The sequence below is a fragment of the Streptomyces sp. NPDC005805 genome (assembly GCF_040630445.1).
Lineage (GTDB): Bacteria > Actinomycetota > Actinomycetes > Streptomycetales > Streptomycetaceae > Streptomyces.
In genome coordinates this window covers 56,458-153,772 of record NZ_JBEXXN010000007.1, presented here as the reverse complement: position 1 = coordinate 153,772, position 97,315 = coordinate 56,458, and the positions used below count along the sequence as shown (strand labels likewise).

Genomic DNA, 97,315 nt, shown 5'->3' with positions numbered 1-97,315 from the left:
AGTCCTCGGGATGGATCAGGGAGGCCAGTTCGGAGCCGACGAGTTCCTCCGCGTCCCGGCCGTAGACCTTGGTGGCGGCGGGTGAGACGTAGCGCCCGGGGTGCGACTGACCTCCTACGACCGGCTGGAGGCGGCCAAGTGGCTGCGCGTCGACGAACTCTCCGTCGACCTCGGCGGCGCCGACGTCCGGGCCGACTACCTCTCCTCCGGCCGGGTCAGCGACCGGCGCACCGTCAGCGAACTCGCCGCCGCGCACGACCCCGGCCCCGGCAGGCGCACCGTCGCCGCGCTCAACGCCGACTTCTTCGACATCAACGAGACCGGCGCACCCCAGGGCGCCGGCATCCGCGACGGGCGCCTCACCCAGTCGCCCGCCCCCGGTGCCCACCGGGCCGTCGGCATCGGACCCGGCGCCGCCGGACGCGTCCTCCAGCTCTACTTCGACGGCACCCTCACCCTGCCCGGCGGCGCCACCCGCCCCCTCGCCGGCTACAACGCGGCCAACGTCCCGCCCGGAGGCATCGGCCTCTACACCCCCGACTGGGGCGACGCGGACCGCGCGCTCACCGTCGACACCGCCACACCCGTCGCCGAAGCCCTCGTCCGCGACGGCCGCGTGGTCTCCGTCGGCGACCGGCCCGGCAGTGGACCGGTCCCCGCCGGGGCCACCGTCCTCACCGGCCGCGAGGCCGGTGCCACCGCGCTCCTCGCCCTGCGCCCCGGCGACCCCGTCACCACCGAGTACCGGCCCCGCACCGACGGCGGCCCGGTACCCCGCACGGCGGTCGGCGGACGCGAACTCCTCGTCGTCGACGGCGTCCCGCAGGACCACGAGGGCACCGGCAACAACGCCACCGCGCCCCGCACCGCCGTCGGCTTCTCCGCCGACGGCCGGCGGATGCACGTCGTCACCGTCGACGGCCGCCAGGCCGACAGCGGCGGGGTCACCCTCACCGAACTCGGCCGGATGATGCGGCAGGCCGGCGCCCGCAACGCCCTCAACCTCGACGGCGGCGGCTCCTCCACCCTCCTCGCCCGCGTCCCCGGCACCGACACCCTCCGCACCGAGAACAGCCCCTCGGACGGCAGCGAGCGGACCGTGCCCAACGGCCTGGCCCTCACCGTCCCCGACGGCAGCGGCCGGCTGCGCGGCTACCACGTGGAGACCGCGATGCCCGCCGCCACCGCGCCCACCGCCGACCCCGTCCGCGGCGGCCACCCCGAGCGCGTCTTCCCCGGCCTCACCCGCCGCCTCACCGCCGCCGGCCACGACGAGACCTACGGCCCCGCCGCCGGCGCACCCCGCTGGCGGGTCCACACCCCGTCCGTCGGACGCGTCGACGAGGACGGGGTCTTCCGCGCCGGACGGGGCGGCAGCACCGAGATCACCGCCGTCCGGGGCGCGGCCCGCGGCGGCACCCTGCTCACCGTCCTCGGCCCCCTCGCCCGGATCGAGCCCACCACGCGGCGCGTCGCCCTCGCCGGCACCGGCGCGACCGGTGCCTTCGGCGTCCTCGGCCGCGACGCCCAGGGCAACAGCGCCCCCGTCGAACCGGACGACATCCGCCTCGACTACGACCGGCTCCTCTTCGACGTCCGCCCGGACGGCCAGGGCTCGTTCACCGTGCGGGCACGGGCCGCCGCCGGTGCGGCCGGCACCGTCACCGCGACCGTCGCCGGGCACCGGACCGTGGTCGGGGTGAGCGTCGGCCTCACCGAACAGCCCGTCAGCGGCTTCGACGACGCCGCCGCGTGGCGCTTCAGCCACGCCCGCGCGGACGGCGCCCTCGCCGCCACCCCCGACGGCCACACCGGCACCGGCCTGGAACTCACCTACGACTTCACCCGCTCCACCGCCACCCGCGCCGCCTACGCGGCCCCGCCCGCGCCGGTCCCCGTCCCCGGCCAGCCCCAGTCCTTCTCCCTGTGGATCAAGGGCGACGGCAACGGCGCCTGGCCGACGCTCCACCTCAAGGACGCCGCCGGCTCCGACCAGCTGCTGCGCGGCCCGTACGTCACCTGGACCGGCTGGCAGCGGATCACCTTCCCGGTCCCGGCGGGCGCGGCCTTCCCGCTGGCCGTACAGCGCTTCTACCTCGCCGAGACCGCCCCCGCCCGCCAGTACACCGGCCGCATCGTGATCGACGGACTCGACGCCCGCGTCCCGCCGGACGTCACCCTCCCCGAACCTCCGCGCGTCACCGATCCGCTGATCACCACCGGGGCCGCCACCCGGGCCCGGGACTGGCGCTTCGCCGTGATGTCGGACGCGCAGTTCGTCGCCCGCGACCCCGACGGCGAGATCGTGCGCCAGGCCCGGCGCACCCTCCGCGAGATCCGGGCGGCCGGGCCGGACCTGCTGCTCGTCAACGGCGACCTCGTCGACGAGGGCTCCCCGCAGGACCTCGCCTTCGCCCGCCGGGTCCTCACCGAGGAACTCGGCGACCATGTGCCCTGGACCTATGTGCCCGGCAACCATGAGGTGATGGGCGGCCGGATCGACGACTTCACCGCCGAGTTCGGGCCCGCGCACCGGGTGTTCGACCACCGGGGCACCCGCTTCATCACCCTGGACACCTCCCGGCTGAGCCTCCTCGGCGGCGGAATCGGCCAGATCGCCGCCCTGCGCGCCCAGCTGGACGCGGCCGCCGGGGACCGGACCGTCTCCTCGGTGGTGGTCGTGCAGCACGTACCGCCGCGCGACCCGACGGTGCAGAAGGGCAGCCAGCTCGGCGACCGCAAGGAGGCCGCGCTGATCGAGGACTGGCTCGCCGCGTTCCGGCGCGCCACGGGGAAGGGGGCCGCGCTGATCGGCAGCCATGTGGGCGTCTTCCACGCGGCGCGGGTGGACGGTGTGCCGTACCTGATCAACGGCAACGCGGGGAAGAACCCCGCCGGCCCGGCGGGGGAGGGCGGCTTCACGGGCTGGTCCCTCGTCGGCGTCGACCGTGTGAGCCCCGCCGAACAGGCCGCCGCCCGCCGCGCCCCGTGGGGCCCCGGCCCCGACTGGATCTCCGTCCAGACCCGCGCCCACACGGACGAACTCCGGCTGGACGCGCCACCCTCCCCGCGCCCCGGGGAGACGGCCACCGTGACCGCGACCGTCCGCCAGGGCACCCGCCAGGTCCCGGCCCGATGGCCCCTGAGCGCCGACTGGACGGGCTCACCCACCCTCCACCTCGGCCCGCGCCCCGCCGAGGCGCACCGCCACCACGTCGCCTCCTTCGACCCGTCGACGGGCCGCCTCACCGCGCTGCGACGGGGCGCGTTCACCCTCACGGTGAGGGTGAACGGGACGGCGACCGAGGTGGCGGTGACGGTGGCCCCGACGCCGGGGGCGGATCGCGCGACGGCCGGACCCGCCCCGCTGGTGACGGCCGGGCCCACGGGCCCCGTCCCGTATGCGACCACCGGGCCCACAGCCCCCGCCCCGCTGGTGACGGCCGGGCCCACGGCCCCCGTCCCGTACGCGACCACCGGCCCGCCGGCACGACCACGCCCGCGCGCCCTCGCCACCGGCTCCGCCGACTGACCCCCGTGCGCTCCTCGGCGGGGCCCCGGCGTCCCGGGGCGACGACAGGGCGCTCCCGCCGCTACCCCCGGACGCCCGACCCCGGTCCGCCGACGCCCGACCCCGGTCCACCGAGGGCCAGTCCGGGGACGCCGGGGTCCCCGAAGTGGCGTTCCACCTCGGCCCGGGAGACCCCCGCCAGTGCGGACGGCGACCACTTCGGCGACCGGTCCTTGTCGATCACCTGCGCCCGGATGCCCTCCATCAGGTCCGGCGAGGCGAAGGACGCGCACGACACCCGGAACTCCTGCTCCAGCACGGCCTCCAGACTGTCCAGCTCCCGGGCGCGCCGCATCGACTCCAGCGTCACCTTCAGCGCACGCGGCGAGCGCTCCGCCAGGGTGTCCGCCGCCTCGGCGGGGCCGTGGCCGCCGTGGGCCAGGAGCCGACCGGTGATCTCCTCCACCGTGTCCGCCGCGAAGCAGTCGTCGATCCAGGCGCGGGCGTCCGCGAGCCGGCCCTCCGGCGCGGGCCGCGCGTACCGCCGTACCGCCTCGGCCGGGCCGTGCGCGGCGACCGCCGACACCAGCTCCGCGAGCCGCTCCGACGGCACATGGTGGTCCGCCAGCCCCAGGGCGATCGCGTCCCCGGCCCCCACCGCGTTCCCCGTCAGCGCCAGATACGTGCCGAGTTCGCCCGGCGCGCGGCTCAGCAGCCAGGTGCCGCCGACGTCGGGCACGAAGCCGATCGCGGTCTCCGGCATCGCGACCCGGGAGCGCTCGGTGACGATCCGTACGCCGCCGTGCGCGGCGACCCCGACCCCGCCGCCCATCACGATCCCGTCCATCAGGGCCACATAGGGCGTGGTGAGCCGGGCGATGCGCGCGTTGAGGCGGTACTCGTCGCGCCAGAAGCCGATCGAGGCCCGCCCGCCGGCGCGCGCGTCGTCGTGGATGGCCCGGATGTCGCCGCCCGCGCACAGTCCCCGCTCGCCCGCGCCCGAGACCACGACCGCCTCGATCGCCTCGTCCCGCTCCCAGGCGCCGAGCGCCGCGTCGAGGGCGCGGACCATGGGGTGGGTGAGGGAGTTGAGCGCGCGCGGCCGGTTGAGCACGGCGTACGCGGTCCGGCCCTCGGCGCGCAGCAGGACGGGGTGCTCGGTCTCGTCGGGGGCCATGCCGCCGTCCTTCCATGAAGCGGGGGTTCCGGTCGCGGGACGCGTCGCCCGGACGCACAGCCAGGCCGTGTCGCCGGTCGCCTTGCCCGGACGCACAGCCCGGACGCGCCGGAGCTGCCGCGCACATCCTCGCGCACCGGCGGCGCGCACCCCGCCGCCGGGTCACGTTTGGACGGCGATGGCGCCCCGGGGCTCGGCGCGCGGGCCGACCCCGTACAGACTGCGAGGGCAGGGCCGCCATACTGGACGGTCACGGGAGGGCGAACGGCGGCGACGGGGGCGGCGGCAGGAGATGGCGGAAACCAGGCTGGTCCAGGGCCGGTACCGGCTGCTCGATCTCATCGGGCGCGGGGGCATGGGCGAGGTGTGGCGGGCACGCGACGAGTCCCTCGGGCGGCACGTCGCCGTCAAGTGCCTCAAGCCCATGGGCCGTCAGCCCGACCAGGCCTTCGGCGACGTCCTGCGCGCCCGGTTCCGCCGCGAGGCCCGGGTCGCCGCGGCCCTCCAGCACCCCGGGGTGACCGTGGTCCACGACTTCGGCGAGGACGACGGCGTCCTGTACCTGGTCATGGAACTGCTGGAGGGGCGCAACCTCAGCCAGCTGATGGAGGAGCAGAAGCAGCGCCCGCTGCCCGTCGAGGACGTCGTCGACATCGCCGACCAGCTCGCCGGCGCCCTCGCCTACACGCACGAACAGGGCATCGTGCACCGCGACCTGAAGCCCGCCAACATCATGCGCCTGACCGGGGGCACGGTGAAGATCTGCGACTTCGGCATCGCGCGCCTCGGCGAGGACATCGGCTTCAGCGCCAAGCTCACCGGCACCGGCATCGCCATGGGCACGCCCCACTACATGTCGCCCGAGCAGATCGGCGGCGGCTCCGTCGACCACCGCAGCGACCTGTACTCGCTCGGCTGCGTCCTCTATGAACTCGCCACCGGGGCACCGCCGTTCGACCTGGAGGACACCTGGTCCATCCTGGTCGGCCACCGCGACACCCCGCCCGCGCCGCTGCGCGAGCTCCGCGAGGAGATCCCCGCCTACCTGGAGCGGGCCGTCCTCGACCTGCTCGGCAAGACGCCCGAGGACCGGCCCGCCGACGCGGGGGAGCTGCGCCGCCGGATCGCCGGGGGCCGCCCGTCCGGCACGGGCGGTGCGCCGACGGTGCCCGGGCCGCGGGCCACCGGTCCGGACGGGTCCGGGGCGCTGCCCGCCTGGGCGCGGGGGATGACGGGCGGGCCCAAGGCCCTCGGCGGCTCCGGCGCGGTCCCCGTGGACCCGGCCGGCGCCGCGGTCCTGACGGGCCCCTGGACCGGCCCGCCGGCCGGGCCCGCCCCCGGCCTGCCCGGCCCCGCCACCCAGGACGGCTCGCTCCCGCCCCCGGGCCCCGACGCCCGGCACACCGCGCACACCCCGGCCGGGAGCGCCGGGGCGGGCGCGCCCACGCCGGCGCACGGGGCCGGCGGCGGCCCGGACCCGGGCGCGGGGGACCGCTCCGCCCCGGCGACCGCCGGCGGTTCCGGCACACCCGGCGACGGCACGGCCCACCCCGGCCCCGCCCCGACCGGCTCCCACACCACCCCGGCCGTGAACGGCCCCGCCGGAACCCACGGCCCCGCCGGGACGCAGAGCACCGCCGGAACTCATGGCACCCCCGGAACCCACGGCCCCGCCGCGACGGCCGTCGCGCCCGCCGCCACCGCCGCGTACGGGCCCGGCCGGGGCACACCGCCGCCGGAGCTGCTGGCCGCGCTCGCCAACCGGCACGCCGCCGGCGTCAGCCTGGGCCGTCTCGGGCGCTGGGCCGAGGCGGAGGAGGTGCACCGCGCGGTCGTCGCCGAACGTGCCGGACTCCTCGGCGCCGACCACCCCGACACCCTGGCCGGCCGCTACGAGATCGGCGTCGCCCTCAGCCGCACCGGCCGGGCGGCCGCCGCCCTGGGCGAGTTCGCCGAGGTCGTCGCCGGCCGGGAGCGGGCCCTCGGCCCGGACCACCCGGCGACCCTCGCCGCCCGCCAGGAGACCGCCTACGTGCTCGGCCAGACGGGCCGCCACGAGGAGGCCCACCGGGTGTACGAGCAGGTCGTCGCGGCGCGCGAGCGCAGCGCCGGGCCCGACCACCCCGACACCCTGCGCTGCCGTCACAACCTCGCCTTCACCCTCGGCCGGCTGGGCCGGATCGAGGAGGCGCACCGCACGGCGCACCAGGTCGCCGAGGCACGCGCCCGGGTCCTCGGCCCGGCCCACCCCGACACCCTGGCCACCCGCTACGAGGTCGCCCACGCCCTCGGCCGCCTGGGCCGCTGGGCCGAGGCCCTCGGCACCTACCGCGATGTCGCCGCCGCGCGCGCCACCACCCTGGGACCCGACCACCCCGACACCCTCGCCGCCCGCTACGAGACGGGCATCAGCCTCGGCCGGCTGGGGCGCAGCGCCGAGGCCCTGGACCTGTTCCGGGTACTGGTCGACGACCGCACCCGGATCGACGGGCCCCTGCACCCGGAGACCCTGCGCGCCCGCCACACCCTGGGTGTCAACCTCGGCCGGCTCGCCCGCTGGCAGGAGGCCCTCACCCAGGCGCGGGAGGTGAGCGCGCTGCGGGAGCGGGTCCTCGGCCCGGAGCACCCGGACACCCTGGTCAGCCGCCGGGAGGTGGCCGTCGGGCTCGGCTGGCTGGGCCGCTGGCACGACGCGTACGCCCTGTACCGGGAGGTCGCGGCGGCGCGCGAACGCGTCCTGGGGCCCGGCCACCCGGACACCCTCGCCAGCCGGAACGACGAGGCCCACTGCCTGGAGCAGCTCGGCCGCCACGCGGAGGCGGTCGACGTCTACCGCCACGTCGCCACCCTCCGCGCCGCCCCGCCCCCGCCCCGGCCGTGACGCCCCCGGACGCGGCGGGACCGGACGGCATGCCCTAGGGTCCCGCCATGCCCGCACACGCCACGTACGACGCCGTCATCGTCGGAGGCGGCCACAACGGCCTGGTCGCCGCCGCCTATCTCGCCCGCGCCGGGCGGTCCGTGCTCCTGCTGGAGTGCCGGGAGAACACCGGCGGGGCCGCCGTCTCCACCCGGCCGTTCGCCGGAGTCGACGCCCGTCTCTCCCGGTTCTCGTACCTCGTCTCGCTCCTCCCCGGAAAGATCGTCCGCGACCTCGGGCTGGACTTCGCCGTGCGCAAGCGCACCGTCTCCTCCTACACCCCCCACGGCAGCGGCGGCCTGCTCGTCGGCGGCCCCGGCACGGCGGACTCCTTCGCCCGGCTGACCGGCGGTGACCGGGAGTACGCGGCCTGGGAGGAGTTCTACGGGACGACCCGCCACGTCGCCGAGCGGGTGTTCCCGACCCTCACCGAGCCCCTGCCGGACCGCGGCGAACTGCGGGCGCGGGTCGGCGACGGGAGCGCCTGGCGGATGCTGTTCGAGGAACCGATCGGCACGGCCGTCGAAGAACGCTTCAGCCACGACCTGGTGCGCGGCGTGGTGCTCACCGACGCCCTGATCGGCACCTTCGCCGACGCCCATGACCCGGACCTGCGCCAGAACCGCTGCTTCCTCTACCACGTCATCGGCGGCGGCACCGGCGACTGGGACGTGCCGGTGGGCGGGATGGGGGCCCTGACCGACGCCCTCGCGGGCGCGGCCCGCGCCGCCGGGGCCGAACTGGCCACCGGCCACGAGGTGACCGGCGTCGCGACCGACGGCACCCGCGCCGAGGTCACCTTCCGCACCGGCGACGCCGAGGGCACGGTCGGCGCCCGGCACGTCCTGGTGGGCGCCGCACCGCAGGCGCTCGCGGAACTCCTCGGCGAACCGGCCCCGGAGCCGCCCGAGGGCGCGCAGCTCAAGGTCAACATGCTGCTGCGCCGCCTCCCGCGCCTGCGGGACCGCTCGGTCGACCCGGCGGACGCCTTCGCCGGCACCTTCCATGTCTCCGAGGGGTACGAGCAGCTGGCCGCGGCCCACCGGGAGGCGTCGGCCGGCCGGCTGCCGTCCCACCCGCCGTCGGAGATCTACTGCCACTCCCTGACCGACCCGTCCATCCTCGGCCCGGAGCTGGTGGCCCGGGGCCACCAGACCCTGACCCTGTTCGGACTGCACACCCCCGCCCGGCTGTTCGCCGAGGACAACGAGTCGGCCCGGTCCGCCCTGCTCGCGGCCACGCTCGCCGAACTCGACTCCCATCTCGACGAGCCGATCGCCGACTGCCTCGCCCTCGACGAGAACGGCGAGCCGTGCATCGAGGCCAAGACGCCGCTGGACCTGGAACGTGAACTGCGGCTGCCCGGCGGGCACATCTTCCACCGCGACCTGTCCTGGCCCTACGCCACGGCGGAGACCGGCCGCTGGGGCGTGGAGACCGCGCACGCCAATGTGCTGCTGTGCGGGGCGGGCGCGGCGCGCGGCGGCGGTGTCAGCGGGGTGCCCGGCCACAACGCGGCCATGGCGGTCCTCGGCCACTGAGGCCCCCGGCGGGACCGGGCCGAAGCCCCGGCCCGGTCCCGCCCCACCCTCGGCCCCCTGGCCGGGACCGGCCCGCCCCGCTCAGTCCCGGGACGCCGTCCAGCCTGCCGCCGTCAGCCGGGCCGCGTCCCCGGGACGGGACTCGTCGAAGAGCGCCCGGCCCCGCGCGTCCTCCACGCGCAGCCCGTCCGCGTACACCCCGCGCCCCGCGTACAGCCGGTCCGTCGCGTACCGCCAGCGCAGCACGACCGGCGCCGCACCCCATCCGCTGAGGTCGGCGCGGACCCGGTGCCATACGCGGCCCGACCAGCCCGAGGCCGTACCGGACGGGTGGTCCCGCCCGGTGCCGTCCGGGCCCGTGCTCGCGAACGGCACCGGGCGCCAGGTCGCGCCGCCGTCCGCCGAGCCCTCCAGGAAGCAGACGTCGGCACCCGGTTCGGTGTCCCACCACAGCGAGCAGCGCAGCCGGTCCGCGCCCGGACCGAGGGAGGGCAGGGTCAGCGTCGCCTCCGCCTGCCCCTTCGGCGCGGCGAACCACGCCGTGCGCCCGTGCACCGGCCGGACGGGCACGGCCCGCGCCATGTGGTCCGCCGCCGCCACCCGTGGCGCGCTGCCGGAACGCCAGCTGCGCACCGGGTGCACGGAGTTGCCCAGCACGATCAGGAACGAGTCGGTCGTCGGGTCCAGGACCATGCTGGTGCCCGTGAACCCGGTGTGGCCGGCGCTGCGCGGGGTGGCCATCGCGCCCATGTACCAGTGCTGGTAGAGCTCGAAGCCGAGACCGTGCTCGTCACCGGGGAAGTCCGTGTTGAAGTCGGTGAACATCAGCTCCACGGACGCGGCGGAGAGGATGCGCGCCCGGCCGTAGATCCCGCCGTTGAGCAGGGTCCGGGCGAGGACCGCGAGGTCCCAGGCGCAGGAGAACACCCCGGCGTGCCCGGCGACCCCGCCGAAGCTGTACGCGTTCTCGTCGTGCACCTCACCCCACACCAGCCCGCGTTCCAGACCCGACCAGGGCAGCCGGGCGTCCTCGGTGGCCGCGATCCGCGGCCGCCACTCGGCGGGCGGGTTGAAACGGGTGCGGTCCATACCGAGCGGAGCGGTGATCTCGTCCCGGAGCAGTGCGTCCAGCGGCCGGCCGGTGACCTTCTCCAGCACCAGCTGGAGGGAGATCAGATTGAGGTCCGAGTACAGATAGCGGGTGCCCGGGGCGTGCGCCGGGGCCTCGTTCCACAGCAGCCGCAGCCGGCCCTCCTGCGTCGGCTCCTTGAACAGCGGGATCCAGGACCGGAAGCCGGAGGTGTGCGTGAGCAGCTGCCGCAGGGTGATGTCCTGCTTGCCCGCCCCGGCGAACTCCGGCAGATACGCGGCGACGGGAGCCTCCAGCTCCAGCCTCCCGCGCTCGATCTGCTGCACCGCCAGGATCGAGGTGAACAGCTTGGACACCGACGCCAGGTCGAAGACGGTGTCCCGGCGCATCGGGATCTGCTCCCCGGCCGGCAGCTCGACGGCCGTGTCGGTCACCTCGTCGTACGCCGAGTAGCGCAGCGCCTGCCCGATCGCCCGGTGCAGGGCCACCGTGCCGCCCCGGCCCGCGAGCAGCACCGCGCCCGCGTACCACGGGTGGTCGGGGGAGGGGTGCAGAAAGGTCTCGGCGTCGGCCACCAGCTGGTCCAGATGGGGCGCGAGCAACCCCGCCCGCTCCGGCGAACCGTGCCGCAGGGTGGGCCGGGGACGGCCACCGCCCCCGGCGCCGCCGGAGGAGTCGGCCGCCTCGGCGGCGGTGTCGGCGAAGGGAACGGAGGCGAGCGTGAGCGCGCCGCCCAGCGCCAGCACCCCGCGTCCCAGTCCTCGACGGCTGATGGCTCTGCTCCCCACGTCGGCTGAAGCCCCGGAATCCTCGGTCATACGGAATCCTCCCTGAAAGAATCTTTCGGATCTTCCGCGACAGGTGAAACTTTCTTGCCGAGTCCGTGGACTGTCAACCACCCGGGCAGATGTGACGGAACGTCAGCGGGCACGCCGACGGGGGCGGGGTGCGCCTCGCCGCACCCCGCCCCCGCCGCTGCCGACCGCCCGGCTCAGCGCCGTTCGCGTACGCGCACCACCTCCAGCGCCGGCGAGGAGAGGATGTCCCGCTCGCAGAACCGCGAGGTCACCCAGCGCTCACCCGCGTACAGCGCGGTCTGGTCCCGGTAGTGGGCCGAGGCCGGGTTCGAGGACTGCGCGTAGGTCAGCAGGGTCCGCGCCACCGGGCACCGCCCGCCGTCCCAGCCCACCGCCTGGATGTGGCTGGACCCGGCCGAGACCTCCCGGTACCCGCCCCGGCCCGCGTCCCACACCGCCTCGATCTTGTTCCAGACGCCCAGGCTCTCCGTCCCGCCGTGCACGGGGTACACCTTCCCGCCCCGCTCCACCGACTGGTGGCGCCCCAGCGGCGCGTCCAGCGCGATCCCCGCGGCCCGGAGTTCACCGACCGCGGCGGTCAGCGCCGCCGCGAAGCCGGGCGCGGCCGTGTTCAGGGTGTTCGGTGTGGCCACCGGCTCGGCCGCCGAGAACGGCGTCCGCCACAGCTCCGCCGCCGGGACCGAGGCCGTGAGCTTCCGCCAGAACCGGTCGAAGAGCAGGGCGCCCCGGCTGCCGGTGTCCATCCGCCCGTCCCACCGCTCCAGCGCCCCGCACGCCTCGGTGAGCCCGTGCAGGTCACGGCAGGCCCGGACGGTGTCGGCGCGGGCCAGGTCCGCCGCGGGGACCCGGTTGGCGAACTGCTGCCGTGTCAGGTCCCGTACCGTCAGCCCGGCCCGGTCCGCCATCGCGGCCACGTCCTCGACCGCGCCGCGCGTCCGCAGCGAGCGCGGCGTGCCGATGGTCCCGAAGACCCGCTCGTAGCCGGTCACCGGCGTGTCGGCGTTCGCCAGCCAGGCGCTGTCGTTGGAGTTCTCCGCGTACGGGGCGTCCCGCAGCACCGGCATCCGCGACGGGCCGAAGATCCCCGGCTGCACCGCGTCCCGGTCCCGGCCGAGGGCGCAGTCGCCGCGCGCGCCGTCCAGCACCGCCACCCCTGCGAGCGGGTAGGTGAGCTGCCCGAGCGGCGTCGAGCACCGGACGGCCAGCTCGTCCGTGATCCGAGGCAGCACCTGCGACTGGGTGAACAGCGAACCGCCGTGCGCGTCCGCCGCGATCGTGTTCACCCACGGCAGCCCCTGGGTCCGGCGCAGCCCCCGCTCGATGTCCCCCGTGGAGCGCGCCCGGGAGAACGCCAGAGCCGTGTCCGAGGCCCGCAGATTGGCCGCGTTGGGGTCGTGCAGCGCGTACGCGGTCGTCGTGGACCACGGCAGCGGCAGGGTCGGGCCGAGGGAGGTGACGACCGGGCCGTAGCGGGTCCAGTACTGGGTCCGGGTCACCGGCGGCCCGTCCTGCACGGGCACGGTCACGGTCCGCCGGGTCATCCGCTCCCGCTTGCCGTCGACCGTGTACACCGTCGGGTCGGCGGGGTCCAGGGTGAGCTGGTGGACGCTGAGCGGGACACCGGTCGCCACCGTGTGGCTCCAGGCGACCTTCTCGTTGAAGCCGATGCTGATGCCCACCGTCCCGAGCAGCGAGGCGCCCGAGACGTTCAGCTCACCCGGAATGGTCTGCTGCGACTGCCAGAAGCGGCGGCCGCCGTGCCAGGGGTAGTGCGGGTTGCCCAGCAGCAGCCCCCGCCCGTTCGCGGTCACCTCCCCGCTGAACGCGACGGCGTTCGACCCCATGTCGGCCTCCGCCGGGTCGAACGCCTTACGGGCGGCCTCGGCCCACGCCCGTTCCCCGGGCGCGCGGGTCTCCGGAGCCGAGCCCGCGCCGGTGCTCCGCTGCGGGGCGGTGACGGTGGTGGCGGTGGCGGGCGGCTGGGCGGCGGTGATGCCGTCGACGGCCCGGCCCTGGCCGCCGAGCACCGAGACGGCGAACCCCCGGCGGGCGACGTCCAGCGCCGTCACCGGACGCACCCACGCGGCGCGCCGGCAGGCGGGGTCGGTGATCCGGTTCTGCTGCAGCCAGGCGTTGTAGCCGGCCGCCCAGCCGCGCATCAGCTCCTTCACGTCCCGGCCGGGCCCGGCGGGCGCCGGGGTGGCGAGCAGTCTCTCCACCGTCCGGGACTCGCGCACGCCCCGGAAGTACAGGTCGCTGCCGAGATTGGTGCTCGCCGAGGACAGGGCGGTGTCGGGCGGCCCGTCCGGCCCGAAGTGGCGCGAGCGTTCGCCGCGCACCGTCACGAACCCCTCGGCGAGCACGCACACCTGGTCGGCGGCCTGCGCCCAGCCGGTGCCGAAGCCCAGCTCGGCGTAGCCGCGGGCCAGGATGTGCGGGACGCCGTACTCGGTGTAGCGGATGACGGCGGACAGCCCGCCGCCGGAGGGGTGCCGGTCACGGCCGTCGGCGGCGGCCGGCGGTGAGAGCGCGGTCGCGACGGTGGCCAGGGCGACCCCGGCCAGGGCGAACGGCCGGATGCGGGTCCGGAACAACAACGTGCCTCCCAACAGGATTGCGGGCAGGGCGAGTCGGACCATGCAGTCAGCCCCCCGGCCCCCTGTCAACCGTCCGGTCGGTATCCGGCCGCGGAGGCGCGTCTTCCGCGCGCAGGACGGCCCCGGGCGGCCCCGGCCGGCGGGCGACGGGCAGGCGCTCCCCGCACCGGCGGGGGCGGTCCGGGCGCCCAACAGGCCGGGTGCGGGCGGCGCGCCGATACTGAGGGGACGAGCGCCCAGCTCCGAAGGAGGAGACCCATGCCCGCTCAGCCCACCGATCCCGCCGTCGCCGCTTTCGTGGACGCCGTCAACGCCGGTGACCGCGAGGCGTTCCACGCCGTGCTGACGGAGAACGCGACGATGTCGGACGACGGCTCCGAGCGCGACCTCGAAGCCTGGACCGACAAGGAGATGTTCTCCTCCAACGGGCGCATGGAGATCGAGGAGACCGGCCCGGACGGGCGCTCCTTCACCGCGCTCTACACCAACGACACCTGGGGCGGGATGCGCACCCGCTGGACGTTCACGGTCACGGACGGCAAGGTCAGCCGCTTCGAGACCGGCCAGGCGTAGCGGCCCCGGCCGCCGGGTCGGCCTGTACCCGGCCCGGCCGCCGGACCACCCGCGTCCCGCGGCCCGGTGGTCTCAGCTTGCGCGCAGGTCCACGATCCGCCGGATCTTGCCGACCGAGCGCTCCAGGGTCTCCGGGTCCACGATCTCCACCGCCACCGAGACCCCGATGCCGTCCTTGACGGCGGCCGCCAGGGCCCGGGCCGCCTCCGCGCGCTGGTCCGGGGTGGCCGCCGCCCGGGCCTCGGCGCGCACGGTCAGCGCGTCGAGCCGCCCCTCGCGGGTCAGCCGCAGCTGGAAGTGCGGCGCGATATGGGGCGTGCGGAGCACCAACTCCTCGATCTGCGTCGGGAAGAGGTTCACCCCGCGCAGGATCACCATGTCGTCGCTGCGGCCCGTCACCTTCTCCATCCGCCGGAACGGCCGCTCCGTGCCGGGCATCAGCCGGGTCAGGTCCCGGGTGCGGTAGCGGACGACCGGCATCGCCTCCTTGGTGAGCGAGGTGAACACCAGCTCGCCCTCCTCGCCCTCGGGCAGCACCTCGCCCGTCAGCGGGTCGACGATCTCGGCGAGGAAATGGTCCTCCCACACGTCCAGATGACCGTCCTTGGCGGTGACGAACTCCTGCGCCACCCCCGGGCCGATCACCTCCGAGAGCCCGTATATGTCGACCGCGTCGATCGCGAAGCGCTCCTCGATCTCCCGCCGCATCTCCTGCGTCCACGGCTCCGCGCCGAAGACGCCCACCCGCAGCGAGGTGCCGCGCGGGTCGACGCCCTGGCGCTCGAACTCGTCCAGCAGGGTCAGCATGTACGAGGGCGTGACCATGATGATCTCGGGGCGGAAGTCCTGGATCAGCCGCACCTGGCGGGCACTCATGCCACCGGAGGCGGGGACCACCGTGCAGCCGAGCCGCTCGGCGCCGTAGTGCGCGCCGAGGCCGCCGGTGAACAAGCCGTAGCCGTAGGCGACATGGACGGTGTGGCCCGGCCGGGCGCCCGCTGCGCGCAGCGAGCGGGCTACGACCTCGGCCCAGGTGTCGAGGTCGCGCTCGGTGTAACCGACCACCGTCGGCTGCCCGGTGGTCCCGCTGGACGCGTGGATGCGGCGCACCTGCGAGCGGTCGACGGCGAACATCCCGAAGGGGTAGTGGTCCCGCAGATCCGACTTGGCGGTGAACGGGAACCGCGCCAGGTCGGCGAGCGTACGGCAGTCCTCCGGGCGCAGCCCCGCCTTGTCGAAGGCGGCACGGTAGAAGCCGACGTTCTCGTACGCGTGTCCCAGGGTGGCCCGCAGCCGCTCCAGTTGGAGGGCCTCCAGCTCCGCGCGCCCGAGCCGTTCCGCCGCGTCCCGCAGGTCCGTCATCCGCTCGCTCCCGTTCCGACCCGTTCCGACGTGCCACGGCGGGCGGGCGACCGATCATTCGGTCGCCGCCGTGGGGATCAGTTACTCAACCCGCGCTCGGGTCCGTCAAGGGATCGGGCCGCATCGGCGCGGCCGGCCGCCCCCGGCCGCGGTGGGGCGGCGCGCGGGGGTGCGGGCGCGCGGAGGGCGTGCGTCCGCTCGCCGTGCCGGACACGTCCCGTGCCCTGTCCGTCACACCCCGGCGTCGCTACGCTGGCCCACGAGCCGTTGCGGGAGGAGCAGGACGTGACCGACAGCACCATCACCAGCACCGCGCAGATGCCGTCCGGCTGGGACAAGCCGGAGCTCGACCTGAGCGCCGCCGACTGGCGGTCGGGCAGCCAGGGGGCGGGTGACGTCCAGATCGCCTTCGTGGAGGGGTTCATCGCCATGCGGAACGCCGCGCGGCCGGAGAACCCGTCGCTGATCTTCACCCCGGCCGAGTGGCACGCGTTTGTGCTCAACGCGCGTGACGGGGAGTTCGACCTCACCTGACCGCGCCCGCCCGCCGAGCCGTCTGCCATGTCGACCCGGCCCGACTCGGGCCCGCGCCGCAGGTCCGGCTTCGGCGGGGTCCGCCGCCGTCGGGTGCGCACCGTCCGGCGCGGGCGGGTCCGGGCCCCGGCCCGGCGGAGTCGCGTGGTCCAGATCCGCGCCGTGGGACTGGACCCGGCCCCGCCGCCCGGCGGACGGCTCCGAGCCGGAACGGCCCCCGGCCGTTCCGGCTCGGAGCCGTCAGGCCGAGGTCGGGGTCGCCGGCTGGCCCGCCCCCGTGGCCGTGCCCGGGCGTTCGATCGCCTGGCGGGCGTGCTCGCCCGGGGCGCGGCCCGTGAGGGAGGAGACCGGGGCGGTGCCCGGGAGCTGCTGGCCCCGGTCCGGCGCGGTGCCGGGCGCCGGGGACGGCGCCGCCGCCGCGTGCATCGCCGCCCGCCCCCGCAGCCGCTGCCCCGCCGCCTCGTCCAGGGTGACCGGCCGCTCCAGCCGGGCGGCCAGCCGGCCCGCCTCCCGGCCGAGCGCCGCCACGTCCTCCCACGGCAGCCGGACGACGAGACGGACCTCCGCCTCCCCGTCGGGAAGGGCCTGGACCGAAGGACCGACCGGGACCGGGCCGACCGGGCTGACGCTGTCGTTCATGGGCTGTTCCTCACCTGTGGGGTACGGGCGCGGCCGGGGAACCGCCGCGAGGCGCTGCTCCTCGTGGGAATCCGGTTGCGCCCACTGGTACGCGCCCCCGACCCCCGGCGTTCACCCGGCGACGGCACGGCCCCGGGAGCCGTCGGCCCCGACTCGGCCGGGCCCCGTCCGCCACGTACCATGGCGGTTATGTCGTTTCTCCGCCGCCGCAGCGCCGCCACACCCGCGGGTCCGGACTTCGATGTCCTGGCCATGGATCCGGGGGACTGGCCCGGGAACCTGGGCGCGGGTCTGCTGCCCGCCCCCGACGGCACCTGCCAGGGCGTGTTCCTGCGGTACGACCTCTTCGGCGGCCGCGGCCCCGCGATGATCATCGGCAATCTGCCCGAGGGCTCCCCGGCGCGCGAGGTCGAGGAGGGGGAGATCCCCTTCGAGGTCGCCCAGCTCCTGATCGCCCTGGAGAACGACGAGCCCGTCCATGTCACCGGCGTCGAGGACACCCCGGTGATGCAGGGCGACAACCTGCTGATCGTCCGGCGGATCAAGCTCTCCGAATCACGTATCTCCTGCGTCCAGTTCGACCGCAGCGACAACGTCCTGGTGACCATCGCGAGCTGGGACCGGCCGATCACCGACGACCTCTACGCGCTGCTCAAGCCGCTGCCCGCGGAGCTGTTCCAGCAGGCGTGATGCCATGCCGACGGGCCCGCGCAGGCTGCGCGGGCCCGTCACCGTACCGGCCCGCGGCTACACCCCGGCCGCGTGCGTCCCCACCACCGGAGCCTGGGCCCGGGCCGTCCCCGGGGCCGGCAGGGTCAGGCGGAACGCCGAGGTCCCGATGCCCGAGGGCACACCCAGGCGGGACGGCAGCGCGACCCCGACCCTCAGGTCCTCCTCCCGGTAACGGCGCGTCCCCCGGTGCCAGTTGAGGATCCCCGCGAGCCAGTCCTCCAGCTCCCGCACATACGCGTCCAGCGCCCCGCGGGCCGCCCCGTCCAGGCCGAAGTCCTCGCAGAGCACCGGCAGTTGGTGCTCCTTGACATGCAGGAACTCCCGCAGCCGCGAGTCCATCAGATCGGCCGTCATCGCCGCCGCCGTCGGATGGTCGCAGTCGAAGAAGGTCTGCACCACCAGCACCGCGTTGTGGACCTCCCCCTCGTACTCGATCTCCTTCTGGTAGGAGAACAGGTCGTTGAGGAGGCACGCGTAGTCCATCGCCGCGTGCTCCAGGCTCTCGATCGTGCCGCTCGCCAGCACCCCCGGCGGCAGCGCGCTCCGGTGGCGCAGCCGGGCCAGGCTCATCGTCATGTCCGAGCCGAAGGTCAGCCGGCGCATCTCGATGTAGTCCACCGGGTCGGGGACCCGGTGCTGGGCCTGGTTGTGCAGCTCCCACAGCCAGCTGTCGAGCATCAGCTCCACGGTCCGCCGCAGCGCGGCCCGCGCCGTCTCCGGCATCGGCTCCGCCGTGCGCGCCCACAGGTCGGCGAGGCCGCGCTCCATCGGGGAGACCGCCAGGGCCGCACCCGCCGCCGGGTCCTCGACGGGCATGCACTCCTTGAGGCGCTCGGTCGCGGCCTTCGCCCCCAGCAGATCGCGCGGCCGGCCGTAGGCCACCGGGTAGTAGTCGTCCCCGTAGGTGCCCCAGGTCAGCCACTCGGCGCTGAGCACCAGCTCCTCCGCGGTGGCGTCCGGGTCCAGGCCGGCCGAGCAGAGGGCGAAGTCGTAGCCCGCGAGCTTGCGCTCGTCCCAGATGTCGTCCAGCAGGCCCATCCGGCCCGCCCAGGCGATCGACTCGGCCCGGGCGTGGGCGTGGTGGGGGCTGAGGGAGAGCGGGAAGGGCAGCGCGAAGTCCGGCAGCGGGGACGGCCCGACCTGCCGGGGCTGGTGGGCCAGGGTGCGCAGCCGCGCCGCCGCGGGCCGGCCGAACACGTTCCGGATGTCGAGGGCGGACATGCCCAGCGGGGCCGCGCCCGGCGCCGCCGCCCCGTCCACCAGGCCCTCGTTCATATAGCGGCTGGAGCGCATGTGCCACTCGTGCCCGCCGGACTGCCAGTCCTGGAGCCCCTTCGCGTACGCGGCGACCGCGGCGCACTCCGCCGGGCTCAGGCCCTTCTCCACACAGAGGGCGGGGACCTCGGTCAGGGCCGTGTTCTCGAACTGCTGCACCCGGGAGGTCAGCAGGTCGTTCACCGCCTCGGCCGCCTCCTGGGTGGTGCAGCCGAGGAAGTGCTCCAGCACCAGGACGCCGTTGCTGTTCTCGCCCTCGTCCTCCACCTCGCGCTGGTAGGAGAAGAGGTCGTTGCGCAGATGGACGCCGTCGGAGAAGGTGTCGCGCAGCACCCGCAGCGGGCGGGAGTGGGCCACCTGCTCCGGCACCTCCGCCCCGGCCGCGTACTCCACCAGACCGGCCGACCAGGGGGCGCCGCCCACCTTGCGGCGCATCTCGATGTACTCGACCGGATTGGCGATCCGGCCCTCGTCGATATTGGACAGCTCCCACAGGGACTCGTTGAGCAGGTTCTCCGTGGCCACCGCGAACCGGGCGCGCCAGGCGGGGGACATGGCCGGCACGGTGCGCGCCCACAGGTCCGCGAGACCGGCCTCCACCGGGTTCTCCGGCTCGGGGACCGCCTGACCGTCCGTCATCGGCATGAACGCCGGGAGCCGGTCCAGATACGCCTTGCCGCCCGCCCGGTCCCGGGTGCGCTTGAACAGCTCCAGGAAGTGGTCGTCGAAGAAGAAGACCCACACGTACCAGTCGGTGACCAGGCTCAGGGCCTCCGCGTCGCAGTCGGGGTGGGTGTAGGCGCACAGCAGCGCGTAGTCGTGCGCCTGGAGGTCGCTCTCCTCCCAGACGCCGGACCCCTCCAGCATGCCCATCCGCCGGGCCCACCCGGTCGTGTGCCGCCGCGCCTCGTCGAGGTGCGGATTGAGCCGGGCCGGGTGGGGGACGTAGAAGTCCGGCAGTGTGAACGGCTGTGCCATCTGAGTACAGGGCCTTTCGACGACGGCCGCGCACGGCGGCGCGGCCCCTTCAGGTCGGCCGAGCCCTACCCTTCGCCCAAGTGGCGCACACATCAGGGCGAATAGTCATATGAGCGACACGCTGCAGGGGTCCATGCGCGGCCCCCGGAGACATACCGCTGCCCCGCCTCCAGGCGGTACGGCGGCGGCGCGAACTCCTGCACGCGGCATCCCGGGAACGCGAAAAGCGCGCCGCGCGCCCGATGTGTGCCGTCGCACACCGGACGCGCAGCGCGCTTCCTCCTCAGGACGCCACCGGGTGGCGTCCGGCGGTCAGCGGGTGCCGACCGCCGCGCGCACCGCCCGGCGGGCCAGTGCGCAGTCGTCGTGCAGCCGGCGCAGCAGCAGCCGCTGCTCCTCCCCGGCCGCCGGGCCCGCCGAGGTGGGCTGACCACCCGTCACCGGCGGCGCCTCGCGCATGGTGCGCTGGACGGCCGTCTCGTAGTGACGGATCTCCCGCGTCAGCACCAGCATCAGGTTGACCAGGAAGGCGTCCCGGGCCGCGTGGCCCTGGCGGTGGGCCAGCCGGATGATCTCCCGCCGGGCCGTGGGGTCGTCCCCGAGGACCGACCACAGGGTGGCGAGGTCGTAGCCCGGCAGGTACCAGCCCGCGTGCTCCCAGTCCACCAGGACCGGACCGGTCGGCGACAGCAGGATGTTGGAGAGCAGGGCGTCGCCGTGGCAGAACTGCCCCAGCCCCTGCCGTCCGCCCGCCTGCGCCAGACCGTGCAGCAGCTTCTGCAGGTCCCCGAGGTCACGGTCGGTGAACAGACCCAGCTCGTGGTAGCGCGAGATCCGCGAACCGTAGTCGAGCGGGGCCTCGAACATCCCGGACGGCGGACGCCAGGTGTTCAGCCGGACGACGGCGCCCAGCGCGGCCAGCACATCGGCGCGCGGCGGGGCCTCGAACGGGTGCCGGGTCAGCGCCGCCGGGCGCCCCGCCATCCGCTCGATCACCAGCGTGCAGTTCTCCGGGTCGGCGGCGATCAGCCGCGGCACCCGGACCGGCGGACGGTGCCGGACGAACGCACGGTAGGAAGCTATTTCGTGCCGCAGCCGCTCGGCCCACGCCGGCGAGTGGTCCAGTAAGCACTTCGCCACGGCGGTGGTGCGCCCGGTCGTCCCGACGATCAGCACGGACCGTCCGCTGCGCCGCAGCACCTGCACGGGCTGGAACTCCGGGCAGATCCGGTGGACCGAGGTGACGGCCTTGCGCAGTTGCGCGCCCTGGGGTCCGGACAGGTCGAGCCTCCCGCTGAGCGGCCGGCCGGGCGCGGCGGCGGGGCGCCGGGCCCGGCCCCCCTGTGCGGGGACGGGGAACGGTCCGGAGCCGGCCGGCGCGGCGGTGCGCTGCTGGAGCCGGGGCGGGGCGGACACGGAGGACGATGCTGTGTACATGGTCGTGACAGATCCCTTCGTGCGCCGACAGGTTGCGCGCGCTCCCCGCCTCATATGCCAGAGGCAGCACCCTGGGGAATGTGCCCCGGTGGACGGGGCGGGGTGGCGCATTCCTACCTGACACCCCGGCGCGGGTGGCACACCATCTGGCGCACCCTGGCGAACCCTGGCGAATAGTCGCCAGGCCCGTGACAGGCCGTTACTGTCAACTCAGCCGAGAACCTGGGGGCTTGACGTGAGCGGAGAACCCAACACCCGCCTCAGCGACCTGTTCGGTCTGACCGGCTGGTCCAAGGGCGAACTCGCGAGACTCGTGAACCGGCAGGCGGCGGCCATGGGCCACCCGCAGCTGGCGACCGACACCTCGCGCGTACGGCGCTGGATCGACATGGGGGAGTCCCCGCGCGATCCCGTGCCCAAGGTGCTGGCGGCGCTGTTCACCGAGCGGCTCGGTCGTGTCGTGACCATCGAGGACCTCGGGTTCGCACGGAGCGGACGAGCAGGGAAGCGGCGGGACGTGCAAGGGGCGGACAACCCCGACGGTCTGCCGTGGGCGCCCGACCGTACGGCGGCGGTCCTCACCGAATTCACGGGAATGGACCTCATGCTCAACCGACGCGGCCTGGTGGGCGCGGGCGCGGCACTCGCCGCGGGCTCAGCACTCAGCAGCGCCATGCACGACTGGCTCAAGACCGACCCCGCACTCTCCCAGGACCCCGCCCGCTCCGCCGGCCTGCTGAACGCCGACCCCGCCGGGTACGACCGCTACGAGGCCGCCCCCATCGGCTCGCAGGAGATCGACGCCCTGGAGCGCTCCGTGGAGGTGTTCCGCGCCTGGGACGCCGCCCGCGGCGGCGGCCTCCAGCGTAAGGCGGTCGTGGGCCAGCTCAACGAGGTGGGCGGCATGCTCGCCTACCGCCACCCCGACCACCTCCAGCGCCGCCTCTGGGGCGTCGCCGCCAACCTCGCGGTCCTCGCCGGGTGGATGTCCCACGACGTGGGCCTGGAGCCCACCGCCCAGAAGTACTTCGTGATCGCCACGCACGCGGCGCGCGAGGGCGGCGACCGCCCCCGCGCGGGCGAGGCGCTCTCCCGCGCGGCCCGCCAGATGGTGCACCTCGGCCGGCCCGACGACGCGCTGGACCTGATGAAGCTCGCCAAGTCCGGCTCGGGGGAGGAGACCCTGCCCCGCACCCGGGCCATGCTGCACACCATCGAGGCATGGGCCCAGGCGTCCATGGGCCGCGGCCAGGCGATGCGCCGCACCCTCGGCGAGGCCGAGGACCTGTTCGTCTCCGACAAGGGCGACGTCCCGCCGCCCAGCTGGATGCAGATGTTCGACGAGGCGGACCTGCACGGCATGCAGGCCCTGGCCTACCGCACCCTCGCCGACCACGACCCCTCCGCCGCCGCCATCGCCCAGCGGCACGCCAAGCAGGCCCTGGCCCTGCGCGAGGGCGGCCGGCAGCGCTCCAAGATCTTCGACTACATCTCGCTGGCCTCGGCCTGCTTCATCGCCGACGACCCCGAGCAGGCGGACCGCTACGCCCGACTGGCCCTGGTGTCGATGGGGGAGACCTCCTCGCACCGCACCTGGGACCGGCTGCGCGAGATGTACCGACTCACCGGCCAGTACGCGGGATACGCGAAGATCGAGGACCTGCGCGAGGAGATCGCCGTCGCCCTGCCGCCGCAGCCGGGCCCCAACCGCCGCAGCGCCCAGGTGTGACGGTGGCCCGGGCCCCCGTCACCGGCGGACTGCTCATGCGCTCGGCCCGGTGATCCCGCGCCCGTTCGTCCCTACCCCGTTCGTCCCTACGCGGTGACCCTGGCGACCAGCACGCAGGCGTCGCCCTCCCGTTCGCCCTGACCGAACTCCTCCACCACCACCCGGACGCAGTCCTGCGCGTCCCGGGCGTCCGTGAGCCGGGCTGCCAGTGGCGTCAGCCGGTTCGCACGGTCTCCACGGTCGGCCACGTCGCCGGTGGACTCCTCCCCGAACCCGCCCGTGTGCAGCACCAGTACGTCCCCGGGCTCCAGCACGACCTCGGCCTCCTCGAACACCGCGGCTCCGGTCGCGCCGAGCAGGATGCCCTCGGGGGCGGTCAGTTCGCGTCCCGTCCCGCCGCGGAAGAGCACGGGGGCGGGGTGCCCGGCCTGCGCCCAGCGCAGCACCCGCGTCGCGGGCTCGTAGCGGCAGCACAGGGCGCTGCCCAGGGCGGGCTGTGTGGCCGCGTCGAGCAGCTGGTTGAGATGGCCCATCAGCGGACCGGGCCGCAGACCGGCCACCGCCATCCCGCGCAGCGCGCCCAGCAGCATCGCCATCGAGGAGGTGGCGGTCACCCCGTGGCCGGTGAGGTCGCCGGTGCTCAGCAGGGAGTCGCCGCCCGGGAGTTGGAGGGCGTCGTACCAGTCGCCGCCGATCAGGGCGCCGTCCGCGGAGGGGAGGTAGTGGGCGGCGACGTCCAGCGAGGCGGGCCCGTCCTCGGGGAGGCGGAGGGAGCCGCGCCAGGGCGGCAGCACGGCCTCCTGCATCTCCACCGCGAGCCGGCGCTCGGTGCGCTCCACGTGCTGCCGGCGCTGGAGGGTGTCCCGGCTCTCGCGGACCGCCCGTTCGGTGCGGCGCAGTTCGCTGACGTCCCGCAGCACCGCCCACATCGCGGCCGTGGAGCCGTCCGGGTCGAGGACGGGTTCGCCCATCATGTGCACGGTCCGCACCCGGCCGTCCGGCCGGACCATGCGGAACTCCCCGTCGATGGGCCGCCCGTCGACCAGGCAGTCCGTCACCATCGCGGTGAGCAGGGCCTGGTCGTCGGCGAAGACGAGGGCGGGCAGCTCGTCGAGGGACATCGGCCCGGCGGACGGGTCGCGGCCGAGGATGCGGTACAGCTCCTCGGACCAGGTCACCTTGTCGGTGAGCAGGTTCCACTCCGCGCTGCCCACCCGGCTGAGCAGTGAGCCGGGGCCCGCCGCCGCGTCCGCCTCGTAAGGGGCGAGCGGCTCCGTGTGGTCGGTGCCGGGCGGCTCCGCCGGGGCGGCCGGCCGGCCCTCCCGGAGCTGGTCCAGATGGCTGCCCAGATCGTCCAGTTGATGGACCGCCAGGTCGTACAGCGCGCGCTGCCAGCGGCCCCGGGCATCGTCCTCCGGGCCGAGGGTGTCCTGGCGCACGGCGTCGACGTCCCCGCGCAGCCGGCGCGTACGGGTGATCAGCGCGTCCACCGCGCCGCGCTCGGGCGGGTGGGGGGGACGGTCCGCGGACACATGGGGCGGCATCTCGTACTCCGATACAGGCGCGGTCTCGGCCGGGGCGGGAACAGGGACCGGCTACGACTGTCGCACAGGCGGCGAGGTGCCGTAAGGCGTTTGGCAACACTCGATCCGGTGGTGCCGAAGGCATATGCCATAGGCCCGGCGGGAGTTTCGGCCGCCCGTTCGGGCACCTCCTCCCGCCGGGTGATGCGCGATCAGGCCGGCTGCCCCGCCGTGCCGTGCCCGCCCCGGAACGCCCGCTCGTACCTCTCCCGCCCGAAGAAGGCGAGCTGCGCCCGCTTCTCCGGCTTGTCGACGACCGGCCCCAGCTCGAACCCGGCGCGCACCATGCGCTCCACGGCCTTCTCGTTGCGCGCGTCCGGCTCGACCACGATGCGCAGACGCTTCTCGTCCCGGAAGCAGTACGCGAGCAGGGCGCGCATCAGGGCACCGGTGAACCCCCGGCGCGGGGCCCCCTCGGCGGGGGCCAGCAGCAGATGGACGCCGAAGTCGCCCGGCAGCACCTCGTAGCACTCGCCGATCGGGTCGGCGTCCGGCTCATAGGTCTGGAAGAGGCAGACCGGCACATCGTCCAGGTGCACCAGGAAGGCGTGGTGGCTGGGGAGGGAGTCGACGTACGCGTAGACCTCCCGCACGTCCTCGACACTGTGGTCGAGCATGCCCCAGAACCGCGACCGCTCCTGGGTCACCCAGCCGTGCACCAGAGCGGCGTCGGCGGCGGGGTCCAGCGGCACGACGCGGACGGTGCCGAAGCCCTCCACGGGGTACTCGTGCACGGCCTCCCGGCGGTGGACGGCGGTCTCAGACATCGTGCTTCTCCTCGGTCAGGGCGTCCCAGTCGCAGACCACGGGGACGAGTTCACCGGCCAGCCACAGCGGCAGCTGGTCGCGTCGATGGGGGTCGCCGGCCGCGCCGCAGGCGCCGAGCGGGACGATCCAGAGGCTGTCCTCGCGGCGGGCCAGGTCCCAGACATAGCGGGTCGCCGGGCCCCGGGCGCTCAGATCGGTGATGCCGGGCACGCTGGACGTGGACAGCACGCAGTCGAAGTCGCCGTCCAGCGAGGGCCGTTCGGCGTCGTCCTCGGCGGGCAGCGCCTGCCAGGGCACCAGCCGGTGGGTGTCGCCCCAGACCCCGGACTCCCCGCCCTCGACGGCCAGTTCCTCGACCGCCGCGCGCACCGCGCCGGGGGCGTCCAGTCCGGGCAGGGCGCCGGGGGAGAGCAGCCGCTCCAGGGCGTACGCGATCCGGGGCACCGGCGCCAGCCAGGGGTGGAACACCTCCGGGAGGGCGGCGGGCGCGGCCGTCAGCCGGGCGAGGGCGGGCCGGGCGGCGAGGACCAGCACCACCTTGGAGCGCAGGGCGGCGAACAGGGCTGCGTCCGCGCTGTCGGCGTCCATGCGCCGGTTCCAGGCGAGCAGCCGGCCGCGCAGCGCCTCGGCGCCGTCGCTCAGGCCGGTCAGTCCGGCGAGCAGGTCCAGCAGCGGGGCGGCGGACCCGAGGAAGGTGTCGGTGTGGACACGGGTCATCTCCTCGCCGGTCCACCGCTCCTGTCCGTCCAGCAGCTCCCGGATGCGCGCGGCCCGGTGGCGGGGCGCGAACTCGACGCCCAGCGGCGCGGATATGCCACGCTGGTTCGCCATCACGGCCACCCCGTCCACGTCCTCGCGCGGCAGCGGCTCGTACGTCCCGTCCCAGCGGTGCCGCTCGTCCCAGGCGGGCACCACGCGGAGCCGGTTCTCGGGGTGGCGGCGCGGCACCCGGCCGGCCACCCGGTGCAGCAGCCCGCCCCCGGTGTCGGCGGCCTGGACGACGTTGACGGGCTCCACCCAGCGGTCCACGGCCCGGTCCACGTCCGCGACGGTGCGCGCCCGCAGCAGCGGCAGCAGCGCGTCGAAGCCGATCCCGGCCCCGGCCCGCACGGGGCAGCGCAGACTGATGCCCTCGCCCGCGTCGGGGCCGCCGGCGATCAGCGGGCCGCGTTCGGTCTCCACGACCTCCACCTCGACGCTCCGCCCGCCGGCCACCTCGACCGTCTCGGTGCGGACCTCGGCCGGGCGCCATCCGTCGGGGCCGTACGCCTCCACGAGCGGGCCGCGTCTTCGCAGGCGCTCCCGGTAGAGGTCCTGATAGTCCGCCATGGCGTTGGTGATGCCCCAGGCGACCGAGCCGGTGTGGCCGAAGTGCGCGATCCCCGGGATACCGGGGACGGCGATGCCGACCACGTCGAACTCCGGGCAGGCCAGGCGGATCTGCTGGTAGATGCCCGGGTCCTCGATGAAGCGGTGCGGGTCGCCGGCGATCAGGGCCGCGCCGGTCGCGGTGCGCGGGGCGGCCACCAGCCAGCCGTTGCTGCCGGAGGTGCCGGGCCCGTCGGTGGCGAAGAGTCCGACGTGGTCCTCGCCCAGCGCGCGCACGACCTCCTCCCGCCACAGCTTGGTGGGGAAGCCGGCGAACAGGATGTGCGTCGCGATCCACACAGCCACGGGCGTCCAGGGCTCCCAGCGGCCGGGCGCGAGGCCGGTCCGGGCGAACTCGGGGGACCGCGCGGCCCCCGCCGCCAGGCCCGCGTTGACGCCGTCGGTGTACCGGCCCGTCCAGCGGGCGGTCTCGTCGTCCAGCGCCGCGTGGCAGCGGCGGGCCGTGTCGGCGATCAGCGACATCCGCGCGAACCGGTCCCAGACCACCGCCGTCTCACCGAGGAAGGCGGCGGAGGTACCCTGCGCCCGGTGCCGGTCGACCTCCAGCTGCCAGGCCCGGTCGAAGGCGGCGTTGTACCCCTGGAGGAAGGCCAGTTCGTCCGGGCCGTCGGCCCGGAGGTGCGGGATGCCCCAGGGGTCCCGGAAGATCGCTCTGTTCACACTGTTTCCCGAATCTTTAGGTTAGGCTGACCTAACTTAGGACACGGTTGTTCGAGAAACAATTCCGGCCAGGTGGGTTCCGGCCGAGGGAGGGGAGTAGCGGTGGGTCACGGCTGGGAGGGCGTCGTCCTCAAACTGTTCCGCGGGAAGGACTTCACATTCACCGTGACGGGGGCCGAGCAGGTCACCGAACACTTCCGCCGGATCCACTTCACCGACGGCGGCATGCTCGCACAGACCGGTGTGCACCCCACCATGTGGGTCCGCATCTGGTTCGAGAACGCGGGCAAGCCCCACCAGCGCGCCTACACCCTGGTCGACGCCGACCCGGAGGCGGGCACCTTCAGCATGGAGTTCGCCCTGCACGAGGGCCGCGCCAGCGACTGGGCGCGCACCGCGAAGCCCGGTGACACGGTGGAGGCGACCCTCCAGGGCACCGGTTTCAGCACACCCGACCCGGCGCCGTCCCACCTCTTCGTGGTCGGCGACCCGGCCTCCCTCCCGGCGATCAACTCCCTGCTCGACGCCCATCCCGAGATCCCGGCCACCATCTGGTTCGAGACCAGCCACGACTCGGACGCCGAGCTGCCGATGCGCACCGACTCCGCGCTCCACGAGGTCCGCCGGGTGCCCCGCCGCGAGGACGGCGCCCACCTGGTCTCCGAGGTCCGCTCGGCCCTCCCCGGCCTGGTCGGCGGCCGCTCCGACACCTATGTCTGGATCGCCTGCGACACCGCCACCACCCGCGCGCTCGGCGCCTACGTCCGCAAGGAGCTGGCCTTCCCCAAGGACCGGGTCAACGCCCTCGGCTACTGGCGCGCCGCCTGAGACCGGGGCCGCGCCGGGCCCCGACCCCGGCGCGGCATACCCTCGGGGGATGACCCCGTCCCTCACCGTCCGCGTCCCCGGCGCGGGCGGCCGCCGCCCGCACCGGGAGACCGTCACCGTCCGCCGGGCGACCCCCGCCGACGCCCGCCGCCTCACCGCCCTGGTGCGCGGCTCCCGCGCCTACGAGGGCCCGTACGCGTCGATGGTCGCCGGCTACACCGTGGGCGGCGACTACATCGACCGGCACGAGGTGCACCTGGCCGCGGGCGGGGACGACCGCCCGCTCGGCTTCTACGCCCTCGTCCTGGACCCGCCCTCCGCGCCCGAACTGGACCTGATGTTCGTCGCGGACGCGGCCCAGGGCCTGGGCGTCGGCCGGCTCCTCGTCGGCCACCTCACCGAACGGGCCCGCGCGGCCGGTCTGGACGCCGTCCGGATCGTCTCCCACCCGCCCGCCGAGGGCTTCTACCGGAGCGTCGGCGCCCACCGCACCGGCACCGTCCCGGCCCGCCCGCCCGCCGTCCCCTGGGACCGGCCGGAACTGCGCCTGGACATCCCGCCCGCGGGCACCCCGGCCCGGCCCCTCCCGACCGTCCCCGGCGGCCGGGTCCGGCCGCCGGAGCGGGCGTAGGCTGGCGGTGAGCGGGCCGGTCCCGCCGGCGCGCGGTCACGCCCGGTGGAAGGGAGCGGTCATGTCGAGCACAGGAACGCAGGAGACCGCCGCGGACCCGGTCGGCGGGGAGACCGGGACCGCCCCGGACCCCGTCCGGGTGGAGGAGTTCGCCGGCGAGGTGGTCGACCTCCTCAACAAGGGCGTGCTCGCCCTGCTCGTCAGCGTCGGCCACCAGACCGGCCTCTTCGACGCCATGGACCGGCTCCCGCCGGCCACCAGCGAGGAGATCGCGGCCCGCGCCGGGCTCGACGAACGCTATGTGCGCGAGTGGCTCGGCGGGATGGTCGTCGGCGGCATCGTGACGTACGAGCCCGCCGAACGCCGCTACCGGCTGCCGCCCGAGCACGCGGCCTCGCTCACCTCGGCCGCCGGCACCGAGAACCTGGCCGCCCTGACGCCCTATGTCGCCCTCCTCGGCGAGGTCGAACAGCAGGTGGCGCGCTGCTTCCGGGAGGGCGGCGGCGTCCCGTACTCCGCCTACCCCCGCTTCCAGGCCCTCCAGGCCGCCGAGACCGCCCGGGTCTACGACGAGGCCCTGGTCGACGCGATCGTGCCCCTGGTCCCCGGGCTCACCGAACGGCTGCGCTCCGGCATCTCCGCGCTCGACGTGGGCACCGGCCACGGCCGCGCCCCGCTGGTCCTCGCCGAGGCGTTCCCCGCCAGCACCTTCCACGGCGTCGACCGGTCCGAGGAGGGCATCGCCGCCGCCCGGGCCGAGGCCGTCCGGCGCGGGGTGACCAACGTCCACTACACGGTCGGCGACGCCACCCAGCTCACCGGCGCCCACGACCTGGTCACCGCCTTCGACGTGATCCACGACCTGGCCGAACCGGCCCGGACCCTGGACGCCGTCGCCGGGGCCCTGACGGAGGACGGCACCTTCCTGATGGGCGACATGGACGCCTCCAGCAACCTGGAGGAGAACATCGGACACCCCTTCGGGCCCGCCCTGTTCGGGTTCTCGGTCTTCTACTGCATGACCACCTCCCTCGGCACCGGCGGCGCCGGCCTGGGCTCGGTCTGGGGCCGCCAGACCGCCCGGCGGATGCTCGGCGAGGCCGGCTTCGGCCAGGTGGACATCCGCTCCGTCGAGGGCGACCCGCTGAACGTCTACTACGTCGCCGCCAAGGGCTGAGCCGGCCACCCCCGCGGCTCAGAGCCCTTCGAGGTCCAGCCCCAGATCGAGGACGGCGGGCCCGCCCCCGCCGGTGAGCGGCTGTTCCGCCCAGATGACCTTGCCGTTGGCCGCGTACCGGGTACCCCAGCGGTCCGCGTACTGCGCCACCAGGAACAGGCCCCGGCCCCCTTCGTCCGTGCTGGCCGCCTGCCGCAGATGCGGGGAGGTGCTGCTGTGGTCGGAGACCTCGCAGATCAGGGTGCGGTCGCGGATCAGCCGGACCAGGATGGGGCCCTCCGCGTAGCGGATCGCGTTGGTGACCAGTTCGCTGAGGATCAGCTCGGTGCTGAACGCCAGTTCGTCCAGGCCCCATTCGCCCAGCTTCTCGGTCACCGCGGAGCGGATCCGCCGCACCGCCGCCGGGTCCGCCGGGACCTCCCACAGGGCGGTGCGGTCCGCGGGGAGGACCTTGGTGCTGCCCACCAGCAGGGCGATGTCGTCCCTGGGACGCTCCGGCACCAGCTCGGCGAGGACGTGCTCGCAGATCTCCTCCGGGCTGCCCCCGGCGCACTCCTCCAGGGTGCGGCGCAGCAGCTCCAGACCCTCGTCGATCTCCCGCTCGCGGTCCTCGACCAGCCCGTCCGTGTAGAGGACCAGCCGGCTGCCCTCGGGGAGGGTGAGATGCAGCGTCTCGAACGGCAGACCGCCCAGCCCGAGCGGCGGACCGCCCGGCACGTCCGCGAACTCGGCCCGGCCGTCCGGATGCAGCACCACCGGCTGGAGGTGCCCGGCGCGCGCGATGCTGCACCGGCCGGACACCGGGTCGTAGATGGCGTAGATGCAGGTGGCGCCCGTGACCCCCGCCTCGCCCGGGCCGTCGGTCTCGTCCTGGTCGATCCGGGCCACCAACTCGTCCAGATGCCACAGGAGTTCGTCCGGCGGAAGATCGAGGCTGGAGAAGTTGTGCACGGCCGTGCGCAGCCGGCCCATGGTGGCGGCCGCGTGCAGCCCGTGCCCCACCACATCGCCTACCACCAGGGCGACCCGCGCCCCGGGCAGCGGGATGATGTCGAACCAGTCGCCGCCCACCCCGCCCAGACCACCGAGGCCCGCCTGCGCCGGCCGGTAGCGGTAGGCCACGTCCAGGCCCGTCTGCTCGGGCAGCACCCGCGGCAGCAGACTCCGCTGGAGGGTCACCGCCATGGTGTGCTCCCGCGAGTAGCGGCGGGCGTTGTCGACACTCACCGCGGCCCGGGCGACCAGCTCCTCGGCGACGGAGAGGTCCTCCTCCTCGAACGGCTCCGCCGTCCGCGACCGCCAGAACATCGCGACCCCGAGGATGACCCCCCGCGCCCGCATCGGCACGGCGATCATCGAGTGCATCCCGCTCTCCACCAGCCGCGCGGCCCGCCCCTCGTCCTGGCGCTGCCAGCCGCCGAGGGCGGTGAGATCGGCCTCCAGCACGGCCTCGCCCTTCGCCAGCCCGGTGCCCATCGGCGTGGAGCGGACGAAGCGGATCGCGTGGCCGACGGGGTAGAGGGCGGTGTCGTCCGGGCCGCCGATGGCCACCCGGCGCATATCGGTGTCCGCGCCGGTCACGGTCGGCTCCTCGCCCCGCAGCACCGTCTCCACCAGGTCCACGGAGGTGTAGTCCGCGAACCGGGCGGCCCCGAACACGGCCAGCTCCTCACAGGTGCGCACCACGTCGAGGGTGGTGCCGATCTCCGTGCCCGCGTCGTACAGCAGGGTCAGCCGGCCCCGGGCCACGTCCGCCCGGCCGCTCAGCGCGGACAGTTCGGTGGTGTCGCGCAGGGTGGCGACGGTCCCGGGCGGGCCGCCCGCCTGGTCGGTGGTGCGCTGGTTGACGGCGAGCAGCCGGTCGCCGACCGGGATCACCTCGTCGGTCGCGTTCCGGCCGGAGGAGAGCAGCCGGGAGATCTGCGGGTCCAGGCCCAGATCGCCGGCCGGGCGGCCGTCCACATCGGCCGGCAGGTGCAGCAGCCGCCGGGCTTCGTCGTTCGCCAGCAGAATCCTGCCGTCGCCGCCGACGATGATCACGCCTTCGCGTACGGCGTGGAGTACGGCGTCGTGGTGCTCGTACATGCGGGTCATCTCGACCGGCCCCAGGCCGTGGGTCTGGCGCCGCAGCCGGCGGGTGACCAGCGCGGTGCCGCCCGTGGTGAGCACCAGCACCACCCCCGCGGCCCCGAAGAGCAGCGGGAACTGGTCCTCGGCCACACCGCTGACCTTGTCCAGGGTGATGCCCGCCGAGACCAGCCCGACGACCGAGCCGTCCGCGCCGCGCACCGGGACGGTCGCCTGCACCAGGGGCCCGATCGTGCCGGTGAGCTTCTCGGTGACCGCCTCGCCCGCCAGCGCGGGGGCGATGTCGCCGACGAACCGTTTCCCGATGCGGTCGGGGATGGGGTGGGTGTAGCGGATGCCGTCGGTGTTCAGCACCACGACGAAGTCGACCCCGGACCGTTTGCGGGCCTCCTCGGCCTTCGGCTGGAGGACGGCGGACGGGTCCGGGCCCTTGAGGGCGGCCTCCATACCGGGGGAGTTGGCGAAGGTCTCGGCGACGGCGATCGACCGGTTGAGCGCCTCGCGCTCGCTGCCGGTGCGCGACTGGAGGACCAGTGCGGCCATACCGGCGGCGACGAGCAACACCACGATCGCCACCTGCAGGAGAAAGACCTGGCCTGCGACAGTTCTCATGCGCAGAACCGAGCGCGGGCGGCCGTAGCGTCCGGCCATAAGCTCTTTGTACACCTCCGGCACACGGTGGGCGAACGGCGGGGACCGCCGCCGAGCTGCCGTTTTCGGTGTCCGGCGGCTTGGATCACCCAGCATGCCAAGACCGCGGCCCCGGCACCCGCCAATCGCGCAACTCGTTCCGGCGAACTCGGCGCGGGGCGGGGGTGCGCGTGCTGCCCGGGGCCCGGCGGGCCGCCCGGAACCCGGCGCGCTCAGGGGCCGGCGGGTGGCGCCGAACCCGGCGCGCTCAGGGGCCGGCGGTCTCGTCCTCGTCGATGACGTGCATCGCCGCCTCCTCCGCCGAGGCGGCCCCGCCGTCGATCCCCACGTCCCGCGCGACCACGTCGTTGTGCCGGCGCGGCGCGATGTCGTCCACGGCCGCCAGGCGGCCCGCCCGGTCGCGCCCCGCGGCCCCGTCGAGGAGTTCGCCGTCACCGCCCGCCAGGTCCCCGAGACCGTCCCCGTCCGGGGCGGCCGTCTCCGGCAGCTCCTGGGCGAGGCGCTGCTCCAGGGTCTCGCCGCGCCGCAGCTCCTCGCCGGTGGTGCCGTGCCGGCCCACGACCAGGGGACGGTCGAGCGGGGAGTAGCCCTCCTCCATGATGTCGTCCAGGCTGCGCTCGTCGAGGACGTTCTCCAGATCGAGGTCATCGCTCGGACGGTTCTGCACATCGGAGTGCTCGGGCTGGTACACGTCGTCGCCGCGCCCCTGGTCGTCCCGTGCAGTGTCGTCGTCGGCCATGGCCTTTCCCTCTCCGGTGTCCTCTGCCGAGTGTCCTCGTGGACGGGCTCCCCGGGCGCGGGGACCGCGAGGTCCCCTCCTACGATCTTGACGCGGCGGCGGTACGTCCGCGCGCTCAACGGAAACAGATACGGAACCAAGACCACCGGGGGAGCCGTGGCCGGCAGCGGAACGCGATCGAACACGGGCGCCGCCCGCCGTCTGACGGACGCCCTCCAGCCCAGAAACGTCCTGGTCACCGGCATGCTCGCCATCGGCCTGGCGGCGGCCGGTGGCCACTGGACGGGCGCGCCCTGGGGCCTGCTGGGCGCGCTCTGCGCGGGCATCGTGCCCGCCGCCTACATCGAGCGGGAGCGGCGGCGCGGCACCTGGGGCGACCGGCATGTGGTCGACCGCACCCAGCGCGCCCCGATCTTCCTGGTCATCCTCGGCTCGCTCGCCGCGGGCTCGGCCCTGATGCTGGCCGGCGGCGCGCCGCGCGGGATCGTCCTGTCGATGGCCGCGCTCTGGGCGATGACCGTGGTCCTGCTCGCCGTGAACACCGCGTGGAAGATCAGCGTCGACTCGGCGGTCTGCGCGGCGATGGTCGCCCAGCTCGCCGCCGTGCACACGCCCTGGTGGCTCTGCGCGGCGCCGCTCGCGGCGGCCGTGTGCTGGTCGCGGGTGGCGCTGGGCTACCACACGGTCGCGCAGACCGCGGCCGGGGCGGCGCTGGGCGCGGCGACGGTCGCGGTGTTCGCGGCGGGGTAGCCCCGGACCGGACCGGCACACGGCCGCCGCGAGCGGCGAAGGAGCACCCGGGCCCGCCCTACTCGCGGCCGGGACCATCCGGCCGGGTCCGGGCCCGGCACGCGCGGCCCGCCCCGCCCCACTCGCGGCCGGGGATCAGGGGGCGAGGCGGCGCAGCCGCAGGACGTTGTCCCGGCGCAGCCCGGGGGTGCCGTCCGGGCCCTTCTGGGGGCGCTCGAACTCCTCGCTGCGCTCGACGCGCCATTCGCCGTCCGGCAGCCCGAGGGCCGTGTGCACCTCGGCCGGGGTCGGGAAGCGCATCCCGTGGTGGGCGGCCTCCTCCCAGGCGCCCGCGTCGGCGTGCCCGACGACGAGCAGCACACCGCCGGGCGCCACCGCCCCGGCCGCCCGCCGCAGGATCTCCTCGCGCGGCAGCTCGCCCATCGAGTACAGGTAGTGGGCGGAGACCAGGTCGTAGGAACCCTCCGGGAAGGTCACGGCGAGGTCGTGCCACTGCCAGTCCACCGCCTCCCCGGCACCGGTCTCCCGGGCGTGTCCGGCCGCGCGCTCCAGCGCCACCCGGGAGATGTCGACGCCCGTCACCCGCCAGCCCCGGCCTGCCAGCCAGACGCTGTCCGCGCCCTCGCCGCAGCCCAGGTCCAGGGCCCGGCCCGGCGGCAGCGCGCCGGCCTCGGCGACCAGCGCCACATTGGGCTCGCCGCTCCAGACCCGGTCCTTCTCCCGGTAGCGGGCGTCCCAGCTCTCGGGCCCGTCGTAGCCGAGCACCGACCGCTCGTCCCCGCTCCCGCCGTTCCGCCCGCCGGCGCGGCACCGCCCGTCCCCGCCCCGGTCCGCGGGCGACTTCGCGCGGCGCAGGGCGACGGCCCGGCGGGTCTCCTCGGCGACGAGGTCGGCCACGATCGCGCCGCCCGCCCGGTTCCCGGCGGCGGCCGAGCCCACCACCTGCTCCGTCACCTCGGTGACATTGCCCGCCGCCCACACGCCCGGCACCCGCGTCGCCCCCGTCGGGTCGGCCTCGATCCGGCTGCCGATGACGGCCCCGTTCATCACCACGTCCACGGGCGTCAGCCCGAGACCGCCGAGGACCTCGGTGCGGGCGGTGAACCGGGGTGCGACGACGAGGACTTCGCGGGCGACGGTCCGGCCGTCCGCGAGCCGGACGCCCGTGAGCCGCCCGTCCTCGGTCGCCACGCCTGTCACCCGGCCGTCCACCACGGCGACGCCCCGCGCGGCGAGTTGCTCGTACTCCTCCTCACCGGGCTCCGGGCCCTCGTGCAGGAAGAGGGTCACGTCCGCGGACCACTGGCGCCACAGCAGCGCCTGGTGCACGGCGAGCGGCCCGGTGGCGAGGACGCCGACCGCCCGGTCGCGCACCTCCCAGCCGTGGCAGAACGGGCAGTGCAGCACGTCCCGGCCCCAGAACGCGTCCAGCCCCGGCACGTCCGGGAGTTCGTCCACCAGCCCGGTGGCCACCAGCAGCCGGGCGGCGGTGACCGCCGAACCGTCCGCGAGCCCCAGCCGGAAGGCGCCGCCGGCGGTACGCTCCGCCGACGCCACCCGGCCCTCGCGGATCCGGCCGCCGTACCCCTCGACCTCGGCGCGGGCGATGCGCAGGAGTTCGGCGGGCGGGGTCCCGTCGCGCGTCAGGAAGGCGTGCACGTGGCCCGCCGGGGAGTTGCGCGGCTGCCCCGCGTCGATCACCAGCACCGAGCGCCGGGCGCGGGCGAGGGCGAGCGCCCCGGCCAGGCCCGCCGCGCCGCCGCCGAGGACCGCCACGTCGACGTGCTCGTCCCCGGGCGGTTCCGTCTCCTGGTGCACCGGCCGACTGGTCATGGCTCGTACCTCCTCCGTACCGCGGCACCGCTGCGTACCGCCACCGCTGTCGTCGTCACCGCGATACTGCGGCGGGGGTGCGGGAGGCGGCAAAGAACCTTGCCGGTTCGGCAAAAAACCGGGCCGGACGCGGGCCGCCGGCGCCTCAGCCCCCGTCGGCGAGGCCGCCCGTGCCGTCCGCGCCGTCCCCGTCACGCGTGCCGTCCGTGCCGTCCGGCTCCGGAGATCCGTCCGCCCGGCCGGGGGTGTCGGCGACCCAGGCGCGGCGGACGTAGTCGTAGTCGTACGCGGCCCCGCCGCCCGTCCCGCCGGTCCGGAACGGGCGGCCGCCGTCGTCGACGCGCACCGTGCCGCCGCGGCCGCCGCTGCTCCAGCGCACCTCCAGATACCAGGAGCAGTCGCAGGCGACCGTGCGCGCGCTGACGAGCAGCGACTCGGGCTCCGTGGCGGAGACCGCGTACGGGAAGGACACGGCGGGCAGCGGCACCCCGGAGTCGTTGCCCGCACGGGGCCGGGCGACGGGCCGCTGCCGGTCGAGGTCGACGTCGAAGAGCCGGGGCGTGAGCGCCCCGCCGCAGCCCGCGCTCATGCGGTACGCGCCGAGCGGACGCGGGCCCTGCCGCCGGACGACGCGTACGTCCACGCCCTCCACCACCACCGCCCGGGCGCCCTTCCCCTGGAGGGTGACGCGGACCATGGTCCGGCCGCCGTGCACCGCGCCGAGCGCCCCCGCCCAGGACGCCGCGTCCGCCGCGACGGGCGGCGGCGGAACGCTCCCGGGCGAGCGGCCGAGGAGGTACGCGTGGTCGCAGCCGTTCTGCCAGACATGGTCGTCGGCGGTCCAGGTCAGGGGCACGGCCGGACCCGCCGCGGAGGGGCCGGGCACCGGTCCGGCATCGGGGCTGCCCGCCGCGCCGCCCTTGCCCGGGGCCCGCCGCTCGCCGTCCGCCGGGGGTGGCGCGGTCCGCGTGCCGGGGGAGGGGGACGCCGACGGCGCGGGGCCGGTGGGCGGGGCGGGAGCACCGGCCGGGGGCGGTGTCCCCGGGCGGAGGGCCACCTCGCCGCCCTGGCCCGCCGCGAGGTGGCGCACCCCGGCCACCAGACCGAGCGCGGCGGGCACGGCCGCCACGGCGAGCGCCAGCGCGACGGGTTTCCGCAGCCGCCGCCCCGGCCGGGGCAGGACCCAGGCCGCCGCGGGCGCGAGGGAGGTGGCCGGCACCGCCTCTCCCGACGGCTCGTCACGTCCCCTGCCACCGCCCGCGTCGGTATCCCCCGGCCCGCCGACCGCGACCGTGTTCGTCTCCTGCGACCCCCTGCCCGCGACGAGGGCGGCCTGCGCCTTGCTCGTCCCCGGTTCCATCCGCCGGCGCCGGTCCTCGTCGGCCAGCAGCCACAGCCGGTGCAGCTCGACGATCTCCGCGCCCGCACAGCCGCAGAACCGTGCCAGGCGCTCCACCGGGGCGAACTCCATCGGGACCGTCCGGCCCGTGCAGTAGCGGTGCAGGGTCGCCGCGCCGAGGCCGACCCGGCGGGCCAACGAGCCGTAGCTGCGCCCCGATCCGGCGCGCAGCGCGTCCAGCCGCTCGGCGAAGGCCCGCCCCGCCACCCTCGCGTCCCGGTCCGCGCCGTCCCCGCCGCCCACGCTGCCCCCGCCGTCCGTACGCGCCGTGCCGTCGGCCATGCCGCTCCTTCTCCCCGCTCGTTCCTGAGGCCGTTTCACCCCTTGCAGAAAGTCCACGTCACCAGGGGTGAAACGGTTCCACCGTGTCAGCGGACGGGTGGGCGCTTGCCCGGCGTCGGCGCGGCGCCGACGCTGGTGGAGACCAACGGCCCGGAGCCCGCACGGACTCGGGGCCACCACGAACGATCACGGGATGAGCCAGACATGAACCGCATCCGCACCGCCGCCGTTTCCGCGGCGGTCGTTGCCGTCACCGCCGCCTCCTTCACGCCCGCCTCCGCCGCCCCCGCGCCGCGCTTCCTGTCGCCCGGTCAGCTTCCGGCCGCCTCCACGCCCTGGACTGCGGACTCCATCCGCAAGGGCGCGCCCGACGAGCGGTCCTGGTGCACTGCCAAGGCCACCCCTGCCACGGGGACGCGCTACCGGGACTTCCGGACCGAGCTGGACACCACCGCCCGTCAGACGATCACCGTCGCGTCGACCGAGGCGAAGGCCGCCGAGCTCGCCGCCAAGCTCCGCCGGGCGGTCGAGACCTGCCTCCACAGGATGAAGGCGCAGGACCCGGGGCTGAAGGGGAAGACGATCCACCACGGCCGGATCGCGGTGGAAGAGGGAGCGAACGTCTACAGCATCGACACCTCGCACCCGAAGGCCGGCGCCAACGACATCGCTCTGTTCTCCGTGGGGCGCGACGGGCGGGCCGTGACCGTCGTCGAGTGGGGTCAGATGGGCGACCTGTCCGGGGTGCCGCTGGCGGGCTTCCGGCTGACCACCTCCCGCGCGGTCGCCAAGCTGTACTGATCGCGCACCGGACACGGGCCGGGGCGGTGACGGACTCCCTCGGGCCCGTCGCCGTCCCGGCCCCGCGCGTGTGCGCGGGTGCGGGCGAACCTCTCCAACGGCGAAGAGGTCTACAACCCGGCCCCGCGCGTGTGCGCGTGTGCGGGTACGTCAGTGGGAGCGGGGCGCGTACATGATGACTGCCATGCCGGCGAGGCAGATCAGCGCGCCGATCACGTCGAAGCGGTCCGGCCGGTAGCCGTCGGCGACCATGCCCCAGGCGATGGACCCGGCCACAAAGACGCCGCCGTAAGCGGCCAGGATGCGGCCGAAGTTGTCGTCGCTCTGGAAGGTGGCGACGACCCCGTACAGGCCCAGCGCGATCACCCCGGCGCCGATCCAGACCCAGCCCCGGTGCTCGCGCAGCCCCTGCCACACCAGCCAGGCGCCCCCGATCTCGAAGAGCGCGGCGACGGCGAACAGGGCGACGGAACGGGCGACGAGCACGGGCTTCCTCCGGGGCGGACGCGGCACCGGTCCGCCACGTCGTGAACGCGCCCACGGTAGCCCGCGCCCGGGACACCGCCTGCCCCGGCCCCGGCGCCGAACCCCCGCCCCTCGAAGCCCGTCCGCCCCGTCCCGGCCCGGCGCCCCGCCTCGGGAACGGCCGGCGCCGAAGGCCCGCGCCTGGGGGCGCTTCCGCCCCTTAAGACAAGTCGGCCCCCAGCGGGGGCACGGTCGCGGTCGTCGGGCCGCGGACCGCTTCGATGACCGCGTCGTGCAGGTCCCGGCTCGCCCGCTCGCTGGGGCACGGCGCCGGGCTGCCGGACACGGTGAACCAGTCGGCCGCGCCGGTGTACTGCACAGTGACGGACGCCTCGCCGTCGACCCAGGTGGTGTGCACGGTGAGGTCCCCGGTCACGACACCGACCTCTTCGGTCAGGACGCCGCCGTGTCCGGAGTACACACCGGGTGTGGTCCAGGATGCCCAGCTCATGCATCCAACGTCACACCCTTCCCGCTTGATCGCTACCGGCGGGACGGGGATTTGTCGTGCCGGTTCAGCAGAGAACGCGGAGCGCTCCGGGCTGGACCCGGACGGTGACCGGGAGTTGCCCGTCCACCTCGCCGTCCGCGCCGTACGGAAGGGGGCGCTCCGCCTCGATCCGGATCTCCTTGCCGCGCAGGACCTCCACCTGTGGACGCCGTAGGTGCGCACCGGTCTTGAGCTCGTTCATCATCGCGAAGAACAGCCGCTTCGGGGCGTGGTGGATGACGACCACGTCCAGGGTGCCGTCGTCGAGCCGGGCGCCCGGCGCGATCTGCCTGCCGAAGCCGTAGTAGCCGGAGTTGGCCGCCACCACGGTGTAGCCGCGCCGCTCGTGGAGGACGCCGTCGACGGTGATCCGGTAGGACGCGGGCCGCCAGGCGGCGACCGCGCGCAGCCCGCCCGCGTAGTAGGAGGCCGCGCCCCGCAGCACCCGGGACTCGTTGGCGTGCCGGTTGGCGACCGCGTCGACGCCCGCGTAGACGCTGCCGAGGACCGACTCCCGCCCGTGGGCGGCCGAGTCGACCTCGATGGTGTCCACCGGGCGGGCCTCCCCGTCGAGCAGGACCCGGGCGAGGGCGTCCGGGTCGGTGGGCAGCCCGAGGGCGCGGGCGAAGTCGTTGCCCCGGCCCGCGGGCACCAGCCCGAAGACCGCGCCGGTGCCGCTGAGGGCGCCGCCGACGCAGCCGGCCATCCCGTCGCCGCCGACCGCGAGGACCGCGTCCCCGCGCTCGCCCGCCTCCCGGGCGAGTTCGCGGGCGTGGTCCAGGCTGCGGCTGTAGCGGGTCTCCAGCCCGGCCCCGGCCTCCCGCAGGAGCCGGGCGAGCGGGAGCAGGGCCGCCGTGCCGCTGGAACGGCCCGCGGCGGGGTTGACGACGGCGGTGAACTGTCGCATGGGTGCGCCTCCGGGCGGCAGGGGGTCGGCGGTGCGGGGGGTCTCGGGGTCGCGGATCAACGGACGGGGACGAGGACTCCGGGGCTGAGCACCCCGGCGGGATCGGTCTCCGCCTTGACGGCCTGGAGCATACGGACCCCCAGCGGGCCGATCTCCCGCGCGTACCAGTCGCGGTGGTCGGTGCCCACGCCGTGGTGGTGGCTGATGGTGCCCCCGGCGGCGATGATCGCGTCGTTCGCGGCCTGCTTCGCCTTCTCCCAGTGGGCGACGGCGTCCTCGCCCTGGGCGGAGACGACCGTGAAGTACAGGGAGGCGCCGTTCTCGTAGACGTGCGAGATGTGGCACATCACCAGCGGCGGTGTGCCGGCCCCGGTGAGAGTGGTGGTGAGGGCGTCACGGACGGCCGCGTAGAGGCCGGGGAGGGCGGACCAGAAGGCGGCGGTCTCCAGGGTCTCGGCGAAGGCGCCCGCGTCCAGCAGCGCGTCCCGCAGGTAGGGGGCGTTGTAGCGGCCGTGCTCCCAGCGTTCGCCGGGTTCGGCGCCGAGGGGTTCGCCGCCGCAGGCGAGCAGGACCTCGCGGGCCTTGGCGCGGCGGTCCTCGGTGTCGGCCCCGGTGCCCTCGTAGCCGGTGACGGCGAGGCAGCCGGCGGGCTGGGGGGTGTCCGTGCCGCCGATGGCGTCGGGCTGGGCGAGGCCGATGAAGGTCTCGGTCTCGTCGGAGAGGCGCAGCACGGTGGGGCGCGGGCCGTCCTGGGCGAGACGGCGCAGGGCCGTGGAGCCGGCCTCGAAGGAGGGGAAGCGCCAGCCCTCGTGGATCCGGCGCTCGGGCAGCGGGCGGATGCGCACGGTGACGGCGGTGATCACGCCGAACGCGCCCTCGGAGCCGAGGACGAGCTGCCGCAGGTCGGGCCCGGCGGCGGAGCGCGGGGCGCGGCCGGTCTCCAGGGTGCCCTCGGGGGTGGCGAGGGTGAGGGCGAGGACCATCTCGTCGAAGCGGCCGTAGCCGGCCGATGCCTGGCCGCTGGAGCGGGCCGCGGCGAAGCCGCCGACGGAGGCCCACTCGAAGGACTGCGGGAAGTGGCCGAGGGTCCAGCCGCGCTCGTTGAGCAGGGCCTCGCAGGCGGGGCCGCGCAGGCCGGGCTCCAGGACGGCGGTGCGGGAGACCTCGTCCACCGAGACCAGCCGGTCGAGCCGGCGCAGGTCGAGGGCGACGAAGGGGCGGTCGGTGTGCGGCGCGAGCCCGCCGACGACGGAGGTGCCGCCGCCGAAGGGCACCGCGGCCAGCCCGTGCGCGGCGCAGGCGGTGAGGACCGCCAGCACCTCGTCGTGGCTGCCGGGCAGCACCACGGCGGCCGGGATGTCGTCCACCTCGCCCGCGCGGATGCGCAGCAGGTCGGGGGTGGACTTGCCGCGGGTGTGGCGGATGCGGCTCTCGGCGTCGGTGCGGACGTGCTCCGGGCCGCCTGTGGCCTTCGCGAGGGCGGCGCGGGCCTCGTCGCCGAGGGGCGAGGGCGGCGCGTCGATGCCGTCCAGCCCGGCGGGGCCGCTCTCGCGGGGGGTGACGCCCAGCAGCTCGCGCAGCAGTCCGGTCACGGTCTCCGGCAGGGGGGCCGCCTTGGCCGGGTCGCCCCAGCCGCTCCACAACATGTCCACGTCGTACCTGTCCTCACCGTCGGGGTGTGCGGGGATCCGCGGGGAGCGCGGGGGTTTCGCGGGGCGTGCCCGGAGTCCGTCCCGGGGGTGCACTGCCGCGCGGCCCGCACTGGCATTACACTGTGACAGATGACGCCCATTCGTCACAACCAGTCGGACGCAGACACCGTGCTCGACGCCGCACGCGACTGCGTCCTCGCCGTCGGCGTACGGCGCACGACCCTCACCGACGTCGCCCGCCGCGCCGGGGTCTCCCGGATGACGCTCTACCGGCGCTGGCCCGATGTGCGCACCCTCGTCGGCGACCTGATGACCCGGGAGTGGATCGAGATCGCGGTCGGCGCCATGCCGGACACGGTCCCCGGCGCCCCCACCCGGGAACGGATCGTCGACGGACTGGTCGGCGGCGTCGAGGCGTTCCGCGCCCACCCGCTCTTCCACAAGATCCTCGACGTCGACCCCGAACTGCTCCTGCCGTACCTCCTCGACCGGCGCGGCACCAGCCAGGACGCCCTCCTCGGGCTGATCTCCGCCGGCCTGGCGGAGGGGCACGCGGACGGCTCCGTCCGTCGTGTGCACACCGACCTCCAGGCCCGGTCCCTGCTCCTGGTCGTGCAGTCCTTCGCCATGTCCCTGCGCACCATGACCGACGAGGACGACCCCGCGCTGACCGACGCGGCCTTCCTCGACGAGCTGCGCACCCTCCTGGAGAGGACCCTCGCCCCATGACCACCCCCGCCGCCCCCGCCTCCTCCCTGAACGCCGCCCGCCGCGCCCGGGACCTCGCCGCCCTCGCGGACGGGGCCGAGGTGGACGTCCTCGTCGTCGGCCTCGGCGCCACCGGAGCGGGCGCCGCCCTGGACGCGGCCGCCCGCGGGCTGCGCGTCGCCGCGATCGACGCCCACGACCTCGCCTTCGGCACCTCCCGCTGGAGCTCCAAGCTGATCCACGGCGGCCTCCGCTACCTCGCCACCGGGCAGCTCGACGTCGCCCACGAGAGCGCGGTGGAACGCGGCATCCTCATGGAGCGCACCGCACCCCATCTGGTCCGCGCCCAGCCCTTCGTCCTCCCGCTGACCCCGCTGGTCAGCCGCGGGCAGGCATCCCTCGCCCGGGCCGGGTTCCGCGCCGGCGACCTGCTGCGTGCCGCAGCCCGCACCTCCCGCGCCACCCTCCCCGCGCCGCGCACCCTCTCCGCGGTCGAGACCCGGCACCTGGCACCCGCCCTGCGCCCGGCCGGGCTGCGCGGCGGACTGCTCTCCTGGGACGGGCAGCTCACCGACGACGCCCGCCTGGTGACCGCGATCGCCCGCACCGCCGCCGCGCACGGGGCCCGGATCCTGACCCGGGTCCGGGCCCTCTCGTTCACCGGCGCCGGCGCGCTCGTCCGCGACGAACTCACCGGCGAGGAGCTGCGCATCAGGGCCCGGACGGTGGTCAACGCGGCCGGGGTGTGGGCCGGCGGCCTGGTCGACGACATCCGGCTGCGCCCCTCCCGGGGCACCCACCTGGTGCTGCGCGCCGACGCCCTGGGCGAGCTGTCCGCCGGGCTCCACATCCCGATCCCGGGCGAGCGGAACCGTTTCGTCCTGGTCCTTCCGCAGGGCGACGGGCGGGTCTACGTCGGCCTCACGGACGAACCCGTCGACGGGGAGGTGCCGGACGTTCCCGAGGTCCCCGAGACGGACATCGGCTTTCTGCTGGACGTCCTCGGCTCCGCGCTCGACGTCTCCCTGGGCCGCGCGGACGTGGTCGGCGCCTTCGCGGGGCTCCGGCCGCTGCTGGACACCGGCGACGGGCCCGGCCGCACGGCGGACATCTCCCGCCGCCACGCGGTCCTGACCTCGCCCGGCGGGGTGGTCACCGTCGTCGGCGGCAAGCTCACCACCTACCGGCGGATGGCCCAGGACGCGGTGGACGCGGCGCTCGCCGCGGGCGGGCTGACGGCGGGGCCCTGCCGCACCGCGGCCCTCCCGCTCGTCGGCGCGGCCCGCCCGGCGGCCCTCGCCGCCCTCGACGTCCCGCGCCGCCTGGTCCGCCGCTACGGCGCGGAGGCCCCGGCGGTCCACGCCCTGGCCGCCACGTCCCCCGACCTGTCCCGCCCGGTGGCCCCCGGCCACCCGGTCACCGGCGCCGAACTCCTGTGGGCGGTCCGCCACGAGGGCGCCCTCGACGTCTCCGACGTCCTCGACCGCCGCACCCGCATCGGCCTCGTGGGCCCGGACCGCGAGGCGGCGACGGAGGCCGCGGAGGCGGCCCTGGCCGCGGTGTGACGGGGCCGGGCCGGGCGGGGGCGGATGCCGCTCGGCCTACCCGTGCCCGCCGCCCTCGGCCGGGCGGCCCGGGGCCCTGGCCCCGTCATCGCCCCGCCCCGGCCCGCTGGGGCGGGATGGCGCCGGGCCGGGCCCCGGTTCAGCCGGGGCCCGCGCCCGCGTGCCCCGTCGCGGCCGGAGCACCGTCCCGGGCCGCCGGGCCTAATCGGCGTCCGGCAGGAGCCGGCCTGGCCGGGGCGGGTGGCCCGGGTCCGGGCCGCTGGGGGCCGGCCCCCGGCCCGCCAGGCCCACCGGCCTCGCCTGGGCAGGGCGACTCGGCTCGCGGGCCGAGCGGGAGCCGACACCGGCTCTGCCGGAGCCGGGGCCGGGTTCAGCCCGGGATCGGGCGGGCCCCGTGCCGGTTCTCGACAGAGCGCCGCCCCGCGTCGAAGTCCCCGGCCGGTACGGCGCTCACGGCGAGCACCAGGCCGGGCGCGGTGCCGTCGCCGACCAGCGAGACGGGCGCCCCGGCCACTCCGGCGAGCGCTGACACCGCCTCGGCCAGGGCCCTCCGCCGACCGCGCCGCGGCGCGCCCGCCGGGGCGGGATGGCGCCCGGCCCGGCGGGCTCACCCACCTCGGCCGGGCAGGCCGTCCCGGTCTCCGGCCGAGCCGAGTCGGCACCGGTGGTGCCCCGGCCGGAGCCGGGGTTCAGCCCGGAACGGACGTGCCCGCCACGCGCCGGTCGCGGCCGGGCCTACCGGCCCCGGCCGGGCCAACCCGGTTCCCGGGCGCGGACGCGCCCCTACGCGAGGAAGGCCGCCCGCTCGCGCGGCACCCCGTGGGCGAAGCCCGTGCCCGCCGCCCAGCGGGCGGCCTCCGACACCGCGAGGTCGGACAGGCGCTGCCACTCGTTGCCCTGGGAGCCCGCGACGTGCGGGGTGATCAGCGCGCCCTCGCAGGACCAGAGCGGGTGGTCCGGTGGCAGGACGTCCGGGTCGGTGACGTCGAGGACCGCTCGGATGCGGTTCTCCCCGAGCGCCTCGACCAGGGCGTCCTGGTCCACGACCGCGCCCCGGGCCGTGTTGACCAGGACCGCGTCGTGCCGCATCGACCCCAGCAGCTCCCGGCTCACCAGCCCCCGCGTCTCCGGCAGCAGCGGGGTGTGCACGCTGACCGTGTCGCTGCGCGCGAACAGCTCGCCGAGGCCGACCGCCTCCACCCCCAGCGCCCGCGCCTCCGTCTCCGTCACGAACGGGTCGTGCAGCAGGACCGCCAGGTCGTACGGACGCAGCAGTTCGATCACCCGCCGGCCGATCATCGACGCCGACAGGATGCCCACCGTGCGGCGGTAGTTGCCGACATGCGCCGGGACCCGCAGCCAGTCCTCCCGTGAGGCACCCGCGCGGTACTCCCGCGCCTGCTCCAGGACCCGTTTCCCGGTCAGCAGGATCACGCCCACCGTGTACTCGGCCACCGGCAGCGCGTTGGCCGAGGCCGCCGAGGACACCTCGACGCCGCGTTCCCAGCACGCCTCGGTGACATGCCCCCGCACCGAACCGGCCGTGTGCACCACGGCCCGCAGCAGGGGCGCCGCCGCCAGCGCCGCCGCGTCCAGCGGGGGACAGCCCCAGCCGGTCACCAGGAGTTCGGCGCCGGCGAGCAGCTCGCGGGCCCGGTCGGTGGTGAAGTCGTCCAGCACCGGCGGGGGCGCGAGGTCGCACACCTCGCCGAGCGCGGCGAGCGCGCGCGGCCCCAGCACGGCGGACGCGGCCTCCGGGGACATCGCCAGGACCGCCCGGGGCCGGTGCGGGCGGGCGGACGACGGCGGCGGGGGCGTCATGGGCGACCTTTCGGTTCGGTGACGAAGACAGGGCGGACGCGGGACGCGGGCCGGGTGATCGACCGAGTGAAGCGCGCCCCGGGACGGCCCGGCAAGGCCCCGCGCGGACCGGGCGCGCCTGCGGCGGCCGGTCCCGCTTCGAGATGCGACCGCGCACCGGCCCTGTTTCGCTGGGCGGAGTGCTCTCGACACGCCCGAGGACGCGGAGAGCGGAGAGCGGAGGAGAGAGAACGTGGACGGATACGAGGAATCCCGCGGCCGGGTGCGGCAGATGCGCGAGAAGGCCAAGGAACTCGGCGAGGCCGCCGACCGCAGCAGCGACCCCAAGGAGAAGAAGCGCCTCAAGGACAAGGCCGAACGGCTCCGGGCGCAGTCCGACCAGGAGTCCGCGATGGGCGCCGGGGACATCTACCCCAGCCCCTGACCGGCACAGCCACAGCCACCGGCACAGGCACAGCCACCCCGCACAGCTGCAGCCACCGGCCCGGGGAGTCCCGCGCTCCCCGGGCCGTCCGCTGCCCACCCCCACCCCGCCGCATTGGCCCCTCGGGGCGAACGCGCCCCGGACGCGGGCATTTCTGCGCGATCACGGGCCCGCCGGGCCCTAGGGTCGGGCCCGACCAGGGGGCCGTGTTCAGCGAGTGGAGTCAGCCGATGCCCATGACCGCCATCCGTACCCGCCGTCCGGCCCGCCGCGCCGCCGTGCGCGTGGCCGCCGCCGCGTTCGCCGTCGCCGCCCTGACGGCGGTCGCGCCCGCCCAGGCCGCCGCCCCGGCGAAGGCCGCGCCGTCCACCGCCGCGGCCGCCGCCCCGGCGAAGCCGTACGGCACGGTGACCGCGCGCAGCGGGCTGAACCTGCGCGCCTACCCGAGCACCGACTCCTCGGTGAAGGGCAGCCTGCGCTACAACGCCCAGGTCGGCCTGGTGTGCAAGGTCCGCGCCCAGGACATCGCCGGGAACGACCTCTGGTACCTGGTGCGCGACAGCCGCAAGGTGTGGGTCCCGGCCCGCTACGTCGCCGCCACCGGCTATGTGAAGTACTGCAAGGACGTCCAGATGTGACGCCCGCCGGCACCGCACCGGGCCGCCGCCGTACACCCTGGCGGCGGCCCGGCCCGCGTCCGTCCGCCCGCGTCAGTCCACCGGCCAGGTGTGCACCGGCGCGTTGAGGTGCATGTACTCCAGGTACTGCCCGGTCATCAGCCGCAGCGCCTCGTGGTGGTCGACCCGGTTGCCCCGGTCGATGCGGTGGAACATCTCCGCCTGCCACACCGCCCCGTTCCGCCCCGTCACACAGCGCTGCTCGATCACGCCGAGCAGCGGCTCCCGCCACGCCGTGTCCATGCCCGTGGCCTCCAGCCCCCGGTGCGCCAGCGGCAGCAGCCGCCGCAGCACCAGTTCGGCGACCGGCACCTCGCCCATGCCCGGCCAGTACAGCTTCGCGTCGATCCCGTGCCGGGCCGCCGCGTGCAGATTGTCCTCGGCGGCCTGGAACGACATCCGGGACCACACCGGCCGCTCCTCGTCGACCAGAGCCCGCGTCAGACCGTAGTAGAACGCCCCGTTGGCCAGGATGTCGGCCACCGTCGGGCCCGCCGGCAGCACCCGGTTCTCGATCCGCAGATGCGGCTTGCCGTGGTCGACCGCGTAGACCGGCCGGTTCCAGCGGTAGATCGTGCCGTTGTGCAGGGTCAGTTCACCGAGCGCGGGCACGTCCCCGCCGTCCAGGGTCTCCCTGGGGTCCTCCTCGTCGCAGAGCGGCAGCAGCGCCGGGAAGTAGCGCACGTTCTCCTCGAACAGGTCGAAGACGCTGTTGATCCAGCGCTCCCCGAACCAGACCCGGGGCCGCACCCCCTGCACCTTGATCTCCTCCGGGCGGGTGTCCGTGGCCTGCTCGAAGAGCGGGATACGGGTCTCGCGCCACAGCTCCTTGCCGAACAGGAACGGTGAGTTGGCCGCGAGCGCCACCTGCACCCCGGCGATCGCCTGCGCCGCGTTCCAGTACGCCGCGAACTGCTCGGGCGCGACTTGGAGATGGAACTGCGTACTGGTGCAGGCCGCCTCCGGGGTGATGGTGTCCGCGTAGGTGCGCAGCCGCTCGACGCCGTCCAGTTCGATCCGCAGGTCCTCGCCGCGCGCCGCGAACACCTGCTCGTTGAGCAGCCGGTAGCGGGGGTTCTCCGACAGCGCCTCGGCGCTGACATGGTCCCTGCGCAGGGTCGGCAGGATCCCGACCATGGCGAGGTGCGCCCCGATCGCGGAGGCCCGGTCCTCGGCGTGGTTGAGGGCGGCGCGGATCTCCTGCTCCCAGGAGTCCGGGCCGCCCGCGGTGAGCCGCCGGGGCAGGATGTTGATCTCCAGGTTGAACCGGCCCAGCTCGGTGTCCCAGGCGGGGTCGGCGATGGCGTCCAGCGCCTCGGTGCTCCGCATGGCCGGCTGGGCGTTCTCGTCGACGAGGTTCAGCTCGATCTCCAGCCCGACCTGCGGCCGTTCGAACTCGAACCGGGCCCCGCGCAGCATCTGCGCGAAGGTGTCCAGGCAGGACTGCATCTTGTCTCGGTAGCGGCGGCGGTCGTCACGGGTGAACACCAGCGCCGGGACGTCCCGTCCCATCGGCCCTCCCGGAGTCGTCGGGCGGCGGACAGCCAGCTCTCAGCTCTCAGCGTGCCACCGACCGGCGGTGCCGACCAGCGAGAGCGGCCCCGGCCCCCGGGCGCTGACCGGACGTGTCCGCGCGGTCACCGGGCGGACCCGACCTGCCCCGCCCGGTCACCCGCGCCGTTCGAGCAGCCCCCGGACGTAGGCGGCCTGGCCGGCGTGCTGGAGGTCGTCCGCGAGAACGCTGACCAGCCGCACGCCGAGGGTGACCGGCGGGTCCCAGCCCTCGTCCACGACCCGGTCCAGGTCCCCGGCGTCCAGGGTCCGGACGTAGTCGAGGGTGCGGGCGTGGACGGCGTCCGCGTAGCCGAGGAGGTCGGACGCCGGGGCGCGCACCGCCGCCACGTCCCCGGCGGAGTGGCCGTAGCCGGTCGCCGTGTCCGGGAACGGCAGCCCGAACCGGCCGGCCCAGCCCTCGGAGGTCCACACCTGCTCCCGGCCGGCCGCGTCCGCGAGGTGGTCGTCCTGGACGCGGGCCAGGTGCCAGACCAGCCAGGCGACGGTGTTCGCGCCCTCCTCCGGGCGGGCCGCGAGCTCGTCCTCCGACAGCCCCTCGACCGCCTCGTGCACGGCCTCGCGCACCCGCTCGAAAGCGTCCGCCAGCAGTGCGGTGGTGTCCATTCCGCTCCTCCGCTCCCTCGTCTCCCGGTGGTGCCCCCGCGCCACTCCCGATCGTGCCCGCCCGGACGTCGCGGCGCGCGATGTCACGCGATGCGCGAGCACTTCACCCGGGGCGTCCCGGGACGCCTCGGGACGCTCAGGGATCCCCCCGGAGCGGCCGCGGAGACGCGCGCGGACCACCTCGCGGACCGCCCCGGGGGCCATCCGCGGACCACCCGGGAGCCCCGCCGCCGCACGGGAATCGGTCGGGCCCGTCGCTTTCACGCCATCGAACGGCGGTTCGGAGCAAGCGGGTTGACACCTCCTCAGGGTCCCGCCGTTCATGGAGTTGTGCAGGGCGGAACTCCGGACGGCGGGGCTTTTGCCGCTCCTTGAGGCTTCTGTCGTGTCGTCTGCGTCACGTCTTGGCCAAAACTTGAAACTCCTGAGACTCCTGATGCGTCTGTCTGGATGCCACCGGCGGGGCGTGTCACCGCCGGTGCAGATGTTCGGATCCGGAGGTCTTTCGGTGAAAGACCTTCACAGTGTCACTCTATGTGCTGAGGAAGTGGCACTTTCGCCACGAACTGTCACATGAGGAGCCCGGGCTGGTGCGCGGGCAGGGGAGGAAGCAGCAGATGAAACCGTTCGCCTGGAACTACGCACAGCCCGCGGACCCGGCCCCGGCCCTGGTCTCCTACTCCTACGACGCGACGCTCCAGTTGAACGTCCTGTCCGACGGCCGGCCCGCGATCTCGGACCGCGCGCTGCTCGCCGCCGCCGGCACGACGACGTCCAAGGCGGGCTCCGCGACCCACTTCGACGACTGAACCCGCACGGCCCGCCCCCATGACCCACGCCACCCCCGCGACCGACCCGACCGGGCCGGCCGGCGCCGCCCCCTCGCACGGGCGGCCCGAACGGCCCGGCGCCCTCCGTGCGCCCGCACCGCACGGCCTGCCCGCCCGGCTCTGTCCGGCGGGGCCCGCACCGCACCGCGCCCCCGCCCTCCGCCGTGCGCCCGCACCGCGCCGCGACCGGACGGACCGGGCGCGGTGACCGTCCTCGTCCTGACGAGCGCGGAGGACGTCACCGCGGACCTCGTGGTGGCGGAACTGCACGAACTGGGCGTCCCCCTGGTCCGGTTCGACCCCGCCGACCTGCCCGGTGACGTCTCGCTCTCCGCCGAGTACGTCCGCGGCGAGTTCCGCGGCTACCTCTCCACCGGCGGCCGGGTGGCCAGCGTCGACGCCGTCCGCTCCGTCTGGGTCCGCAGGCCCGGCGAGGCCGCCGCGCACGCCCCCGAGCCCTCCGCGTGGCTCGCCGAGGAGAGCGCCCACGCCCTCTACGGCATGCTCGACTCCACCGACGCCCGCTGGATGAACCACCCCAGCGCCGCGGCCCGGGCCCGCCGCAAGCCGTGGCAGATGCGCATAGCCCACGGCAGCGGGTTCCCCGTGCCCGCCACCCTGGTCACCACCTATCCGGCGATGGCCCGGCGCTTCGCCGAGCAGTACCGGCACGTCGTGGTGAAGTCCGTCTCCGGGAAGTCGCCCGGCGACCCGCCCATGGCCCTGCCGACCTCCCTCGTACCCCCGGACGCCGACTTCTCCGGCGTGGCCGCCGCCCCCACCCTCCTCCAGCGGTACATCGCCAAGCGGGCCGACATCCGGCTCACGGCCGTCGGGGACACCTACTTCGCCGCCCGCAAGGTCGCCGAGGCGGGCCAGGTCGACGGGCGCTTCGGCGACACCGGGCACCAGTGGAAGCCGGTCGAGACGCCCGCCCCCGTCGCCCGTGCGGTGGAGCGCTATCTGCGCCGGGCCGGACTCGCCTACGGGGCCTTCGACTTCGCGGAGGAGGAGACCACCGGCACCTGGTGGTTCCTGGAGTGCAACCAGGGCGGGCAGTTCGGCTTCGTGGAACTGGAGACCGGGCAGCCCATCTCCCGCGCCGTCGCCGAGTGGCTCGCCACGGAACCCGACTGAGCACCCGGGCAGCGCGCCCGGGGCGGCTCAGCCCGCGTCGTCCCCGCCTGGCTCATCCCGCCCGCGCCGCCACTCGGCCACCACCGCGTCCGCGTCGTACGGCCGCAGCCCCAGCGGGGGACCGGGCGGCGGGCGCAGCAGGGCCGCGGCGATCCGGTCGTTGATCTCGCCGACGATCCGCCGCACCGCCGCCTCCGAGGGCGCCCGCGAGGCCGCCTCCAGCGCGTCCTCCGCCTCCTTGCGCAGCGCCGGCGAGGGCGGCAGCACGGCCAGGCCCTCACGGTGCATCTTGCCCTTGACCCACCACAGCTCGTCGTACGGCGCGTCCGCGTCCGGCAGCGGCTTCCCGAACCCCGGCAGATCCCGGAACTCGCCGCGTTCGGACGCCTCGCGGATCTGCTTGTCCACGAACGACTCGAAGCTGACGCCCGGCGGTTTCCGTTCGGTCATGGCCCCAGCGTAATCCGGCCGTCCGGCCCTGCCCAGGGCCCGTCCCGGCCCCGGGCGCACCACCGCGAGGGCGGCCGCACTCGGGGCCGCCGGGCGCGGGTCAGCCGACCGTGAACGGCGCCGTCGCCCCGCTGAACGACGACACCCCGCCGAAGAGGCTCTTCGCGTCCCCGTGATGGACGATCCGGTACGTCCCGGCCGGGGTGCCCGGCGCGACCCGCCAGGTGACGACCGCCTTCGAGGTGCCCGTCAGCCCGTTCAGCCGCACCCACCGGTACGTGGTGTCCCAGTCGCCGTCGTCCAGCTCCCGGACCCACTTCCCGCCCACCTGCCGCTGGACCTCCAGGAAGGTGCCGCCCCGGCGCAGGTTGTTCTTCGGGTGCCCGGTGGCGAACTCCGCCGTCACCGTCGCCCCCGGCGCGTAGGACGCCGACGGCGCGCGCAGCACGTCCCCGAAGCGCTTCCCGGCGGGCGGGTTGTCCATCACCACGCCCGTCTGGAGGGAGAGCTGCCGCCCCGAGTGGTCCGGCGGGAGCGGCCCGCGCTCCACCTGTGTGCCCGTGCGCAGCGACTTCGCCAGCGCGGCGAACTCCTGCTGCTGCGCGGGGAGCGTGTTGCGGCCGTAGAGGGTCGAACCGCCCTCGTACTGCTGGAGGTCGTACTCCTCGGGCGTGGTCACGTACTGGCTGTAGGCGTTGGCGTACCCCTGCATCACCACGTTCTCCAGCGGCACGCCCAGCCCCTGGGCGACGGTGCGGCGGATCCGCAGACCGGCGACGACCGTGTACTCCGCCGGGCCGGCCACCAGATGGAGCTGGCCGATCTTCACGATCTGGAGCGGCAGGATCCGGGGGGTCGCGGGCACCGCCGCGTTCACCAGCCCCGTCGGCACCAGGTTCGCCTTCGGGTACTGGCAGCCCACCAGCCAGGCGGGCGGCTCGACGCCGAAGGGCTCCAGCAGCTTCGCCACCGGGCTGTTCATGCCCTCCGTGAACCCGGGCAGCGCCGGACCGTCCTCCACACTGCCCGCCAGGGTGGACGCCCCGACCATGGCCGGGCAGGTCCGCTGCTCCTTGCCGTCGGTGGTGTACTTTCCGGCGACCGTGACGTTCTCCATGTCGACGAAGCGCATCCGGGAATCGACGCTCCCGCTCACCGGCTCCGCCGCCCGGTCGTGGATCTCCTTCGCCCGCCGGAACTGCCGGTCGCCGATGATCCGGGTGTTCTCGAACTCGTCCTCGGTCGGTCCCGAACCCGGCTTGAGGTTCAGATTGGGCGACATGTCACCGGCGTTGGTGTTGGCGAAGGCCGCGACGAAGCCCTTGGCCTCGTCGAGATAGCGCACGCCCTCGTGGCCGTGCTCCCACTCATAGGAGGCGTAGCCCTTGTTGTCCGGGCTGAGGAGCGTGTTCTTGTTGGTCAGCGAGGTGTTGTGGGTGGCGAACCAGCTGATCGCGCCCACGTCCGCGCCGCCCTGCCGGAAGCGCAGCACCGTCATCGACGGGTCGATCCCGCCGGGGAAGGCCGCCCGGTCCGCGGCCGGGTTCCGGTCGAAGGCGGTCCGGGAGCGGTTGACGCTGGCGTTCGTCAACTCGCCCCGGCCCAGCGCGATCGTGCCCGGCCGCAGGTCCTCGTGGGCCTTCGCCACCGACTCCACGATGCCGTCCACGACCGCGCGGTAGGTGTCCTTCTGGAAGCCCAGGGAGGCCAGGTTGTAGGCGATGTGGTGCGAGTGGCCGCCGGAGCCCGCATGGGTGTGCGTCGCCGAAAGGAGCACGTTCCGCTCGGTGTAGAGAGAGCCGTAACGCTTCCTCAGCTCGGCGAGCACACCCTGCTGCACGGACTGGAACACCATGCCCAGATCGGCGTTGACATAGGCGACGCGTTCACCGGACGCCCGGTCGGCGACGACGAACGCCCGGGAGCGCTGCCGCTGGTGGATGCCGGTCGCCTTCTGGTCGAAGCTGGAGTAGCCCATCATGCCGACCTCGGCGGCCTCGCCGGTCACATCGGCGATACCCCGGCCGACCAGGTACTCGGTGCCGTCGGCGGCCCGGTCGGACGCGGGTGCCGGTTTCGGGGACGCCTCGGCGGGGCGGGCCGCGGGGACGGCGGACAGGGTCACGGCGCCGAGCGTGCCGGCGAGGACCAGGGAGAGCGCTCGCGCGCGTGGGGTGGGGGACCGCATGCCATCTCCCTCGGGATGCAGTGGAGTAACGGGTTCCACCGACGGTAGGCGGGGGAGAGGCCCCCGGAAGAGGACCCGACCGGCCAGTAACGGGACTTGACCGGCCACCCGGGGCCTGTCCCGCGGGCCGCCGCTCCCTCTACAGTGGCGCCCCGGAGGTGACACCCATGGCCCGCCCGACCCCCGAGGCACCTCGTCTCGCCGACCCCCGGTACGGCTCGGCCACCCTCACCCCGCACCTCCTGCGCTACCTCACCCTGGTCGCCGCCGAACGCGGCCACGACCTCGGCCCCGCCCTGCGGCGCGCCGGACTGAGCCCGGCCGTGCTCAGCTCGGTGGGCGGCCGCATCTCCTACCGGCAGGGCAGTTCCGTCATCCGGGAGGCCGTCGGACTCCTCGGCGACCCGGCCCTCGGCCTCGCCGTCGGCCGCCGCCAGCGGGTCACCTCCTGGGGGCTCGTCGGCTTCGGCCTGCTCGCCAGCCCGACCCTCGGCGACGCCCTCGCCCTCGGGGTGCGCCACCACGGAGTCACCGGCTCCATGCTCGACTACCGCACCGAGTCCGTCCCCGGCGGCACCGCGATCCTCGCCGCCGCCCGCTACACCGACTCCGCCCTCCACGCCTTCCTCCTGGAGGAGGCATTCGGCAGCATCGTCGCCCTCGTCCGGGACGCCCTGGACGCGGAGTTCGCGCCGCGCGCCGTCGCCGTGCGGCACCCACGCCCCGCGCACGGGTCCGCGTACGAGGAGTGGTTCCGCTGCCCGGTCGTCTTCGCCGCCCCCGACGACCGCATGGAGTTCGCCGACGACTGGCTCGCCCGCCCGGTGCCCACCGCCGACCCCTACGCCCTCGCCCAGACCGTCCAGCTCCTCGACGCGGCCCGGGACCGGGGCCGGGAGCACCAGGACCTGGTCGAGGGAGTGGAGGTGTCGGTCGCCCGGAGCCTGCCCCGGGTGCCCCCGCTCGCCCACCAGGCCCTCGCCCGGGGGATGAGCGAACGCACCCTGCGCCGCCGCCTCGCCAGACACGGCACCAGCTACGAGGCGCTGGTCGACTCGGTGCGCCTGGTCCGCGCCGAGGAGCTGATCACCACCAGCGACCTGCCGCTCCAGCGGATCGCGGGCATGCTCGGCTTCAGCGACGCCCGCACCCTGCGGCGGGCCGTGGCCCGCTGGTTCGGCACCAGCCCCTCCGCCCTGCGCGGTGCACGCACCCCCGTGGACCGGGCCGCCCGGCCCGCGGCAACGGCACGCGCACCGGGCGGCGCGGCCGTCAGCGGCGCAGCACCCGCAGGTACTCCACCGTGTACTCCATCTCCCTGACGTCCGGGTCCGGCGCGGGGTGGTAACGGCCCGCGCACACCGACAGGTTGACGATCAGATACGCCCGCCAGCGGCGGCCGACCCCGCGCCGGTCCGCGAAGACCCGGTCGCCGTTGACCGACCAGACCACCGAGGAGGCCCCGAACTCGCAGCGCAGGTCCACCCACGCGCCGTGCGCGACGTCCGGCCGCCGCACATACCGCTGGGTGCGGCGCACATGGTTGGTCAGCTCCAGCAGGTCCGGGTTGTCCGGGTGGTACTCGAAGACGTCGATCTCGTTGCCGCCGTCGAGCCAGGTCCAGACGGCGGGCCAGGCGCCCATCGCCCCGGGGAGCCGGACGCGGGTCTCCAGCACGTCCCCGGCCCGGACCATGAAGCCCTCCTCGCTGCCCTCGGTGGTCAGCAGACCCGCGTTCCAGTAGCCGTCCGGGCGGCGGACGGCCCGGAAGGCGCCTTGGCGGGTGTACGCGGGGTCGTCGGTGAGGTGGTCCAGTTTGTTGTCGCCCCGGTTGCGGGGGCCGCCCTGGGGATAGGCCCAGGACCGGCCCGCGACCCACTGCGCGGGCGAGGTGAAGTCGGCGGTGAAGACGGGTCCGGCCGGGGCGGCGGCCCCGGCCGCCGGACGGGGGACGACGGGTTCGGGGGCGACGGCGGCGTCACCGGTGCCCGCGGTGGTGTCTGCGGGGGAGAGGGGGTCGTCGGTGCTCACACGGACCTCCTTGCGAGGAACCGGCCGCGCCCGCCCGGCCCTGCGGCCGGCCGCTGCCACGGCCGGTCTGCTCAACGGCGGGACCCGGCCCCGGGTCACCCCCCGCCCCCGGCGACCGGCCCGATCAGGCCGCCCGTCCCGCCACCCGGGTGTCCGAAGCGCACGGCGTGTCGCGGGAGCCCGCCGGGACGGGCGCGAGCCGTGGGGCGGACCGGTACCCGCGAGTCGGCCCGGGTCCCACGACCCCGGCACCGGACGTCACCTTCCGGACATAGGGGTACGACGGGAAGTCGACGCCCCCGGTCCCCCGGCGCGGCCTCCGCGACCCGCCCGGAGCATGCGCGCCGCCCCGCCCCGGGCGGATGATGGGGAGGGACACGGCACCCGGACCACCCCGGGATGTCCGGCGGACCAGCGGAGTGGGATGCCATGGACGTGCACCGGATCCGTCTCGGCGACGGCCACCTGACGACCGTACGGGACGAGGGGACCGGCGAGCCGTGCGTCCTGCTGCACGGCTCCCCGCTCGACCGCCACTCCTGGGACGCCCTGATCCCGTACCTGGCCCGGGACGCCCGGGTGATCGCCTACGACCTGAGGGGCCACGGCACCGCCGCGGGCGCCCCGCCCGCGGTCTCCGTCGCGGACTACGCCGACGACCTCGCCGCGCTCCTGGACCGGCTCGGCGTGGACCGCGCCCATGTCGTCGGCCATTCCTTCGGCGGGGAGGTGGCGCAGCGGTTCGCCCTGGCGTTCCCCGGGCGGGTGCGCCGGCTCACCCTGCTCTGCACCCGCGCCACGCCCTATCCCGCCTTCCGTGAGGCGGCCCGCCTCCTGGCGGACTCCGGCCCGGCGGTCCGGGTCTCCGCGGTGGCCCGCTGGTTCCCGCCGGAGGCCGTGGCCGCGGACCTGCCGCCGGTCCGCTACGCCACCGCGTGCGTCCGGGACGCCGACCCGGCGGTCTGGGCGGCCACGCTCCGGATGATCGCGGACTTCGACGCCCTCGACGGACTGCGCGCCCTGCCGGTACCGGCCACCGCCGTCGCCGCCGAGCACGACCGGGTCGCCACCCCCGACGCGATGCGCCTGATCGCCGAGGCCCTGCCGCACGGCGGCTTCCGCCTGCTGGCCGGGGCGTACCACCTGGCCCCGCTCCTGCTGCCGCAGCGGACCGCCGCGATGATCCGCGAGGACGCCGCCGCGCGGCCGCGGGCCCCGGAGCCGCGCGCCCCGGCGGGCGGCCACCGGCGTCCGGGCCCCTGAACCCGCGCCCTCCACGCGGTAACCCGGCCGTCCACGGTCGGCACGCCCCGCGGACGGCGCGCGCTCCGGGAGCCCAAGGGGCACACGGCCGTACGTGGGGGGTTGCGGGAGCGACCTGGTGCGGGCCGTTCCCGAACGGCCGTGCGCCCGGCGGCGGCCGGTGTCCGTGGCCGCCGTGTGGGGAACTGTGGCCCAAAGACCCCACCCGATCAAGGAATTCGGAGGGCCCGGATTTCCACAGAGTTGCCCTTCACTGTTGAAACCCCGGCCCGCCGTCCGGCCCGGAGCCCGGCAGGACGCCCGGCCCGGAGCCCGGCCGGATCCCCGGCGGCGGGGACCCCGGCTCCGGCCACTCCCAGGAGATCCCGTGGATGCCGGCGGGCGCGCGGCCGGGCGCCGAGTGCACCGTGTGCGAGGCGTCCAGCGCGATCCGGTGCCGGTACGCGGCCGGCGCCCCGTGCCGCTCCAGGTAGTAGCGGTGGCCCACCACGGGCAGGGCCCGCGGGTCGAAGTAGACCTGGAGGAGGTAGTCCCGCAGCGGTACCCGGGTCCGGCGCTCGTAGTGGTCGTCGGTGCCGTCCCCCGCGTCGACGTGGATGGTGTAGTCGATGACGACCGTCTCGTTCCGCGCGAGCCGCCGGCCGAAGCCGATCTCGATGGCGACCGAGTCCATCTCGGGCCGGAACTCCAGCTCCGCGAGGAGCCCGCAGCGGACGGCGACCCGCACCCCGCGCGCCCCGGCGCCGTCGAAGGTGTGGACCGTCGTGAAGTGGTCGGCCCCGGCCCGGGAGGCGCGCATCACCTGCTGGATGGAGAGGGACACCAGTCGCCGGCGCTCGTCCAGGGTGACCGTCTCGCGGATGCTCAGCGTGCTCACGGACTCGTTCAGGGCGGCGAACCGGGGCCCGAGGACCCGCTCCACCAGGGAGTCCTCACCGAAGACCCGGTGCGAGGCGCTGACGTCGTGGGCGGGCGGCGCGGTCCGGCCGCGCGGCCGGTAGGGGCCGATCAGCGAGCGCAGCGCCCCGGGCCGCACGGCGAGGACCGTCTCCAGCACCTCCACGGCCCGCAGCGAGCGGGCGCGTTCCGGTTCGCTGCGGCCGCGCTGCCAGTAGCTGAGGGTCGTCAGGCTGACCCGTACGCCGTGGACGGCGAGCCGGTGGCGCACCCGGTCCAGGGACAGCCCGCTCCGCCGGACGGCCTGCTGGAGCCCGTCGGCGAAGCTCGTGCCGGGCGGGAAGGACAGGAGTTCGGGGGAGGACGGCTGGTCCTGGTGGTTCACGGGCGGGTCTCCCGTCGCCTCCCGGGGGCGGTTCCGAGGGGCGGGGTCGGGCAGGGCAGGGACGGACCGCACACGATATCCGCCCTGCGCCCCCACGGGCAGACCGTTCCGGCCGCGTGCGAGACTCGTCCGTCGTGAACGGACGGGCGGGGAACGGGAAGAGCGTGCGGATACGAGGCGGGGGACGTACGGGCAGGACACTGCTCACGGCGGTGACGCTGGCGGCGGCGCTGACCACCACCGGCTGCGGGGCGCTGCTCCTCGACGACAAGGGCCCGCTCCCGCCGAGGCCCGCGGCCGTCCCCGCGGACACCGTGGTGACCGAACTGACCGCCGCGCTGGCTGCCGAGGGCGTCCCCGTCGAGCGGGCGCCGCGCGACGGGCTGCCCGACTGCTACGAGCGGCTCACGGGCCGGCACGCGGCGCAAACGGCCGACCGGGCGCTGCGGGCCGCCTTCGAGCGGGTGCGCGCCGACCACGGGTGGGGGACCGGGCCCGACCAGGGGGAGGGCGTGCTCAGCGCGAAGCGCGGCAACTGGGTCGCCATGGCGTCCCTCCAGGGCCCGGCGCCGGGTCCGGCCGAGGAGGCGGTGATCACGGTCTCCCTCGTCTGCTCCGGCCCCTCCGCCGCACCCTCGTCCCCGCCCCCGCCCCCGCCCCCGTCCACGGAGCCGGCCCCGGCGTCCTCCTGACCGCGCCCGCCGGGACCCGGGCCCGGGACCCGGGACCGGCAGCGCGGTCAGCCCGCGGGCACCTCGCTCGTCATCGGCGGCCCGTCCGGCGTGGGCCGGACCGGCCCGAAGAGCACCGCCCGCGCCACCTCCGGCGCCAGCAGCGCCCCCACCGGCGCGGTGAGGGTCAGCACCGACCGGAACGCCCGGCCCACCACCGGGTCGCCGTGGTAGCGCTGCTGCACCCGGTCCACGTACCAGCTCGCCGGGCGGTCCAGCGGACGGGCGGACACCGCGCTGCCCGTCGCCCCCGGCATCTTCCGGTCCGCGCCCGCGGAGATGTCCCACGCCTGCTTGGACGCGGCGCACAGCGCGCGCTGCACCCGCAGGGTGGTCGGCTTCCGGCGCGGGTCCGTCAGCGCCTCGCGCAGCGCGACCGCGCTCAGCGCCGCGACCGCCATCCCCTGCCCGTAGATCGGGTTGAACGCGCACAGCGCGTCCCCGGTCGCGAGGAACCCGGCCGGACGGCGGCCCGCCCGGTCGTAGCGCCGCCGCACGTTCGACGTCCGCCGGAAGCCGTACGGCGGGGTCTCCGGCACCGCCTCGCGCATCCAGTCGTGGATGAACGGGTGCGGGAAGCGCAGCGCGTACTCGGTGAACGCCTCGTCCTCCGTGGGCGGTTCGTCGCCCCGCAGCCCCGAGAGGATCACCAGATGGCGGCCGTCCTCCAGGGGCAGCACCCCGCCCGCGTACACCTGCTCCGGGCTCGGGAACACGTAGTAGCCCTGCGCGTGGGTGCCCAGGTGGTCGCTCTTGTTCCGGTAGATCCGCGAGGCGTACGCGAGACCGGTGTCGATGGTCTCCTCCTCGGGCGGCTCGGCGCCGAGGGCCGTCAGCCACTGCGGGGCCCGTGAGCCGCGGCCCGTCGCGTCGACCACCAGGTCCGCGGCGAGGGCACGCGGTTCGCCGCCGTCACCCCCGCGTTCGCGCAGGAGGACGCCCCGCACCCGCCGCGCGTCCCCGAGCAGACCGACCGCCTCCGTGCCGGTCACCGACTCCACGACCGGGTTCGCCAGCACCCGGGTGCGCACCAGGTGCTCCAACTGGGCGCGGGAACCGCTGAAGAAGTGCGAGGTCGCCGCGGTGCGCCGGAACCAGCGCCCGCTCTGCCACTGCACCATGTCCGTCGGCACGGCGAGCCGGGGCGCGCCCGCCGCCCTCAACTCGGCCGTGAAACCGGGCAGCAGCGTGTCGAGGGCGATCTGGCCGCCCTCCAGCAGGACATGGGCGTGCCGGCCCTGGGGGACCCCGGCCCGCGACTCGGGCCCGTCCGGATACCGGTCGCGCTCCACCACCGTGACCCGGTCCGCGTGTTCGGCGAGCACATGGGCCGCCAGCAGACCCGCCAGACTCCCCCCGACGACGACCGCGTGCCGTCCGCCCGCGCCACCCGCCACGCCGCGTCCCCGTCCCTCGTCCACCATGCATCAGCCCCTCGTACTGGGTCAGTTGATCCCGGACCGACCAGTATCCCCGCCGCCGGTGACACGACGGCGCCTTTCCGCCGCGGTCCGCGCCCCACCGCCCGCACCGGCCGAACACCCGCCCCGGTCCCGGACGGCAGTGCGCACCCGGCAGGGCCCGGCCGCCCCGCCCGGCCGGGTGCGCATGGGGCACCGGACCGCGCGGTCGTGGCCACGGTGGCCTCCCGCCCGGCCCGGGGGCGCATGAGTACCCGGACCCGGGGATCTGAGTACGCCGGCCGATCTCCCCGCCCGCCGCCGCTGCTGGAATCGGTTCATGACCTCCGACTCCACCGGCCCCCGCCGGCTCCGCGTCCGCCACGTCGCCGCCACCGGCACCGCCCTGGCCGGGGTGCTGCTGCCGCTCGCCGCCGGGGTGCTGCTCGCCCGGAGCGTCGGCGCGGACCCGATGACGTCGGTCAACGCCTTCCTGACGGGCGGCGCGCAGCGGGCCGCCGTGCGCACCCCGCGGCTGCCCGGCTGCCGCCGGCACGCCGTGCTGGGACGGGCGCCCGTGGTGCGCTCCGCCGCCACCCTGCGGGAGGCGGCGGGGCGCATCCGGCCGGTCGCGGACCGCTGCGCGGTGGCCCTGGCACCGCTGGGCCGCCGCGCCCGCCGCCCGGCCACAGCGGGCGCCGGACCGGCCGCCGCCCCGGCCGGCGGGGGGCTCCGGTGACCGGCGCGGGCCGCCCGCTCCCGCTCCCGGGCAGGATCAGGGCGCCCGAAATATACTGTTCGCGGGCCGTGCGGGCCCAGCCGGTCCGGGTCCGACGCGCGGCCCGGAAGGGCTGGGCACAGGAGGAGTCGAAGGTGCCGCGGAGAGCGTCATGACCCGGCGTCGTCCCCCGCGGTCGGCGACCGCGGACGATCTGCTCACCGCACTCGGACTGCTCACCGACCGGGCGCGCAAGACCGCCGAGAGCCAGAAGGCCCGCGTCGAACTCGCCGAGGCCCTCCAGCGCTCCATGCTCCCCAGCCGCCTCCCGGCCGTCCCCGGACTGCGGGTCGCCGCCCGCTACACGCCCGCCCGCAACGGCCTCGACATCGGCGGCGACTGGTACGACGGCTTCGTCCTCCCCGACGGCTCGCTCGGCCTGTCCATCGGCGACGTCCAGGGGCACGACGTCGAGGCGGCCGCGTTCATGGGGCAGATCCGGCTCGGGCTGCGCGCCGTCGCCACCGCCACCGTCGACCCCGGCGAGATCCTGCGCCGCGCCAACGACCTGCTCCTCTCCGTCGACCAGGGCCTCTTCGCGACCTGCAGCTTCCTGCGCTACGACCCGGCGACCGGGGTGCTGGAGAGCGCCCGGGCCGGGCATGTGCCCGCCGTGTGGGCCGGGGCGGACGGCGCGTACGAGGTCGTCGAGGACGAGACCGGGGTGCCGCTGGGGATCATGGCCGGGGAGGTCTACCCCGTGGCCCGGCGCAGGCTGGACGCGGGCGGCGCGTTCGTCCTCGTCACCGACGGCGTGGTGGAGGGCCCCTCGTACGACATCGACGCGGGGCTCGAAGCGGTGGCCCGGCTCGTGCGGGACGCCGTGCGCGCGGATCTGCCCGCCGGGGAGCTGGCCGCCCGGGTGATGGGCGTCGCCGGGCTCACCGACCACACGGACGACGCCGCCGTCCTCGTCGTCCTGCACGACCCGCACGGAGGCGGCTCCCCCGGCGGCCCGCCGTGCGGCCGCCGCCCGGTGCCGGGCTGACGCACCGGGCACGCCCCTGCGCGTGTCTCGGACGCGGGGAGCCGTACGCGTTGTGTGATGACAGGCGTGATCCGCAGCGAGCAACTGAGACGACCGGCCGCAGCGGTGCTGCGGATTCTCGCCGTCGCCGCCGCCTACTGGCTCGGCGCCCGGATCGGCCTCCTCCAGCAGGTGGTCGTGGAGGGCGCGCGGGTCACCCCCCTGTGGCCACCGACCGGTGTGGCGCTGAGCTGCCTGCTCTGGATGGGCCTGCGGATCTGGCCGGGGATCGTGCTGGGCGCCCTCGTCACCCTCGCGACGATCACCTCGCTCAGCCTCCCCGGCATCGGCATCCTCGCCGGGAACACCCTCGCCCCGCTGGCCGCCTGCCTGATGCTGCGGCGGGCCGGGTTCCGGCCGGAACTCGACCGCCTCCGGGACGGTGTCGCGCTGGTCTTCCTCGGCGCCCTGGGCGGCATGCTGATCAGCGCCACCGTCGGGGCCGTCACCCTGGTGCTCGCCGGATCCCTGTCGGCGGGGGAGTTCTGGCCCGTGTGGTCGGCCTGGTGGGCGGGCGACGCGATGGGCGTGGTCGTGGTGACGCCGCTCCTGCTGCTGGCGCTGCGCCGGGTCCGCCCGCCCGTCGACATGCGGCAGTTCTGGTGGACGGAGGCGGGCCTGCTGGCGGTCACCACCGTCGCCGTCGGCTGGGTGGCGACCCGCACCCAGTCCTCCCTGCTGTTCCTGGTCTTCCCGGTGCTGGTCTGGGCCGCCCTGCGGTTCCAGCTGCGCGGGGCGGCGCCGTGCACCCTGGTCGTCTCGGTGCTCGCGATCACCGCCGCGACCTCGGGAGCCGGGCCGTTCGCCGGGCGCTCGATGCTGGAGGTCATGGTCGTCCTCCAGGCGCTCAACGGGGCGGCGGCCCTCACCGCGCTGCTGCTCGCCGCCCTCGTCACCGAGCAGATCGAGGTGCGCCGGCGCATCGAGGACGCCTGCGCCGCGCTCGCCGACGTCGTCGACCAGCTGGCCCCGGGGGAGACGGCGCACCTGTGGCCGATCAGCCGGGACGAACGGTCGGCCGACGACTCGCCCGGCCCCGGTCCCGCGCGGCCGGACGGACCCGGCGAGACCCCGCCACCGCACCCGGCCTGACGCACCCGCAACGCCCGCCCGCACGCAACGACCCGCCCGCCGCCGAGGACCGGGAGCGGCCCGCGGCCGACCGGACGGGCGGCTCAGTCGAAGCGCACGGCCAGCAGGCACGCGTCGTCGTCGTGCGACCCCCGCACGTACTCCTCCGCCAGCCGGTCGACGATCCCCCGGGGCGTGAGCTCCCGGCACGCGGCGAGCGACCGCGCCAGGGTGACGATCCCGTCCTCGATGTCCTGCCCGCGCCGCTCCACCACACCGTCCGTGTAGAGCAGCAGCACATCGCCGGGCAGCATCGGGAACTCGGCGGTCGCGTACGGATGCCCCGGCAGCGCCCCCAGCATCGGCCCCCGGTGGTCCGTCGGCAGCGGGAACGGGGTGCCGTCCCGCAGCACCAGCGGCGCCGGATGCCCCGCGCTCGCCCAGTGCAGCACCCGGTCCCGCCCGACGAACGCTATCGCCACCGTGCCGCTCGACGGCGCGGCGGTCTCGCTGCCGACCAGCTCGTTCAGCCAGGTCGTGACCGCGCCCGCGTCCGCCCCGGTCTGCGCCAGGCCCGCGACCGCGTACCGCTGCTGCGCCATCCGCGCCACCGCGTCCAGGCCGTGCCCGCTCGCGTCGCCCATCGCGATCAGCGCCCGGTCGTTCGCCAGGGGGCGGCACTTGAACCAGTCGCCGCCCACGGCCGCCTCCGGCTCGGCCGGCAGATACGCGGCGGCCGCCGTGATCCCGAGACCGGCCAGCCCCTCCGAGTACGTCGGCAGCAGGGCCTCCCGCAGCACCGAGGCGACGCGCTGCTCGGCCGCCGCCTGCCGGCGCAGCCGGTCCGCCTCGCTCTGCTTCTCCACGAGGCGCCGCCGGCCGCGGATCTGCGGGGTGAGGTCGTGGGCCACCATCTGCACCGCCCACGAGCGCCCGTCCGTGCCGGTGACCGGCCGCCCCAGCAGGTCCACCGTGCGCACCTCCCCGAGGACGGTGAACCGCACCCGGGTCCAGGACGGCTCCTCACCGGCGAGGACCGAGACCAGGAACTCGCCGAACGGCCCGGCGTCCGCGGGCACCAGCGCGTCGCACAGCTCCGGCAGCGTCCACGGCAGCCCCGGTTCGGCCCGGAAGATCCGGTGCATGCCCTCCGACCAGGTGACCCCGCCCGACAGCAGATCCCAGCGGGCCCACCCCATCGAGGCCAGGTGCTGGGCGTCGATGGTCAGGAGTTCCGTCTGGCCGCGCGCCGTGTGCCAGGTCGTCAGGACCTGGTCGCCGCAGGACGCGGCGTAGTGGACGAGCTGGACGCGCCGCAGCCGGCCGTCCCAGGTCTCCGTGCAGTCCACCACGAGGCCCTTCACCGCACGTCCGGTCTCCAGCACCCCGCGCAGCGCGTCGACCAGGCCGCCCGCCGCCAGCCCCGGGCGGGCCTCGCCGAGCCGCTGCCCGACCTGCTCGTCGGGGGAGGGGAGCCAGTCGGCACAGCGCACATGGTTGCCGGCCCGGATCACGAAGTCGGTGACGCGGCCCTCCGCGTCGCGGACCGGGGCGAGCAGCGCGGCGGACACCGGCACCGCGGGCAGCGTCGCGCACAGACAGGCCCACGGGTCGTGGTCCTCGCCCGCGTCGGTACAGCCGTGCCCCGGGCCGAGGCCCAGTCCGCAGCCGCAGACGGCGGTGTCCTCGGGTGCTCGCACGGCGGGGGCGGGCGGGGCGAACGGGGCGCCCCGCGCGGTCACCTCGGCGCGCAGGGCCCGCGTCTCGCGCTGGATGAGCGCCTTCACGGAGGCGATGTCGGCCGGCTGCGGAAGCGTCATGCGGTCCCCTCGCCGTGTCGGGCCCGACCGCCGGCACACGGCGGTCACCCGCCGATCCTCCCCGAGCCCCGCCCCGGCCGCGCGCGCCGGGCGGCCGTCCGGGGGCGGGCGACGGGGTCCGGGGCCTCGGCCCCCGGGTCCAGGGCGGGCGATCCGGTCCGGAGGGGACCAATCCGGACGCGTGGCGGGTCCGAATGCCGGGTGTGACGACCGACCGAGCCACCGCAGCCCGTACCGCCCTCGCCGCCCTCGGCGGGCTTCTCGCCGCGTTCGCGGCGCTGGCCTTCGCCGAACTGGCCGCGGCCGCCGCGCGGCCCGAGGCCGGGCCGCTGACCGCCGTCGGCGGGAGCGCGATCGACCGGACACCGGCCCCGGTGAAGGACTGGGCGATCCGGACCTTCGGCGAGGACGACAAACTCGTCCTCCGGCTGGGGATCGTGGCCGTGCTCGCCCTGTTCGCCGTGGCGCTCGGCGTCCTGGCGCTCCGCCGTCGCCGCACCGCCGCCGCCGGGGTGCTGGTGTTCGGGATCGTGGGAGCCGCCGCGGCGATGAGCCGGCCGGACGCGACGGGGGCGGCGGACGCGCTGCCGTCCCTGGCCGGGGCCCTGGCCGGCGCGGGCGTGCTGTACGTCCTCGCGGGCCGGCTCACCGCGCACCGGGCAGCCGTTCCGGCCGGGCCGGCCGACGGGGACGCACCCGGTCCGGGCCCCGCCCCCGATGCTCCCGCCGCGGGCCCCGCTCCTGATGCACCCGCCGCGGTCGCCGGGCCCGCCGCCGACCCCGCACCCGCGCCCGACCCGATCGGCTGGGACCGGCGCGGCTTCCTCGTCGCCGCGGGTGTCGCCGCCGCCGCGTCCGCCGGGGCGGGCGCCCTCGGCCGGGTGGCGGCCTCCGCCCGCGGGCAGGACGCCGTCGCCTCCCGTTCCGCCGTCGTCCTGCCCCGGCCCGCGTCACCCGCCGCCCCCGTGCCCGCCGGAGCGGCCCTGCGGATCCGGGACCTCACCCCGTTCGTCACCCCGAACAAGGACTTCTACCGCGTCGACACCGCCCTCGTCGTCCCCCGGGTGGACGCGACCCGCTGGCGGCTGCGCATCCACGGCCGGGGCGTGCGCACCCCGCTCACCGTCACCTACCGGGACCTCCTCGACAGCGAGCTGATCGAACGGGACATCACCCTCACCTGTGTCTCCAACGAGGTCGGCGGCCCCTACGCGGGCAACGCCCGCTGGATCGGCGTCCGGCTGGCGGAGCTCCTTGAGCGGGCCGGGGTGCGCCCGCCGTCCCGGGGCGGCCCCGCCGACCAGCTCGTGGCCCGGTCCGTGGACGGGATGACCCTGGGCACCCCCGTCGAGGACGTCATGGACGGCCGTGACGCGCTGCTCGCCGTCGGCATGAACGGCGAACCGCTGCCGTTCGACCACGGATTTCCCGTCCGTATGGTCGTGCCCGGCCTCTACGGCTATGTCTCCGCCTGCAAGTGGATCGAGGACCTCGAACTCACCACCTTCGACGCGTACGACCCCTACTGGGTGAAGCGCAAGTGGGCCCGGCGCGCGCCCGTCAAGACGCAGTCCCGGATCGACACGCCCAAGCCCTTCGCCCGGCCCGCCGCGGGCACGGTCACGGTCGCCGGGGTGGCCTGGGCCCAGCACCGGGGCATCCGGAAGGTCGAGATCCGGGTCGACGACGGGCCCTGGCAGCCCGCCGACCTGGCCGCCGAGCACACCGCCGACACCTGGCGGCAGTGGTCCTACCCGTGGCGGGCCGTGCCCGGCACCCACACCCTCACCGTCCGGGCGACCGACGGCACGGGGGAGACCCAGACCGCGGCGCGCACCCGCACGGTCCCGGACGGGGCCGGCGGGCGGCACTCGGTGGTCGTCACCGTGGACTGAGGACCGCTGGGCGAAACGGGTGAACGCCCGCGTTCGCATTCGACCCGGGAACCGAATTCCCGACGCCGGTTCACTGAATCGGGGGAGTATTTTGATTCGCCAAAGAGACGGTAATGCTAGGGTCAAGTGCAATGGGGGTCGCCATTCATGCGCACGCCCCGATTCCCCGTTGTTTCCCGGCAGTTCGGCCTGGTGATGCAGGGTGAGGAGAACACCGCCCGATGCCAGCTTTCCTGAAGAACCGCCAGGATCTCGGACGAGACTTCCTGGCCTCCCTCGTCGTCTTTCTCGTCGCCGTCCCGCTGTGCGTCGGCGTCGCCGTCGCCTCCGGTGTCCCCGCCGAACTCGGCCTCGTCACCGGGATCGTCGGCGGGATCGTCGTCGGGCTGATGCCCGGCAGCACCTTCCAGGTCAGCGGCCCGGCGGCCGGGCTCACCGTCCTCGTCTACGACGCGGTCACCGATTTCGGCCTGGGCGCGCTCGGTGTGATCGTCCTCGTCTCCGGCGCCCTCCAGATCCTGCTCGGCGGCTTCGGCCTGGGGCGCTGGTTCCGGGCCATCTCGGTCGCCGTGGTCCAGGGCATGCTCGCGGGCATCGGACTCGTCCTGGTCCTCGGCCAGTTGTACGCCCTCGCCGACACCGGCCAGCCCTCCGGCGGCATCGCGAAACTCACCGGCCTGCCGGAACTGGCGCACACGATCCTCACCGACGGGGCGAACGCGACCGCCTTCCTGGTCGGCGCGGGCACCATCGCCCTGCTCGTCCTCTGGCCCCGGCTCCCCGCCCGGGTGCGCCTGGTCCCCGGCCCGCTCGCGGCCGTCGCCGCCGCCACCCTCGTCACCGTCGCCCTCGACCTCCCCCTGGCCCGGGTCGAGGTGCAGGGCCTGCTGGACGCGATCCATCCGCCCGGGCTGTCGGACGCGGCCCGCCTCGCCGACGTCGCCCTCATCGGGACGATCCTCGCCTTCACCCTGATCGCCTCCGCCGAGAGCCTGTTCAGCGCCGCCGCGGTGGACCGGATGCACGACGGGCCGCGCACCGACTACAACAAGGAGCTGGTCGCCCAGGGCACCGGCAACGTGGTCTGCGGGGCCCTCGGCGCGCTCCCCATGACCGCCGTCATCGTCCGCAGCGCCGCCAACGTCCAGGCGGGCGCCCGCACTTCGCTCTCCCGGGTTCTCCACGGCGTGTGGCTGCTGCTCTTCGCCGCGCTGCTGCCCCAGGTCATCGGCATCATCCCGCTCGCCGCCCTCGCCGCGGTCCTGGTCCACGCCGGCGGCAAGCTCGTCCCGGTGGGGGAACTGCTCCCGCTCTGGCGCCAGCAGCGCGGCGAGGCCGCGATCCTGGTCGTCACCGCCCTCGCCGTCGTGGTCACCAACCTCTTCGAGGGCGTGATCATCGGCATCCTGCTGGCGGTGGTGAAGACCGCCTGGGAGACCTCCCACATCGCCATCGACGTCCGCGAACTCACCGGCGGCAGGCTGGTGGTGACCATCAGCGGCAACGCGACCTTCCTGCGCATCCCCTCCATCATGGAGCGCCTGGAGGGCCTCTCCCAGGACCACCCCGTCGAACTCGACCTCACCGGCCTGCGCCACCTCGACCACGCCTGCCGCGTCTCCCTGGAGAACTGGGCCCTTTACCACAACGGCACCGAGACCCCGGCCTCCGTCACCATCCGCCCCCCGTCGGGCGGCGACGGTCCGGGCTGAGGCACGTCGCCGGGAGCGGGCGGTCCCGGCCGCTTCCTCCGCCCCCTCGGGCAGATGGGTGAAGACGACGTCGGCGCCCTCGCGGGCACAGGCGAGCGCGACCGCGCGGCCGACGCCGGAGTCGCCGCCGGTGATCACCGTCACCCGGTCGGCCGGCAGACCGTGGCCGGTGCAGCTGTCCTCGCCGTGGTCCGGCCGGGGTCCATCGCCTCGGTCCGGGCGGGCGGGGACTGCCCTTACGCGGGGAAGTCCGGCCGGGGGTGGCGGGGTGACCGGGTCCTCGTCGTGTCGGGAATCCACTGTGGCGCCAGGTGCGAGTACGGCTGCGGGTACGGGTGGGTTTCAGGCGCCCGGCGGGACGGCCGCCGTGAGAGGGACGCGGAGGCTGCTGCGGCCCGCGTCCCACGCGGCGAGGACGGCCACGCCGAATCGGGCCTCCACGGCCTCGGTCGCGGCCACGCCGAAGGCCACGTCCCGGCCCAGGGACGGTTCGTCCGCCAGCAGCCCGCCCACCACGTCCCGGCGGACCACCTGTTCATGGACCGCGTCGGCCGTCACGTGCTCGTCGTAGAAGTGCTCGGCCGCCGGGCCCGCGCCCGTGCGGCGCATCGCCTCGGCCAGCCGCCGGGACGCGGGCGAGGAGGTCGTCTCGACATGCGCGAAGTGCCCGACCAGCGCGCCCCGCAGCGACCGGTGCAGCCCGAACAGGGACATCATGTTGACCACGGCGAGCATCTCGGGCCCCGCCGCGTCCGTGTAGCGGCCGTAGGAGGCGTCCAGGCCCAGATCGCGCATCAGGTCGGCGAACAGCTCCGCGTGCACGCGCTCCGCCCGGCCGCCGCCGAACTCGTCGAACTCCACGGCCGTGAACGCCGCCTTCGCCCGGCCGCGCAGCCGGGGGATCACCCAGGCGTGCGGGTCGGCCTCCTTGAGGTGGTACAGCGAACGCTGCGCCGCGTACTCCCGCACCTGCTCGCGGGTGCCGTCGTCGCGCAGGCGGTGGGAGACCCCCGAACCGTCCACCTGCTCCACCAGCAGCGCGTCCAGGGCCTCCCAGGGGTCGGCCGGACCGGTCGCCGAGGCGCGCAGTACGTCCAGGAAGCGGGCCTCCAGCGCGCGCCGCAGGCCCAGCAGACCCGGGTCCCACTCCCACTCCGGGTCGGTGCCGGTGAAACCCCGGTAGTGCGGCTCGTAGCAGAGGTGCAACGCCAGGTGCAGGTCCTCGTCCCAACCGTCCGCATGCCGCGCCGCCGCCGCGCCCGGGTCCGGGACCGGTCCGCCCACCGGGCCGCGCAGCGCCCGCAGCAGCGCGTCCGAGAGTTCGCCGCGCGCCCCGGGAAGGGGCGCGGAGCCGTCGGCCGGGCCGGCCCGGTGCGTCGCGGCGGCCGTCACGACCGGCTCCTGCGCCGGTGGCTGGTGTCGCACCAGGGATAGGCGCGGCTGCGGCGGCACAGGCACACCGCGACGGTGAACCGGTCGGAGGTGACGGTGGTGCCGTCGTCGAGGGTGATCTCCACCGGTCCCTCGACGAGGAGCGGCCCCTCCCGGGTGAGGGTCATCCGCCGGAGCTCTGGGCCACCGGGACCGGACACCGCCGGGTGCGGCTCACCGGACGCGTTCGCGCGGGGCTCATCGGGTGCGTTCGGCACGGACGACCACCAGTCCTTCCGTCGTGTCACCGGGCGGCAGCAGCCCCTGCGCCCGCAGCCACGCGGCGCGGGAGCGGAGCACCGGCCCGAGGGGGACGCGGACCCGGCGGACCACCTCCGCCGCCAGCCCGCCACGGCGCAGCCGGTCCAGCGTGGTCGCCGGCCCGCTCAGCGCCGAGTGCACCAGCAGCAGGCTGCCGCCCGGGCGCAGATGCGCCCCCGCCTGCGCGCAGACCCGGTCCAGCACGGCGCGCCCGTCCGGGCCCGCGTCCCAGGCGAGCGCCGGGCCGTCCTCGGGGAGGGCGTGGTCGGGAGCGGCCACATAGGGCGGGTTGCACAGGATCAGATCGAAGCGGCGGCCCGCCACCGGCCCGAACAGGTCGCCCCGCAGGACCCGCACCGGCAGACCGACGAGCGCCGCGTTCCGCCGCGCCCGCGTCACCGCCGGGCCGGCCACGTCCACGGCGGTGACCCGCGCCCCGTACCCGGCCGCGGTGAGGGCCAGCACTCCCGTCCCGGTGCCCAGGTCGAGCACCTCCGCGCCCGGGGGCGGCGGCGCCGCCCGGAGGGTGTCGGCCAGCAGCAGACTGTCCGCCTGCGGGGCGTACACCCCGGTGTCGTCCTCCGTCTCCGGGGTCCCGGGGCGCTCCGGGAGTGTGCGGGTCCTCGTCATCGGTCCTGCCTCTCCGGCGGGCTCCGGCCCGGGCGCGGGTATCCCGCGCGGCCGCCGTGTCACGGGGTGAACAGCACCTTCACGGCGCCGTCCCGCTTCTTCTGGAACATCTCGTACGCGTCGGGGGCCTGCGCCAGCGGCATCCGGTGCGTGGCGAAACCCTCGGTGCCCAGCGGATCGCCGTCGGTGACGAGGGGCAGCAGGTCGTCCATCCAGCGCCGCACATTCGCCTGGCCCATCCGCAACTGGATCTGCTTGTCGAACATCGCGAGCATCGGCATGGGGTCCGCCATCCCGCCGTACACACCGGAGACCGACACCGTCCCGCCCCGGCGGACCATGTCCAGCGCCAGGTGCAGGGCGGGCAGCGGGTCCACCGCGGCACGCTCCATCAGGCGGGCGGCGAGCGCGTCCGGCAGCAGCGAGGTGACCTGCTGCGCGCCCTTGGCGGCCGGCGACCCGTGGGCCTCCATGCCGACGGCGTCGATCACCGCGTCCGGACCGCGCCCGCCGGTGGCGTCCCGTACGGCGTCCGCCAGCGCGTCGCCGTAGTCGTCGAGACCGAAGGTGCGCACCCCGCGGGCGCGCGCCCGGGCCAGCCGTTCCGGGACGAGGTCGACGCCGATGACCTGGCCCGCCCCGCGGTGCGCGGCGATCCTGGCGCACATGTCGCCGATCGGGCCCAGACCGATGACCGCCACGCTGCCCTCCGGGGGCACCGCCGCGTACTCCACGGCCTGCCACGCCGTCGGCAGCACGTCGGACAGATAGACGAACCGCTCGTCCGGAGGCCCCTCGGGGACCTTGACGGGCAGCCGGTCGCCGAACGGCACCCGCAGATACTCCGCCTGCCCGCCCGGCACCTGCCCGTACAGCTTGGTGTAGCCGAACAGCGCGGCGCCCTTGCCGTACGCGCGGACCTGGGTGGTCTCGCACTGCGAGTGCAGCCCCTGCCCGCACATCCAGCAGCTGCCGCACGAGACGTTGAACGGCACCACCACCCGGTCCCCGGGCCGCAGGGTGCGCACCTCCGGCCCGGTCTCCGCGACCACGCCCATCGGTTCGTGCCCGAGGATGTCACCCGGATCGAGGTACGCCCCGAGCAGTTCGTACAGGTGGAGATCGGAACCGCACAGCCCGGTCGTGGTGATCCGGACGATCACGTCGTCCGGATCCCTGATCACCGGGTCCGGCACGGTCCCGACCCGCACATCGCGCTTTCCCTGCCAGGTCAGAGCCTTCATGGTGTCCTCTCCGCAGGGCGGTACGGGGCCGCCCTGCGAGTCGGGGTACCCAGGCCGGCGGACTTCATGGGCGCGCCCCGCGGAACGAAACGGAGGGGGCCGGGTCGGGGGGTGTTTCCCCGCCCGGGAGCTGGGCACCCGGCGCGCATGGTGAACATCGGCTACACGATGATGACCGAGCAGGCCGGCCCCCGGCAGCTCGTGGACCATGTGGTCCACGCCGAGGACGTCGGCTTCGGCTTCTCGGTCACCTCCGACCACGCCTTCCCGTGGCTGCGCTCCCAGGGGCACTCGCCGTACGCGTGGAGCGTTCTCGGGGCCGCCGCCCGGGCGACCTCCGAGATCCCGCTCATGACGTATGTGACCTGCCCGACGATGCGCTACCACCCGGCCGTCGTGGCGCAGAAGGCGGCGACCCTGCAACTCCTGTCCGAGGGCCGGTTCCGTCTCGGCCTCGGCTCCGGGGAGAACCTGAACGAGCACATCGTCGGCCCCTGGCCCGCCGCGGACGTCCGCCTCGGCATGCTCCGCGAGGCGGTGGAGATCATCCGTGAGCTGTTCCGCGGCGAGCACGTCAGCCGCCGCGGCGGCTACTTCACCGTGGAGTCCGCCCGCCTGTGGGACCTCCCCGAGGAGTCGCCCCCGATCGGTGTCGCCGTCTCCGGCTCGCGCTCCTGCGAACTGGCCGGGGAACTGGCGGACCTGCTGATCGCGGTGGAGCCGGAACGCGGCCTCGTCGACGCCTTCGACCGCGCGGGCGGCACGGGCAAGCCCCGCATCGGGCAGCTGCCGATCTGCTACGACACCGACCGCGAACGCGCGGTGGAGCGCGCGCACGACCAGTTCCGCTGGTTCGCGGGCGGCTGGAAGGTCAACTCCGAACTCCCGCACCCCGACGCCTTCGAGGCCGCGACGCGGTTCGTCGAGCCGGAGGGCGTCGCCGAGTCCATCCCCTGCGGGGACGACCCCGAGGCGGTCGCCCGGGCCGTGCAGGAGTTCGCCGACGCGGGCTTCACCGATGTGGCGCTCGTCCAGATCGGCGGCGACACCCAGCACGACTTCCTCGAATGGGCCGGGGACAAGCTCCTCCCCGAACTGCGCGCCGTCTGACGGCCTTTCCCCGCCGTTTCCCGCCGCTTCCCGCCTCTTCGCGTCGCCCGGACGCGACCGGCGGGTGCGGGCTCAGCCCTCGGCCGTCAGCCGGTCCGGGACCTGGGTGAGCAGCAGCCGGCCGTCGGCGCGCACATTGCACTCCGCTATCGTCCGCTCGGTCAGGCTCACCTGCCCGTCCCGGGTCTCCAGCCGCAGCGTGACCGTCAACTCGCCCAGACCGGTGCGCGGTCCGTCCGCCTCCGCGAAATCCCGGTAGAGGGTGTTCGGCCAGCGGTCCGGGTCGGCGTCCTGCCAGAGGCGCAACGCCCGGTCGCTGTACCGGCAGTGCTGGCCCCCGTGCGGCTCCTGCAACAGGGAGTGACTCATCGGCAGGGCGCCGAACAGCGGTACCAGCCGGGTGCGCAGCCGGTCGTTCTCCACCAGCCGGCGCTGCTGCCAACTCCGGCCCGCGGGAACGGTCATACGCAGCGCCGCGAGGACGTACGGGAGGCCCTCGCCCGAGACCGCGGGGTGGTCCTCCCGCCACTGGGGCCATACGGGCCCGGCCTGCGTCGCCCCCGGATGCGGCGCGGCGGCGTCGGGACCCCGCCTGGGCAGCCGCACGACCTGATCGTCTTTCACCGGAGAATTATGGACCAGACGGGGCCCGTGCGACATGCCCGGCCGCCCTCCGTGCGGTGATCGGGGAGTACCGGGGCGGAAAAGGGGCCGCTCCCGCGCCACCGGCGCACGCCCCCTGGACGCCGCGCGCGGCCCGGGGAGTGGGACGGGCCGCGGCGGGTACCCGTCGACTCCGGCCGGGACCACCCGGGCCGGGAAGGACGGAACGACCAGACACAGGACAGGAGCGCGAACCAGTGACCGTGGATTCCGAGGACTACCGCCCCGAGGGCCCCGGCGATCCGCTGCCCCGCGACATGCCCGACCAGCAGGCCGACCGGCAGGAGGCCGACGAGGACGACGGCGACGAGGCGTCGCCCGAACCCCCGGACGTCGAGGAGTCGCCGGAGCCGGGCGAGTCCCCGGGCTGACGCGGCCCCGGGGACTCGGGCCAGGCGTACGGGAGGGGCCCGGCGCATCCGCCGGGCCCCTCCCGTACGACCGCTGTTGACCACTGCGGCCGGGGTGCGGCCACGGAAGCTCAGCAGTTCAGCAGTTCAGCACCTCAGCGGTCGCCCTTGAGGGCGTCCCGCACCTTTCCGGCGCTGTCCTTCGCCTTTTCCTTCGCCTCACGCAGCGACCCCTGGGACTTCTCGGCACGGCCTTCCGCGGCCATGCTCTCGTCGTCCGTGGTCCGGCCGGCGCCTTCCTTGAGCTTTCCCTTGGCCTGCTCGTACTTCGCCTTGGCCTTTTCGTTCGCGCTCACGATGTCACCTTTCCTCTGAAACCTGTGAGGTCGTCTGAAGTCATCCGAAGTGAAGCCGTCTGAAGAATTCACGCCCTGCCGAGACTACGGCGACGGTACGCATCGCGCCTGATGGCAGCAGGTTCCGCGGTCACCAGTAGTGACGGCGCCCGCCGACCGAGCGCCCGAGGGCGCCGAGAAGCCAGAGCGCGGCCCCGACGGCGATCAGCACGATTCCGATGGTCCACAGAATTCCGATGCCGGCCACGGCACCGACGATGAGAAGTATGAGCCCCAGAATGATCATTACCTGTTCCTTCGGTCGACTGTCCCCGCGAGTGAGGGTTACCGCTCTGCCCGTTGTCAAACGGGGGGGAACGGAGGAGAAAAGAGAAAAGAAAAATGGGCCGTGGCGCACAGCGGAAAACGCTGCGCGCCACGGCCCCGCGCCGTGCGGCGAAAGGATCAGGCGTCGACGACACCCGACTTGGCGATCGTGACCTTCGAGCTCAGCGCCCCGGTGCGCGAACCCAGGGCCTCGATCTCCTTGACGAGGTCCATGCCCTCGACGACCTCGCCGAAGACGACGTGCTTGTTGTCCAGCCAGTCCGTCACGATGGTCGTGATGAAGAACTGCGAACCGTTGGTGTTCGGGCCCGCGTTGGCCATCGAGAGCTGGCCCGGCTTGGTGTGCTTGAGCTGGAAGTTCTCGTCGGCGAACTTCTCGCCGTAGATGCTGCGGCCGCCGGTGCCGTTGCCGGCGGTGAAGTCGCCGCCCTGCAGCATGAAGTCCGGGATGACCCGGTGGAACGACGAACCCTCGTAGCCGTAGCCGTGCTCGCCGGTCGCCAGCTCGCGGAAGTTCTTCGCGGTCTTCGGGACGACCTCGTCGAAGAGCTGGAAGACGATCCGGCCGGCGGCACGGTCGTCGATCGTGATGTCGAAGTACACATTGCTCATGCGGCCATCCTGGCATCCCGGCCGCTACCGGCGCACATCAGGCCCCGGTGAGAGCGGCGAGTCCCGCTCCCCGGAGGGGTCCCGGTCCCTCGGCGGGACGCGGACCAGGACCGGGTCCTGGTCCGCGTGCCGTACCGCCCGGCCCGAGCGCAGTTCGAGCCGGCCGCTGGTGAAGCCGGCGCGGAAGCGCCGGTCGTGCGAGACGGCGACCACCGCCCCCGCGTACTCCGCGAGCGCCGCCTCCAACTCCTCCACCAGGGTGAGCGCGACATGGTTCGTCGGCTCGTCGAGCACCAGGAGGTCCGCCGGCCGCGACAGCAGCCGGGCCAGTTCCAGCCGCCGCTGCTGGCCGACCGAGAGCGCCGCGACCGGCACCTCCAGGTCCCGTTCGCGGAACAGCCCGAGCTCCAGCAACGCGTCCGCGTGGTCCTCCGGCACACCCGGCCGGCCCTCGGCGTACGCGGCGAGCAGGGTGCCCCGGGCCGGGCGGTCCGGGAGTTCCTGCGGCAGATAGCCGATCGCGGCCTGCCCCGGCCGCTCCACCCGGCCCGTGTCCGGGCGCAACTCGCCCGCGAGGACCCGCAGCAGCGTCGACTTGCCGGCGCCGTTGGGGCCCGTCACCAGCAGCCGTTCCCCGGCCCGCACCCGCAGGCCGTCCAGCCGCAGGCGCTGCCCGACGGTCACGTCCGTGAGTTCGGCCAGGATCCCGCCCGGGGCCCGGCCGGCGAGCGTGCGCGGACGGCCCGTGAACCGCAGCGGCTCGGGCGGCGCGGCCACGGGCCGGCGCCGCAGCTCCTTAAGCCGGGTCCGCGCGGCCCGGACCCGGCCCGAGAGCTTCGCCTCGCTGGACCGCCGGTGCTTGCCGAAGCCCTGGCGCGGGTCCCCGCCCGTGGCGGCGAGCCGCTGCCCCGCCGCCCCGACCAGCTCCTCGGTCCGCGCCAGCTCGTCCCGCCACTCCCGGTGGTCCTGCTCCCAGCGGCGGCGGGCGGCCGCCTTCGCGGTCCGGTAGCCCGCCCACCCGTCGCCGTAACGGTTCACCGCCCGCCGGTCCCGGTCCACCTCCAGGATCGTGGTGGCGATCCGCTCCAGGAACGCCCGGTCGTGGGTGACCGCGACGACCGTGCCGCGGTGCGCCCGCAGCCGCTCCTCCAGCCAGCCCGCCGCCTGCGCGTCCAGATGGTTGGTCGGCTCGTCGAGCAGCAGCAGTTCGGGGCCGGCGCTCAGCACACAGGCGAGGGCGAGCCGGGACTGCTCCCCGCCCGACAGCGTGGCGACCGGGCGGTCCCGCCCGACGCCCGCGAGACCGAGCCCGTGCAGAGCCGCCTCCACCCGGGCGTCGGCCTCGTACCCGCCGCGCTCCTCGAAGGCGGTCAACAGCTCTCCGTAAGCGGCGAGTTGGGCCTCACCGGCGGTGCCGAGGGCCGACTCCGCGGCCCGCAGCCGCTGTTCGAGACCGCGCAGTTCGGCGAGGGCCGCGTCGACGACGTCCCGCACGGTCGCGTCCGGGCCGACGGCGAAGGTCCGGTCCAGCGTCTGCGCGAGGTGCCCGGTGCCGCCGGGCGCGTGGACGGTGACCTCCCCGCCGCCGGGCTCCTCCGCGCCCGCCATCAGACGCAGCAGCGTGGACTTCCCGGACCCGTTCTCCCCGACGACCCCGGCTCGTTCCCCGGGCCGGACGGTGAACGAGACCTGGTCGAGTACGGGGTGGTCGGCATAGCTCTTGGACACATCGGTGAACGTCAACTGGGCGCGTGCGCGCATGGTCTTCCCCTGGAATGCGGGCCACCGGACACGGCGACGCCTTCGCGTGCGCGTCTCGTCCGGGGCGGACGGGTTCTCCGGTCGGGCGAAGGGGGACGCCGACGGCGCCACCGGCCGTGCGGTGGCTCAGGTCGCGTCCGCGCCCGGAATCAGAGGAAGAAGTAGTGCCGGTGAGAACCCATGCGGCCGAGTCTAACGCCGCCCCCGTGCCCGGTGCGGCCCCTTTTCCCCCGGCCCGGGGCGGGCCCACCCCGGCCCCGAGGGCTACGCCCGGCCCGGCCCCCCGAGGGCTACGCCGCGCCCTGGGACCGGCCATGGCGGGCCGGGGCCGGCGCCCGCCCGGGGGCTATGGCCGAGGGGCAGGGCCGCCGCCTCCGGCCGGGGCGCGCCGGCCGGAGGCGGCCTCGGCGTCCCGCGTACGCCTCGGCTACGTCCCGCCCGGGCCGGGCCCACCTCGGCCCGGCCCCCCGAGCCACGCCCCGCCCGGATGGCCCCGGCCGGGCCGGGGCTACACCCCGCCCCGGGCCCGACCCCGAGGGCTACGCCCCGCCCCGGCGCCGAGCGCCACCCCGCTCACCCCGGCCCCCGGAGTTCCCCCGACCCGCGCGGCACCAGCCGGGTGGAGACCGGGACGGACCGGGCGCGGGAGCGGTCGCCGTCCAGGCGGGCGAGGGCCGTCTCCGCCGCTGCCCGTCCGATGGCCGCCGGGTCCTGGGCGACGGCCGTCAGGGGCGGGTCCAGGGCCTCTGCCAGCGGCAGGTCGTCGAAGGCGACCAGTGCCACGTCCCGGCGGCGGCCGGAGCGGGCCAGTTCGGTGACCGCGCCCGTCGCCGCCACGTTGTTGCCCGCGAACAGGGCCGTCGGCGGATCGGGCAGGGCCAGCAGCGCCCGCGCCGCCCCGGCCGCGTCCGCCGCGGTGTGCGCGTTCGCGACCAGGGCCCGGTCGTACGGCAGCCCGGCCTCCGTCAGGGCCGCCCGGTAGCCGGCCAGGCGCTCGCGCCGGGTGTGCAGGCGGACGGGCAGGTCGCCGAGGAAGCCGATCCGCCGGTGGCCGTGGGCGAGGAGATGCGCGACGCCCTCGTGCGCGCCCGCCCGGTGGGTCCCGGCGACGGCGTCCGCCGCGAGGCCCGAACCGGGCCGGTCGAGGAAGACGACCGGCAGACCGCCCGCCCGGTGCCGAGCCAGATACGCGTGGTCCGCCCCGGGCGAGGGCACCACCAGCAGCACGCTCACCCGCCGCGCCAGGAAGGTGCCCACCAGAGCCCGCTCCCGCTCCGGATCGTCGGCGGACGACCCCATCAGCAGGGTGAGCCCCCGCCCGCGGACGGCCTCCTCGACCGCCCCCGCGACCGTCCCGAAGAAGGGGTTGCCCGGGTCCGGCACGACCAGGCCGACGGTGGTGTCCGGCCCGCCGACGCGGACGCTGCGGGCCATCGGGTTGGGCTGGAAGCCGAGCCGGGCGACGGCGGAGAGGACCCGCGCCCGGGTCTCGGGCGAACTCGGCCCGTCCGCGTTGAGGACCCGGGAGACGGTCTTCGCGCTGACGCCCACCTCGCGGGCGACATCGGCCAGCGTCGGGCGGCGGCTCGCGGCCATGCACCACCGTTCCTGTCGGTTCGGCGCGCCGGTCCCGTACGGACGGGACCGCCCGCGCGGTCGGAGGGGGAGCGCCGCCGCGACGACGCCCCGGCGCGGACCCGACCCTACCGGCGCCCGGCCCGGCGGGCACCGGTGTCAACGATGACAGCTGTCATCGTTGACACCGACGCGGCGCGGATGGTGGACTTCCCGGCGTCCCCGCACCCGGCCCACCGGCCACCGGCCGCGCGGCCCGCCACCGCCGCCCACCCGCCGCCCCGCGACCGGCTCACCGCCCGAGGAGACCGCCATGCGCCGAGAGCCCCCCGCGCGCCCCTCGCCCGTCACCGTCCTCGGCGAGTGCGTCGCGGACGCCTTCACCGAACCGGCGGACGGGGCCTCCGACGCGCTGACCCTGCGCGTACTGGCCGGCGGCGGACCCGCCAACACCGCCGTCGCCCTGGCCCGCCTCGGCACCCCCGCCCGCTTCCTGGCCCGCCTCGGCGACGACGTGTTCGGACGGCTCTTCCGCCGGCGGCTGGAGGACTCCGGGGTCGACCTGTCGGCCGCCGTCCGCGCCGCCGAACCGAGCACCCTCGCCGTCGCGGAACTGGACGCGGCCGGGCAGGCCGCGTACTCCTTCCACGCCGAGGGCACGGCCGACTGGCAGTGGACCCGCGCGGAACTGGACGCCGTCCCGCTGGACGGCGTCACCTGTGTGCACACCGGCTCGCTCGCCCTGGTCCGGGAGCCCGGCGGCACGGTCGTCGAGGAGTTCCTCGCCCGCGCGGCGCGCGCCGGGGCGACCGTGTCCATCGACCCCAACGTCCGCCCGCTGCTCGTCCCGCCCGCCGTCTACCGGGAGCGGCTGCCCGCGTGGTGCCGCCTCGCGGACGTGCTGCGCCTCAGCGAGGACGACCTCGCCCTGCTGCTCCCCGGCCGCACCCCCGAAGCGGCCTGCGACGAGTGGCACGCGGCCGGCGTCCCCCTCGTGGTGATCACCCTGGGGGAGCGGGGCGCGCTCGCCTCCCTGGACGGGGAGCGCGTCACGGTCCCGGCCCCGCCGGTGCGCGTCGTGGACACCGTCGGCGCCGGGGACTCGTTCACCGCGGGCCTCCTCCACCACCTCGGCGTCCAGGGCGCCCTGGGCGGCCGGCCGGACGGGCTGACGATCAGTGAGGTGGCCGACGCCTGCGCCTTCGCCGCCCGCGTGGCGGCCCTCACCTGCTCGGTCGCCGGCCCCAACCCGCCCCGGGCCGACCGGTTGGGCGAGCCGACCGCCCCCGCCCGGCCGGGTGGGTAGAGTCCCGCGTGGCCGTCGACCCCTGAAGGGCCTGACACACCCCATGACGAACAAATGGCTGCTCCTCTCGGCGGCGATCCTGCTCGAAGTCGCCGCGACGCTCTCCCTGCGCGCGGCACTTGACCACCCCGCCTGGTACACGGTGGTCGTGGTCGGCTACGCCGGCGCCTTCACCGCCCTGAGTCTGACGCTGCGTCAGGGCATGGGCATCGGGGTCGCGTACGGCGTCTGGGCCGCCTGCGGGGTCGCGCTGACGGCCGTCCTCGCCGCACTGGTCTTCGGCGATCCGCTCTCCATCGGGATGGGTGTGGGCATCGTCCTGGTCATCGGCGGTGTCCTGTGCGTCGAACTCGGCGCCCAGGCGGCCCACCGCGAACGGCGGGACGCGGACGGGCGGCAGGGGGAGACGGCGTGAGCTGGGTGATCCTGATGGGCGCGATCCTGTCCGAGGTCGGCGGCACGCTCTCCCTGCGGATGGCCTCCCAACCCGGCGCCGACCGGCGGTGGTTCCTCGCGGTGGGGGCCGGCTACCTCGCCGCCTTCGTCCTGCTCAGCCTCACCCTGAGCCTCGGGGTCGCCCTCGGGGTCGCGTACGGGATCTGGGCCGCCTGCGGGGTCGCGCTGACGGCCCTGGCCTCACGGGTCCTGTTCAAGGAACCGCTCACGGCGGTCATGCTCCTCGGCATCGGTCTCGTCATCGCGGGAGTGCTGGTCATCGAACTCAACGCGACCCACCACCGCTGAGCGGGCCGGGACGGCCGCCGGACACGACCGCCCCGGACCCGCCTCGTCAGCGCCCCGGCTCCGGTACGACGACCACGGGACCGGCCTCGGGACCGTCTTCCGGACCCGGTTCGGGAGCGGCCTCCGCGGCGCCTTCCGGACCGGGCTCGTGGTCGGCTTCCCGACCGGCCCCGGGGCGGGCGTCCGGCACATGGTCCTCCGGCGCGACCGCCCGCACCCGTCCGCGCAGGAACAGGGCGAGGGCCACCCCCAGATAGGGGAGGGCCAGCAGGGCGAACACCCCGCCGTGCCCGAACTGCGCGGACAGGCCCGCGTACGCGCCGTACGTGCCCAGCGTCGCCACGCTGGTGCCCAGACCCGCGAGCGAGGTGACCGTGGCCCGGCTCGGCCCGGTGATCGCCGCCTGGAGTCGCGCGTCGGCGAGGACGTCCGCGAGCTGGAACACCAGGAACCCCGCCGCCACCGCGACGAACCCGGCCGGATGCCCGGAGAGCGCGCCCAGCGCCGTGGCCGCCGCACCCCCGGCGAGCAGCAGCCCCAGGGACCGCGAACGCATCCCCTCCGCCCGTCCCACCAGCAGCGAACCGGCCGTCAGCCCCGACCACACCACCAGCGCCAGCAGCGGCACCGTGGTGGCGGCCACGCCGGTCGACGCGGCCAGCAGCGGCACGTACTCGTCCAGCGCGCCCCACACCGAGGTGACCGCGATGCTCAGCAGCAGCGCCCGCCGGACCGGCCGGCTGCGCCGCACATCGCCCAGACCGGCGCGCAGCGTCGCCACCGGGCCCGGGGCCCCCACGTCCGCGGCGTCACCCGGGTCCGAGCCCGAACGTGCGCCGCCCCGGTGCTCCGGCAGGGCCGCGCCCGCCGCCGCGCAGAGCAGACAGGCCCCGACACTCGCCACCGCGATCGCGGGCAGCCCGCCGACCGCGAGGACCGGCGCGGCGGCCGCCGTGGAGACCGCCACCGCGACCATCGCCCAGGCCGTGGCCCGGCCCATCACCCGCGCGTACCGCGAGGCGGCGCCCAGCCGCTCCAGTTCGTCGTGCGCCAGCGCCTCGTACGCGCCGGACCGCAGCGCCCCGCCGACACCCCAGAGCACGAAGCCCGCGGCGAAGGTCCCGTACGACGGGACGGTGAACCACAGGGTGAAACCGGTCGCGGTCAGCAGCGGACCCGCGATCAGCAGCAGCCGCCGCGACAGCACGTCCGCCAGCACACCGGACGGCACCTCCAGCACCAGTCCGGCGAGGGACCACAGGGCGAACAGGGACGAGATCTCGGCCGTGGTGAGGCCGTGATCGGCGAAGAGCAGTGCGTAGAGGGGGTACAGGAGGACGAAGTCCTCAAGACCCGAGTAGAGGCAGAGCCGCCGCTCCAGACGCCGGAGGCGGGCGTCGGGCGGGCATGACGACAAGGTGAGCATGCGGAAAGGTCCTTCGACGGGACGGACAGCGGACGCCGGGTGCTCACCCGAGCGGCGGTCCGCGGCAGTCCGTCCTGGGACCAGGGGCGGTGGATCAATGTCGTCGGCGCATACGGCCGATTCTACGGCAGGGGCCCGACCGGCCGATGCCCCGGAGGAGTGAGCCCTCGGCGACGGGGACCGGTCCCGGCGCGTCGCGGGTACGCATGGCCCGCACTGTTCCACGAGCACGGAGGACGCCCCCATGCCTGTCCGTCAGCGAGCCGCACACCTGCTGCTCCCCACGCTGTGCGCGGCGGCCCTGCTGCTCACCGGATGCTCCACCGGACCCGCCGCGTCCCCGGCCGCCCCTCCGGCCCCCGCCGCGGGCCCGGCCGGCAGCGGCTCCGACAAGCACGCCGACACCGAGCAGCGCCCCGCCCCGGCACCCACCCCGCGTGCGATCCCCGGCATCGGACCGGGGACCGCCGCCTCCCTGACCGACGGCACCCACCAGGCCCTGGTCGTCACCGGTGAGAGGGCCGACACCAGCACCGCCACCGCCGTCCTCTGGCAGCGCGAGGACGCCGCCTCCCCCTGGACCCGGGTCCTCGGCCCCTGGCCCGCGCACAACGGCCTGCGCGGCTGGACCCACGAGCACTGGGCGGGCGATCTGCGCACCCCGATCGGGGTCTTCGGCCTGGGCGACGCGGGCGGCAGGCTGCCCGACCCGGGGGCCCTGCTGCCCTACGACCAGGACCCGGAGTTCGCCGTCTCCGGCACCGGCTTCCTCGGCGAACCCCTGGAGGGCTCCTTCGACCATGTGATCGCCATCGACTACAACCGCGTCCCCGGCCGCACGCCCCTGGACAAGGAACGCCCGCTCGGCGAGGAGCGGGGCGGCGGGGTGTGGGTCCACGTCGACCACGAGGGTCCGACCCAGGCGTGCATCTCCCTCTCGGCCGACCATATGCGGCAGCTGCTGCGCGCCCTGGACCCCGACCGGGGCCCGGTGATCGTCATGGGCCCGGCCGCCGAGCTGCGCACATAGCCCCCCGCCGTGAGCCGCCGCGCCCCTCACCCCAGTTCAAGGCTGGTGACGCCGTAGAGCCCGGCCGCGTCCAGCACCGGAGCCGGGCCCGTGTACATCCGCGCCGTCTCGAACACCGGCTCCAAACCCAGCCCCGACACCAGCCCGGCCGCCCCGGGGCAGACGTCCGGCACATCGATCGCGACCGGCCCGCCCGCCGCCTCCGCCAGCGCACCGAGCAGCGCCACCGCGACCCCGGACCCGGCGGCGTACAGCGGCCCGATCCGGGAGGCCCCGGCGCACGGCCGGACCACGCCGAGACCGCACAGCTCCCCGTCCCGCAGGGCCGCGACCGCCGTCCGCCCCGGCAGACCGGTCCACGCGGCGAGGAAGGCGTCCCGCTCCGCGGGGACGAAACGCCGGTCGTACGCCGCGAGCGCATCGAAGGGCAGCGTCCGGGCGTCGCACAGCCGGACCCCGGGCGGCACCGGCGTCACCCCGCCCGGCACGCCCTCGAAACGCAGATTCGTCCACGCCCGGCGGAACCCGGACTTCCGGTAGTTGTGCTGCTGGGCGACCACCCCGTCCAGCCCCGTCAGCCGCCCGGCCAGCCGCTCGGTCGCGGCCCGCCACAGCCGGATGCCGTAGCCCTGCCCCCGCACCGGCGGGCTGGTGATGTAGAAGCCGATGAACCCGCCGGCCGCGCCCTGGCGCACCGCCGACACACAGCCCACGGGCACCCCGTCCAGCCGTCCCGTCAGAAAGCCCCGGGGGTCGGCGACGGCGAACGCCTGGAGGTCGGAGTCGCCCGGGTTCCACCCCTCCGCCTCCGCCCACTCCCGCATCAGCGCCCTGTCCTGTGCGCTCGCGTTCCCGATCACGAATTCCGGCACGGCCGCTCCTCCACTTCCGCCCCCGCACCCACCCGTCGGGCGCCGGGCTCCGCCGGTCTGCACAACACTCCCGCCGGGCCCCGCGTCACGGGCGCGGACGTGCGCTGGTTGAGAGGCTCCCAGGTCGGGAGCATGCTGGGACGAGGGCCGCCACCGGCCCCCGCGACGGCGGACAGGCGCCGGGAAGGGCGAGTGATCTCCCCATGGACGGACACGGCACCGGCCGGGACGCCGCCGCGGAACCAGGCCCGGACGGGCCCGGCGGGGCGGACACCCCGGACGGCCCGCCCGCGCCCGACGGTCGCGGCGCCGTGGACATGACCGCCCTGGCGCCGCTGATCATGGAGCAGATGCCGGTGCCCATGGCCTACTACGACCGCGACTGCCGCCGCGTCTGGGCCAACACCGCCGCCCTGCGGGTCGTCGACCGCGAACTCTGGCAGGTCAGCGGTCTGCGCCCGGGTGAACTCGCCCCCGGCGTCGTCGTCGGCGGCGGGCAGGAGCTGGAGCAGGTCATGCGCGAGGTGATGGCCTCCGGCGAGTCCCGCACCTACGAGACCTTCCTGCGCCCCGGCGGCGACGAGCACGTCTGGACGGCCGTCCTCTCACCCGTCACCGACGGCGACGGCCGCGTCCACGGCTGCTCCGTGGTCACCCTGGACATCACCGAGCAGTACCGCGCCCGCGAGCGGATGGCCGTCCTGGACGAGGCCAGCATGCGGATCGGCAGCACCCTGGACGTGGTCCGCACGGCCGAGGAGCTGGCGGAGCTGGCCACCGAGAGCTTCGCCGACTTCGTCGCCGTGGACCTGCTGGAGCCGGTCCTCGCCGGGGACGAGCCGCGCCCCCCGCCGCCCGGCACCGACATCGTCTTCCGCCGCACCGCCCAGGCCTCCGTCCTCGACGGCTGCCCCGAGTCGGTCGTCCCCGTCGGCGAGTCCTACGCCCTCGCCCGGGACTCCGCGATGGGACGGGTCCTCGTGCGCGGCGAGGCGGTCCGCCAGGACGTGGACGAGGCGGCCCTGGTGCTCTGGGAGCCCGTCGACCCCGAACGCGTCCGCAGCATGCGCGCCCACCGCGTCCACTCCACCCTGACCGCCCCGCTGCTGGCCCGGGGCGTCAGCCTCGGCATCGCCAGCTTCGGCCGGCACCGCAACCCCGACCCCTTCGACGAGAACGACCTGGCGCTCGCCGGGGAACTGGCCGCCCGCGCCGCCGTGGCCGTGGACAACGCCCGCCGCTACACCCGCGAGCACGCCACCGCCCTCGCCCTCCAGCGCAGCCTGCTGCCCCGCCGGACCGTGCGCCAGCAGGCCGTCGAGGTCGCCTCCCGCTATCTGCCGAACACCACCGGCGCCGGTATCGGCGGGGACTGGTTCGACGTGATCCCGCTCTCCGGGGCCCGCGTCGCCCTGGTCGTCGGCGACGTCGTCGGCCACGGCGTGCAGGCATCGGCGACCATGGGCCGGCTGCGCACCGCCGTGCGCACCCTCGCCGATGTGGACCTCGCGCCCGACGAACTCCTCACCCAGTTGGACGACCTGGTCCTGAAACTCGACCGGGAGGAGGCCGTCGACTCCGCCGGCGGCTCCTCCGTCACCGGTGCCACCTGCCTCTTCGCCGTCTACGACCCGGTCACCGGCCACTGCTCCATGGCCCGGGCCGGCCACCCCGAGCCCGTCCTCGTCCGCCCCGACGGCACCGCCGCGCTGATGGAACTGCCCAGCGGCCCGCCGCTCGGAGTGGGCGGGCTGCCCTTCGAGGCGGCCGAGTTCGAACTGCCCGAGCGGAGCATGCTCGCCCTCTACACCGACGGACTGGTGGAGGCCCCCGGGCGGGACACCGACGCCGCCCTCACCGTGCTGCGGGACACCCTCGCCCGGCCCACCGGGTCCCTCGACGACACCTGCGACGCCGTGATGGAGGCCCTGCTGCCCGCCCGGCCCGACGACGACGTGGCCCTGCTCCTCGCCCGCGTCGGCCGGCTGGACGCGGACCACCACGCCTCCTGGGAACTGCCCTGCGACCCCTCCGTGGTGGCCCGGGCCCGCAAGTACGCCGCCGCCCAGCTGGAGGCCTGGGGCCTGACCGACGCCGTCTTCACCACGGAACTCGTCGTCAGCGAACTCGTCACCAACGCGATCCGCTACGGCGGCTCCCCGATCCGGCTGCGCCTCATCCGCGACACCGCCCTCGTCTGCGAGGTGTCCGACGGCAGCAGCACCGCCCCCCATCTGCGCCGCGCCCGGATCTACGACGAGGGCGGCCGGGGCCTGCTGCTCGTCGCCAGCCTCACCGAGTGCTGGGGCACCCGGTACGGGGCCATGGGCAAGACCATCTGGGCCGAGCAGCCGCTCCCGGCGTCCTAGGTGTATTGACAAAGTCCCGCCTGGTTGGCGCCCTCCGGGCGAACGGCGCGACGTTCCGGACACTCCCTGGCGCCCCGCCGCGCCGGGGGCCTCGCTTGTGCGGCGCCCCCACCGGGCTGATTCTGAAGGGATGGAACGTCCCTGGCCTGCACCGGAGACCCCGTCAGGCGCCGCGTCCACGCGAACCGCCTGGTCCGCGCCCGCGATGTCGGCGGACCCGCGCGGCTCCGCCGACATCGCGGGCGCGGCCACCGTCGTCCTCGACGCCCGGGACACCGTCATCGGATGGAGCCCCGCCGCCGGGGAACTCCTCGGCCTGCCCGCCGCCGAGGTCGTGGGACGCCCGGTCTCCGCCGTCCTCGACCTGCCGCCGGACGCCGGGCCCGGCCGCCGCACCGGGACCGCCCGGCACCGGGACGGCCGGCCGGTGGAGGTGGTCGTCACCGACTGCCCGCTCCCCGGCGGCGGCGCGGCGGCCCGCATCCTCGTCGTCGAGGAACTCCGCCGCAGCCGGGAGGCGGACGCCCGGCTGGCCATGCTCCAGGGCCTCGCCACCCGCTCCCCGCTGGGCCTCGCCGTCTACGACACCGACCTGCGCCTCGTCTGGGCGAACACGGCCCACGACCACGAGGTCGGCCGCCCCCTCGCCGAGTACCGCGGCCGGCCCGCCGAGGAGCTGTACCCGGACGGCGTCTTCCTCGGCACCGGCCCGCGGACCCTCGGCGAGGTCATGCGCCGGGTCATCGACACCGGCGAGGTCTTCCTCGACCTGCACTTCCTCGGCCGCCAGCCCAGCGACCCGGACACCTTCCACCTGTGGTCCTGCTCCTACTACCGCCTCCAGGACGCCGAGGGGCGGGTCCTCGGCGTCTGCGAGGACGCCTTCGACATCACCGACCGCCACGAGGCCCAGCAGGGCCTCGCCCTCCTCGCCGAGGCGGGCCGCCGCCTCGGCGCCACCCTGGACGTCGCCGCCACCGCACGGGCCGTCGCGGACGTGGCCGTGCCCCGCTTCGCCTCCCGGGTGACCGTCGACGTGCCCCGGGTGGTGCTGGAGGGCGGCGCCCCCGACCACGGCCCCGCCACCGCCTGGGTGCGCGTCGCCTCCCTCTCCCACGCGCCCGCCCTGCCGGACCCGGTCCCGGAGGGCGCGCCGGTCGTCCACGGACCCGGCTCCCCGCAGCTGCGCAGCCTCGCCTCCGGTGGCCGGGTGAACGCCGAGGACACCCTCGTCGTCCCGCTGCGCACCGGCGGCGCCGTCCTCGGCCTGGTCACCTTCGTCCGCACCGGCAGCAGGCGCTTCTTCGACGGGGACGCCCTCGCGCTCGCCGACGAACTCGCGGCCCGCGCGGCCCTCGGTATCGACAACGCCCGCCGCTTCACCGCCGAGAGCGCCGCCGCCCTCGCCCTCCAGCGCCAGCTGCTGCCCCAGCACGTGCCCCCGCAGTCCGCCGTCGAGATCGCGCACCGCTACCTCCCCGCCGACGACATCACCGGCGTCGGCGGCGACTGGTTCGACGTCATCCCGCTCTCCGGCGCCCGGGTCGGCCTGGTCGTCGGCGACGTCGTCGGCCACGGTCTCCAGGCCGCCGCCACCATGGGCCGCCTGCGCACCACCGTCGAGGCGCTCGCCACCCTCGACATGGCCCCCGACGAACTGCTGACCCGGCTCGACGACCTGCTCAGCCGCGTCCCGGCCGAGGACCCCGGCGGCGGCGCACAGCGCGCATACGCCCAGACGGACGTCACCACCGGCGCCACCTGCCTCTACGCCGTCTACGACCCCGTCTCCCGGCGCTGCACCATGGCCCGCGCGGGCCATCTGCCGCCGGTGATCGTGCACCCGGACGGCTCCTACCTCTTCCCCGACCTGCCCGCGGGCCCGCCGCTCGGGCTCGGCGGACTGCCCTTCGAGTCGGCCTCCTTCGACGTCCCCGTCGGCAGCCTCCTCGCCCTGTTCACCGACGGTCTGGTGGAGGCCCGGGACCGCGACATCGAGGTCGGGCTCGACACCCTCGGCCGGGTCCTCGGCGCCGGCCCCGCGCCCCTGGAGACCCTGTGCGACCGGGTACTCGCCGCACTCCGCCCCGGCGGCACCGGCGCCGACGACACCGCGCTGCTCCTGGTGCGCACCCGGGAGCTGGAGGCCCGCCGGGTCGTCGCCTGGGACCTGCCGGCCGAACCGGAGGCCGCGGGCCGCGCCCGGGAACTCGTCACCGGCCAGCTCGGCCGCTGGGACCTCGACGAACTCGCCTTCACCTCCCAGCTCGTCGTCAGCGAACTGGTCACCAACGCGGTCCGCTATGCCGAGGGCCCGCTGCAACTGCGCCTCATCCGCGACCAGGCGCTGCTCTGCGAGGTCGCCGACACCGGGCACACCTCACCGCATCTGCGGCACAGCTCGGTCGACGACGAGGGAGGCCGGGGGCTGTTCATCGTCGCCCAGCTGGTGCAGCGCTGGGGCACCCGCTACACCCCGTCCGGCAAGACCATCTGGACCGAGCAGGCGTTCCCGGCGGACCGCAGCCCGGTCTGACCGGAGCCCGGTCTGACCGGGGCCTGGTCCTGGTCGCGCTCCGGCCGGGGCGCCGGGCCTCAGGGCACCCGCGCCGTCCGCCCGGCCTCCCCGCCGCCGGCGGCCACCGTCCGCCCACCCGGCGCCGTGTCCTCGGGCAGCCGCAGGGTGAAGGTGAGTACCAGGGCGACCAGATAGAGCGCGGCGAACGCCAGCGTCATGCCGGCCACCCCTGTCAGCGGCAGCAGCAGACTGGCCAGCGCCGGGCCCACGAACGCGGCCCCGCCCGCCCCCAGGTTGAGCAGGGCCACCGCCCCGCCCTTGTTCTCCGGCGCCATCGACGGCACCAGCGCCGAGATCGGCACGAACCCCGCGAGGGCCGCCCCGTAGAGCATCCCCGCGACGACCGCCGCCCAGTAGTGGTCCGGGCCGAGCCAGGCGGGCACGAAGTACAGCAGGCAGAAGGTCACCGAGCAGCCGAAGGCCCCGAACCAGGCGATCGTGGTGCGCCAGCCGATCCGGTCGGAGAGCGCCCCGAAGAGGAGGTTGAACGCGATGTTGGTGCCGAACACGATCGCGAGGAGGCGCAGCCAGCGGCCGTCGCCGAAGCCGATGCCGTCGGCGAACACCCGCGGCAGATAGACCAGCATCCCGAACATCGGCGCGGTGTTGATCACCCGCACCAGACAGCCGACCAGCACCCGCGGGTGGGTCCAGGCCACCGAGACACTGGTGCGCAGGCTCGCCCGGGCCGTCACCCCGGGCGGTGCCAGCCGGTCGCCGCCGGCCCGCCCGCGCGCACCCACCAGGGCGAGCAGGGTGCCCGCCACGACCAGCACCAGCGCCGACCAGAGGGTGGCCCGCTCACCGGCGGCCGGGATGCCCGCACTGGCCCAGAGCGAGCCGAGCGTCGGCAGGCCGCCGGTGAACGCGAAGTAGAACCAGCCGACCGCCGCGCCGAGGTGCCGCCGGGGCGCCGCCGCGGTGATCCAGACCAGGAAACCGAAGGCGAACAGCGGATAGCCGAAGCCACGCAGACCGTAGAGCACCACCATCAGCGGATAGTTCTCGGTCCCCAGCGCGGCGAGCAGGAACAGCGCGTGGAACACGGCCCAGACCGCGCCGCCCGCCCACATCACCCGGCGCGGCCCCCAGATCTCGGCCAGCGCCCCGGACAGCCAGGACCCGAGCATCACCGCGACGCCGTAGGCGGTGATCACATAGCCCGCCCGCACATCGGTCCCGGCGCCGTGGTCGGCCATGTAGGGGGCGAGGAAGCCGATCTCCACCCCGTCGCCGATCATGAACAGCAGCACACCGAGATAGCCCGGGAGCAGCTTCCTCGGCATCCCCCACAGTTCGGCCCCGCGTCCGCCGCCGGGCGCGGGGCCGGTGTCCGGCCCGTGCGCCCCGCCCGGCCGCACCGGCTGTCCAGGTCGTTCTGCCGGCAAGGCGGCCTCCGGTGTGCTGGCGGGCCCGGGGCCCGGTCCGTCTCCGTGTCGCGGGCCCGCGCCGGGCCCGGGGAATCAGGGGTGCGCGGGGGTCCGCTCGCGCGAGGCGCGCACCCGGTCGCCCAGTTCGACGAGGATCCGCGGCGGGCAGGACTCGGCCAGCAGCGGGAAGAGATGCTGCTCCCGGGCCGACACCAGCCGGCCCGTGGACGCCCGCAGGGTCGCGAGCAGGGCCGGGAAGCGGCCGTCCCCGGGCGGGCACGCCTCCAGCTCCCGCAGCAGGCGCTCGGCCTCCGCCCGGTCGGCGATCTCCTGGTCGGCCATGTCGTCGCCGTCGTCCACGAAGCGCCGGACCGCGGGGAAGAGGTACTCCTCCTCCGTCACCGCGTGCCGGACCAGCTTGCCCGTGAGCCGGTCGGCGAGGGGGCGCAGCTCCGGATCGTCCGGGGTGAGGCCCGCGACCCGGGCGAAGAGGTCCTCGATCTCTCTGAGGTCGGCCGACAGCTCGTCGATGACGTTGCCACCGTGGCCCATGGAGATGCTCCTTCTGTGTGTCACGACCGCCCGTCCGCCGCGCACAGGCCGGACCGGGCGCAGGAAAACGCCTGGTCCATGCCTGCCACGGCGACGACCCGCGTTCACCTCGCACGGCCGCTGCCACCCGAACAGGCTGGTCTCAGTCCGGGAGGACACGCCCCCGCCAGGCGCCCGTCTCGCCGCCCCGGCCCTCGATGTACTCCTTGAAGCGCCGCATGTCGCCCTTGACCCGCCGGTCCAGGACCCCGGCCGCCGTCGCCGCCGTCTCGGCGACCCCGGTCGGCTCCACGTCCATGACGAGGTCCACCCGGGTGTGCTCCGCGTCCACGGCCCGGAAGCGCACCATGCCCATCTGCCTGACGTCCCCGCCCGTGGTGCGCCAGACGATCCGCTCGTCCGGGAGCTGGTCGACGATCTCGGTCTCGAACTCCCGCCGTACGCCGCCGACGCGGGCGACCCAGCGGCTGTGCACGTCGTCGAGCTGCCGGACCTCCTCCACGCCCTCCATGAAGCGCGGGAACTCCTCGAACTGCGTCCACTGGTTGTAGGCGGTGCGCAGCGGGACGGCGACCTCCACCGACTCCTTCACCGTGCTCATCACTGCCTCCTCTCCATGGCCCTCGGCGCGGCGGACCGCCCACCGCGCGGGGGCTCGACGCCCGCCTACCCGGCCCCCGCCGGTTGATGACCCCGGCGCCTGCCCCGGCGCGTACACGGCCCGGTGGCCCGGTGGCCCGGCGTGCATCCGGCCCAAGCCGGTCCCGTTCGGGTGACGCCCCCGGCGAGCGTCACGGTCTCGCGGTGGCGTGCCGCCACCATCGCGGGGGTCGGCCGGCGCACGATCCGGCCCGTGAGCGGCCGGACTTCGGAGGGCCCATGCGGATCCTGCTCGTCGCCAGTGCCAACAACAGCCTCACCCAGCGCGTCGACGCCGAGCTGCGCGACCGCGGCCACGAGACCGCCCTCGCCGAGGTCGCCGACGGCGACGACATCGTCCGGGCGGTCGAGGAGCACCGGCCCGGCCTCGTGCTCGCGCCCATGCTGCGGACCGCGATCCCGCGCGAGGTCTGGTCCCGCCACCTGTGCCTCGTGGTGCACCCGGGCCCGCCCGGCGACCGCGGCCCCTCCAGCCTGGACCGGGCGATCCTCGACGGGGCGGGGGAGTGGGGCGTCACCGTCCTGGAGGCGGTGGCGGAGATGGACGCGGGCGACGTCTGGGCGTCCGCCGCCTGCCCCCTGCCGCCGCTGGGCAAGAGCGACCTCTACCGGGGAGAGGTCTCCGACGCGGCCGTGGAGGCCGTCCTCCTCGCCGTGGAGCGCGCCGCCTCCGGCACCCACCGGCCGCTCCCGCAGGACGCGCCCGGCGGCCGGACGCCCGGCACCGGGACCCGCCCCTACCTCACCCAGCGGGAGCGCGCCCTCGACTGGACGAAGGACACCACCGAGACCGTCCTGCGCGGTCTGCGGGCCGCGGACTCGCAGCCCGGCGTGCTGGACCGCCTCCTCGGCGGCGACTGGTACCTGCACGGCGGGCATCCGGAGGACACTCTGCGCGGCACCCCCGGCGCACTGATCGCCACCCGCGCCGGCGCGGTCTGCCGGGCCACCGCCGACGGCGCCGTGTGGATCCCCGAGCTGCGCCCCCGGCGCACCCCGGGCGGCCCGGCCGCGTTCAAGCTCCCCGCCGCCCTCGCCCTGTCCCGCGCCGGGGTCCTCCCGGACCTGCCCGAGGTCCCCGCACCGCCCCAGGACCCGGGCCTGCCCGAGCCGGGGCGCACCTGGCGGGACATCGCGTACCACGAGGAGGGGACGGTCGGCCGGCTGTCGTTCTCCTTCCCCGGCGGCGCGATGAGCACCGGGCAGTGCCGCCGCCTGCTGGACGCCTACCGCGCCGCCTGCGAGCGCCCCACCTCCGTCCTGGTCCTCGGCGGCGCGCGGGACTTCTTCTCCAACGGCATCCACCTGGGCGTGATCGAGGCCGCCGACGACCCGGGCGCGGAGTCGATCGCCAACCTGGAGGCCATGAACGACCTGGTGGAGGCGGTGCTGACCACCACCGACCGGCTGACGGTCGCCGCCGTCGGCGGCAACGCGGCCGCCGGGGGCGTGATGCTGGCCCTGGCCGCCGACGAGGTCTGGTGCCGCTCCGGCTCCGTGCTCAACCCCCACTACCGGCGGATGGGCCTCTACGGCTCCGAGTACTGGACGTACTCGCTGCCCCGCCGGGCAGGTGCCGAGCAGGCCCGGCGGCTCACCGAGGAGGCCCTGCCGGTGACCGCCCGCACCGCCCTGCGGCTCGGACTGGTGGACCGGATCGCCGATGTCACCCCGGCGGAGTTCACCGGCAGCGTCACCCGTTCGGCCGCGCGGCTCGCCGCGTTCCCGGCGACCGGGCGGCGCATCGCCGCCAAGAAGGCGGCCCTGGACGCGCGGGCCGCCTTCGTCCGCAAGGAGCGGCCCCCGGCCGGTCTGGTGGCGGCGGGGGTGGACCGCTGTTAGCAAGAGAGATGACCAGTCGCAGGAGGGGGGTGCCGTCACAGCCGCGCCAGGAGGCGTCCCATGAACGCTGCAACCCCGACCACCGCCGAGGGCCAGTCCCCGGGTGCGTCCGCCGAGGAACAGGCCCCGATCCACATCCTCTGGATCAACGCAGGGCTGAGCTGCGACGGTGACTCCGTCGCCCTGACGGCCGCGATGCAGCCCAGCATCGAGGAGATCGTCCTCGGGGCGCTGCCCGGCCTGCCGAAGATCCAGGTCCACTGGCCCCTGATCGACTACGAGTGCGGGCCCGTGCAGGGCGCGGACACGTTCATCGAGTGGTTCTTCAAGGGGGAGCGGGGCGAGATCGACCCCTTCGTCCTCGTCGTCGAGGGCTCCATCCCCAACGAGTCCATCAAGCCCGAGGGCTACTGGTGCGGTTTCGGCGACGACCCGGAGACCGGCCAGCCCATCACCACCAGCGAGTGGATCGACCGGCTCGCGCCCAAGGCCCTCGCCGTGGTCGCCATCGGCACCTGCGCCACCTACGGCGGCATCCACGCCATGTCGGGCAACCCGACCGGCGCCATGGGCGTGCCCGACTACCTCGGCTGGGACTGGAAGTCCAAGGCCGGCATCCCCATCGTGTGTGTGCCCGGCTGCCCCATCCAGCCCGACAACTTCTCCGAGACCCTGACCTACCTGCTCTACCAGGCGACCGGCGCCGCGCCGATGATCCCGCTGGACGACAAGCTGCGGCCCACCTGGCTGTTCGGCGCCACCGTCCACGAGGGCTGCGACCGCGGCGGCTACTACGAGCAGGGCCAGTTCGCGCACAGCTACGACTCCCCGCTCTGCCTGGTCAAGCTCGGCTGCTGGGGCCCGGTCGTGAAGTGCAACGTCCCCAAGCGGGGCTGGATGAACGGCATCGGCGGCTGCCCCAACGTCGGCGGCATCTGCATCGCCTGCACCATGCCGGGCTTCCCGGACAAGTTCATGCCGTTCATGGACGAACCCCCCGGAGGCAAGGTCTCCAGCACCGCCAGCGGCGCCTACGGCGCGGTCATCCGGCGGCTGCGGTCCCTCACGGGGAAGACCGTGGACCAGGAGCCCAAGTGGCGCCACACCGGCGAGCGGCTGACCACCGGCTACCGGCCGCCGTGGTGACCGTCCGCTGAAGCACGAAGCAGGAACCACGAGCCACACCCCCCACCCGTCACACCTGACGACCCGTCACACCCGACGAAGGGCACAGCGCACCATGGGACCGACGACCAAGGCTGCCGGCGACAAGAGCGGCCTCGTGGAGATGTCCTGGGATCCGATCACCCGGATCGTGGGAAGTCTCGGCATCCACACGAAGATCGACTTCAAGCAGAAGCGGGTCGCCGAGTGCTACAGCACGTCGTCGGTCTTCCGCGGCTACAGCGTGTTCATGCGCGGCAAGGACCCGCGCGACGCCCACTTCATCACCAGCCGCATCTGCGGCATCTGCGGCGACAACCACGCCACCTGCTCGGTGTACGCGCAGAACATGGCCTACGGCGTGAAGCCCCCGCACCTGGGCGAGTGGGTCATCAACCTCGGTGAGTCCGCCGAGTACATGTTCGACCACAACATCTTCCAGGAGAACCTGGTGGGGGTCGACTACTGCGAGCGGATGGTCCGCGAGACCAACCCCGGCGTCCTCGAACTCGCCGAGCGCACCGAGGCCCCGCACGCCGCCGAGCACGGCTACCGCACCATCGCCGACATCATGCGCTCCCTCAACCCCCTGGAGGGCGAGTTCTACCGCGAGGCCCTCCAGGTCAGCCGCTACACCCGGGAGATGTTCTGCCTGATGGAGGGCCGCCATGTGCACCCCTCCACGCTCTACCCGGGCGGCGTCGGCACGGTCGCCTCCGTGCAGCTCTTCACCGACTACATGAGCCGGCTGATGCGGTACGTCGAGTTCATGAAGCGCGTCGTCCCCCTCCACGACGACCTCTTCGACTTCTTCTACGAGGCCCTGCCCGGCTACGAGGAGGTCGGCCGCCGGCGGGTGCTCCTCGGCTGCTGGGGCGCCCTCAACGACCCCGAGTACTGCGACTTCACCTACGCCAACATGACCGACTGGGGCCGGCGGATGTTCGTCACCCCGGGCGTCGTCGTGGACGGCAAGCTGGTCACCAACGACCTCACCGAGATCAACCTCGGCATCCGCATCCTGCTCGGCTCCTCCTACTACGAGGACTGGGCCGGCCAGGAGCAGTTCGTCACCCACGACCCGCTCGGCAACCCCGTCGACCCGCGCCACCCGTGGAACCAGCACACCATCCCGGCCCCGCAGAAGCGGGACTTCCAGGACAAGTACAGCTGGGTGATGTCCCCGCGCTGGTTCGACGGCAAGGACTACCTGCCCCTGGACACCGGCGGCGGCCCCCTCGCCCGCCTCTGGTCCACCGCCCTGTCCGGCCTGGTGGACGTCGGCTACGTCAAGGCCACCGGCCACAGCGTCGTCATCAACCTGCCCCGGACCATGACCAAGCCGGAGACCACCTTCGAGTGGAAGATCCCGCAGTGGTCCAACGCCCTCGAACGCAACCGCGCCCGGACCTACTTCCAGGCGTACGCGGCCGCCATCGCGCTGCACTGCGCCGAGAAGGGCCTGGAGGAGGTCCGCGCCGGACGCACCCAGACCTGGGAGAAGTTCGAGGTCCCGGACGAGTCCATCGGCTGCGGCTTCACCGAGGCCGTCCGCGGCGTCCTCTCCCACCACATGGTCATCCGCGACGGGAAGATCGCCAACTACCACCCGTACCCGCCGACCCCGTGGAACGCCAGCACCCGCGACACCTACGGCACCCCCGGCCCCTACGAGGACGCTGTGCAGAACACGCCCATCTTCGAGGAGAACACCCCGGAGAACTTCAAGGGCATCGACATCATGCGGGCCGTGCGCAGCTTCGACCCCTGTCTGCCGTGCGGTGTGCACATGTACGTCGGCGGCGGGAAGACCGTCAAGACCATGCACGTCCCCACCGGCCTGAGCGGGCTGGGCGGATGAGCGCCGCCACCGGCACCCGGCCGGCCGCCGCACCCACCGCCGAGGAGGCCGGCCGCCGGGTCGAGGAGATCCTCCAGCACCTCGCCGACTCCGGCGACGAGCCCGCCCGGGAGGCCGCCGAGGAACTGGTCCGCGTCCTGATGGACTTCTACGGCGCCGGCCTCGCC

80 protein-coding genes and 2 pseudogenes (1 of these 82 cut by a window edge) are annotated in these 97,315 nt (G+C 75.3%); 38 read left to right on the top strand and 44 right to left on the bottom strand.

Translation table 11 applies throughout. The features are described from left to right. Window positions 1-88: 88 nt before the first annotated feature. Window positions 89-3,532 (top strand): annotated as a pseudogene (locus tag ABZ457_RS06860) (phosphodiester glycosidase family protein); the annotation flags it as partial. Window positions 3,533-3,593: 61 nt separating this feature from the next. Here ABZ457_RS06860 and ABZ457_RS06855 read toward each other — a convergent pair. Further along, on the bottom strand, window positions 3,594-4,688 hold the full coding sequence (locus ABZ457_RS06855) for an enoyl-CoA hydratase/isomerase family protein (protein ID WP_359154672.1): 1,095 nt from the start codon (window positions 4,686-4,688) through the stop codon (window positions 3,594-3,596). Window positions 4,689-4,980: 292 nt separating this feature from the next. Between ABZ457_RS06855 and ABZ457_RS06850 the strand changes: the two genes are divergently transcribed. Together ABZ457_RS06850 and ABZ457_RS06845 are read left to right on the top strand one after the other, a co-directional pair. Continuing rightward, a complete protein-coding gene (locus ABZ457_RS06850) occupies window positions 4,981-7,569 on the top strand; it encodes a tetratricopeptide repeat protein (RefSeq protein ID WP_359154670.1) in 2,589 nt (862 codons plus the stop codon). A gap of 47 nt (window positions 7,570-7,616) precedes the next feature. Beyond that, a complete protein-coding gene (locus ABZ457_RS06845; protein ID WP_359154668.1) occupies window positions 7,617-9,149 on the top strand; it encodes an NAD(P)/FAD-dependent oxidoreductase in 1,533 nt (510 codons plus the stop codon). Window positions 9,150-9,230: 81 nt separating this feature from the next. Here the strand turns inward: ABZ457_RS06845 and ABZ457_RS06840 are convergent, their stop codons facing one another. After that, entirely contained in the window at window positions 9,231-11,057 is a 1,827-nt protein-coding gene (locus ABZ457_RS06840; RefSeq protein ID WP_359154666.1) for a serine hydrolase, read from the bottom strand. A 173-nt stretch (window positions 11,058-11,230) separates the two neighbouring features. Beyond that, a complete protein-coding gene (locus tag ABZ457_RS06835; RefSeq protein WP_359154664.1) occupies window positions 11,231-13,654 on the bottom strand; it encodes a penicillin acylase family protein in 2,424 nt (807 codons plus the stop codon). A 258-nt stretch (window positions 13,655-13,912) separates the two neighbouring features. Between ABZ457_RS06835 and ABZ457_RS06830 the strand changes: the two genes are divergently transcribed. Further along, window positions 13,913-14,227, top strand: a complete 315-nt coding sequence (locus ABZ457_RS06830) for a nuclear transport factor 2 family protein (RefSeq protein WP_359154662.1) — start codon at window positions 13,913-13,915, stop codon at window positions 14,225-14,227. Between the two features lie 72 nt (window positions 14,228-14,299). Here the strand turns inward: ABZ457_RS06830 and paaK are convergent, their stop codons facing one another. After that, complete coding sequence (gene paaK / locus ABZ457_RS06825) at window positions 14,300-15,589, bottom strand: phenylacetate--CoA ligase PaaK (RefSeq protein ID WP_359154660.1); 1,290 nt, start codon at window positions 15,587-15,589, stop codon at window positions 14,300-14,302. A 318-nt stretch (window positions 15,590-15,907) separates the two neighbouring features. Between paaK and ABZ457_RS06820 the strand changes: the two genes are divergently transcribed. Next, window positions 15,908-16,123, top strand: coding sequence for a DUF397 domain-containing protein (locus ABZ457_RS06820; protein WP_359154688.1), 216 nt, complete (start codon window positions 15,908-15,910; stop codon window positions 16,121-16,123). A 240-nt stretch (window positions 16,124-16,363) separates the two neighbouring features. Here the strand turns inward: ABZ457_RS06820 and ABZ457_RS06815 are convergent, their stop codons facing one another. Next, window positions 16,364-16,762: a hypothetical protein gene (locus ABZ457_RS06815; RefSeq protein ID WP_359154658.1), complete on the bottom strand. Its 399-nt coding sequence runs from the start codon at window positions 16,760-16,762 to the stop codon at window positions 16,364-16,366. 189 nt (window positions 16,763-16,951) lie between these two features. Here ABZ457_RS06815 and ABZ457_RS06810 point away from each other — a divergent pair, with 189 nt between their 5' ends. After that, window positions 16,952-17,452, top strand: coding sequence for a hypothetical protein (locus ABZ457_RS06810; RefSeq protein WP_018849642.1), 501 nt, complete (start codon window positions 16,952-16,954; stop codon window positions 17,450-17,452). Window positions 17,453-17,509: 57 nt separating this feature from the next. On the opposite strand, the gene ABZ457_RS06805 is transcribed toward ABZ457_RS06810, so the two are convergent. Together ABZ457_RS06805 and ABZ457_RS06800 are read right to left on the bottom strand one after the other, a co-directional pair. Beyond that, window positions 17,510-19,747, bottom strand: coding sequence for a germacradienol/geosmin synthase (locus tag ABZ457_RS06805; RefSeq protein ID WP_359154655.1), 2,238 nt, complete (start codon window positions 19,745-19,747; stop codon window positions 17,510-17,512). A 312-nt stretch (window positions 19,748-20,059) separates the two neighbouring features. After that, entirely contained in the window at window positions 20,060-21,184 is a 1,125-nt protein-coding gene (locus tag ABZ457_RS06800; protein ID WP_359154653.1) for an aminoglycoside phosphotransferase family protein, read from the bottom strand. A gap of 235 nt (window positions 21,185-21,419) precedes the next feature. On the opposite strand from ABZ457_RS06800, the gene ABZ457_RS06795 reads away from it, so the two are divergent. Next, window positions 21,420-22,913, top strand: a complete 1,494-nt coding sequence (locus tag ABZ457_RS06795; protein ID WP_359154651.1) for a hypothetical protein — start codon at window positions 21,420-21,422, stop codon at window positions 22,911-22,913. 86 nt (window positions 22,914-22,999) lie between these two features. On the opposite strand, the gene ABZ457_RS06790 is transcribed toward ABZ457_RS06795, so the two are convergent. From ABZ457_RS06790 to ABZ457_RS06780, 3 genes are all read right to left on the bottom strand, one after another. Then, a complete protein-coding gene (locus tag ABZ457_RS06790; RefSeq protein ID WP_359154649.1) occupies window positions 23,000-24,457 on the bottom strand; it encodes a SpoIIE family protein phosphatase in 1,458 nt (485 codons plus the stop codon). A gap of 191 nt (window positions 24,458-24,648) precedes the next feature. After that, entirely contained in the window at window positions 24,649-25,263 is a 615-nt protein-coding gene (locus ABZ457_RS06785; protein WP_359154647.1) for a GNAT family N-acetyltransferase, read from the bottom strand. Next, window positions 25,256-27,313: a penicillin acylase family protein gene (locus ABZ457_RS06780; protein WP_359154645.1), complete on the bottom strand. Its 2,058-nt coding sequence runs from the start codon at window positions 27,311-27,313 to the stop codon at window positions 25,256-25,258. The genes ABZ457_RS06785 and ABZ457_RS06780 overlap by 8 nt, the downstream gene beginning before the upstream one ends. A 102-nt stretch (window positions 27,314-27,415) precedes the next feature. Between ABZ457_RS06780 and ABZ457_RS06775 the strand changes: the two genes are divergently transcribed. The 3 genes from ABZ457_RS06775 to ABZ457_RS06765 all read left to right on the top strand — a co-directional run bounded on the left by ABZ457_RS06775 (window position 27,416) and on the right by ABZ457_RS06765 (window position 29,949). Further along, window positions 27,416-28,141 carry a siderophore-interacting protein gene (locus ABZ457_RS06775; RefSeq protein ID WP_359154643.1) on the top strand — a complete coding sequence of 242 codons (726 nt, stop codon included), beginning with the start codon at window positions 27,416-27,418 and terminating at the stop codon, window positions 28,139-28,141. A 49-nt stretch (window positions 28,142-28,190) separates the two neighbouring features. Then, window positions 28,191-28,772: a GNAT family N-acetyltransferase gene (locus ABZ457_RS06770; RefSeq protein ID WP_359154641.1), complete on the top strand. Its 582-nt coding sequence runs from the start codon at window positions 28,191-28,193 to the stop codon at window positions 28,770-28,772. Between the two features lie 61 nt (window positions 28,773-28,833). Further along, window positions 28,834-29,949, top strand: a complete 1,116-nt coding sequence (locus tag ABZ457_RS06765) for a methyltransferase domain-containing protein (protein WP_359154639.1) — start codon at window positions 28,834-28,836, stop codon at window positions 29,947-29,949. 18 nt (window positions 29,950-29,967) lie between these two features. On the opposite strand, the gene ABZ457_RS06760 is transcribed toward ABZ457_RS06765, so the two are convergent. Further along, a complete protein-coding gene (locus ABZ457_RS06760) occupies window positions 29,968-32,688 on the bottom strand; it encodes a SpoIIE family protein phosphatase (RefSeq protein WP_359154637.1) in 2,721 nt (906 codons plus the stop codon). Between the two features lie 247 nt (window positions 32,689-32,935). Beyond that, window positions 32,936-33,427, bottom strand: a complete 492-nt coding sequence (locus tag ABZ457_RS06755) for a DUF5709 domain-containing protein (protein WP_359154635.1) — start codon at window positions 33,425-33,427, stop codon at window positions 32,936-32,938. A gap of 243 nt (window positions 33,428-33,670) precedes the next feature. Here ABZ457_RS06755 and ABZ457_RS06750 point away from each other — a divergent pair, with 243 nt between their 5' ends. Beyond that, window positions 33,671-34,177: a hypothetical protein gene (locus ABZ457_RS06750; protein WP_359154686.1), complete on the top strand. Its 507-nt coding sequence runs from the start codon at window positions 33,671-33,673 to the stop codon at window positions 34,175-34,177. A 135-nt stretch (window positions 34,178-34,312) separates the two neighbouring features. Here the strand turns inward: ABZ457_RS06750 and ABZ457_RS06745 are convergent, their stop codons facing one another. Then, window positions 34,313-36,010, bottom strand: a complete 1,698-nt coding sequence (locus ABZ457_RS06745; RefSeq protein WP_359154632.1) for a bifunctional NAD(P)/FAD-dependent oxidoreductase/class I SAM-dependent methyltransferase — start codon at window positions 36,008-36,010, stop codon at window positions 34,313-34,315. 145 nt (window positions 36,011-36,155) lie between these two features. Beyond that, window positions 36,156-37,691, bottom strand: a complete 1,536-nt coding sequence (locus ABZ457_RS06740) for a helix-turn-helix transcriptional regulator (RefSeq protein WP_359154630.1) — start codon at window positions 37,689-37,691, stop codon at window positions 36,156-36,158. 204 nt (window positions 37,692-37,895) lie between these two features. On the opposite strand from ABZ457_RS06740, the gene ABZ457_RS06735 reads away from it, so the two are divergent. Continuing rightward, the gene (locus ABZ457_RS06735; protein WP_359154628.1) at window positions 37,896-38,492 is read left to right on the top strand and encodes a hypothetical protein; all 597 of its coding nucleotides are present in this window, start codon (window positions 37,896-37,898) and stop codon (window positions 38,490-38,492) included. A gap of 150 nt (window positions 38,493-38,642) precedes the next feature. On the opposite strand, the gene ABZ457_RS06730 is transcribed toward ABZ457_RS06735, so the two are convergent. From ABZ457_RS06730 to ABZ457_RS06715, 4 genes are all read right to left on the bottom strand, one after another. Further along, a complete protein-coding gene (locus ABZ457_RS06730) occupies window positions 38,643-38,978 on the bottom strand; it encodes a YnfA family protein (protein ID WP_359154626.1) in 336 nt (111 codons plus the stop codon). A gap of 199 nt (window positions 38,979-39,177) precedes the next feature. Then, the gene (locus ABZ457_RS06725; protein WP_359154624.1) at window positions 39,178-39,468 is read right to left on the bottom strand and encodes a hypothetical protein; all 291 of its coding nucleotides are present in this window, start codon (window positions 39,466-39,468) and stop codon (window positions 39,178-39,180) included. Window positions 39,469-39,532: 64 nt separating this feature from the next. Then, on the bottom strand, window positions 39,533-40,414 hold the full coding sequence (locus ABZ457_RS06720; RefSeq protein ID WP_359154622.1) for a YegS/Rv2252/BmrU family lipid kinase: 882 nt from the start codon (window positions 40,412-40,414) through the stop codon (window positions 39,533-39,535). A gap of 56 nt (window positions 40,415-40,470) precedes the next feature. After that, window positions 40,471-42,066, bottom strand: coding sequence for an FAD-binding oxidoreductase (locus ABZ457_RS06715; protein ID WP_359154620.1), 1,596 nt, complete (start codon window positions 42,064-42,066; stop codon window positions 40,471-40,473). Between the two features lie 129 nt (window positions 42,067-42,195). Here ABZ457_RS06715 and ABZ457_RS06710 point away from each other — a divergent pair, with 129 nt between their 5' ends. Together ABZ457_RS06710 and ABZ457_RS06705 are read left to right on the top strand one after the other, a co-directional pair. Further along, entirely contained in the window at window positions 42,196-42,795 is a 600-nt protein-coding gene (locus ABZ457_RS06710) for a TetR/AcrR family transcriptional regulator (protein ID WP_359154618.1), read from the top strand. Beyond that, window positions 42,792-44,339 (top strand): glycerol-3-phosphate dehydrogenase/oxidase, encoded by a 1,548-nt coding sequence (locus ABZ457_RS06705; protein WP_359154616.1) that lies wholly within the window; start codon window positions 42,792-42,794, stop codon window positions 44,337-44,339. The genes ABZ457_RS06710 and ABZ457_RS06705 overlap by 4 nt, the downstream gene beginning before the upstream one ends. Window positions 44,340-44,709: 370 nt before the next feature. Here the strand turns inward: ABZ457_RS06705 and ABZ457_RS06700 are convergent, their stop codons facing one another. Continuing rightward, window positions 44,710-44,871 (bottom strand): hypothetical protein, encoded by a 162-nt coding sequence (locus ABZ457_RS06700; RefSeq protein ID WP_359154614.1) that lies wholly within the window; start codon window positions 44,869-44,871, stop codon window positions 44,710-44,712. Window positions 44,872-45,122: 251 nt separating this feature from the next. Next, complete coding sequence (locus tag ABZ457_RS06695; protein ID WP_359154612.1) at window positions 45,123-46,160, bottom strand: hydroxyacid dehydrogenase; 1,038 nt, start codon at window positions 46,158-46,160, stop codon at window positions 45,123-45,125. Between the two features lie 232 nt (window positions 46,161-46,392). Here ABZ457_RS06695 and ABZ457_RS06690 point away from each other — a divergent pair, with 232 nt between their 5' ends. Together ABZ457_RS06690 and ABZ457_RS06685 are read left to right on the top strand one after the other, a co-directional pair. Then, window positions 46,393-46,584: a DUF6381 family protein gene (locus ABZ457_RS06690; RefSeq protein WP_359154610.1), complete on the top strand. Its 192-nt coding sequence runs from the start codon at window positions 46,393-46,395 to the stop codon at window positions 46,582-46,584. Window positions 46,585-46,820: 236 nt separating this feature from the next. After that, window positions 46,821-47,222 carry an SH3 domain-containing protein gene (locus tag ABZ457_RS06685; RefSeq protein ID WP_359154608.1) on the top strand — a complete coding sequence of 134 codons (402 nt, stop codon included), beginning with the start codon at window positions 46,821-46,823 and terminating at the stop codon, window positions 47,220-47,222. A 72-nt stretch (window positions 47,223-47,294) separates the two neighbouring features. Here ABZ457_RS06685 and ABZ457_RS06680 read toward each other — a convergent pair whose 3' ends face one another. Together ABZ457_RS06680 and ABZ457_RS06675 are read right to left on the bottom strand one after the other, a co-directional pair. Next, window positions 47,295-48,773 carry a glutamate--cysteine ligase gene (locus tag ABZ457_RS06680; protein ID WP_359154606.1) on the bottom strand — a complete coding sequence of 493 codons (1,479 nt, stop codon included), beginning with the start codon at window positions 48,771-48,773 and terminating at the stop codon, window positions 47,295-47,297. A 156-nt stretch (window positions 48,774-48,929) separates the two neighbouring features. After that, entirely contained in the window at window positions 48,930-49,439 is a 510-nt protein-coding gene (locus ABZ457_RS06675) for a DinB family protein (protein WP_359154604.1), read from the bottom strand. Between the two features lie 617 nt (window positions 49,440-50,056). Here ABZ457_RS06675 and tgmA point away from each other — a divergent pair. After that, entirely contained in the window at window positions 50,057-50,248 is a 192-nt protein-coding gene (gene tgmA, locus ABZ457_RS06670) for a putative ATP-grasp-modified RiPP (protein WP_359154602.1), read from the top strand. 225 nt (window positions 50,249-50,473) lie between these two features. Further along, window positions 50,474-51,406 carry an ATP-grasp ribosomal peptide maturase gene (tgmB, locus tag ABZ457_RS06665; RefSeq protein ID WP_359154600.1) on the top strand — a complete coding sequence of 311 codons (933 nt, stop codon included), beginning with the start codon at window positions 50,474-50,476 and terminating at the stop codon, window positions 51,404-51,406. A 27-nt stretch (window positions 51,407-51,433) separates the two neighbouring features. Here the strand turns inward: tgmB and ABZ457_RS06660 are convergent, their stop codons facing one another. Continuing rightward, window positions 51,434-51,856, bottom strand: coding sequence for a DUF1992 domain-containing protein (locus ABZ457_RS06660; RefSeq protein ID WP_359154598.1), 423 nt, complete (start codon window positions 51,854-51,856; stop codon window positions 51,434-51,436). 100 nt (window positions 51,857-51,956) lie between these two features. Next, window positions 51,957-54,044: a neutral/alkaline ceramidase gene (locus tag ABZ457_RS06655; protein WP_359154596.1), complete on the bottom strand. Its 2,088-nt coding sequence runs from the start codon at window positions 54,042-54,044 to the stop codon at window positions 51,957-51,959. Window positions 54,045-54,211: 167 nt separating this feature from the next. Here ABZ457_RS06655 and ABZ457_RS06650 point away from each other — a divergent pair, with 167 nt between their 5' ends. Beyond that, entirely contained in the window at window positions 54,212-55,366 is a 1,155-nt protein-coding gene (locus ABZ457_RS06650; protein ID WP_359154594.1) for an AraC family transcriptional regulator, read from the top strand. Here the strand turns inward: ABZ457_RS06650 and ABZ457_RS06645 are convergent. Next, the gene (locus ABZ457_RS06645; protein ID WP_359154592.1) at window positions 55,317-56,075 is read right to left on the bottom strand and encodes a beta-glucanase; all 759 of its coding nucleotides are present in this window, start codon (window positions 56,073-56,075) and stop codon (window positions 55,317-55,319) included. The genes ABZ457_RS06650 and ABZ457_RS06645 overlap by 50 nt on opposite strands. A gap of 429 nt (window positions 56,076-56,504) precedes the next feature. Here ABZ457_RS06645 and ABZ457_RS06640 point away from each other — a divergent pair, with 429 nt between their 5' ends. Next, window positions 56,505-57,338 carry an alpha/beta fold hydrolase gene (locus ABZ457_RS06640; RefSeq protein ID WP_359154590.1) on the top strand — a complete coding sequence of 278 codons (834 nt, stop codon included), beginning with the start codon at window positions 56,505-56,507 and terminating at the stop codon, window positions 57,336-57,338. A gap of 250 nt (window positions 57,339-57,588) precedes the next feature. On the opposite strand, the gene ABZ457_RS06635 is transcribed toward ABZ457_RS06640, so the two are convergent. After that, on the bottom strand, window positions 57,589-58,620 hold the full coding sequence (locus ABZ457_RS06635; RefSeq protein WP_359154587.1) for an XRE family transcriptional regulator: 1,032 nt from the start codon (window positions 58,618-58,620) through the stop codon (window positions 57,589-57,591). A gap of 164 nt (window positions 58,621-58,784) precedes the next feature. Here ABZ457_RS06635 and ABZ457_RS06630 point away from each other — a divergent pair, with 164 nt between their 5' ends. Then, a complete protein-coding gene (locus ABZ457_RS06630) occupies window positions 58,785-59,312 on the top strand; it encodes a hypothetical protein (RefSeq protein ID WP_359154585.1) in 528 nt (175 codons plus the stop codon). A 47-nt stretch (window positions 59,313-59,359) separates the two neighbouring features. On the opposite strand, the gene ABZ457_RS06625 is transcribed toward ABZ457_RS06630, so the two are convergent. Then, window positions 59,360-60,775, bottom strand: a complete 1,416-nt coding sequence (locus ABZ457_RS06625; protein ID WP_359154582.1) for an FAD-dependent monooxygenase — start codon at window positions 60,773-60,775, stop codon at window positions 59,360-59,362. Between the two features lie 316 nt (window positions 60,776-61,091). Between ABZ457_RS06625 and ABZ457_RS06620 the strand changes: the two genes are divergently transcribed. The 3 genes from ABZ457_RS06620 to ABZ457_RS06610 all read left to right on the top strand — a co-directional run bounded on the left by ABZ457_RS06620 (window position 61,092) and on the right by ABZ457_RS06610 (window position 63,648). Then, complete coding sequence (locus ABZ457_RS06620) at window positions 61,092-61,490, top strand: hypothetical protein (RefSeq protein WP_359154580.1); 399 nt, start codon at window positions 61,092-61,094, stop codon at window positions 61,488-61,490. A gap of 151 nt (window positions 61,491-61,641) precedes the next feature. Further along, window positions 61,642-62,517 carry a PP2C family protein-serine/threonine phosphatase gene (locus tag ABZ457_RS06615; RefSeq protein ID WP_359154578.1) on the top strand — a complete coding sequence of 292 codons (876 nt, stop codon included), beginning with the start codon at window positions 61,642-61,644 and terminating at the stop codon, window positions 62,515-62,517. Window positions 62,518-62,583: 66 nt separating this feature from the next. After that, complete coding sequence (locus tag ABZ457_RS06610; protein ID WP_359154684.1) at window positions 62,584-63,648, top strand: MASE1 domain-containing protein; 1,065 nt, start codon at window positions 62,584-62,586, stop codon at window positions 63,646-63,648. A gap of 83 nt (window positions 63,649-63,731) precedes the next feature. Here the strand turns inward: ABZ457_RS06610 and ABZ457_RS06605 are convergent, their stop codons facing one another. Further along, window positions 63,732-65,447: a PP2C family protein-serine/threonine phosphatase gene (locus tag ABZ457_RS06605; RefSeq protein WP_359154576.1), complete on the bottom strand. Its 1,716-nt coding sequence runs from the start codon at window positions 65,445-65,447 to the stop codon at window positions 63,732-63,734. A gap of 194 nt (window positions 65,448-65,641) precedes the next feature. Between ABZ457_RS06605 and ABZ457_RS06600 the strand changes: the two genes are divergently transcribed. After that, on the top strand, window positions 65,642-67,342 hold the full coding sequence (locus tag ABZ457_RS06600; RefSeq protein ID WP_359154574.1) for a molybdopterin-dependent oxidoreductase: 1,701 nt from the start codon (window positions 65,642-65,644) through the stop codon (window positions 67,340-67,342). A gap of 221 nt (window positions 67,343-67,563) precedes the next feature. Next, a complete protein-coding gene (locus tag ABZ457_RS06595; RefSeq protein WP_359154572.1) occupies window positions 67,564-69,054 on the top strand; it encodes a SulP family inorganic anion transporter in 1,491 nt (496 codons plus the stop codon). 15 nt (window positions 69,055-69,069) lie between these two features. Here the strand turns inward: ABZ457_RS06595 and ABZ457_RS06590 are convergent. The 5 genes and pseudogenes from ABZ457_RS06590 to ABZ457_RS06570 all read right to left on the bottom strand — a co-directional run. After that, a pseudogene (locus ABZ457_RS06590) lies at window positions 69,070-69,350 on the bottom strand (NAD(P)-dependent dehydrogenase); the annotation flags it as partial. A gap of 46 nt (window positions 69,351-69,396) precedes the next feature. Then, window positions 69,397-70,446, bottom strand: coding sequence for an iron-containing redox enzyme family protein (locus tag ABZ457_RS06585; RefSeq protein WP_359154570.1), 1,050 nt, complete (start codon window positions 70,444-70,446; stop codon window positions 69,397-69,399). After that, window positions 70,443-70,613: a CDGSH iron-sulfur domain-containing protein gene (locus ABZ457_RS06580; protein ID WP_359154567.1), complete on the bottom strand. Its 171-nt coding sequence runs from the start codon at window positions 70,611-70,613 to the stop codon at window positions 70,443-70,445. Before ABZ457_RS06580 ends, ABZ457_RS06585 begins: the two co-directional genes overlap by 4 nt. Window positions 70,614-70,683: 70 nt before the next feature. After that, window positions 70,684-71,376: a HemK2/MTQ2 family protein methyltransferase gene (locus tag ABZ457_RS06575; protein WP_359154565.1), complete on the bottom strand. Its 693-nt coding sequence runs from the start codon at window positions 71,374-71,376 to the stop codon at window positions 70,684-70,686. 59 nt (window positions 71,377-71,435) lie between these two features. Then, window positions 71,436-72,620, bottom strand: a complete 1,185-nt coding sequence (locus ABZ457_RS06570) for a zinc-dependent alcohol dehydrogenase (protein ID WP_359154563.1) — start codon at window positions 72,618-72,620, stop codon at window positions 71,436-71,438. Between the two features lie 147 nt (window positions 72,621-72,767). On the opposite strand from ABZ457_RS06570, the gene ABZ457_RS06565 reads away from it, so the two are divergent. Next, the gene (locus tag ABZ457_RS06565; protein ID WP_359154560.1) at window positions 72,768-73,730 is read left to right on the top strand and encodes an LLM class F420-dependent oxidoreductase; all 963 of its coding nucleotides are present in this window, start codon (window positions 72,768-72,770) and stop codon (window positions 73,728-73,730) included. Between the two features lie 72 nt (window positions 73,731-73,802). Here the strand turns inward: ABZ457_RS06565 and ABZ457_RS06560 are convergent, their stop codons facing one another. Beyond that, window positions 73,803-74,354, bottom strand: coding sequence for a hypothetical protein (locus tag ABZ457_RS06560; RefSeq protein WP_359154558.1), 552 nt, complete (start codon window positions 74,352-74,354; stop codon window positions 73,803-73,805). A gap of 236 nt (window positions 74,355-74,590) precedes the next feature. Here ABZ457_RS06560 and ABZ457_RS06555 point away from each other — a divergent pair, with 236 nt between their 5' ends. Then, window positions 74,591-74,764 (top strand): hypothetical protein, encoded by a 174-nt coding sequence (locus tag ABZ457_RS06555; protein WP_359154556.1) that lies wholly within the window; start codon window positions 74,591-74,593, stop codon window positions 74,762-74,764. 134 nt (window positions 74,765-74,898) lie between these two features. Here the strand turns inward: ABZ457_RS06555 and ABZ457_RS06550 are convergent, their stop codons facing one another. The 5 genes from ABZ457_RS06550 to ABZ457_RS06530 all read right to left on the bottom strand — a co-directional run bounded on the left by ABZ457_RS06550 (window position 74,899) and on the right by ABZ457_RS06530 (window position 79,395). Further along, window positions 74,899-75,099: a CsbD family protein gene (locus ABZ457_RS06550; RefSeq protein WP_359154554.1), complete on the bottom strand. Its 201-nt coding sequence runs from the start codon at window positions 75,097-75,099 to the stop codon at window positions 74,899-74,901. Between the two features lie 130 nt (window positions 75,100-75,229). Continuing rightward, window positions 75,230-75,385, bottom strand: coding sequence for a DUF6131 family protein (locus ABZ457_RS06545; protein ID WP_359154552.1), 156 nt, complete (start codon window positions 75,383-75,385; stop codon window positions 75,230-75,232). 158 nt (window positions 75,386-75,543) lie between these two features. Then, window positions 75,544-76,038: a peptidylprolyl isomerase gene (locus tag ABZ457_RS06540; RefSeq protein WP_359154550.1), complete on the bottom strand. Its 495-nt coding sequence runs from the start codon at window positions 76,036-76,038 to the stop codon at window positions 75,544-75,546. 24 nt (window positions 76,039-76,062) lie between these two features. Beyond that, window positions 76,063-77,799, bottom strand: a complete 1,737-nt coding sequence (abc-f, locus tag ABZ457_RS06535) for a ribosomal protection-like ABC-F family protein (RefSeq protein WP_359154548.1) — start codon at window positions 77,797-77,799, stop codon at window positions 76,063-76,065. A gap of 573 nt (window positions 77,800-78,372) precedes the next feature. Further along, window positions 78,373-79,395 (bottom strand): LacI family DNA-binding transcriptional regulator, encoded by a 1,023-nt coding sequence (locus ABZ457_RS06530; RefSeq protein WP_359154545.1) that lies wholly within the window; start codon window positions 79,393-79,395, stop codon window positions 78,373-78,375. A gap of 292 nt (window positions 79,396-79,687) precedes the next feature. Between ABZ457_RS06530 and ABZ457_RS06525 the strand changes: the two genes are divergently transcribed. From ABZ457_RS06525 to ABZ457_RS06515, 3 genes are read left to right on the top strand one after another with little or no spacing between them, the layout of a single operon-like run. Continuing rightward, a complete protein-coding gene (locus tag ABZ457_RS06525; RefSeq protein ID WP_359154543.1) occupies window positions 79,688-80,680 on the top strand; it encodes a carbohydrate kinase in 993 nt (330 codons plus the stop codon). 43 nt (window positions 80,681-80,723) lie between these two features. Continuing rightward, window positions 80,724-81,095, top strand: a complete 372-nt coding sequence (locus ABZ457_RS06520; protein WP_359154541.1) for an SMR family transporter — start codon at window positions 80,724-80,726, stop codon at window positions 81,093-81,095. Beyond that, complete coding sequence (locus ABZ457_RS06515) at window positions 81,092-81,424, top strand: SMR family transporter (protein WP_359154538.1); 333 nt, start codon at window positions 81,092-81,094, stop codon at window positions 81,422-81,424. The genes ABZ457_RS06520 and ABZ457_RS06515 overlap by 4 nt, the downstream gene beginning before the upstream one ends. Window positions 81,425-81,470: 46 nt before the next feature. On the opposite strand, the gene ABZ457_RS06510 is transcribed toward ABZ457_RS06515, so the two are convergent. After that, window positions 81,471-82,850 carry an MFS transporter gene (locus tag ABZ457_RS06510; protein WP_359154536.1) on the bottom strand — a complete coding sequence of 460 codons (1,380 nt, stop codon included), beginning with the start codon at window positions 82,848-82,850 and terminating at the stop codon, window positions 81,471-81,473. Between the two features lie 244 nt (window positions 82,851-83,094). Between ABZ457_RS06510 and ABZ457_RS06505 the strand changes: the two genes are divergently transcribed. After that, the gene (locus ABZ457_RS06505; protein WP_359154534.1) at window positions 83,095-83,880 is read left to right on the top strand and encodes a hypothetical protein; all 786 of its coding nucleotides are present in this window, start codon (window positions 83,095-83,097) and stop codon (window positions 83,878-83,880) included. 26 nt (window positions 83,881-83,906) lie between these two features. Here ABZ457_RS06505 and ABZ457_RS06500 read toward each other — a convergent pair whose 3' ends face one another. Next, window positions 83,907-84,752 (bottom strand): GNAT family N-acetyltransferase, encoded by an 846-nt coding sequence (locus tag ABZ457_RS06500; RefSeq protein ID WP_359154532.1) that lies wholly within the window; start codon window positions 84,750-84,752, stop codon window positions 83,907-83,909. Between the two features lie 203 nt (window positions 84,753-84,955). Between ABZ457_RS06500 and ABZ457_RS06495 the strand changes: the two genes are divergently transcribed. Both ABZ457_RS06495 and ABZ457_RS06490 read left to right on the top strand, forming a co-directional pair. Next, window positions 84,956-87,121, top strand: coding sequence for a SpoIIE family protein phosphatase (locus ABZ457_RS06495; protein ID WP_359154530.1), 2,166 nt, complete (start codon window positions 84,956-84,958; stop codon window positions 87,119-87,121). A 205-nt stretch (window positions 87,122-87,326) separates the two neighbouring features. Beyond that, window positions 87,327-89,657 (top strand): SpoIIE family protein phosphatase, encoded by a 2,331-nt coding sequence (locus ABZ457_RS06490; protein ID WP_359154681.1) that lies wholly within the window; start codon window positions 87,327-87,329, stop codon window positions 89,655-89,657. 59 nt (window positions 89,658-89,716) lie between these two features. Here ABZ457_RS06490 and ABZ457_RS06485 read toward each other — a convergent pair whose 3' ends face one another. From ABZ457_RS06485 to ABZ457_RS06475, 3 genes are all read right to left on the bottom strand, one after another. Next, the gene (locus ABZ457_RS06485) at window positions 89,717-90,985 is read right to left on the bottom strand and encodes an MFS transporter (protein WP_359154528.1); all 1,269 of its coding nucleotides are present in this window, start codon (window positions 90,983-90,985) and stop codon (window positions 89,717-89,719) included. A gap of 177 nt (window positions 90,986-91,162) precedes the next feature. Continuing rightward, on the bottom strand, window positions 91,163-91,621 hold the full coding sequence (locus ABZ457_RS06480) for a hemerythrin domain-containing protein (RefSeq protein WP_359154526.1): 459 nt from the start codon (window positions 91,619-91,621) through the stop codon (window positions 91,163-91,165). Between the two features lie 142 nt (window positions 91,622-91,763). Continuing rightward, window positions 91,764-92,222 carry an SRPBCC family protein gene (locus ABZ457_RS06475; RefSeq protein ID WP_359154524.1) on the bottom strand — a complete coding sequence of 153 codons (459 nt, stop codon included), beginning with the start codon at window positions 92,220-92,222 and terminating at the stop codon, window positions 91,764-91,766. Between the two features lie 278 nt (window positions 92,223-92,500). On the opposite strand from ABZ457_RS06475, the gene ABZ457_RS06470 reads away from it, so the two are divergent. The 4 genes from ABZ457_RS06470 to ABZ457_RS06455 form a co-directional block, all read left to right on the top strand. Beyond that, a complete protein-coding gene (locus tag ABZ457_RS06470) occupies window positions 92,501-94,123 on the top strand; it encodes a hydrogenase maturation protein (protein ID WP_359154522.1) in 1,623 nt (540 codons plus the stop codon). Window positions 94,124-94,183: 60 nt separating this feature from the next. Beyond that, on the top strand, window positions 94,184-95,269 hold the full coding sequence (locus ABZ457_RS06465) for a hydrogenase expression protein HypE (RefSeq protein WP_359154520.1): 1,086 nt from the start codon (window positions 94,184-94,186) through the stop codon (window positions 95,267-95,269). 94 nt (window positions 95,270-95,363) lie between these two features. Further along, complete coding sequence (locus ABZ457_RS06460) at window positions 95,364-97,148, top strand: nickel-dependent hydrogenase large subunit (RefSeq protein WP_359154518.1); 1,785 nt, start codon at window positions 95,364-95,366, stop codon at window positions 97,146-97,148. Further along, window positions 97,145-97,315: the start of a hypothetical protein gene (locus ABZ457_RS06455; protein ID WP_359154516.1), read on the top strand. 402 nt of this gene lie beyond the right edge of the window; 171 of the gene's 573 nt are visible here — the first part of the coding sequence; its start codon is at window positions 97,145-97,147; its stop codon lies beyond the right edge, outside the window. Before ABZ457_RS06460 ends, ABZ457_RS06455 begins: the two co-directional genes overlap by 4 nt.

Excerpts from the sequence above, each read along its gene's own strand:
- ABZ457_RS06855 (WP_359154672.1), bottom strand. The coding sequence starts at position 4,688 with ATGGCCCCCGACGAGACCGAGCACCCCGTCCTGCTGCGCGCCGAGGGC.
- ABZ457_RS06850 (WP_359154670.1), top strand. The coding sequence starts at position 4,981 with ATGGCGGAAACCAGGCTGGTCCAGGGCCGGTACCGGCTGCTCGATCTC.
- ABZ457_RS06845 (WP_359154668.1), top strand. The coding sequence starts at position 7,617 with ATGCCCGCACACGCCACGTACGACGCCGTCATCGTCGGAGGCGGCCAC.
- ABZ457_RS06840 (WP_359154666.1), bottom strand. The coding sequence starts at position 11,057 with ATGACCGAGGATTCCGGGGCTTCAGCCGACGTGGGGAGCAGAGCCATC.
- ABZ457_RS06830 (WP_359154662.1), top strand. The coding sequence starts at position 13,913 with ATGCCCGCTCAGCCCACCGATCCCGCCGTCGCCGCTTTCGTGGACGCC.
- paaK (WP_359154660.1), bottom strand. The coding sequence starts at position 15,589 with ATGACGGACCTGCGGGACGCGGCGGAACGGCTCGGGCGCGCGGAGCTG.
- ABZ457_RS06820 (WP_359154688.1), top strand. The coding sequence starts at position 15,908 with ATGCCGTCCGGCTGGGACAAGCCGGAGCTCGACCTGAGCGCCGCCGAC.
- ABZ457_RS06815 (WP_359154658.1), bottom strand. The coding sequence starts at position 16,762 with ATGAACGACAGCGTCAGCCCGGTCGGCCCGGTCCCGGTCGGTCCTTCG.
- ABZ457_RS06810 (WP_018849642.1), top strand. The coding sequence starts at position 16,952 with ATGTCGTTTCTCCGCCGCCGCAGCGCCGCCACACCCGCGGGTCCGGAC.
- ABZ457_RS06805 (WP_359154655.1), bottom strand. The coding sequence starts at position 19,747 with ATGGCACAGCCGTTCACACTGCCGGACTTCTACGTCCCCCACCCGGCC.
- ABZ457_RS06800 (WP_359154653.1), bottom strand. The coding sequence starts at position 21,184 with ATGTACACAGCATCGTCCTCCGTGTCCGCCCCGCCCCGGCTCCAGCAG.
- ABZ457_RS06790 (WP_359154649.1), bottom strand. The coding sequence starts at position 24,457 with ATGCCGCCCCATGTGTCCGCGGACCGTCCCCCCCACCCGCCCGAGCGC.
- ABZ457_RS06785 (WP_359154647.1), bottom strand. The coding sequence starts at position 25,263 with ATGTCTGAGACCGCCGTCCACCGCCGGGAGGCCGTGCACGAGTACCCC.
- ABZ457_RS06770 (WP_359154641.1), top strand. The coding sequence starts at position 28,191 with ATGACCCCGTCCCTCACCGTCCGCGTCCCCGGCGCGGGCGGCCGCCGC.
- ABZ457_RS06765 (WP_359154639.1), top strand. The coding sequence starts at position 28,834 with ATGTCGAGCACAGGAACGCAGGAGACCGCCGCGGACCCGGTCGGCGGG.
- ABZ457_RS06760 (WP_359154637.1), bottom strand. The coding sequence starts at position 32,688 with ATGGCCGGACGCTACGGCCGCCCGCGCTCGGTTCTGCGCATGAGAACT.
- ABZ457_RS06755 (WP_359154635.1), bottom strand. The coding sequence starts at position 33,427 with ATGGCCGACGACGACACTGCACGGGACGACCAGGGGCGCGGCGACGAC.
- ABZ457_RS06750 (WP_359154686.1), top strand. The coding sequence starts at position 33,671 with ATGCTCGCCATCGGCCTGGCGGCGGCCGGTGGCCACTGGACGGGCGCG.
- ABZ457_RS06745 (WP_359154632.1), bottom strand. The coding sequence starts at position 36,010 with ATGACCAGTCGGCCGGTGCACCAGGAGACGGAACCGCCCGGGGACGAG.
- ABZ457_RS06740 (WP_359154630.1), bottom strand. The coding sequence starts at position 37,691 with ATGGCCGACGGCACGGCGCGTACGGACGGCGGGGGCAGCGTGGGCGGC.
- ABZ457_RS06735 (WP_359154628.1), top strand. The coding sequence starts at position 37,896 with ATGAACCGCATCCGCACCGCCGCCGTTTCCGCGGCGGTCGTTGCCGTC.
- ABZ457_RS06725 (WP_359154624.1), bottom strand. The coding sequence starts at position 39,468 with ATGAGCTGGGCATCCTGGACCACACCCGGTGTGTACTCCGGACACGGC.
- ABZ457_RS06720 (WP_359154622.1), bottom strand. The coding sequence starts at position 40,414 with ATGCGACAGTTCACCGCCGTCGTCAACCCCGCCGCGGGCCGTTCCAGC.
- ABZ457_RS06710 (WP_359154618.1), top strand. The coding sequence starts at position 42,196 with ATGACGCCCATTCGTCACAACCAGTCGGACGCAGACACCGTGCTCGAC.
- ABZ457_RS06705 (WP_359154616.1), top strand. The coding sequence starts at position 42,792 with ATGACCACCCCCGCCGCCCCCGCCTCCTCCCTGAACGCCGCCCGCCGC.
- ABZ457_RS06695 (WP_359154612.1), bottom strand. The coding sequence starts at position 46,160 with ATGACGCCCCCGCCGCCGTCGTCCGCCCGCCCGCACCGGCCCCGGGCG.
- ABZ457_RS06685 (WP_359154608.1), top strand. The coding sequence starts at position 46,821 with ATGACCGCCATCCGTACCCGCCGTCCGGCCCGCCGCGCCGCCGTGCGC.
- ABZ457_RS06680 (WP_359154606.1), bottom strand. The coding sequence starts at position 48,773 with ATGGGACGGGACGTCCCGGCGCTGGTGTTCACCCGTGACGACCGCCGC.
- ABZ457_RS06675 (WP_359154604.1), bottom strand. The coding sequence starts at position 49,439 with ATGGACACCACCGCACTGCTGGCGGACGCTTTCGAGCGGGTGCGCGAG.
- tgmA (WP_359154602.1), top strand. The coding sequence starts at position 50,057 with ATGAAACCGTTCGCCTGGAACTACGCACAGCCCGCGGACCCGGCCCCG.
- ABZ457_RS06660 (WP_359154598.1), bottom strand. The coding sequence starts at position 51,856 with ATGACCGAACGGAAACCGCCGGGCGTCAGCTTCGAGTCGTTCGTGGAC.
- ABZ457_RS06655 (WP_359154596.1), bottom strand. The coding sequence starts at position 54,044 with ATGCGGTCCCCCACCCCACGCGCGCGAGCGCTCTCCCTGGTCCTCGCC.
- ABZ457_RS06650 (WP_359154594.1), top strand. The coding sequence starts at position 54,212 with ATGGCCCGCCCGACCCCCGAGGCACCTCGTCTCGCCGACCCCCGGTAC.
- ABZ457_RS06640 (WP_359154590.1), top strand. The coding sequence starts at position 56,505 with ATGGACGTGCACCGGATCCGTCTCGGCGACGGCCACCTGACGACCGTA.
- ABZ457_RS06625 (WP_359154582.1), bottom strand. The coding sequence starts at position 60,775 with ATGGTGGACGAGGGACGGGGACGCGGCGTGGCGGGTGGCGCGGGCGGA.
- ABZ457_RS06620 (WP_359154580.1), top strand. The coding sequence starts at position 61,092 with ATGACCTCCGACTCCACCGGCCCCCGCCGGCTCCGCGTCCGCCACGTC.
- ABZ457_RS06615 (WP_359154578.1), top strand. The coding sequence starts at position 61,642 with ATGACCCGGCGTCGTCCCCCGCGGTCGGCGACCGCGGACGATCTGCTC.
- ABZ457_RS06605 (WP_359154576.1), bottom strand. The coding sequence starts at position 65,447 with ATGACGCTTCCGCAGCCGGCCGACATCGCCTCCGTGAAGGCGCTCATC.
- ABZ457_RS06600 (WP_359154574.1), top strand. The coding sequence starts at position 65,642 with ATGCCGGGTGTGACGACCGACCGAGCCACCGCAGCCCGTACCGCCCTC.
- ABZ457_RS06595 (WP_359154572.1), top strand. The coding sequence starts at position 67,564 with ATGCCAGCTTTCCTGAAGAACCGCCAGGATCTCGGACGAGACTTCCTG.
- ABZ457_RS06580 (WP_359154567.1), bottom strand. The coding sequence starts at position 70,613 with ATGACCCTCACCCGGGAGGGGCCGCTCCTCGTCGAGGGACCGGTGGAG.
- ABZ457_RS06575 (WP_359154565.1), bottom strand. The coding sequence starts at position 71,376 with ATGACGAGGACCCGCACACTCCCGGAGCGCCCCGGGACCCCGGAGACG.
- ABZ457_RS06570 (WP_359154563.1), bottom strand. The coding sequence starts at position 72,620 with ATGAAGGCTCTGACCTGGCAGGGAAAGCGCGATGTGCGGGTCGGGACC.
- ABZ457_RS06565 (WP_359154560.1), top strand. The coding sequence starts at position 72,768 with ATGGTGAACATCGGCTACACGATGATGACCGAGCAGGCCGGCCCCCGG.
- ABZ457_RS06545 (WP_359154552.1), bottom strand. The coding sequence starts at position 75,385 with ATGATCATTCTGGGGCTCATACTTCTCATCGTCGGTGCCGTGGCCGGC.
- ABZ457_RS06540 (WP_359154550.1), bottom strand. The coding sequence starts at position 76,038 with ATGAGCAATGTGTACTTCGACATCACGATCGACGACCGTGCCGCCGGC.
- abc-f (WP_359154548.1), bottom strand. The coding sequence starts at position 77,799 with ATGCGCGCACGCGCCCAGTTGACGTTCACCGATGTGTCCAAGAGCTAT.
- ABZ457_RS06530 (WP_359154545.1), bottom strand. The coding sequence starts at position 79,395 with ATGGCCGCGAGCCGCCGCCCGACGCTGGCCGATGTCGCCCGCGAGGTG.
- ABZ457_RS06525 (WP_359154543.1), top strand. The coding sequence starts at position 79,688 with ATGCGCCGAGAGCCCCCCGCGCGCCCCTCGCCCGTCACCGTCCTCGGC.
- ABZ457_RS06520 (WP_359154541.1), top strand. The coding sequence starts at position 80,724 with ATGACGAACAAATGGCTGCTCCTCTCGGCGGCGATCCTGCTCGAAGTC.
- ABZ457_RS06510 (WP_359154536.1), bottom strand. The coding sequence starts at position 82,850 with ATGCTCACCTTGTCGTCATGCCCGCCCGACGCCCGCCTCCGGCGTCTG.
- ABZ457_RS06505 (WP_359154534.1), top strand. The coding sequence starts at position 83,095 with ATGCCTGTCCGTCAGCGAGCCGCACACCTGCTGCTCCCCACGCTGTGC.
- ABZ457_RS06495 (WP_359154530.1), top strand. The coding sequence starts at position 84,956 with ATGGACGGACACGGCACCGGCCGGGACGCCGCCGCGGAACCAGGCCCG.
- ABZ457_RS06490 (WP_359154681.1), top strand. The coding sequence starts at position 87,327 with ATGTCGGCGGACCCGCGCGGCTCCGCCGACATCGCGGGCGCGGCCACC.
- ABZ457_RS06485 (WP_359154528.1), bottom strand. The coding sequence starts at position 90,985 with ATGCCGAGGAAGCTGCTCCCGGGCTATCTCGGTGTGCTGCTGTTCATG.
- ABZ457_RS06480 (WP_359154526.1), bottom strand. The coding sequence starts at position 91,621 with ATGGGCCACGGTGGCAACGTCATCGACGAGCTGTCGGCCGACCTCAGA.
- ABZ457_RS06475 (WP_359154524.1), bottom strand. The coding sequence starts at position 92,222 with ATGAGCACGGTGAAGGAGTCGGTGGAGGTCGCCGTCCCGCTGCGCACC.
- ABZ457_RS06470 (WP_359154522.1), top strand. The coding sequence starts at position 92,501 with ATGCGGATCCTGCTCGTCGCCAGTGCCAACAACAGCCTCACCCAGCGC.
- ABZ457_RS06465 (WP_359154520.1), top strand. The coding sequence starts at position 94,184 with ATGAACGCTGCAACCCCGACCACCGCCGAGGGCCAGTCCCCGGGTGCG.
- ABZ457_RS06460 (WP_359154518.1), top strand. The coding sequence starts at position 95,364 with ATGGGACCGACGACCAAGGCTGCCGGCGACAAGAGCGGCCTCGTGGAG.